Here is a 102,328-nt window from a genome sequence, read left to right as displayed (position 1 = left end):
GCAGGGAATGCCGGGTGCGCGCTGCACCCGCGGTCTCGTGTGCTCTGCTTGCGCAACGAAAAAATGCACACGAGCATACAGGTGAGCGGAGAACACTCCGACATCCCCTGCGCAATGGCTTTACGGCTTATATCGCGCTCTCCCTGGTGAGCGGGCTTGTTGTCACCATCGCCTCGCGGAAAATTCCGCAAGGTTTAGCGCCAGCGTCGCGGCGCCAGGACCACACGACTTCGCCGTACGCGATCAGCGCTTCGTCAAGCACGCCGCCCGCGTCCACCGCATCCCATCCCAACGTTTGGTGGCGATGGCCAACGCCCCTCCTCGGGGATGAGGTGGCGTTGTTATAATTCTGATTTGCCGAAATTGACAAGCGGAATATTTTTGCACGAGGGGCTTGACATGATTTCTGAAAAACAGAATCTGATTTGCCCGACGTGTTGAATTTGTCACAGGTGGCGCCCAAGCCGTCATTGCGAGGAGCGCAAGCGACGAAGCAATCCATATCTCGACAAGTGGAGAAATGGATTGCTTCGCGGAGCCTGTCATCGGGCGCGCATTCGCGCGACCCGTTGGCTCGCAATGACGGCTGCTGCGTCAACGCGCCGCCTCGAATCCTGCAAGCACCGCCGTCAGGTTGGCGCCAAGGATGTCGGACAGATAGCCGCCTTCCTGCACCAGCACCGTCGGCAATCCGAGCCGCGCGATCGCGGCGCCGATGCGACGGAAGCCGTCGGTGGTGACCGCAAGGCCCGCGAGCGGATCGTGCTCGGAGGCATCGAGGCCGAGCGCGACCACGAGCGCGCCGGGTGCAAAGGCGCGGATGGTCTTTGCAGCGATATCGAACGCGGCTAGATAGCCGTCGTCCTTCGTGCCGAGCGGCAACGGAATATTGAGGTTGGCGCCGAGGCCTGCGCCCTCGCCGCGCTCATGGGCATAGCCCCAGACATAGGGATAGTAGAACGCAGGATCGGCATGGATCGAAACGGTGAGCACGTCGCCGCGCTCGTAGAAGATGCCTTGCGTGCCGTTGCCGTGGTGGACATCCACATCGAGGATCGCCACGCGCTCGTGCCTGAGACGCAGATGCGCGGCGGCGACTGCGCTGTTGTTGAGAAAGCAGAAACCGCCGGCGACATCGCGGAAGGCGTGATGGCCGGGCGGCCGGCAGAGCGCGTAGACGGCATCCTCGCCGTCCAGCACCATCTGAGCCGCCGTCGCCGCGGCATCAGTGGCGGCGCAGGCGGCGGCCCAGGTGCCCGGGCCGATCGGACAGCCGGTGTCGGCGGTGTGCCAGCCCAGCCGGCCGACGATGTGTGTCGGATAGGTCGCGGCATGACGCACGGGATGCACATTCGCGATCATCTCCGGACCGGCATCGCCCAGCGCCGACCAGGCGTCCCAGGCTTCGCTGAGAAAGCCGAGATACTCGGCACTGTGCACACGCATCCGCGGCCCCTGCCCGAACACAACAGGCGCGACCAGTTCGTGCTTTCCTGCCGCAAGTCCGGCCAGCAGCCGGTCGGCGCGCTCGGGCTGCTCGGTCGTGCGCTTGACCACGCCGCGTACGAGAAAGAATTGCGGATCGTGGCTGCGGTGCAGTTCGGTGTAGACGGATTTCAATGGAATGGCCTCTTGCTGTCGCGTGCGGGAATACTGCCGGGAGTAGGCCTCCATATCAACCATAGCCAGCGCGATCGGATTGAGGCGGGCCGCCGTTGACACCGTGCAGCGGGCACACGACATATCCCGTACCGCCGACCCAGCTCACTGAGCAGTCATCGAGGACGAAGATATGGACGCGCCCCCCAACATCGATTCCGCTGCCGTCCGTTCCGGCGACGAAGTCCAGCACTGGCTGACAAACGAGACGCGCGACGAGCGCTTTCTCGACAATCTTTTCGCCGAACTCGGCATGCGGCTTCGGCAAGCGGGCATTCCCGTCAAGCGGGCGACGCTTCATCTCCTGATCAATCATCCCCAATGGCTGGGCGCCCGGATCCTCTGGGCGGACGGGATGCGCGAGGCCGAGATCGAAAGGGTCGACTACGATGTCATCGAGCGATCAGAGTACATCGGCAGTCCCGCCAACGAAATCCGCGACGGCGCCGCCGAGGTGCGCGAAAATCTGGAGCGTGATCCGTCGCTGGGCCGCCAGCATGCCATCTACGACGAGATGCGGGAGAAGGGCCTGACGGACTATGTGGCCTGGCCGCTGTACCACACGCTCGGAAAGATGCACATCGTGACCTTCGCAACCGACCGTCCCGGCGGTTTCGACGAAGCGCATATCGCCTTCCTCCAGAAGCTGTTGCCGGTTCTGGCGCTGGTCAGCGAAATCCGCATGAAGAACCGGCTAGCGCGAACGCTGCTGGAAACCTATGTCGGGCCGCATGCCGGCGAACTGATCCTGGCCGGCGCCACAAGGCGCGGGACCGGAACGACGGTACGCGCCGCGATCATGATCTGCGATCTGCGCGATTTCACCCGAATCTCCGACAACTGGCCGCGCGATGACGTCATCGAGCTTCTCAACGGTTATTTCGACGCGATGTCGGAGCCGATCGAGCGGCATGGCGGGGAAATCCTGAAATTCATCGGCGACGGCCTGCTCGCGATCTTTCCGCTCAGCCAGCCGTCAGCCTGCGCAAATCTGCTGCGCGCCGTGGCCGAAGCCAGCCAGGCCATGGTTGCCCTGAACGAGCAGAACGCGACAACCGGTCGTGCGCCGCTGAACTACGGCATCGGCATCCATGTTGGAGACGTGATGTACGGCAATATCGGATCGCGTACCCGGCTCGACTTCACCGTGATCGGTCCCGCCGTCAATATGGCGTCACGGATCGAGACGCTCACCAAGCAATTGGGCAAGAAGGTTCTGCTGTCCAGGGCGTTTGCCGAGCTGGTGAAGGGCGACTTCAATCTCGAACACGCCGGCGAACATCAAGTGCGCGGCTTCAGCGAGCCGATCGAGCTGTTTGCGTATCGCGGCTAGCGGCCGGTCACACTAGCCGAGGCCATCAAAGGCCTGGACCGAAGCCAGCGCCGTCACCCGCACTTCGGCCGCCGTCATGCCCGGACGATAGAGACTGCTGCCGAGGCCAAACGCCCGGACTCCCGCAGTCCAATACCCGGCCAGATTCTTGTCCGACACGCCGCCGACAGCGCCGACGACCGTATCCTTCGGGAGCACGGCGAGCTGCGCGGCAATGCCGGAGGGACCGAGAACGGACGCCGGAAAGAATTTCAGCGCCGACGCCCCGCAGCGCAGTGCGAGAAACGCCTCTGATGGCGAGAACACGCCCGGCATGGTCACCAACTGCCGCGCTTGCGCGGTCGCCAGAACATCGGCGTCGACATTCGGACTGACCATCAGCCGGCCACCGACATCGGCGACGCGCGCACAGTCGGCTGGGTTCAGGACGGTGCCTGCTCCGATATGGCAATCGCTGCCGAAGCGCTTGCACAGGCGCTCGATCGAAACAAACGGGTCGGGCGAATTCAGCGGCACCTCGATCAATTCAAACCCGCATCCGATCAGCGTTTCGGCAATCGCTTCCGCCTCATCGGGACGGATGCCGCGCAGGATCGCAACGAGCGAGCGCTTCACCTTCGGCCAGGCAACCGGCTGCGACATGTCAGAACTGCGCTCCCCAAATATTGATGGCGGCCTTGCTCAGCCCGTGCCGCGATGCTGCCTCGGCATCGTCAGCCGACACATCGAAGCCACGTTCGCGCACGGCAATTTCGTAGAGTTCGCCGAGGCGTCCGGCACGCAGCAGCCTCAAGCGTCGCGGCCGGCCGAAACGAACCGTCGCATCCGATATCTCGCTGCCGATCAGCAGGCCTGAGAGGCGGTCCGTCCCGTCGCCGCGCTGCTCGAAGCCGAGAAGTTGCGCCGCGCGCAATTGAAACAGCGACGAGGTCAATCCCGAAGGCGCAGCCAGCGCCGCTGCGATGCCCTCGCGGAACGGCCGGCTGTTCGCGGCGGGCTGACCGGCCGCCTCGACGGCATAGGCCAGGATGCTGTGCTGCGAGATCACGGAGAACAGTTCGCCCGTCATGTAGGTCGCGAATTCGACGATCGCTCCCGCCTCGATCTTTACCCATTTGCTGTGCGTGCCGGGAATGCAGACAAGCCCGCTGAACGCGGGATCGATCATTCCCAGAAGCTGCGTCTCCTCGCCGCGCATCACATCCGGCCGGTCGGCGCGCGCCTGGGCGATCCCGGGCAGGATGCGAATGTCGCGGCCGGCGTCCACGCGGACCGCGCCCTCATGCAGCGCATCGAGGCGCGTCGGCGTATTCAGATAGGGCGCCTCGATCCAGCCTTGCCGTGCTCCCGCCATGCCGCAAATCAGGACGGGAATTGTTTCCGGCGCGGCGAGCCGTGACAGGTGATCGCGCAGCACGGGCGCAAAGCCGGCGCCGGCACAGTGCAGCATGCCCTCGCTGCCGCGGCTCTCCGCGAGCACGCTACCTTCCGCCGACATCAGCCAGCCGCGAAAGCTGCTGGTGCCCCAATCGACCGCGACGAAGGCGGCCGGCGCAGCGCCGGGGGAAGGTGTAAGAGGCGTCAAGTAACACTCCGCAGAAATCGCTGCCCGCTCAAAGATCACATACTAGCCGGCCGGCCGCCGCAACTGGCCCGTGGCATCGGCGAGGCCGGCAAGATAGTTCGCGGCTTCGCTGATGTCGGCGGCAATTTCGCGCTCGGCGGCATTGGCGTCGCCCGCCTTGATCGCCTTCAGCGCCGCGGTGTGGCGATCCCATCCCTTCAGCAGCACGACATATTCGGGGATCACGAAGGAGAGCACCGGGCCGCAGCGAAGCCACATATTCTCGATGGTTTCGACCAGCAGCGGAATGCCGGACATGGCGTAGATGCCGAAGTGAAATTTGCGGTGATGCTCGAGATAGCTTTCGAGCTTTCGCGCCTGGATCAGCGATTGCATGGTCGCAAGCCGCTCCTCGAGCTGGCCGAGCGCGGTGCGGTCATGCCGGTGCGAGGCCGCTTCGCGCGCCGCACGGCCTTCGAGCGCACAGCGCACCACCGTCAGATCCGCCAGTTCCTTGCGGGAAAGATTCGGCACGATCGCCGAATTGCGCGGCCCCTGCTGCAATACGCCCTGCGCAACCAGGCGGGTGACGGCGTCGCGCACCGGCGTGATGGATGTGCCGAAACTTTCCGCCAGCGAGCGCAGGGTGAGGACCGTGCCGGGCTCGAACCGTCCGGCCAGCAGCGCCTCGCGCAATTGCGCGTGCGCCAGATCCCACAGCGGCTCGCGTTCGATTCGCTTCAATGCCGTCGTCATCGAACGACCGCTATCGCAGCGCGCAGCATGGCGCAAACTCCCCTCTGGCGGCCTATTGACCGACCACTGTTGTTTGTTATAACAAACAACAAACTGGGAGGAAACAACAATGCTCAAGCCGACCTCATTTATTCTGGCCGTTGCCGTGGCCGCGTTCCAGGCGACCGCCGCGCTGGCCCAAACCGCCTATCCGGCACGGGACATCAACTTCATCGTGCCCTGGAATGCCGGCGGCTCGAACGACGTCGCCATCCGCGCGCTCGACCCGATCCTGCGCGAGCACGGCATAAAGCTGGTGATCGAGAACGTGGTCGGCGCCACCGGCACCATCGGCATGCGCCGCGTGGCGGCCGCCGCGCCCGACGGCTACACCATCGGCATGGGCACCAGCTCGACGCTGGCCCTGATCGCGCAGGGCAAGACGCCGCTCACCAATGCGCAGTTCAGCCACATCGCCCGCGTCTCCACCGATCCCCTGATGCTCTTGGTGTCGACCAAGGCCGAGCAGAAATCGCTCGACGACTTCATCAAGTACATGAAGGCCAATCCCGACAAGGTGACGATCGGCACGCCCGGCAACTACAATCTCAACCACATCTTCGCCTCGATGACCGCACGCGCCGCCGGCGTGAACTACGTCAACGTGCCCTACACCGGCGGATCGAAGGTGGTCGCCGACCTGCTCGGCCAGCACGTCGCCTCCGGCGTGCTCAAGCCGTCGGAAACGCTCGGTCAGATCCAGGAAGGCCTGCTCAAGCCGATCGGCATTTTTGCCAATGAGCGGCTGGAGATGTTCCCGGACGTGCCGACCTTCAAGGACAAGGGCTACGACGTATTCCCCTACGGCCCGGTCGTGCAGATGGCCTATGTGGTCGCACCGGCCGGCCTGCCCGATGATGTCAGGACCAAGCTGATATCAGCCTTCCGCGCGGCGATCCAGGATCCGCGCTTCAAGGAATTTTCGAAGAAGAACGCCTTCCTGGTCGACGACCTCACGGGCGATGCCCTGACCAAGGAAGTCGACAGCGTCGCCGCCGCGCTCGGCACGGTGGCCGCGCAGGTCTTCCCGAAAGACACCAAGGAATAAGCGGCGGCATCGCCGCCGTTCCCATCCCGATAAATCCAGACAAAGGCCACCCGCTTGTCCATCAAGAAGATCACCTGTCACGTCGTTGCAGCCCCGGTGCAGCGGCCCTTCACTTCCTCGCGCGGCTGGCTCTACAAGACCCGTGGCACGTGCCTGGTCGAAATCGAGACCGATGACGGCATCACAGGCTGGGGCGAATGCTACGGCCCTTCCGCCGTTGCGAAAGCCTTCATCGACACCCAGCTCGCACCGCGCGTGATCGGCCGCGACCCGTTCGACGTCGAGGTGATCTGGGAAGACCTCTACAACCGGATCAAGGATTACGGGCCGAAGGGCATGTCGATCGCCGCCATCAGCGGCATCGACATCGCGCTGTGGGATATCGTCGGCAAGGCCTGCAACAAGCCGGTGCACAAGCTGATCGGCGGCGCATTCCGCACCGAGGTCGACGCCTATGCGACCGGGCTCTATTTCACCGACATGGACCGGCTGGTGGACGAGGCCGTCGAGGAAGCGGCGGGCTACGTCAAGGAAGGTTTTAAGGCGATCAAGATGAAGATCGGGCTCGGCTCGATCAAGCGCGATTTCGAGCGCGTCAAGGCGGTGCGCGAGGCGATCGGTCCCGACGTGAAGCTGATGGTCGACGCCAATCATTGCTTCAGCGTTCCCGCCGCGATCCGGCTCGGTCGCGCGCTGGAAGAGCTCGACATCGAATGGTTCGAGGAGCCGATCTCGCCGGAAGACATCGACGGCTATGTCGAGGTGTCGCGGGCGCTCGACATGGCGGTGGCGGGCGGCGAGAACGAGTTCACGCGCTGGGGTTTTCGCGACGCCATCGTGCGCAAGGCGATGGACATCGTGCAGCCGGACGTCTGCGCCGCCGGCGGCATCACCGAATGCAAGAAGATCGCCGCGCTTGCCTCCACCCATGGCGTGGAATGCGTGCCGCATGCCTGGGGCTCCGCCGTTGGTCTTGCCGCCACCATCCACTTCCTGGCGTCGATCCCGAACCAGCCGCCGAGCCTGTTCCCGATGCCGCCGATGCTGGAATTCGAGCAGGAGGAGAATCCGTTCCGCGATCATCTGGCGGTCGAGCCGATCCGGCAGGTGAAGGGCACGATCGCGGTGCCGCGAGGGGCCGGGCTCGGCATCGAGATCGATCGCGCCGTGATCGACCGCTACCGCGTGGCGTGAAGCGGTCATGAAGTTCGTCAGCTTCAGCGAGCAGGGTTTTGTCCGCGCCGGCGTGCTGCTCGGCGATGGTTCTGGCGCGGGCGATGAAATCGTCGACCTCGCGCATCCCTCGATGCGCGGGGCGTTGGGCAGCGCCGCACCGCAGATGCTGGCCTTGATCGAGGCCGGCCTTACCACTGCTGTGGAAAGCATCCGTGCACATGGCCTGTCCCATGACGCGAGACTGCCGATGGGCTCCATCACGCTGATGGCACCGCTGCCGGAGCCGCGGCGCGTCTTCGGCATTGCGCATAATTACCGCGATGCGCTGGCCGAGCGCGGCATGGCGCCGCCGGAAAAGCCGGTGCTGTTCATGAAGGCGCCGCGAACGATTGCCGCGGCCGGACAGGCGATCGTGCTGCCGGCGGGAATCGGCGGCGTCACCTATGAAGCCGAGCTTGCCGCCGTGATCGGCAAGCGCGCCGACAATGTCGGCAAGGACCGGGCGCTCGAACATGTCGCGGCCTATGGCTGCTTCAACGACATCAGCGCCAGCGAGATCATCAAGGCCGATGGCCATTTCGACCGCGGCAAGAATTTTGCGACGTTCGGGCCGTTCGGGCCTTTCCTCGCTTCTTGCGACGACGTGAAGGATCCGCATGCGCTGACCGTGTCGTTGAAAGTCGACGGCCGCGTGCTGCAATCCGGCTCGACGCAGAACATGCTGTTCGATGTCGCCGATCTCGTCGCCTATCTCTCCGCGCTTCATCCGCTCGAACCCGGCGACATCATCGCCACGGGCACGCCGGCCGGTGTCGCCGCCCTGCACAAGCCGCCGGCCTGGCTGAAGCCCGGCTCGACCGTCGAAGTCGAGGTCGAGGGTCTTGGCCGCCTGCGAAATCCAATCATCGAAGGACCTGCGCTTAATGCCTGACAGACCGATCGTCCTGCTCACCAATGCGATGCATCCCGACGGCGAAGCGATCCTCACGCCGCATGCCGAGCTGATCGTGCCACCCGATGCAAAGCCGGAAACCTTGCGCCAATGGGCCAAAAATGCCGACGGCATCATCGTGCGCGCCAAACTGCCCGACGACATCGTCGATCATGCGCCGCGCCTGAAGGGCATCGTCCGCCACGGCGTCGGCCTCGACTTCATCCCGGTCGATGCCGCCACCGCGCGCGGCATCGCGGTGGCCAACCTGCCCGGCAGCAACACCAATGCGGTCGCCGAATATGTGATGTCGGCCCTGATGCACCTGCGCCGGCCGCTGTATCGGCTGGATGCCCGCCTGCGCAGCGATGGCTGGAATGCTGCGCGTCCGATCGCGGACTCACTGCCCGAATTGAGCGGCTCGACGCTCGGCATTCTCGGCGTCGGCACCATCGGCCGCCACATTGCCGGGATCGCGCGCGACGGATTCGGCATGAAGGTGCTCGGCACTTCCCGCCGCAAGGGCTCGCTGCCCGCCGGCATTGAGGAAGTCGCGCTGGAAGAGCTGTTCGCGCGCAGCGATGCGATTGCGGTGTGCTGTGCCCTGAACGAACAGACCCGGGGCCTCGTCAACAGCGGTCTAATCGGCCGGATGCGCTCCTCCGCTGTGCTGGTGAATGTCTCGCGCGGCGCCGTCCTCGAAACGCCGGCGCTGATCGAGGCGCTGCGGTCGGGCAAGATCGGCGGCGCGGCGCTCGACGTGTTCGACGTGCAGCCCTTGCCGGCGAACGACGCCCTGTTCGATTGTCCGAACCTGCTGCTGACGCCGCATACCGCTGGGATCACCGCCACCAGCGGCCGCGCGATGGCGGTCGGCGCGGCAGAAGAGATGCTTCGAATTCTCCGCGGCGAGCAGCCGCTCAATCTCGTCAATCCCGCCTACAAGGCGGCATGAGGTCCAACATGCGCATTACAGAGATCAAGGCCGTTCCGATTTCCTACCGCGTGCCGGAAGGCCAGAACGTCAGGCTCGGCATCGGCCGCGCCGTCAAGCGCGATGCGGTGCTGGTGAAGGTCACCACCGACGAGGGCCTGACCGGATGGGGCGAGGCCCATCACGGCCGTTGCCCGGGCGCGATTGCCAAACTGATCGACACCACGATTTCCGAGCTGGTCCTCGGCATGGACGCGATGAACGTTGTCGGCGTCTGGCAGCGCGTCTACCAGATGCAGCTCGCAAGCCACGGCATGGGCTATGCCGCCGCGATGGCGCTGAGCGGTCTCGATCTCGCGCTGTGGGATATCAGGGCCAAATCGGCCGGCTGGCCGCTCTACAAATTGCTCGGCGGCACTTCGAAGCCGATCAAGGCCTATGCGGGTGGCATCTCGCTCGGCTACCAGGCGCCGCAATCGCTGGCGCAGGAAGCGCTTGGGTATGTCGCGCAGGGTTACCGGGCGATCAAGCTCCGCGTCGGCGACAATCCGCGCGACGACGTCGCCCGCGCCACTGCCGTGCGCGAAGCGGTGGGCGACACCATCGAGATTCTGGTGGACGCCAACACCGGCTACACCGTCGATGACGTGCGCCGCGTGATGCCGGCCTATCAGGACCTTGGGATCGGATGGCTGGAAGAGCCGTTCCCGGCGCAGGATTACCGCTCATACCAGACGGCGGCCTCGCTCGGCACCACGCCGTTGGCGGCCGGCGAGAATCATTATACCCGCTTCGAATTCACGCGCCTGATCGAGGACGGCGCCGTCAGCTTCGTGCAGCCGGATCTGTCCAAGACCGGCGGCGTCACCGAAGCGGTGCGAATCGCCGGCATGGCTTCGGCATGGAAGCTGTCGTTCAATCCGCATACGTCGGCGACCGGCATCAACATGGCCGCCAGCATCAACGTGCTCGCGGCGGTCGATCTGCCCGGCTATTTCGAGGGCGACGTCGCCAGGCACAACCCGTTCCGCGACGAGGTCGGCGGCATCCCCTACACGCTCGACGCCGACGGATGCGTCAAGCCGTCGGAGACGCCTGGGCTCGGCGTCGAGATCAATGAAGCTTTCATCAACGCCCATCCACTGATCGAGGGACCTTGCTATGTCTGACACGCTGCGGGCTGAAGTCACTTCGAGCGCACTGCGTCTTGTTCACTTCACCTGCTGCGCTCTGTTTATTCTACTGGCCGGCGCCACCGTTGCACCGGCGCAGACCACCTCGACGCCGGCCGAGCCGGACCATTATCCAAGCCGGACCATCCGCTACGTCGTGCCCTACCCGCCCGGCGGCTTCAACGACACGCTGGCGCGGATCGTCTCGCAAAAGCTGCAAGACGCCTGGGGCGTGCCCGTCATCGTCGAGAACCGTCCGGGCGGCGGTACGCTGATCGGCAGCGAAGCCGTCGCGAAGGCTCCGCCCGACGGTTACACCCTGCTCGGCGTCGCTTTTCCGTTCGGCGCCAATCCCAGCATCTACAAGAACCTGCCCTACGACACGGTGAAGGATTTCACGCCGCTGATCTTCGCGGGCCAGACGCAAAACCTCCTCGTCGTGAAGCCTTCGATGCCGGTCAATTCGGTCAGGGAGTTGATTGACTACGCCAAAAAGAATCCCGGCAAGGTCAGCTACGGCTCCACCGGCATCGGCTCGTCCAATCATCTCTCGATGGAATTGTTCAAGAGCATGGCCGGGATCGACATCGTGCACGTACCCTACAAGGGCAGCGCGCCGATGGTCAGCGACCTGCTCGGCGGGCATATTGATCTGGCCTTCGACAACACGCCAAACGTGCTGCCGCAGGTCAATGGCGGCAAGATGCGCGCGCTCGGCGTCAGCAGCAAGACGCGCTCGGCGCTCGCGGCCGACGTGCCGACGGTGTCGGAAGCCGGCGTTCCCGGCTACGAGGTCACCGTGTGGTTCGGCATCGTCGGACCAGCCAGCATGCGGCCGGAACTGGTGCAGAAGCTGAACACCCAGATGAACGCGATCTTCGCGATGGACGACGTCAAGCGCCGCTTCACCGACCAGGGCGTCGAACCCGTCGGCGGAACGCCGACGGAATTTGCCGATCACATCAAGGCCGAAATCCAGAAATGGGCCAAGGTCGTCAAGGACGCCAAAATCCAGCCGGAGTGAGTGCAGGATTTTTGGGCGCGGAGAGCCTTGCCGTCGGTCCAGTATTGATTACCAGGACGACGGCAATGCGCGGCTAGCTCTTGCCGTAGTCGTAAAACCCTCGGCCGCTCTTGCGGCCGAGATAGCCGGCGTCGACCATTTCCTTCAGCAGCGGCGCCGGCCGATATTTCGAGTCGTTGAAGCCGGTGTAGAACACCTCCATCACGGACAGCATGGTGTCGAGGCCGATCAGGTCGGCGAGCGCGAGCGGCCCGATCGGATGATTGCAGCCGAGCTTCATGCCGGCGTCGATCTCTTCCGCCGTGGCAATCCCCTCCTGTAGCGCAAACACCGCTTCGTTGATCATCGGACAGAGAATGCGATTGACGGCAAAGCCCGGGCTGTTGCGCGCAGTGATCGGCACCTTGCCGACGCGCTTGGCAAACGCCTCGGCCTTGGCGTGCGTATCGTCGGAGGTCTGCAAGCCGCGAATCAGCTCAAGCAAGGCCATGACGGGCACTGGATTGAAAAAGTGCATTCCGATGAACCGGTCCGGACGATCCGTTGCGGCCGCGAGTTTGGTGATCGAGATGGACGAAGTGTTGGTGGCAACAAGCGCCTGCGGGCGAAGCGACGCACAGAGGTCCTTCAGGATCTTGACCTTCAACTCCTCGTTCTCGGTCGCAGCTTCAATGACGAGATCGCAATTGCCGAGTTTGGCCCTGTCCGTGGTCGCATTGATTCGGCCCAGCGCGGCCTCGCGATCGGCAGCGCCCATCTTTTCCTTCTTGACCAGGCGATCCAGGCTGCCGTCGATGGTGGAGAGGCCGCGCTTGATGGCGGCATCGGAGATGTCAACCATGGTGACGCCAAGCCCGGCCACGGCGCACACCTGCGCGATGCCGTTACCCATGGTGCCTGCGCCGATGATTCCGACCGACTCAATCATGCAAAAATCCTCTTCTTGACGGACGGCTTTTGCGCCGGTCCGTACGACCCAGATGCTGGGGACCTGATATCAGAGACAAGGAGCGACCGGAATGGCCTGTTCGGGCGGGCCGTTCGCCAGTTATCCACTTCCGGCGCGCCTTCATCCCGGAACGCTCGACCGGATGCGGATGGGTTGATAGACCGCTTGGCCGGGTGGGATTTGAGTCGGAATATGACCGTTGCTATCGAAATCGGGCGGACCGCAACGGGTGAACAGGCGTCGCTGGACCTCGAGGAACTGCTGGCTACACGTCTGCTCGTGCAAGGCAATTCCGGTTCCGGCAAGTCCCATCTGTTGCGCCGGCTGCTCGAACAGACGGTGCCATGGGTTCAGCAGACGGTGATCGATCCCGAGGGGGATTTCGTCACGCTGGCAGAGCAATATGGCCACCTCGTCATCGACGCGGAGGAACACACCGAGCGTGGCCTGCAAGTCGCGGCCGAGCGAGCCCGCATCCATCGGGTCTCCACCATTCTGAACCTGGAAGGACTCGACGCCGAGAACCAGATGCGGCGGGCTGCGGCCTTTCTCGGCGGCTTGTTCGACGTTGCACGGGATCATTGGTATCCGATGCTGGTGGTGGTGGACGAGGCTCAGTTGTTCGCGCCGGCCGTGGCGGGTGAGGTCTCGGACGAAGCACGCAGGCTGTCTCTCGGCGCCATGACGAATTTGATGTGCCGCGGCCGCAAGCGTGGACTTGCGGGAATCATCGCGACGCAGCGGCTTGCGAAACTCGCCAAGAACGTTGCGGCCGAGGCCGCCAATTTCCTGATGGGCCGAACGTTTCTCGATATCGATATGGCACGCGCCGCGGACCTTCTCGGGATGGAGCGCCGCCAGGCAGATGCCTTTCGCGATCTGGAGCGCGGACAGTTCATGGCGCTCGGCTCCGCGCTGTCGCGCCGCCCCCTGAGCGTCCGGATCGGCGCGACGGAGACGCACGCGCGGCATGCATCGCCGAAACTGATGCCGCTGCCGGAAGCCAGGATGGAAGGTGCGCGCGACATCATTCTGGCCGCGCCGCCGCCGGAGATAAACCGGCCTGTGCGAAAACCTTCCGCCGACATCGTCAGCCAACTGATGGCGAAGAGGGAGATTGTTCCTGAAACGGTGGAACAACCGCTCACCGCCGAACAACAGGCCGAGTTGCGCCAGCGACTGGACCGCATTCTCAGCGCCATTCTGGCGGAGCCCGATGCCGGTTTCCGGCCGGTCGGCATCCTTTACCAAGAGTTTGCGGTCCGTTGCCGGATCGAGGGACTCGGCTCGGCGGCGCCCAACCTCAGCGTGTTCCGCCGCATGCTGACCTGCGCCAAAGCCGGCCTTTCTGCCGATGTCGAAGAGGAAGGGCCCTGGAAGGAAGTTTCGGTCCGTGCCGGCATTCTGCCTGACGACATGCAAGGCGTCTTCCTGATGCTCGCGCGCGCCGCAAGGGAAAACCTGCCGTGCCCGAGCGATATGGCGATTGCTCGCGTTTACGGCACGCACTCCATTCGCCGTGCCCGCCGGGCCTTGGCTTATATCGAGGAACAGGGCCTGCTGGTTTCTCAGCTCGACGGCATGGGCCGCAGAACAGTTACGCTGGTCGAACCAGCCTGGACGACAGCGCCGAGCGATCCGGGCGCGGATGAAATGATCGGCGAAAGTTGCGAGCACTAGAGCGAAGCTCGCTTCTGATCGACACCGGGAAATTGTTGGCCGCGGGGGAGCGCTACATCGCGAAACCCGCTACGCTCGAAGCGCTGTTTTCTTATCGACGGACAGCTTAACCGGCCGGGCGGCATCTTCATGGATTGCCAAATACCGACTTTCACGCGCGATCCATGTTCGCTTACCTAAAAGCACCGAGTGAATGCAGGTTTTCTGAAATATGAACTGGCGTTCAGAGTAATCAAGCGGATAGACAATTTCACGCTGTAGTCCACAGAGGCACGTAATTACGCACATATCGAGGGCCGGCCGCCCTTCCCTACGTCGCTCCGGGAGGGCAGTTGACGCGTGCCCAATATGAAGCTAGGTTCACTTTACATGAGTAAGGATTCATCATGGCACTGGCATTGGTCCGGCGACAACTCATCGAAGAGACCCACAAGCGGATCGTTCGGGTCACCCGGGATCTGATCGCGGAAGGCGGATGGGCTGCGGCTCAGATATCGGTCATCGCGCGCCGCGCCGGGCTCGCGACCGGCTCGGTCTACCGGTATTTCGATTCCAAGGTTGATTTGTGCGTGCAGGTGCTTGCCGAGGTTTCGGAGCGGGAGGCCGAGGTGGTCGCCGGCATCATCGACTCCGAGGGCGATGCCGCCTCGCGGCTGCGCGACGCCGTGAAGGCCTTCGTGCGACGCGCGGCCCGAAAACCTCGGCTCGCCTATGCACTGATCGCCGAGCCCTGTGAGCCGCAGCTTGACGAAGCCCGACTGAAGTATCGCGATGCCCTGGCGGAACAGTTCGCAAGACTGATCGCAGAGGGCACGCGCCGTGGTGAGTTCGTCGACATGCCCGCCGACCTGCTCTCCACCTGCATCACCGGCGCCATCATGGAGCCGCTGATCAGGCCGCTCGCCAGGATGGCCGCGCCGAGCAACCGCGAAATTGACGCGCTGGCTGAAAACGTCGCCTCAGTGTGCGTGCGCATGGTGCGCGCGAGCGAGGCCAAGCTGAGCGTCGTCAAACGGAGGAAGCCGCAGTGAACAGACCCCTCACCAGCGCCCAGCTTGCACAGGCGGCGTTCGCCGGGGACGTCGGAACGCACCAGGTGTTGAACCAGGCAAGCCCGTGTGCCGGTTACAACGCCTTCACCGGTGACGTCGTGCTGAGCGAGCTCGTCGCGCGGCATGCATCCTGGAGCGCCGATGCAGCCGCCGCCGTGGGAAAGCTCGCGGGCGACGAGCAGATCCAGGACATCGCTCGGCTCGCCAACGAGCACGGGCCACTGCTGCGCAGCCATGACCGGTTCGGCAACCGGACCGACTGGATCGAGTTTCACCCGAGCTGGCATCAGCTCATGGCACTCGCCTTCGGCAACGGTGTTCACAGCCTGGCGTGGACGACGACGCAGCCGTCGGGCCATTTTGCCCGCGCCGTCCTCAGCTATCTCTGGAACCAGGTGGAGAACGGCGTTGGCTGCCCGACGGGCATGGCCTATGCCGCCTGCGCCGGTTTCACCGGCCGGCCGGAATTTGCGACCTGGCGCGAGAAGACTCTCTCGACCCGATACGACACCAGACGCCTGCCCATCGAAGCCAAGACCGGTGCCGTGATCGGCTACGCCATGACCGAGAAACAGGGCGGCTCCGATTTGCGACAGACCCAGACCACCGGGACTTCCGCCGGCACGGAGAACGGCGCGCAGATCTACCTGCTGACGGGCCACAAATGGTTCTTCTCGGTTCCAACCTCGGATGGCTTTTACACGCTGGCGCAGACACGGTCGGGCGTGAGCTGCATGTTCGTGCCGCGCTTCCTTCCCGATGGGCGGGCGAACAGGCTTCTGATCCAGCGCCTCAAGGATAAGTGCGGCAATCGCTCCAACGCCTCGAGCGAAGTCGAATATGACCGGACCTGGGCCATGCTGGTCGGCGAGGAAGGCCACGGTATCCGGGAAATTCTGTCGCACGCTCATTTGACGCGCCTGGATTTCGCGGTCGGCTCCGCCGGGCTGATGCGGCAGGCGTTGACGCTCGCGATCAATCATGCCGCGACCCGCAACGGCTTCGGGCGCCGGATGGTCGACCTGCCGATGCAGACCAATGTGCTGGCGGATCTCGCGCTCGAGAGCGAGGCGGCGACCCTGTCGGCGTTTCGGGTGGCGCGCGCGACCGACGGCATGGCGGACAACGAAAGGGAGCGCCTGCTCGCCCGCGTCGCCACGCCGATCGTAAAATTCTGGAACTGCCAGCGCGCGTCCTATTTCGTCTACGAAGCCCTTCAGGTCCATGGCGGCAATGGCTTCGTCATGGAGAACCCGATCGCGCGGCTCTACCGCGAGGCTCCGCTGAATTCGATCTGGGAGGGAACGTCCAACATGATGTGCATGGACGTGCTGCGCGCGCTCAACCGCGAAAAGGGCGCGCTCGACGCCTTCGTCGACGAAGTATCGTCGCCGGGCGCATCCGGCGCAGGCCATGCGCGCTTCCTGGCAAACCTCCGCGATGAGCTCGCCCGCGCCGACCACGACGACGAGGGCAACGCCCGGCCGCTGGTCACGCGCATGGCGCTGGCGCTTCAAGCCGCCGAAATGCTGAAGCACAGCCCGCAGGACGTTGCATCGCGCTTCATCGACTCCCGGCTGGCCGGACAGCATGCGGGCGTGATCGGCACGCTGCAATCCGCTCCTGACCTCAGGGACATCGTCGCGAGGGCCGCCGTTGCCGGAAAATAAAGCGTGATCCGGCTTGGCCTCGGGCGGCCAGGGCGAGGCGCTTGCGCCGAGGCCATGCTCAGACAGAGGAGGAACGTCAATGGGAAAGATGGAAGTGCTGTCCGTCTCCGACATCAAATCGGCGGTCACGCTGGAGGAATGGCAGACCCGGATCGATCTCGCCGCCTGCTACAGGCTGATGGCGATCTTTGGCATGACCGACCTGATCTACAACCACATCAGTGCCCGCGTTCCCGGCGAGGACGGCCACTACCTCATCAACCCCTATGGGATGCTCTATGAGGAGATCACGGCCTCGAGCCTTGTGAAGATCGACGTCGACGGCGCTACGCTGCTACAGCCTGATCACGGCTACAACGTCAATGTCGCGGGCTTCTACCTGCATGCCCCGATACACAAGGCCCGACCGGACCTGCACTGCATCATTCACACCCATACCCGCGCGGGCACGGCCGTGAGCGGCCTCAGCGAAGGGCTGCTGCCGCTGTCGCAAACCGCGATGCGCTTCCACGGCCAGGTCGGCTACCATGATTTCGAAGGACCCGCGATCAGCGGCGACGAATGCGCGCGCGTGGTCCACGATCTCGGCAGCCATGACGTACTGCTTCTGCGCAACCACGGCCTTCTGGCCTGCGGCCGCACCATCCCGCAGGCCTTCAATGCGATCTACTGGCTGGAGAACGCCTGCCGGATCCAGGTCGATCTGCTCTCCTGCAACCGGCCCATCCATTTTCCATCCGCGGCCGCAATCGACAACACCGTGACCTGCTTTTCCGGCAGCGAGATCACGCTGCTGAACGAGGCGGAGACCAACCCCGTGCTCAACGAGAGCGCGCGGAAAAACGCCGGCGGCTACGGTGCGCTCGAATGGGCAGCGCTGTTGCGCAAGCTCGACCGGCTTGATCCCTCCTTCCGGAGTTGAGCGTGAGAAACGAAACTTTCGGCTTCATCGGATGCGGCTGCGTCGGCCGCACGCTGGCGCAGGCCTTCAGCCGCGCCGGCAAAAATGTCGCCGCCGCATGGAGCCGCGGCAGCGCCGGCGCCGAGCTGATGGCGCAGGAGGTCGAAGGTTTGCGCGTGCTGCCGAGCGCGCAGACGGTGGCGGATGCCTGTGATTTCGTCTGGCTGACCGTTTCGGATGACGCGATCGCGAGTGTTGCCAACGGCATCACGTGGCAGCCGCATCACAAGGTGGTCCATTGCAGTGGCGCCACCGAAATCGACGCATTGGCCAAAGCACGCGCGGCGGGCGCGGCGATCGGCGGCTTTCATCCGTTGCAGATGTTCACCGATCCAGCGGTCGCCCTACAGGGACTGCCTGGAGTGACCGTCGGCGTCGAGGCCGAGCCGATCTTCCTCGAAACCTTGAAACAGATGGCCGCCGATATCGGCTGCTCCACCGTGGAGGTGCCGCGGGGCGATCGCGCGCTCTACCACGCGTCGGCTTATTACGTCGGCCCGTTCTTCATCGCGCTGTTGTCGGAAGCGGTGACGATCTGGAAGAAATTCGGCGCCAGCGAGCCGGACGCACTGAAGGCGCTGCTGCCGCTTTTAGCCGGCACCACCTCGGCGGTGACCAGCAGCAGCCTGGCCCAAGGCATGGGGGGATGCGTCGCCAGAGGTGATGTCGGGACGGTGCGGCGACACATCGCCGCCATGAACCGGCTCGATCCCGACGCCGGCGATCTTTACCGTGCGCTGGCCACAAGGACCATTCCGCTCGGCCTCGCGCGCGGCAGCCTGACGGCCTCGATGGCCGCGCAGATCCGGGACGCACTGTCGATCGCGGAAAAGGTGGACGCATAGACGCTGCATGCGCCGGCCACCGCCCAACTGCCGCGCCGAGCTTCGCTCGCAAGAGAGTAGCCCCGATTTAAGCGTTCTCGAGGGTGAGATGTTCGCGCACGATTCGGTCGGCAGCCTCAAGCGCCTGCGTATCGCCACTCCAGACGATGCGCCCCTCATCAATTATCACATGTCGTTCCGCGATGGCCCGGCACACGTCAAGGCTCTGCTCCACGAGGAGAATCGGCAAGCCCGCCGCCTTGAGCTCGCGCATCGTCGCAACCAGCCGCTCCACGATAACGGGGGCCAGTCCCTCGGTGGGCTCGTCGAGCAACAGCAGACGGGGTCCCGGCATCAGTGCTCTCGCGATCGCCAGCATCTGCTGCTCTCCTCCCGACAGCTTTCCGGCATAGGTCTTGCGACGTTCTTCAAGCGCGGGAAACATGTTCCAGGCGGACGCAAGGTCCCACCGCGACGATGGCCGCCATGCAAGCTTGAGGTTTTCTTCGACCGTCAGGGTGGCGAATATGCCTCGGTGCTCCGGCACCAATGAAATACCCAGCGACGCGATAGCATGCGTCGGCATGCCCATGAGACTTCGTCCGTCAAAGAGAAGCGTCCCCTTCAGGTTGGACAGCAAGCCCATAACGGAGCGCAGGGTCGTGGTCTTGCCAACACCGTTGCGCCCGAGCAAGGCTACCGTTTCGCCAGGCATCAGCGTCAGCGAAACGCCGTGCAGGACATGGCTCTTGCCGTACCACGCCTGGAGGTCCGCAATTTCGAGCAACGGCTTCATACGCTGGCCCCGAGATAGGCGGCTCGTACCAGCGGATTGGCGCGAATATCCGCCGGCGTTCCCTCAGCGATGGCTTCGCCTTGCGCCAGCACCGTGATGCGATCGGAGATATCAAGCACAACGCGCATGTTGTGTTCGATCAGCACGACGGTACGACGCGGCGTCAGGCTGCGGATCAGATTCTTGATGCGATGAATGTCATCGATGCTCACGCCGGCCAGCGGCTCGTCCAGGAACACGTAGCGCGGGTCAGAGCCAAGCGCCATGCCGATCTCCAGCGCACGCTGTGCGCCATGAGAAAGGGTACCCGCGCGGTCGGCGGCCCGGGCTTGCAGGCCGGTAGCCGCCAGGATTTCCTCGACATTGAGATCGGGATTGACGCCGCGCCAAAATGTCCAGGACTCGGCACGCCGGACAGCCTGCACAGCCAGGCGAATGTTTTCGGCGACGGTCAGGTTGTGGAAGATGTTGGTTACCTGGAACGAGCGTGCAATGCCGAGATGCACGCGCCCATGCGCGGCCATGCGGGTTATGTCGCGAACACCAAGACGGACATGCCCCTCGCTGGGCTGCAAACGGCCGGTCAGTACGTTGAACAGGGTCGTCTTGCCGGCACCATTAGGTCCGATGATGGAGTGCAAATTCCCCGGGGTAATCTCAAGATCGATGCGATTGAGCGCCCGGAAGCCGCCGAACCGCACGCCAACATTCTCCGCTATGATACCGGGCCTATCCATCGACCGGCTCCGGCGAGACAGCTCTGGCCCGATGACTTTTCCATCGTCCAATGAGCAACTCGGCGCTACCCCACAAGCCGTTAGGCAGGAAGAGAACGATCGCGATCATCAGGAAGGCGATGATCATCAGCCATCGCGGCCACAGCGTCGACAGAAAATCGGCCAACAGCACATAGAAGCCGGCGCCGATCAAGGCCCCCATCGGCGATCCAGTACCGCCGATAATCGCCATGATGACCAGTCGCTCGCTCATCTCCGGCTCGATGGTGTTGGGCGGCGCCAACCCCAGGAAGATCGTGTGCATGGCGCCGGCAAGGCCGGCGAGGAATCCGCCAAAAGCCAGGGCAGCAATCTTGAACAGGCGCACGTCATAGCCAAGCGCGTCGGCGCGGATGTCATTCTCGCGTATTGCGCGCAGTACCGACCCCAGCGGAGATGAAGCGACGCGTTGCGTCAGCACAAAGGCAAGGAAGCAGATCGCGGCAAGAAAGGCGTACACGGCCTGCGGATGCGCCAGGACGCCAAGATCGGCTACGATGGGAGGACGCGGAACGCCGGTCAGTCCGTTTTCCCCACCGGTGACGTTCTTCAGCGCCAGCATGGCAAAATAACCCATCTGCGCGAAAGCCAGCGTCAACATGACGAAATAGATGCCGCGCCGCCGCACGCTGAGAAAGCCGACGATGGCGGCTGCGATTGCCGCCATCGCGGCGGCAGCGAGAACGGCAACAAGGCTTCCGGAGTTCGAATGGAGCAGGATCAACGCCGCGCCATAGGCGCCGATGCCGAAGAAAAGACCCTGCCCGAACGATAGCAGCCCGACCAACCCAAGGAGAAACGTGCAGGACAGTGCACCAACGGCGAACACCACCAATTCGGAAGCCAATGTCACCGACGGCAGAACGAATGGCAGCGCCACCAGCACGATGGCGAGGGCGCCCGTCGTTGCATCGGGAAATGGGCGGTAGGCCGAAAACGTATTCACGATCTCCCCATCAGGCCAGCCGGACGCACGAGCAGGACCAATGCCATGGCGCCGTAGATCATCAATCGCGCTCCCTCGGGCCACAGGCTGCTGGCCATGCTCTGGACAACTCCGATCAGCAGGCCGCCCAGCAAGGCACCGGTGAACGACCCGATGCCACCGACGACGACGACAACAAATGCGACCCCCAGCGCCTCCGATCCCATGAAAGGTTCGACGCCGCGCAGGGGCGCACTGAGTGTCCCGGCAAGGCCCGCCAATCCGCCGCCGACCAGAAAGGCGACCATGAACACTTTCTGCACGTTGATGCCGAGCAGGCTCACCATCTCCGTGCTTTCGGAGCCCGCCCGAAGAGCGGCGCCAAAACGCGTTCGTTCCAGGGCAAACCACAACAGTATCGCAATGACGGCTGCGGCGAAGACCACGGCAAGCCGGTAGGCCGGATAGACGAACGAGCCGATGAAAACGATACCCGAGAGGAGACTCGGTACCGGCACATTCTTCGCGAGTGGATCGAAGATCAGGATGATCGACTCCTGAAAGATGAGCGCCAGCGCGAACGTTACGAGTATCTGCGCTTCGTGCGGCATCTCGTATGTGTGGCGCAGAATCAACCGCTCCGAAATCAGCGCGATGACGGCCGCTGCCAGAGGACCGAACGCCAGCGCCCACCACATCGAACCGGTCAACAGACTCACGGAATAGGCGGTATATGCCCCCACGAGATAGAGTGTGCCATGGGCGAAGTTCACGAAGCGCATCAAGCCGAAGATCATCGTCAGACCGACCGACAGCAGGAAATAGATCATCCCGATGCCGATGCCGTTGAGGAGCTGAAAGAGGATTACCTGGCCTTGCACGCTTCGTCGCCCCCAGACGCCTCAAGCCATCTTGCAGCCGGCTTGCTCCGGCGACATGAACGCCTTGGTGGCCTGAAGGATTTCCGCAAAATCGTCGGCGTCGCGCATGGCCGAGCGCGCCTTGCCCCGCATCAAGTAGTAGTTCTTGATGACCTGATGATCCGCGGCACGGACGGTCTCGGTTCCGGTAGGTCCCTCGTAGGTCAGACCTTCCATCGCCCTGGTAAGATCCGGGACGTCGAGCGACCCGGCCTTGTTGGCGCTCTCGACGAACATCTGTGCTACCGCCCACCCGCAGGCCTGGAGGTAGTTTGTCGCGTTGTTCGTCTTGGCTCGCACCACTTCGGAAAGCACCCGATTCCCGGGGCTCTCGACGCCATGCCAATAGTTCGTGCCGAAATAGACGCCCTCCACGATGTCCGAGCCCCATGCCTGATATTGATCGAGACCGGTGCACCATGGCACCACGATCTTGACGTTGCGCTTGAGACCGAACGACACCGCTTGTCGAACGACGTCGACAGTCTGATTGCCGAAGTTCAGCACGGCGAGGACATCGGGATTGGTGGCCATAGCCGCGGTGATATAGCCGGAATACTCGCGCTCGCTCAGCGCATGATAGGAGTTGCCGAGGTTCGTGAGGCCCTTCTCCTGCATTACCGCTTTGGCGTTTGTGAGCAGGCTCTCGCCGAAAACGTACTGACCGGTGATCGTGTACCAGCGCTTGGCTGCGGGATTAGCCTGCATGAAGGGCTCGAGCGTTGCCCGTATGGCCGTGTAGCTGGCGCCGGGCCAGCGGAAAGATGACTTGTTGCACTGACTGCCTGTGGCTTCATCGGCGCCCGCCATATGAATGTAGATGCCGCCACGCGCGTGCACTTCCTTGGCCACCGCGAGCGCGATGGCAGAGTTCGTGCAGCCAACGACGTGGCGAACGCCCTGCCCCATGGCCTCCTGCACGCGGCGCACCGCCCGGCCCGCGTCGCCCTGGTCGTCGAGCAGTGTATAGTTGATCTGTTTGCCGGCGGCGGTCTTGTAGTGGTCGAACGCCATGACCGTGCCCTTGTTCAAGAGGTCGCCGACATTGGCGAACGTGCCTGACAGCGAATATATCCCTACCACCTCGACCTTGTTGGTCTGGGCTCGCGCGATCATCGGTGAAGCGAGCAGGCTTGCTCCGCCCAGGAGCGCCGTTCGTCGGCTGATGTTCATTTGCGATACTCCTTCAGTTTCCAGTGGAAGTTGCGCGAGCCGCGCGGGAGCGTTTTTCAAGCCACCAGCCCCAGGCCGGCGGCCATTCCGAGAAGGTCGGATCGACGCCGAGCGCCTGGGCGGCATGAAGCGGCCAATGCGGATTGAGCAATGCCTCACGGCCGATTGCGATGAGGTCGGCGCGACCGTCGCGGATGACGGATTCGGCAAAGGCAGGCGTGGTTATGAGGCCGACGGCGATGGTGGCGATGTCTGCTTCCTTGCGCACGCGCGCGGCAAACGGTACCTGGTATCCCTCTTCACGCCGCACCATCCTGGTGGTCGTGCGTTCACCAAGGCCGCCCGACGAGCAGTCGACGAGATCAACGCCGACGGACTTCAGCGCGCGGGCCAGCGCAATGCTGTCTTCAATAGCCCAGCCGCCGGCCTGATCGTCGACGCTCGATATCCGTACTGACAAAGGCAGATCGTTCGGCCAACCGGCGCGGACAGCCTCCGCGATCGCAATCGCAAGACGCATGCGACCCTTGAGGTCTCCGCCCCAATCATCGTCGCGCTTGTTCGCGAGTGGCGAGAGAAAAGTATGGATCAGGTAGCCATGCGCTGCGTGAATCTCCAGGAACCTGAATCCGGCTTTCGCCGCGCGCTTGGCAGCAAGATGATATGCATCGATCAGGCGGGCGATGCCATCGGCGTCGAGAGCGTCGGGGGTGTGCCAGCCAGGATTGGCCGGAATAGCACTGGCAGCGACGGTTCGGTACGGTGGGAAGCCCTTTGCAGCATCGTCGTCACGGAGTGGATCATAGCCTTCCCAGGGCCGCCCAACGCTTCCCTTGCGGCCCGCGTGAATGAGCTGCGTCGCAGGTACCGCGCCAGCCTCCGCGATCAGCCCCGCAATGCGCGCCATTCCATCCACTTGCGCATCATTCCAGATGCCGAGATCGTGCCAGGTGACGCGGCCATCCGGCAGTACGGCAAGCGCCTCCGTCATCACCGTGCCACCACCGCCAATTGCCTGACGTCCGTAGTGCTGGAAATGGAACTGCCTCGCCAGCCCATCTTTTTCCGCCATGTACTGTTGCATCGGCGAGATCATGATGCGGTTCTGCAACGTGACGCTCCGCAGCGTGAGCGGGGAAAACAGATGCGACACACTCATGCGGCTATTCCCATGCGATCTTTCGTCCAGGCCCATGCAATCCCGAGGCCAATCACCGGTTTGCGCAAGCCATGCCACGGGATCGGCGAGAGCTCGGTATTCGGCAGCGGCGCTTCGATGCCGCGGTGAAGGCGCGCAGCCAGCCACTCACCCATCAGTGTTGCCATCGCAATGCCACGGCCGTTGTAACCAAAGCCAATGAACATGCCTGGCGCCGGTTCATGAATGCGCGGCAGTCCGTCCAGGGTCAGACCAACCTGCCCCGACCAGCGATACTCGATGGGCAATAGCGCCGCCTGGGGAAACAACCGGCGCATCGCATGATGCAGCGCCGCGTAGAGGGGTTCGCTCTCCTGCTCGCCAATCGAGCCGCGTCCTCCCATGAGAAGACGTCCATCCGGCGTCAGGCGAAAATAGAAGGCAAGCTGCCGCGTCTCCGACACGCATTCGCCGCCCGGGAGAATGGTCGATGCGATATGTTGGGGCAAAGGCGTGGTGGCGATCTGAATACTTTGCACCGGCAGCAGGCTCCGCGCGAGCTTCGGCATGACGCCGTCGGTATACGCATCGGTGGCAAGTATGACCGCGGCCGCATCGACCGAGCCGTTGCTGGTGAAGATGTGCCAGCGTTTGCCTGCTGGCGTAACCTTGAGCACCCGGCTTTTTTGATGCAGTTGAGCCCCGGCCGCGATTGCCGCACGCGCCAGCCCGCGGACGTAGCCGAGCGGCTGTAGCGTCCCGGCACGGCGATCGATCCAGCCGCCTACATACTCTCTTGTTCCGATGCGCCTGGTTACCTCCTGTTGGCTCAATACCTCGACCGGCGCGCCAAATGCGCTCCAATCCTGTGCGCGCCGTATCACGCGATCCAGCGCGCGATCGCTGTGGGCCGCCTGAATCCATCCGCCGCACTTGGGCACACATTGGATGCCATGCCTTGCAATGCGCGAGAATACGGCATCGGCAGCGTTGCCGACCGCTTCAGCGAGTGCCCGGCCACGCTGCTCGCCCCATTTGGCAATCATCTCCGACGGATCGAGCTTCAAGCCGGGAATGACCTGGCCGCCATTGCGGCCTGAGGCGCCATAGCCGAACGCTTCCGCCTCCAGGACGACTACGTTCGTGCCGACTTCGGCAAGCGATAGGGCCGCCGACAGGCCCGTGTATCCCCCGCCGACAATCGCGACGTCGGTAGTGATTCTGCCGGCTAGCGGTGCCGTCTCGATCGCCGGTTCTGCAACCGTTGCCGACCAAAGCGAACTATCAAAGCTGGCGGCAGAGTTGACCATTCGACCTAGCCTCGAGCCCAAGCGGCAGCAAAGCCTTGCGAAATGACACCATCTTCCAGGTCCTGGCTGATGGCTTGCGCGTCGCGCTCGCCAGGATCCCCGTAACCACCGCCACCGCCGAGCGTGTAGATGACGGTATCGCCCTTCAGCAAATCGACCTGTTGCTTGGACTTGAGCACGATGTCCTGGCCATTGCGCCGAACCACGCACGAGCCGGTGCTGCCTGGCGTACCGCCAAGGAGTCCAGCGGGCTTCTGCACGAAGCGGTCGGCATAGATGGCGAGCTTTACGCCATCCTCCAGCACCTCGTAGCGGCGCACGAAGCCGATGCCACCACGCTGACGCCCACGGCCGCAGGAATCCGGAACCAGCGCGTACTCGGTGAGACGGAAGAAGGGAAAATCCTGATCCAGCGCCTCCGCCGGCGTGTTCGAGCAGTTGGAAAGCGGGCTATCCACGGCATCACAGCCATCCCGCGTGCTGCTCGCGCCCCAGCCTCCTCCAAACACCTCAAGATAGACCGACCATCCGTTATCGCGCAGTTTGGAAAGGCAGCACACCGACGTCGTATCGAAACCACAAGCGATGACCTTGTCGGGAACGGCCTTCGACAGCGCCTTCATGATGGCGTTCCAGGCGCGGGAACACGCTTCCATACGCGCGCGCACAGGTGCCGGATGGTTGGGATTGAGCAGCGTGCCTTTCGGCGCCGTCACAGTGATCGGCCGCATGGCGCCATCGTTGAAAGGAATGTCAGGGCTCGTCAGTGCCGCCTTGATGACCGACACGCTTGCGGAGATCGTAGAGGCAAAGGGAGCGTTGAGATTGCGCATGACCTGCGGCGCCGTGCCGGTGAAGTCCGCCGTCATCGAGTCGCCGCTGACGGTCACCGTCACACGCACCGGCAACGGGTCCTCGGTGATGCCGTCGTCGTCGACCATGTCCTCGCCGGCATAGACGCCGTCCGGGACCTCGCGGATCGCCGCACGCATGCGTGTTTCCGAGTAGTCCTGTAGCGCGGCCATCGTGGCGATGACCTTGTCGGTCCCGTATCGCGTCGCAAGTTCATTGACCCGCAACACGCCTACCGCGTTGGCAGCCATCTGCGCATCGAAATCGCCCATGGTCTGCGCAGGGACGCGAACATTGGCCTTGAGCAGACGTTGAAATCCACCGCCATGCCAATCCCGTTTGACGTTGATCTTCGTCGGGGGAATGATCAGTCCTTCTGAATAGACGTCACTTGCCGTGGGATTGAGGCCCGGATTGCCGCCGCCCATATCAAGGTGGTGCGCAACGGAGGCAGCAAAGCCAACCACGCTTCCATCGGCGAAGATCGGATGGAAGATGAAAACATCCTGCAAATGCTGGCCGCCCGAATAGGGATCGTTGATGAAGAACACGTCATCAGGCTGTAGCGTTTCTGGTGGATAGACAGCGGTGCAGGCTGCAAAGATGCGCCCGATGCTGCCAAGTTGCATCGGAATCAATTCGGCCTGTGCCACCGTATTTCCCTTGGCATCAAGCAGGGCGGCTGAACCGTCGCGGGCCTCTCGCAGAATGTTTGAGTACGCAGACCGGATAAGCTTCACGCCCATTTCACGTGCAGCCGCGATCAGAGACTGGCTGATGATCGCGTATTCGACGGGATCGAGGGTCATGCCGCGTCCTTCCGCACGTGAAGATTGCCCGCAGCATCGCGCGTTGCGGTCCAGGTTTCCGGCAGCCAGACCGTCGAGGAGTAGCCCTCGATCAAGGTCGGCCCCGATACGGTGCGGCCTTCGGTGAGATGGGCCGCGTTCACGATCGCGGCGGATTGCGTCTCGGTTCCGGAAATATTGACCGGCGCCTGTTTCGGTCGCTCCAGGTCGACCATCCGCTCGCCAAGATTGGGGAGAGTATCGAGACGGCTGCGCACCAAGAGGCGAAGCGAGACAATTTCTGCGCGACGTCCGGGCTCGCCACCATGAAGATAGACACGGCGATGCGCTTCAACGAACGCGTGGTGCAGCGCTTCCGATGTGAGAGTTGGCAGATCGCGATCGGCGATCGTGACGGGAATCTCGAATGCCTGGCCAACGAAACGCATGTCGACCTCGAGCTGAAACTCAAGCGGACCGGCGAGGCCGAGCTCGCGAAATTCCTTCTCGGCGATTGCGCGGAAATGAGCGTGCTCTTCGCGCAGGGCTTCAGGGGCGGCAGCGTCGAACTGGAGGCGCCGTGTCACCCCATAAACTTTCACATAGTCGGCAGCGAGCAGGCCTTGCGCAGAAATCACGCCCGGATTCGGCGGGACCAGAATCTCCCGGATCCCGAGCTCGTCGGCAATTTCGGCCGCGAGCAGAGGTCCAGCCCCACCAAAGGGAAGCAAGGCATAGTCACGCGGATCGCGCCCCCGCTCGGTGGAAACGATCTGGATGGCGCGCACAATATTGGCAACGCCCAGCCGGATGGCAGCTACCGCCGCACCGTTGACGTCGGTGCCAAGCCGCTTTGCAATCTCCTGGAATGAACGGCGAGCGGCTTCCGCATCGAGCTTCATCGAGCCGCCAAGGAAGCTCTCGGGGCGGATGGTGCCTCGCACGACGTGCGCGTCGGTGATCGTCGGCGCCGTGCCTCCGCGGCCGTAACAGGCGGGGCCTGGATCAGCGCCCGCGCTGCGCGGTCCCACCCGGAGCATGCCACCGTCGTCGATCCATACCAGGCTTCCGCCTCCGGCGCCGACCGAGACGATGTCGAGCACGGGAGTGCGGATCGGCAGGCCATCCACTTCCGTCTCGGGTGTCAGCGCGGGTTCGCCGCCGCGCACGAGCGAAACGTCAGTCGAGGTTCCACCCATGTCAAAGGTGATCAGGTCGCCGCGGCCGGAACACCCTGCCTGACGAATGGCGCCGACCAGTCCGGCGGCTGGACCGCTGAAGAGCGCCGAGATCGCGTTGCGTCGCATCGCGATCGCCGGCAGGCGCCCGCCGTTTGACTGCATGACGCTGAAGTGGCCGGCAAAGCCGCCGCCTTTCAGCCGGCTCTCGAATCGATCTAAATAGCTGTCGATGACAGGCTGGACATAGGCCGAAAGGAGCGTGGTGGATGCGCGCTCAAATTCACGAAACTCGGGCGCGATCACATGGCTCGCTGCAACGCGTATGTTCGGCAGTGACGCCGTGATGAGGGCCGCCAGCTCGGCCTCATGCTTCGGTGAAACGTAGGACGACAGCAGGCACAGCGCGACGGCTTCATAGCCGCCGGCCGCCAGCGCCGGCAGCAGATCACGTTTCACCTCGGTAATATCGAGGGGCAGGACTACGTCGCCGCGCGCGTCGATGCGCTCCGTTACTTCGTAGGTGTCCCTGCGTCGCACGGGGGGAGCTGGCTTGGCGTAGCGCAGGTCATAGATGCTGCGCCGGTCATGCCGCTGGAGGAAGAGAATGTCGCGAAAGCCACGCGTGGTAACAAAGGCTACCTTCGCACCCCGCCGCTCAAGAATGGCATTGGTCGCAATTGTCGAGCCGTGGACGAGATCGGTGACTTGCGCCGGAGGGATACCGCCCGCTTCGAGCGCGTTGAAAGCACCGATGTCGGGGCTTTTGGGTGTCGAGGGCACTTTGGCGACAGTGCCTTTTGCACCATCGAAGGTTACAAGGTCCGTGAATGTGCCGCCAACTTCGATGCCCACACGCATAAGCAACCGCCATCTAAGCTACTTCAACAAACAGATATCAGCTTGCGATAAATTGTAAAGAAATTAAAAAATAGCGCGATAAATTTTCACTGGATGCTCAAATGACATACCTTGATACCGGCACAGTAAGTCTTTCGGAGGTCGGCGAACGCATTCGCTCATTGCGCCAAAAGCGCGAGATGACGCTCCAGCAGCTGTCAGAGCAATCCGGCGTTTCCGTCGGCATGTTGAGTCAGATGGAACGTGGCCGTTCGTCGCCAACGATACGCACCTTGCAGCGCGTGGCCGATGCGCTGGAGGTACCTTTGAATTGGTTCTTTTCCACGCCCGAAGTTTCGCGGGATCATCCGCGTTGGGTCTTGCCGCACAGCCACCGCCGAAGAATTGCTTTGGGCGACATGAAAGTCATAAAGGAACTGCTTTCGCCTCCCGGCGATGGAAAGGTCGAGCTGCTGCTCGTAACTATTGAAGCCGGCGGCTCATCCGGTCCTGTTGCCTATACGCACATAGGTGAAGATGCCGGTGTTGTGCTGGAGGGGCGGTTGTTGCTGGAGGTCGACGGCGTGCCGGCGACTTTGGAAGCCGGCGACGCCTTCCGGTTCGCCAGTTCGTTGCCGCACCGCTTCGAGAATGCGGATGCTGGCCGAACACGCGTGCTGTGGGCGAACACACCGCCGTTTTATTGAGCCTGTTCGGGCGGGCATGCCCGCTCTCAACCTTGCACTCGTTCAAGACGGCGGAGGGAATCGGTGGCAGTCAGCAGATCAATGGACAATCGGGCCTCGCAGTCCGCAGACGAACGACGCACGGCCGAGATCGAGCGCATGCAACCATGGGAATGGCCGGAAGCGCATTGGCGCAGCCTTGTGGACCAGGTGCGCGCCGGTCGCGCCTTGCGGCCCGCCAAGTGGAAGAACGGCGCACGCTGCGCCGTCGCATTCTCGTTCGACAGCGACCATGAGACCAACGAACTGCGCGATGGCGGCAAGTCCATCGGCCGCATGGCCTGGGGCGAATATGGTGCCCGTGTCGGCGTTCCACGCATCCTGGCGATACTAAAGAAGCACGACGTGCCGGCGACCTTCTATGTGCCCGCCGTCGCGGCGCTGCTGCATCCGGACGAGCAGCGCCGCGTTGTGGCCGAAGGTCAAGAGATCGGCATCCATGGCTGGATTCACGAGCTCAATTCAGCACTGCCCTACGCAGCCGAACGCGACCTGATGTTCCGCGCTACCGATACGCTCGAACGGATCACCGGCGTGCGGCCGGTTGGGCTTCGCACGCCGTCCTGGGATTTCAGCTCATCGACGCTGAAGATAGAGAAGGAGCTTGGTCTGCTCTATGATTCATCCCTGATGGCTGACGAGGATTGCTACGAGCTCATGCTTGAGGGCGAGCCGTCCGGCGTGATCGAGCTTCCGGTCGAGTGGGTGCGCGACGACGCGGTCTATTTCATGATGAACCGCTTCCAGTCGCTGCGGCCCTACACCCCGCCGACCGACGTGTTCGACATCTTCCGCCGCGAACTCGATGCCGCCTGGGAGGATGGCGGCATCTATCAGCTGACAATGCACCCGCATATTTCCGGCTATCGCTCGCGCATCTGGATTCTGGAGGAGTTGATCCGGCACGCCAAAGCAAAAGGCGACGTCTGGTTCGCGACCCACGCGCAAGTCGCCGAATGGGCGCGCGATCACGCCGCCTGACCATGCAGGAAACCGGCGGGTTGGCATCGAGAGACTGAACCATGCGCCAGTCGATCAAGCAGCCCGGTTCCGGCCTTCGATCGCAACAGTCGCTGACACAGCGTCGGCGAGCGTCTGCGCCGTCGCCGCCGACAGCGTCCATCCCAGGTGACCGTGACCGGTGTTATAGAAGACACCCGGACGCCTGCCTGCACCGACGCGCGGCAACATGCTCGGCATCATCGGCCGCAGCCCGCTCCAGGCCACTACTTTGTCAGTGGCCACCGCCGGAAAATGTTCACGGGTCCACCGGACCAGCGGTTCGACGCGATCATGACGGATATCGCGGTTGAATCCGTTAAACTCGGCGGTTCCAGCCACCCGGAACCTGTCGCGTCCGAGCCGGCTCGTTACAATCTTGGTCGCATCATCCAGGATGCTCACTTGCGGAGCGGCGGTCTGGCTTTCCGGCGTGTGAAGCCCGACCGTAATCGAGTATCCTTTCACCGGATAGATGTTGAGCCGGTCGCCGAGCATGCTGGCGAAATCGCGGCTTGCAGTGCCGGCACAGATAACGACCGCATCGGCCTGAAGCGACTGCCATTGTGTGTCGCTACCGCCCTCGCGCGATGCGGTTGAAAGCCAGCCGATCTGAAATGTGCCGTCAACAGACGGAACGATCTTGTCGATCGAGGCATCGAAACAGAATCTGACGCCCCGCCGCGCGCAGACATCGGCAAGACCGCGCGTGAACTTGTGAATATCGCCAGTTGAATCGGATGGGGTGAAGAAGCCGGCATAGCAAGTGCCCTTCAATGCCGGTTCAATTCTGCGGATCTCGTCAACAGTAACTGCACGGCGGTCGAGGCCGCCCTTCGCCAGCAGATCGTTGACTTTTAGCGCCTTATCAAACCCGGCCCTGTCGCGGTAAAAATGCAATATGCCGCGCTTTTCCAGATCGAAATCGATCTTCTCCCGTTCCGCCATTTCAAAAAGATACTTGCGTGCGGCAATCGCCAGCCGCACAGTTTCAATGGTGTTGGCCCTGTAGTTCGAGATATTGGCGATGAATTCCGCCATCCACGAATATTTGTGCCAGCCGGGCAACGGATTCACGAGCAGAGGGGCATCGCGTCGCATCATCCACCTTAGTCCTTTCAGAACGGTGGATGCACTGTTCCAGACCTCGGCATTGCTTGCAGAGAGCTGTCCTCCGTTTGCAAACGATGTCTCCATACCGGCGTAGCGATTTCGGTCAAAAACGGTGACCTCGTAACCACGCTCGACGAGAGCATATGCAGTTGTGACGCCGGTGACGCCGGCGCCCACGATTGCGATGTGTCGCATTACAGGTTCCTTGCAATGAGATGGACAAGACCGAGTGCTGCGGCCCTTAACTCCCAGAGAGCTTTCGACCGAGTTCGCTAAAGTTTCGAATCCGGCCGAAGCCGTGTGCCGTCGAAAAGCCGTGAGTATCGGAACGGCGTCAGGTCCACCGCTGTGGCGCTACCGGTAATCATGTCGGCAGCCGCCAACCCGGCGGCGGGGCCGACTCCGAAGCCATGACCGCTGAAGCCTGTCGAGAGGAAGAATCCGGGTAGCGCGGCCACGGGTGAAATCACCGGCACCGCATCCGGCATGGAATCGATCACGCCACCCCAGCTTCCCTCGATCCCGATTTCGCCGAGTTCGGGAAATGTGGCACGCAGTTCGCCAAGCGCGCGCCCCAGGAGTTCGGCGTCCGGCAGCGGATCAAGAATGCGCGTCTTCTCGAACGGTGAGACTTCGTCCGCCGACCATTTCGAGGATTGCAGCAGTTCGTCAAGGAACGCCTTGCCGAGGCGGATCTTCAAGCCCCGGCGGCGTTGAAGGAAGGTTGGCAGGAATTTCCAGCCATAGCGCAGTAGCGACGGGGTGAGGTGGACGGTGCCGCGTCCGCTCATCGCGACCGTATAACCGTCATCAGTGCGGCGACGCACAGAGAAGCCGGGTGTCGAGACGCATTGGCTCAACAAATCTACCGCCCGCGTAGTACGGGCTACCGATCCGTAGACCACAGCCTGGGGCAGGTCGACACCATGGCGCCGACAGAAAAGCGATGACCAGGCACCTCCAGCACAAAGCACGGCGTTGGTCCGGATCGCTCCCCGTTCGGTCACCACGGCCGCGACTCGACCGCCTTTCTTCTCCATCAACCGCACAGCGCAGTTCTGCACCACGACCGCGCCGAGGCGTCGCGCCGCCTGGGCAAGCAGAGGAACCACTTTCGACGGCTCGGCGCAGCCGTCGGACGGGGTTTGGAGCCCACCGACCCAGCGCCGCGCGCTTCCGGGAGTCTTGGCTTGCGCCTCCGCTGCCGTGAGGAGCTGACTGTGAATTTGATGTTCGCGTGCGATATCCCGCCAGCGTTCCCACGCCGCGAGTTCCGCCGCGCTGTCGGTCACGAAAGCGACACCCACCTTGCGAAACCCCAGATCCGCACCGATCTCGGCGGGCAGCGTTTCCCACAGGCTCATGCTCAGTCGCGCAAGATCGAGCTCGGCAATGTCCCGCCCCTGTTGGCGGCACCAGCCCCAATTGCGGCTGGATTGCTCCGCCCCGACCAGCCCTTTCTCCAGCACGACAACGGACACGCCCCGCTTCGCCAGAAAGTAAGCGGTCGAAATGCCTGCGATGCCTCCGCCGATGACGACCACGTCCGCCGCCTCCGGAAACTCAGTGTCTGTCTCGATCCGCTCGAGGGGTTGTTGCATCAATTGAACTCCGAAGGACGGTAACGAGATGGCAATGCCGCGCCGAAGCGCAGCATGCTCCTCGCGTCTTCAAACTCAGTCCTCGATGCCGATCCTGTCGCGCAACTCAAGCCACCAGCCATAGGATGGCGGCCATTTTTGCCAATCTGAATCGATTCCGAGCGCACGTGCCGCATGCAGCGCCCAGTGCGGGTCGTACAGCGCCTCGCGGGCGATCGCGATCAGATCGGCGTGCCCCTCTGCGAGTATCGCTTCGGCTTGCGGACCATCGAGGATCACACCTACAGCCATGGTCGGTACGCCGGTCTCGCGACGGATATGCGCGGCGTAGGGAACCTGATGGCCGCGCTGTAGCTTTTTGCGCTGCTTGGCATAGTCCATCATCGAGTTTTCGGCCCGGATGCCGCCTGAAGAGCAGTCTATGAGGTCCACTCCCCGGGCCGCCAGTTCGCGGGCAAGCACGCAGCTGTCCTCGATGGTCCAGCCGTCCTCGCGCGTGTCCAGGTCCTTGCGCCAGTCGACGCACGACAACCGGAAGAACAGAGGTTTGCCTTTGGGCCAATGCCTGCGAATGCTCTCGGCGATCTCGAGCGCCAGTCGCATGCGTCCCGCCAGATCGCCGCCATAGCCGTCCTCGCGCTTGTTGGCGACCGGCGAGAGAAAGGAATGGATCAGATAGCCATGGGCGGCATGGACGTCGAGAACGTCGAAGCCCGCCTCATCGGCGCGGCGTGCACCCTGGCCATAAGCATCGATCAGCGCGGCAATCTCGTCGATCGACAGCGCGCGGGGTGCACGCCAATGTGACACACTCTTCGCCTCAGTCGAACTAACCGGCGTCCAGGGCCGCTCGCCGCGTGCGGCTTCCGCGTCGCCCAGTGATCCGAGACCTTCCCAGGGCCGTTGGCGTGACGATTTGGGCCCGGCATGATGGATCTGCGCCGCTGGAACGCTTCCTTGCGCGCGCAGAAATTCGGTGATCCGGCGCAGCGGCGCGATCTGCGCGTCGTCCCAAAGTCCGAGGTCGCCATACGTGTTCCGGCCGATGGGATCTATAATGAGCCCTTCGGTCATCACCGTTCCGGCTCCGCCGACGGCATACTTCGCCAAATGCTGGAAGTGCCAATCGGTCGCCTTGCCGTCCGGCCCCGCCTTGTACATCTGCATCGGCGCGATCACGATCCGATTGGGAAGGGTCACGTCGCGCAGCCGGAATGGGCTGAACAGCAGAGACGATCCACCGGCGCGACTCGGCTTGGCTGCAACGTTCATTCCTGCTTCTCCTCCAAAGCGGCCGAGCTGTGAGCTCTACGCGGCCGCGACTCCCGTTGACGCGACGGTACGCAACCTGGGAGGCGGAGGCAGATCGACAAACCTCGTCGCCAGAGCCGCGTAAGCATCCAGAAGTTCCGCGACGCCACCATCCGGGCCGGCCGGCCTTCCTTCCATCGCCTTGAACAGCTGGTGCTTGACGAAGAACCGCCATGTAACCGGCGCCGCCGTCAGGATGCGCGTCAGCAGCGCATAGCGCTGCTCGGTCCAAACTTTCTCGAACTGGACCCTGCCGGCGCCGTGGCCGAAATGCTCCTTGCTCGCTTTACCTGCGAGTGCGGCGCGTAGGCGCTGGGTTTCGGGCCCATCGACAGAGCCGTCCTCCGCGAGCGCAACGCCATAATCCGAACGAGCGCGCTCGCGGCTGACGAAGCCGCAACGCACATCCTCGACGACGCGTTCAATCGGCCGTTCATGGGGATGGCCGTAGCCGCCGGCACCTGGCCCCACCAGTAGCAGCATATCGCCGGGTTCGAGAGGTACGATGTCGCTATTGCGGAGATCCTCGGCCTCTCCGTAAGGATTGCGAGTGAAGCTGGAGGCAGCACCGGCATGCCCGCCGCACGCTCCCCAAGCCGCGATCAAGCAGCGGTCACGATTACGAGCGGTGACCATCGATTGCGGCGCAAAGAGCTGAAATTCCATCATCAGGGCGAGGCCACCGCGATAGCGACCGGCACCGCCTGAATCGGTCACGAGGCCATATTTGTGGATGCGGATTGGGATCTCGGATTCGTTGATCTCAACCGGAGTATTCTTCAGGAACGACATGTTGGCGCCGCTGCCCTCTGCACCGTCCTCGAACGGACCTCCGCCGGCACCGCCGCCGACCGGTCCGATCGAGGCCATGACGGTTCGTCCGTCGCGCGTCGCGGTGCGAACGTTGACGAGACTGAGCCCGTTACCCGGTGAGGCCGGAAGGCGGTCCGGAAGGGCGAGCGTAAAGGCACCGATGACCACGACCTGAGTGACGTTGCAAAGCAGGCTGCGCATACCAACGGCGGCAGGGAATTCGCAGTTCACCACCGTACCGGGTGGCAGAATGGTATTGAGCATCCGCACGGTGCCCGAATTCAGAATGATGGTCGGATCGAGCGTGTAGAGCACATAGATCAGGCCGACCGTGATGAGCGAATGATGCGGATTGCCACCTGTCGGCATGTTCAGCGACGAGACCAGTTGGGGATCGGTACCGGTGAAGTCCATCGTCAGCGCATCGCCACGCACGCGCACCGTCAGGCAAATGCGAACCGGATAGCCGTTGACCGAGTCTTCATCGGCATAGTCCGAGAAGTTGTAGTCACCGTCGGGAATACTGCGTACCAGCGAGCGAGCCTGCTCCTCCGCATAGTCAAGTAGCTGTTCGAGGCCAGCCTTGAACGCTTCAAGTCCGAAACGCTCGATGATGCCTTGGACCTTGCGCTCGCCTACCTTGACGCAGGCAAGCTGGGCATTGAGGTCACCCCAATTCTGCTCCGGCACGCGTACATTGAGGTTAAGGATACGCAGCACGTCGTCGTTCATGACGCCGTTTCGCATCAGCCGGATCGGCGGAATCCGGATACCCTCCTGATGGACCTCCGTCAGCGTCCGCGACAGCGAGGCAGGCACGGCGCCGCCGATGTCGGTGTTGTGGATGTGGTTGCCGACAAAACACACCAACTCACCGCCCGAGAATACCGGCATCCAAAGGTGCAGGTCGGGCGAGTGAGTTGCCACATAACCGCTATACGGATCGTTCGTGCAGTAGACATCGCCTTCCTGGTAGTCGTCAAACATCCGGATCACGGCGCCATAGTCGAGGCCCGTATACCAGGTCGCGCCCATGCTCTTCGGTGAAGCCACGGTCTGTCCGGACCGTGTGAGGATCTGGCAGGAGAAGTCTTCCGTTTCCTTCACGAAGGTGGAATAGGCCGTACGCATCAGCGTGTAGCCCATACTCTCCGCCGCCGCAGCACAGTGGTTGGCGAGAACCTGAAGCACCGCCTTGTCGATAATCATGCCGATGCTCCAAGAACGATGCGCAGGTTTCCGAACTCGTCGACCGAGGCCACGAATCCGGCAAGCACGACGGTCGTACAATCGTCCTGCGCCACGATCGCGGGTCCTTCAAATGTGTCACCGGGTGCGAGGGCCTCACGCCGGTAGAGCGGCACGGAGCACTTGGCTCCGTCGAGAAAGACCTCGACGCTCTTGTCGGAAACGGCCCGGCCGGGACGTAGCTTGCGCTTTGGAAATTGCGGCTTCTCGGTTTTGCCGCTGATCACGAGGCGCGCCGTGATGAGTTGAACCGGCGCCGTCCGGTCGGCATGACCGTACATTTGCTCATGCGCGACATGGAAAGCCTCGGCAAGAGCCTCGAAGCGGCCACTCTCGATCGATTCGGAATCGAGCGCCGCATCGATTTCGAACGATTGGCCGCGATAGCGCATATCCGCCGAGAACGCCAACGCGTATGGGCCGTCATATCCTTGATCGTCCTTGAGCCAGGACAGCGCGTTCGCGCGCAACTCAGCGAAGGCCTCCTTCAGCACCGGCATCGCGCCAGGGCCAAGGTCCAGATAGAGCGTGCGGATGAAATCATTCTTCAGATCGGCGATCAGGCCGCCGAGCGCACTCAGCACGCCCGGTGTCGGGGGAACGACGACTTCGCGCATCTTCAGTTCGCGCGCGAGGAAGCAGGCCATCATCGGGCCGGCGCCGCCAAACGCCAGGAGCGAGAAGTCGCGCGGATCAACGCCAAAGCGCGACAGCAGACCACTCACCTCCGAGAACATGCCTGACACGGCGATATTGACGATGGCCTCGGCGGTCTGCTCGATCGAACGATCCAGTCTTTCGGCGAGATGGCCGACGACCGCCCTCGCCTTGCCGACATCGACATGCACCGCGTTATAGCCGAGGTCGGAATGTCCGACCAATCCAGTTGCGACGAAGGCATCCGTGATCGTCGCCCGGTCGCCGCCAAGACCGTAACAGGCGGGCCCCGGCCGCGAGCCGGCGCTTTCGGGGCCGACCTTCAGGACGCCGAGCCGATCGACCCACGCGATGGAGCCGCCACCTTCACCGATCGAGCTTACCGAGACCGAGGGAATGAATATCTGGAAGTCGCCGATGCGCTCGCCAACGCCATATTGGGGCCGGCCATCAACAATCAACGCGACGTCGGCAGTAGTACCGCCGATGTCGAGACTCATGCAGCGGTCGATGCCACATGTTTCGGCAACATAGCTGGCGCCGATCACTCCGGAAGCGGTGCCGGACAGGATCATTTGCACGCACTGCTGCTTACCCTGTTCGGCGGTCATGATGCCGCCATTCGATTTGGTCAGCCGGGGATCTGCGGGCACGCCGAGATCTTTGAGGGCGCTTTGCAGCGACCCGAGATAGTGAGAGACGCGCGGCTGAACATATCCGCCGATGACGGCGGTGATGGTGCGCTCGTATTCGCGCACGATCGGCCAGGTCTCGCTTGAACAGAACACCGGCAATCCAGGGGAGACGCGCTCAACGACCGCCTTGGCCTGCCGTTCCAGCGCACCATCGCGATAGGAATGCAGAAAGGAGATGACCACACCCTCGGCGCCGGCGGCCGAGGCCGCCTGTACTGCCGCTTCGACCGCTGCTTCGTCCAACGGCTCGACAATCGAGCCGTCGGCGAGCATGCGGCCCGCAATGCCGAACACCATGTCCCGCGATACCAGCGGCGCCGGCCGCTTCGACAGCAGACTATACATGTCGGGAATCTTGAGACGCGCGAGCTCAAGCACGTCGCGGAAGTGCTCGGTAACGAACAGAGCGAGCTTCAGTCCCTTGCGCTGCACGACGGTATTTACGCCGACCGTCGTGCCATGAGTGAAGTAGGTGATCTCGCCGGGCGAGACGCCGTAGCGCGCGGCCAGTCCACGAACACCTTCCAGCACTTCCGCGCCGGGCTGATCCGGGCGGGAAAAGACCTTCAGCGATCGAAGCGTCTTGCTCTGCTCGTCGAAAATAGCGAAATCGGTGAATGACCCGCCGATATCGACCCCTACGCGATAACCCATCATCGAGCTCCAACAGTCACGGCCGCTTCTTTGCGAAAAATGCGTTGATTAGACTGCATGTGCCCGCAATCAAGGATCGATCGACGGCCCCGGCACGAGAGTTCGGCTCTAGCGGCCGAGCTCCTTATTCCACTGCTCAAGCCATTTCGCCTGGCGCGGCGGGAGATCCTTGAAGGGCGGAATGATGATCTCGTCGATCTTGGTGATCTCCTGAGCGACCGCCGGATCATAGACGGCATCGACATTCCCCGTGCCGTAGCGCACCTTGCTGCCGAAGCAGGATTGGCGCCTGGCGTCGAGCGCGAAATTCACGAAGTCAAAGCCCAGATCGGAGCTGCCCTTGGCCTTCTGAACCCAGGTGATGCCCGCGATCGCGCCCGGCGCCGGTGTGAGATAGCCGAAACCGGAATTGCCATCGTCGATGAAGGCCCAGGCCCTGCCATCCCAGTAGGCCGCCATATCGATCTCACCGCTCTTGAGATCGTTGAGCACCTGGTTCGGATCGGTCCAGAGCGTGAGATTGCGGCTGTCCAGCATGCGCTTGGCCTGCGCAAGGCCGGGCGCGATGTTGTCTATGCCGCCGCCATACAGCGTCGAGAGCTGGTAGACGATGAAAGGCGCGCCACCCCCGGTGTAGTTGATGCTCGGCGCAGAACTCTTCCACTTGCCGCTGACCGTACCCTCGACAAACTCCTTCCAGGTCTTTGGCGGATTCGGCACGGTCGCCTTGTTGTAGATCACACCCATCGAACCGTAATTGTGCGCGACCCCGTAGCCGTCGCCAACGTCGGTGAAGCGTTTGGCGATCTTGGCGAGGTTGGGCACGCGCTCGAGGGAGAACTTGTCGACCAGCCCGCGATTGATCGCATCATAGGCATGGTCGCTCGCCACCATCATCACGTCGAGCGGAGGCTTGGTCGGGTTCGCGGCGATCTGGTTCAGCCATTGCGGCGCCGAACCAAGCACGATGTCGACCGACTTTCCGGTCTCCTTCTTGAAGGGATCGACGACACATTCGCGGAAGCTGCGCTCCCAGATACCGCCAAAGGCTCCGACGACGAGGTCGGCGGCCGAGGCACTCCCACCCATGTCCAATACGGCCATTCCGCACACAGCTGCGAGAGCCGCACTTCTCTTCCCCAAACCGAGCATGCTCACAATACAGTCCCTTCTGTTTTTCATTGAACACAGGACGTAGCCAACGGCTGAAAACGCTTATTCACTATTCTAAAAATTTTTGCAACCATTTTCATTGGAGCAAAATTGAAGGTCACTACGACTGACACGCGATCGCTCATTCAAAAGCCTATTTTTTAAGCGTAATGTGCCTTTTTGTGCAGATGGCCTTGAGCTGAGGGATACTTTCAATGCCTCATTGCGCTATCATCACTTTTAGGATAATGAAATTATTGCCTTCAGTGAACGGGAGCTGGCTGAAAACGTGAAATCGATTGCGAAAAAGAAGTCCGGGGACGCGCCATCCTCCCTGAGGGATTCAACCAACGCGCCCAAAACGTCTGCAACCAGAGTTGGAGCGATCCTGCGCCGCTTCCGGAAGCAGAACGGGATTTCGCTCCAGGAGCTGGCAGATCTATCCGGGGTTTCGGTGGGCACGATCAGCCAAGTCGAGCGCGATCTCGCCAATCCGTCGCTGCGCGTCCTGACCAGCATCCGCAACGCCCTCAATCTCCCCGCCAGCGCGCTGTTCCACGAGATAGCATCGCCGCCCGAGCGCGATCCCGGTTTCGTGCGGCGCGCAGCACAGCGGCCTCGTCTCGAGCTGGGCTATATGAGCAAGGAATTGCTGTCAGCGGGGACACCGCACAGCTTGCAGCTCATGATCCTGCATATTCCCCCCGGGAATTCATCCGGAGACAAGATGATCCGTTACCCGGCCGAAAAAGCCGGCCTTGTTCTTGAGGGCGAGATCATCCTCACAGTCGGCGAAGAGGAAGCGCGCCTGCAAAAGGGTGACAGCTTCGTGTTCGACAGCTCGATCGCGCACGGCTTTTCGAATCCAGGATCGACCGAAGCAAAAGTCCTTTGGATCATCGGGTCTGTTCCGGCAGCCCCCCATTTCTAGGCGGCAACCATGGTCAGCGTTCCTCTCAGCCTGCGCGGAATCAGCAAATCCTTCGGCAATGTCCAGGCACTCAAGCCGCTTTCGCTCGACGTCGGGGCTGGCGAGATGATCGCCCTGCTGGGGCCGTCGGGTTGCGGCAAGACGACCACGTTGCGCAGTATCGCCGGCTTTGAACAACCCGACACCGGCGCCATTTACATCGGTCCCCATGACGTGACCGAACTTCCGCCCAATCTTCGCGATCTTGGGATGGTGTTTCAGAATTACAGCCTGTTCCCGCATATGAGCGTCGGCGAGAACGTGGCGTTCGGCCTCAAGATGCGCGGTATTGCGCGGGCGGACCGGGAGCGTCGGGCTCGGGACCTGCTGAAACTGGTGCGCCTCGGCGATTTTGCGGATCGCGAGATACACCAGCTGTCCGGTGGCCAGCAGCAGCGCGTCGCGTTGGCCCGGGCCTTGGTTACGGACCCGAAGATATTACTGCTGGACGAACCGCTGGGTGCGCTCGACAAGAACCTGCGGGAAAGCATGCAGTTCGAACTCCGCGAGATTCAACGCCGACTCGGAATTACTTCGATCCTGGTGACGCACGACCAGGAGGAAGCGCTGACCATGAGCGATCGGGTCGCTGTCATGTCGGCTGGCGAGATCGTGCAGATCGGCGCACCGGCCGAGGTGTACGAGAAGCCCGTCAACCGGTTCGTTGCGGACTTCCTCGGCACCGCCAACATCTTCTCCGGCTCGGCGCTGGCCCCGGAAGCCGACGGCACCTGGCGCGTCGCACTTTCTGGAACCGAGCCGGTCGAGGCCCGGATCACGACGAACAAGGCCCTTGCCGCGGGAGAGCGCGTGACCTTTGCGGTTCGCCCCGAGCGCTTGCTGATCGGCCCACCGGACGGACCGGGGCTGACTGCGCGTGTGCGCGACGTGGTGTATCGCGGTTCCTTCCTGACCTATGAGCTCGACGCGGCCGGCCGCACTACACCGCTGTTCGTGTATGGCCAGACCCGGGCGCCTGTGCCCGTGAGCAGTGCCGTCAGGTTGACGTGGGAGCCTGATTGCGCGGTCTTGCTGGAGGGCCGCGCGTGAGCATGCAGACCCTCACTTCCCTCTCCGCCTCGCCACCCGCGCAGTCGAAGCGCAACCGTTTCCGCCTTGCGACCGGCAGTTGGGCGCTGCCGGCTGTCCTGTTTCTTGTAGCGTTCCTCATCGTCCCCCTGGTCGCGAACGCGTTTCGCAGCGTCACGTTGGGTGAAGCCGCGCTGAACCCCTGGGCGTACTACGAGAAGCTTCTGTTGGACTCCTATTATTCCGGAATCTTCTTCACGACATTCAAGGTCTCGCTGGTCACTACTCTCTGCACACTCGTGCTGGGCTATCCGGTCGCCTATTTCATGGTGCGCTATGCCGGACGTTGGAATGCGCTGATTCTGTTCTGCATGATCGCGCCGCTGCTGACCTCGATCATCATGCGCACCTTCGGCTGGCGGGTGCTGCTGGCGCGGCGCGGACTGATCAATGTTTGGGCGACCGATCTCGGCATCATCAGCCGGCCGCTCGACATTCTTAATGATCCGCTGGTGGTCTATATCGGCCTCGTGCACGTGATGGCGCCGTTCATGGTGTTGTCGATCACCGCCGTACTTCAGGGCGTCGACGTCCGGCTGGAAGAATCGGCTCGCGTGCTCGGAGCAAACCGCTGGCGAACGTTCCGCCACATCACGCTGCCGCTTAGCCTCGACGGCATTGCGACCGGCTGCATGCTCGTCTTCGTGATTACAAACGGCAGCTTCCTGACCATGCTGCTGCTGGGCGGCGGCAAGGTGCAAACGCTGTCGCTGCTGATCTATCAGCAATTCAACCTGACACAGGACGTCGGCTTCGCCGCCGCCATGGGCAATGTCCTGCTGATATCCGCCATGGTCTGTGTTGCACTGCAGACCAGATTTGTCCGTCGTCGAGGGGTCAAAGCATGACAGCGTCTCACGTCAACCCGCCCCGGCGCCGCCGCAGGCCAGACTACCTGGCTTGGGGGCTTGGCATCTGGGTCGTCGCGTTCATGACCTTCCTGCTGTTTCCGATCGCCGCCGTCGTCGTGGTGTCCTTCTCCTCGGCGACCTACATCGCCTTCCCAATGCCTGGCCTCTCACTGCGCTGGTACGCGCGCATCTTCGAATACCGGCCCTTCATCGACTCGCTGATCGTATCGCTTCAAATCGCGATCGGCTCGGCGGCACTGGGAATCCTGTTCGGCGTTCCCGCTGCGCTCTGGGTCGCCCGCTCCAAGACCTCGGCCGCTGCCCTGATCGGCAATCTGCTGCTCGCGCCAATCTCGGTTCCCGCGATTGTGCTGGGCTTTTCGCTGCTTTATCTGCTATCGGCCATAGGCGTCGGTATCTCGTTCGCCGCGCTTCTGATCAGCCATACCGTTGTCGCCATCCCCTATATTTCCAGGACCGTACTGGCCGTCTACCGCGCATTGCCGCCGGATTTTGAGGAGGCGGCATCCGTCCTGGGCGCAACGCGCTGGCAAACGCTCTACCACACGACGCTGCCGCTGGTCAGGCCCGGCATCTTCGCCGGCAGCCTGTTTGCTGTCCTGATCTCGCTCGACAATCTGCCCTTGTCGTTTTTCTTCGGCACGGCGCAGTCGAATACTCTGCCAGTGGTCATGCTGAGCTACATGCAGAGCCAATTCGACCCATCAATTGCGGCCATCAGCACAGTGCAGATGCTGATCGCGGTCACTGCGCTGCTCGTCCTGAACGCGACCTATGGAATCGATCGACTCACCGCGGCCTGAGCGCCGTGGTGCAAGTTGCGCCTGCATGCGTTGGAACGAGACATCCGCTGACCGTCACCGACCAGGGTCCCTCATAGGGTCCTGAGAACAGGCATTCCCACGATACTCGACGCCTCCACGTCTATTTCCTTCGGTCCTGGCCGTTCGGACACGTGCGAGTTTGACAAGGACATTATCATCGACAGAATCGTTGGCTCCGGACTGGCTCGCGACCGGAACAGATCAACCATCGATCCCAGGATCAGCTTTAAGATATCTAACATCAGCGCAGGATCGTCCGATCCTCTCCCGTCACCCAACTGCAATTCAATTTGCGACAGGGACAGGCCCCTCGTAACGTCTAGGGCCATCAGTCCAGCTAAGCATTTCTGCCACGCCATCGCGCGACACGTATTCTGATGACGCCCAACATCAGGGACCAGATGCCTAGTGGTTTGATCGATGTTTCGTCGATCGCTTCACCTTTGAGCGATGACTCAAGGTTCGTGACGAAGATCGAGGCAAGGCGTTGGATAACGTCCTGAACGATGCCCGCACGATTGAATTGGGCAAGGCGCCCGCTAAGACGCCACGAGAGATTCACCAGGATCAAGCTGCCGGACGCTTCTCCTGGAAGAACACGCCATTCCACTTCACCTTCGGCGGACGACCCGGAGCCGGCGTCCTGGCCACGACCGCTCAGACGGCCAATCCGGTTTTCGGCATCGAGCAGCACGTTGCCGTCCCCGTTGAGAGCCACCTTTATTGGCCCAAGGGAGACATTCATACGTCCCCGAACCCGGTCGTCCTGAAGCTCCGTGATCTCGGCCCCCGGCAAACAAAAGGAAACTTGGCGGATGTCGGACAGGCGATTCCAGACGATCTCGGGCGGAAAGCCGACGGCGAGGCGCTGTTCAATCGACGACCACCCTTTGCGTGCGCCCACCCCTGCCGACGCGGTGGGAGCGGCAGGACGGTTCGGCGGCACGGCGGGCTTCATCGGGGCATCGACCGGTCGAACGGCGACGGTGCCTTCAATCGCTGCAACCACGGTCTGAGGGGCACGCGCGACCTTTCCCTTGCTGACCTCCTCGATCGCTTCCACTATTCCGACATAGCCCGTACAGCGACACAGGTTCCCCGACAGTTCTTCGCGGATCCGCGCGGCGCCGGTCTCGCCAAGCCTGAGAATGATATCGCGCGCCGTGACCAGCATTCCGGGTGTACAAAAGCCGCATTGCAGCGCGTGGTGCCGCGAGAATGCGTCGCGAAGCTGCTCCATCAGCGCATCGTCATCGAACCCTTCGATAGTGATAACGGAGCAACCGTCAGAATCGCCTGCATAGCTGATGCAGGAGCGCTGCGGTTTCCCATCGACGACAACCGTGCAGGCACCGCAGACGCCCTGTTCGCAGCCCACGTGAGTGCCTGTCAGATTGAGGTCCTCGCGCAGCAATTCGCACAGCTGAGTGCGCGGCTCGACCGTCGCGGTCACCGGCCGCCCGTTGACGGTTAGGCTGACACTCAGCATCGACATCTCAGGCGGCTTCCACGAGCAAAATTTGCCCCAAACTGCGCTGTACGGCGGCGATCAGTTGCTGCCTGTGGGCGGGCGCCAGATTTGGGAGAACTTCTTCAATTTCCTCGCGCGCATCACGGGCGGCATGCTCAGCTCCGCGCGTTGCCAGTGTTTCTGCGCTGCGTGTCAGCAGCGCCGGACGGCCCTCGGGGGAGCCGGCAAGAATTCGGAATAGTCCGATCTTGGGATCTTGTATGGCAAGTCCAATGGCCTTCGCAAATTCACCGGTCTTCCGACACACCTTGTAGTAACCCCAACGCGCTGCTGCGGAGAAGCGCGGCAGCTCGACCGCGGTAAGGAGCTCCGTGTCGCCGAGCTCGGTCGTGAATGCACCTGCCAAAAACTGCTGGGCCGGCACGCGGCGTTCACCCGCCTGTCCACGAATGACGATCGTGGCGTCGATGGCCGCCATGGTCGAGACCCAATCTGCCGCGGGATCGGCATGCGCCAGACTGCCTCCGACGGTACCGCGGTTTCGTACCGCCCGATATGCGATGCCACGCGCCACATAGGGCAGGAGCCCGCGCGTAAAATCCTCGATCGCGCCGTCCTCAAGCTCCGCGTGCGTGAACGTCGCCCCGATCGAGCACAATCTTGCATCCGCTCGTACCGCCTTCAGCTCGGGGATATGGCGGATGTCGACCAGTTTTGCGGGACGAGTCAGCCGCAGATTCAGCATCGGTCCGAGCGATTGACCGCCGGCAAAGATCTTGGCGTTTGCTGTCTCATCCGAAAGCACGGCAAGCGCTTCCTCCATGCTCCGGGGCCGCACATATTCAAGCGAAGCCGGCTTCATGCGACGTTGCCCAATGTTGGCTTCGCCGCGGCAATGGCCGCGAGGATTCGCTCGGGGGTAGCCGGAATCTCACGAACCGCGGCGTTTAGCGGTGTGAGAGCGTCATTGATGGCATTTACCAGCGCGCCTGCCGGAGCTATGGCGCCTCCCTCACCGACGCCTTTAAGGCCATGCGCGGAAAACGGAGACGGCGTTTCCATGTGCGTAATGCGGAAACGGGGCAGTTCGGTCGGTCCCGGCAGGAGATAGTCGATCAACGTCGAGGCCAGCGGCTGTCCATTGTCGTCATATGGGCTCTCCTCGAACAGAGCCGTTCCAACACCTTGCGCTGCTCCGCCGATCGTCTGCCCGTCGACGATCATCGGATTGACCATGGTCCCGCAATCTTCGCAGATGGCATAGTCGAGGATTTCGACAAGCCCTGTCTCGGCATCGACCGCGACATAGGCGGCGTGACTGGCATACGAAAATACGCCGGTATCGACCTGAGGCTTGTAAGCACCCGTCGCCTCTAATCCCCCTCTGTCAACGGCGTCAGGAAGCTGGTCCGGCCGCATGTACCAGGCCCTGCCGACGTCCTCATAGGAGACGCTTGCTTCGCCGGCGAATATGCCCCCGTCGCGGAAGCTGACGTCTTCCGCTCGGACCTGCAAGAGATGCGCGGCAATACTTTTGATCCGTCCTGCGACGATCTCGGCCGCGACTGACACCGCGCCGCCGGTCATCACGATACCGCGGGACGCATACGCCCCCGTCGAGAAAGGCGTGTTGGCGGTGTCTCCCAGCGTGACGCGAATGTCTTTCAGGGGAACGCGGGTCTGTTCATGGGCGATTTGCGCAAGGGTTGTTTCCAACCCCTGACCGATGGTGTGGATGCCCGCCTTGACCTCGAGCGCGCCGTCCGGTGTCAATTTGACGTGGGCCTGGTCGAAGCCCGGAACCAGCGGAAGGCCCCATTGGGCAAAAACCTTCGTGCCGTGCGCGGACTGTTCCGTATAAGTTGCAAAGCCCACACCGAGATATCGCCCTTTCGCATCCCGCCGGGGCTCTGAACGGATACGCTCGAAGCCAATCATCTGCTTCACCTGGAGAAGCGATGCAGGATAGTCGCCGCTGTCGTAGAACTTTTTGGTGATGTTGGTGTAAGGCATCGCGGACGCTGCAACGAGATTCTCGAGACGGACCTCCCAGGCTTCCCGGCCGACGGCCTTTGCGATTGCGTCGATCGTCAACTCGATGGCGAAGCACACGCCGGGACGTGCGACGCCCCGATACGGTGCAAAGGGTGGCTTGTTGGTTGCCACGGAGAATGTGCTACAGCGATACGCCTGAAGATCGTATGGACCCGGCAGGTTGCCTCCGGCCTGGGCCGCCTCCAGGCAGGCTGAGAACGGCCATACAGAATATGCTCCGCAATCAATGGCGACCTCGGCGTCCAGACCAAGAAACCTGCCGCGATTATCGGCATAGGCCTTGATCTTGTATTCGTGTTGTCGTGCGTTGGCTCCGGCCGTGAGATGTTCTCTCCGATCCTCGATCCAGCGAAACGCGCCCTTTCTCGTATAGGCAAGCCACGCGACAGCGACCTCTTCGGGCATCAGCATGCATTTGTAGCCGAACCCGCCGCCGACATCGGGAGCAGCCACCCGAATGATGGCCTGGGGAATGCCGAGGCATTCCGCCAACCCGATGCGGATCAAATGCGGTACCTGGGTCGAGGTCTGCACCACCAGCTGCCCTGCCCGATGGTCCCACCATGCGACAAGGCCTTTGCCTTCCATCGGGTGCATGACCTGACGCGCTGTCGACAGCTCCAATTCCACGACGACGGGGGCGTTTGCGATGACGTCGTCAATTCCCTGGTCCAACGACGTGCGCAGGAACAGGTTGTCCGCCCACTCCTCGTGAAGGGGTTTCACTCCCGGCGAACGGCCCGCCGCGCACGTCACGATCGGGTCGAGTTCGTCATACTCGATCTCCACCAGTTCGCAGAGGTCCTCCGCGGCGGCACGGTTGGCTGCCAAGCACATGGCAACGATCTCGCCAACGAAGCGGACGCGGTCGGCGGCGAGCGCGGGATAGTCGGAAACTTTGTAACCAGGGATCGACGATCGCGTCGTTATCGGCGACACACCCTCCATGTCCTCATTGAAGACAACGGAACTCTCGAATCCGGTCGGCTTCCTGCGTTCTCGAATGATCGCATGAGCAACCGGACTTCGCAGGAACGCGACCTCCAGCATTCCGGGTATCCGGATATCTCCGACAAACTGACCACGACCGCGGAGGTGGCGCGCATCCTCCTTGCGGAGAACGCGCGCACCGATGCCCTCACCAGATTCAGCCTTGACCATATCGGACCATTCCGCCTAACGGCACGCCTCGCCTAAAATCAGATCCAGGCGTTCTCACACATCGCACACTTGGGAGACGATCACAGACAAGCCCGCACACCGCGTGCCGAACCTCTTACCACTTATTTCCGCCGTAACGGAATGCATCGAGACGAAACTCCGCGACCTGAAACCACTGGTTCGACGCGTTCATGTATTCTTTCCAGTGTTCATATACCCGCTTGAAATCCGCACTCTTGGTAGAGAGCTCGTTGAAGGTCTCTACGGACGCCTTGTAACAGGCTTCGATCACCGGCTGCGGAAAGGCGCGCAGTTTCGTGCCGCCGGCGATGAGTCGCTTGAGTGCCGCCGGGTTCTTCTGATCGTATTTGGCCAGCATGAGAAGATGCTGCTCATTCGCGGCCGCCTCGAAAGCGTCTTTGTAAAGCTGCGGCAGTTCCTTCCATGCCGGCGCGTTAACAAGGCTCGTAATCATCGCGCTGCCTTCCCACCAGCCCGGCGTATAGTAGTAAGGCGCGACCTTGGCGAACCCGAGCTTTTCGTCGTCGTACGGGCCGATCCATTCGGCCGCATCAATCGTGCCGCGCTCGAGCGAAGCATAGATGTCACCGGTTGGAATCTGGATCGGGACGCTGCCGAGACGCTGCAACACCACACCGCCAAGCCCGCCGATGCGGACGCGGAGGCCCTTCAGATCTTCTACCGTATTGATCTCCTTGCGATACCAGCCGCCCATCTGCACGCCGACATTGCCGCAAGGGAAATTCAGCATGTCCTGCTTGGCGAAGATCTCCCGCATCAGCTCAAGACCGCCGCCGTAATACAACCAGGATGCCTGCTGGCGCGCATTCGCCCCAAAGGCCACGCCTGAATCGAAGGCGTAAACCGGGTCCTTCCCGAAATAGAACGACGACAGGGTGTGACCACACTGGACGGTTTTGTTAGAGACAGCATCGAACACCTGTAGCCCGGGCACGATCTCGCCGGCGGCAAAGCACTGGATCTCGAACTTCCCGTCGGTGAGCTGTCCAACGCGTTTGCACATCTCGTCCGCAGAGCCGTAGATGGTATCGAGGCTCTTCGGCCAGCTCGTTGCCATGCGCCAACGCACCTTGTCGGGCGATTGCGCGATGGCCGGTGCGGCCATTGCCGTCATTGCGAGGCCGGCGGTCGCCTTTTTCAGGAATGTTCGTCGCTTCATCTGAAGTCCCCTCCTCCACGTTGCGTCGAAAGCATCGCCTTCATCCCTTAGCTACGCCGGGCTGAGTGGCGCTCGAATGATTCGCGTTCCAAGAAATGGGTCCGCCGAACAGAACAGGGAGGCCACCATCGGCTGAGCCTGTTTGCGGCGCATCGAGCAACCTCCGGACTACGTCCATTCCTCAGTCCCAAAATTATGATGGTATACTGAGCATTTTTTGGAAAGCTGTCAAATGGGACTTCAGCACAAAAAATCGGCCTGAAATGCCCAATGCTTGATCGCAACGCAGCAAGCCGCCGCGCTTTCCGAAGTTGTTGCGTCAGTGCCCCTGACGTTCAGCGCTATGGTGCCATGGCATCACCACGCGCTCGATGACCGCCACGGCCTCGATCAGTGCGACGCCGACGATGGCGAGGATGGCGATCGCCGCAAACACACGTGTGGTGTCGAACATGCCCTGTGCGCTCAGGATGACGTAGCCCAGCCCGCGTTGCGACGAGACGAATTCACCGACGATGGCGCCCACCAGAGCCAACGACATCGCCACCTTGAGCCCCGCAAACAAATGCGGCATGGCGCAGAACAGCTTCACCCGCAACAGCACCTTGAGGCGGGATCCGCGCATCGTCCGCGCAAGATCGACGATATCAGGCGGGACCGAACGCAGCCCCAGCGCGGTGTCGATGACGACCGCAAACACAGCAATGAGAAAGGCGATCGCAATCTTGGGGGTATCCCCCACGCCAAACCAGATGATGAAGAGCGGCGCCAGCGCAACCTTGGGCACGCTGTTCAAGGCGACGAACAGCGGGAACAGCAGGCGCTCGAGCAATTTCCATTCGACGATTACGATGGCGAAAAGAACGCCGAATACGACAGCCGCCGCGAAACCCGCCAGGGTGATTCCAAGAGTGTAGCCGGTCTGCTCCACAAACCACAGAGGTGAGGCCAGGATCTCGCCGAACACCGCAATCGGACTCGGCAGCAGTACCGGGCGAATGGAAAATACCCGGCAGGCGACCTCCCATATGGCAAGAAAAGCCACGGCGCCCGCGAGTGGAGCAAAGCTGCGCTGAAGGCTGTTTCGGATGAAGGCGGCCAGATCATTCATGAATCAGACCCATCTTCTCGAACAACCCGCGAATGTGCCGGGCATAGTGACCGAATTCCTTGCTTTCGCGCACGGCAAGACGCCGCTCACGCGGCAGATCGATGGAAATGTCTTCGACCACACGTCCCGGACGCGGGCTGAACACCACCACCCTCGTCGAGAGAAAAACAGCTTCGGAAATACTGTGCGTGACAAACACAGCGGTCATGTTTCTTTGCTGCGTAAGATGGTGAAGATCAACGTTGAGCTGATCACGGGTAAGTGCGTCGAGTGCACCGAATGGCTCGTCCATCAGCAGGAGCCGCGGATCGAGCAGCAGCGACCGGCACATCGCAACACGTTGCCGCATTCCGCCCGATAGCGCGCGCGGATAACTGTGCACGAAGGCGCTGAGACCCGCCATCGCCAGCAGTTCGCGGGCGCGCGGCTCGTAGTCGCGCTTGCGCTTGCCGCCGAAATCCGCCGGCAGCAACACGTTATCCAGCACGTCGTACCAATCCAGCAACGCATCGCGCTGAAACGCCATTCCGAGACGATCGGGTGGACCGGAGATCGGCTGGCCATCAATCAGAAGGTTGCCGCTGGTCGCCGTCTCAATGCCGGCAAGACACCGCAGGAAGGTACTCTTGCCGCATCCGCTGGGACCGAGCAGGCTGACGAACTCGCCCTCTCCAATGGCAAGGGAAACCTCCTGCAGCGCAGTGACACCCTTGCCGTCGCTCCCAAATTGCTTGGTGACCTGCGAAGCGTGGATCATGGACCGGACAACTCAGAACTTGCCGCTTCCAATGTCGGCGACGACGCTCTTGTCGATAAGGTCGTTGGTGAAGACCTCTTCCGACTGGACTTTCTGGTCCAGCAGCCCGCCCTCGGTCAGGATCTGAAGCGCCGTCTGCCAGTCCGAGGCGGCCATCACCCCAAAGGGTTGCTTCTCGGTTGCCTGCGTTTTCGAAAAGGCCCGGATGCTTTCGATCTGCTTGCGCAACACGTCGGGATCGAGCTTGGCCTGCGGACGCGCAGCAATGATGGCCTGCACGCCTTCCTCGACATGATTGTTGAGGATGTAAGCCCAGCAGCCGGCTACAACACTGGCAAATCGGCGAAGCGCAGCTGCCTTGGTCTGGAGCGTTTTTTCCGTGGCGAACAGGCCGAAGCTCGGAAACTGCAGACCGTAATCCGCAAAATTCAGGCTGGTCGACGGGCGCTTGACCGATACGACCGGCAGAAAGAACGGCACGGAAGAAAACGCGCCATCGGCTCCTCCGGCCACATATGTTCCGGCCTTGGCTGGAGCACTGACGTTGAGAAGTTCGACGTCGCTGCGCGTCAATTTGCCGGCAGCCAGAAATCGATCGATGAAGGGGGCTTCCAGTGAGCCCGCCGTAAAGGCGATCTTCTTGCCCTTGAGATCGGCCGGACTGCGAATGTTGCTGTCCGCCGGCACCAGCAGTCCGATGTCGTTCCTTTGCACGAAACCGGCGAAGGCTTTCACCGGCAGTCCCTTCGAACGCGCAATGACCATCGGGGCGAGCGATGCATGACCGACGTCGTACTCGCCGTTCCCGACGATCTGCACCGTCGAGACCGAACCGTTGCCGTCGTCGAGCGTGACATCGAGATCGTATTTCTTGAATAACCCCTTCTGCGCGGCCAAGTGCATGGGCGCCTGATTGCCCCATGGGGTCCAGTCCAGGCGAACCTTCACGGTGTCTGCGGCAAGCGCGGACAGGGAGTTCAGACAGCCGGCAAGCACCACCACGATTGCAAGACAATTCCAACGACGTGCGGACATTTATCATCCCTCCTCATTCGAGAAGCGCATCCACCGGCGTTTGCACGGTAACACGACAATTTAGAATTCGACAAGATATGATGTTGTACTGACGATTTTTGTTTTGGCATGGGCGATGTTGAGCTAAGACACCCTGGCCGGTCAGATCAGGTGACGGAGGCGCAGCTTGTCGGCGGCGCCGGCGCGCCCGGCCGGAAACGGTTGCAAAGCAGCTGCGTTGGCAGTCCAATCGACTCGGTTCGATCCCGACGGTCTTTGATTTGGTCGGGCACTACAGGAATTCCCATGGCAATCAATGCGAAACGCCGTCCCGCCAAGCCCCTGCCGGCCAGCGCCCCGATCGAATCGCCGATGCCGAAGAGCAGGTCTCAGGACTATTCGTTCTCAGGCGCCCTGATGTCGGAGATGCCGTTGTGGGCGCGGCCGGGGTACCTGCTGCGGCGGCTGCACCAGATCCACTATGCATTGTTCTTTGAGGAGTGCGCGGGATTCGACATCACGCCCGTTCAATACGGGCTTTTGACCACCCTCTCGACCAATCCCGATCTTGATCAGAACTCGATCGCGCGCGAACTCGGCATCGATCGTACCAATGTCGCCGATGTGCTCAACCGGCTGAGCCGGCGCGGATTGATCGAGCGGCGTCAGGGAAAGGTCGACAAGCGCACCATGCTGGCCCGCCTGACACCTGAAGGAAAGCGCGTTACCAAGGAAATGTATCTTTCCATGCAACGTGCTCAGGAGCGTCTGCTAGAGCCGATTCCGCCGGCCGAGCGGCACGCCTTTATCTCCACCTTGATCCGGCTCATCGACGGAAACAATCACCTCGGCCGCACCATTTTCAGCCCGAAGGAAGCCTGAACCGGCGTCAGAATGCATCGGGTTGCGTGTTCGGCTGCGTCTCCGTGAACGCCGGCAATTTCATGCAGTTGTCGAAGATGTCGTTGAGCTTCGAATATTTGCCCAGTTCGCAGCCGAAACGCCTGGCATTGAAGATTTGTGGCACCAGACAGACGTCGGCCATCGTAACGGCATTGCCCAACGCGAATTGCCCGGATCGGCGTTGCTGAAGAACGTATTCCTCCAGACCGCCCAGCCCCTCCGCGATCCAGTGCCGGTACCATTCATTGGTCGCGTCCTCGCTGGCGCCGAATTGGCTTTGCAATCGCTTGAGCACGCGGACGTTGTTGAGCGGATGAATGTCGCAACCGATGATCTGCGAAAAGGCGCGAACATAGGCCCGCTCCTGCGGATCCTTCGGCATCAGCCCAGGTTCTGGATATACTTCATCAAGATATTCGATGATCGCCAGTGACTGGATCAGCGGCTGCTCGTCCTCGACCAGCAGCGGCACCAGCCCCTGCGGATTGAGATCGCGATAAACCGCCTCGCGATGCTGCATCTTCGGCAGGCTGATATAGTGCGGCTCGTAGCCGAGCCGCTTGTACGCAAGAGCGATACGCATCCGGTAAGAGGTGGAAGACCGGAAGAACGTGTAGAGTTGCCGCGTCACCGGACGATCTCAACGGGCTGCTTTTTGCAGAATTTCATCCGGGGTCGACAGTACGACTTCTACGTACTTGGGAACGAATTTGCCGCCCTCGATGCACTTGATGAACTCCGGCTTGATCTCGTTCGCCAGAACTTTGCGAATTTTTGCGTGCTCCTCGATATCCGACCACTCGGCGATCAGAAAGAAGCGCTGCGGATCTTCGACGTCGCGGCAAAGCACGCCATCCTTCACCTGCGCCGCTGACTTGTGCATCGGATTTCCGTCGGAATAGTCGAACTCCTCGAACAGCCGGACGAACTCTTCTTCGCGGCCGGGCTGCACCCGGAAATCATAGATATGCAGATAGTTTCCCTTGGTCGCGAGCGGCTCCTGGGCCATGGCGGCACTCCTCGTGATTTGCCTTTCTGGAATTTATGATGGTATACTGAGTAAATTGGAGAAGCAATATCCGAGGTTCGGTTTTGCTGCCCAACCCGGATCGCCTCCGGAAGATTATGATGTATGCTGATGAATGATCGCGGGAAACGTCCATGGCCTGGCAGCATGCTGCGTCGTTGAATTCGATCCGGGATGGCGGCGTCATCGGCGTCGACGTCGACGGAACCCCGGTCGCGCTTTATCGGCTGCACGGCGAGATTTTCGCCACCCACGGCATCTGCACCCACGCGCTGGCGCTGTTGTCGGAAGGTTGGGTGGAGGACGGCAAGATCGAGTGCCCATTGCACCAGGGCCAGTTCGACATCCGCACTGGCAAGGCGCTGTGCGCGCCGCTGACCCAGGATTTGCGCACCTACGCGGTAAAGCTCGAAGGCGACGACATTCTTGTCGACCTCGACAGGCACGGCGAGCAGCCCGTCGCGCCTCCCGACAAGGCAGACCGCGGCGCCAAAATCGATAACGCCGCTGCAACGGCGGCCACGGCCGTCATCATCGGCGCCGGGCAAACAGCAGCAGCGGCCATTCGCACGCTCCGCAAGGCTGGATTTAACGGCGCGATCGATCTGGTCGGTGATGAGCTTCATCTGCCGTACGAACGGCCACCCCTGTCCAAGGATATGCTGCTCGGCCGCGGCAATCTGGATGCCTGCACGCGGTTGAGCCGGGTCGATGCGGAGTCTCTCGGGGTGCGGCTGCATCTCGGCCAGCAAGCGATCGCGATCGACCCCGCCCGGAAACAGGTCGTCCTCGCGCAAGACAAGGTCCTGCCCTACGACGCTTTGCTGATCGCGACCGGAGGGCGGGCGCGTCGACTCAATATCCCCGGTTCGGATCGGCCGGGTGTCCTCCATCTGCGCACTGTCGAGGATGCCGCCGCGATCGACCGCGCGTTGGCGTCCGCGACACATGTGGCCATTGTTGGCGGCGGCTTTATCGGGCTGGAGCTCGCCTCGGCGGCGCTTTCGCGAAATGTTGCCGTCACGGTGCTCGAACGCGAGCCCGAGATCATGATGCGCCTGCTGCCGGTACCGTTGGGCCGCACCTTCCGTCGCATTGCAGAGGCACATGGCGTCGATGTCCGGAGGCGGACCGACATTCGTGAAATCACGCAGCGTGGAAGCAAGCTCGGTGTGGTAACCGGGCAAGACACGATCCAGGTCGATGCCGTGCTCGTCGGCATCGGTCTCGAACCGGCTATCGATCTTGCCGCTGCAGCCGGTTGTGCAACCGCCGGCGGCATCGAGGTGGACGCAGAGGGGCGGACCAGCGTTCCCGGCATTTGGGCGGCGGGCGATTGCGCCCTGCATCACGTCCTCCGGGACGGCCGGCGTGTCAGGTTGGAGAGCTGGCACAACGCAGAAGAGCAAGGCGCCGCCGCTGGCCGCTCAATGGCCGGCGTGGCGCGCGACACGACAGCAAAAAAGCCCTGGTTCTGGACCGACCAGTTCGGTCTCAACATCCAGATGATCGGGAGTATCAGCGCCAGCGACACGGTGATTCGTGAAGGCAGTATCGACGCCGCAGCCGGCGCGATTTATCGCACCATCGATCGGGAAACGGGTCTTCTCACCGGCACAATCGCGTTTTCCGCACCCGATGCGATTCGTCAGGCCCGCCATGAACTCGATTCGTCTACGCCTTTTGCTTTCGACGCCGCCTCTGCCGTTGTGCTTGCCGACGATACGAACGACCCAGACACCTCTGCCTCGGAGATCACCGCCATGAACATTCCCCTGGCCTTGACCAAGCGCTATGTGTGGCCGCAGGAAGGACTGACGCGCATTCCTGACTGGGTCTATACAGATCAAACCATTTATGAGCGCGAGGTCGAAAAGATTTTTCACGGCCGCACCTGGAATTACGTGGCCCTCGAATGCGAGATCCCCAATCCGGGCGACTACATCCGTTCCAACGTCGGCCCGACGCCGGTGGTGGTCGCGCGAGCCGATGACGGCTCGATCAATGTCTTCGAGAATCGCTGCGCCCATCGCGCCGCGGAGTTTTGCCGTGAATTGAGCGGCAATGCGAAAGAGTTTGTTTGCCCCTATCATCAATGGTCCTACGACCTGAAGGGCAATCTTGCGGGCGTGCCCTTCCGTCGGGGCGTCAACGGCAAGGGCGGCATGCCGGCCGACTTCAAGACCGCCGATCACGGCCTGCGCAAGCTCAGCGTGACGACGCATCGCGGCGTTGTATTCGCGTCCTACTGCGAAACGATGGAATCATTCGAGGAATATCTCGGGCCCGAAGTCCTGGGCGAGTTCGATGCCACCTTCGACGGCCGCAAGCTCAAGCTGCTCGGCTACTACCGGCATTCACTGCCCGGCAACTGGAAACTCTATCACGAAAACCTCAAGGACCCCTATCACGCAACGCTGTTGCATACGTTCCTGGTGACGTTCGGCCTTCTTGTTGCGGGCAATCGCTCGTTGATGCTCGCAGATCCGACGGGCCGGCACGGAGTCATGGCATCGGCGAAATCGGACGGCAAAGCCGTCGCCAGCGACGCCAAGAAGGAAATGCGCGCCTATCGCGAGGGCATGACCTTGGAAGAGCCCCGCTTCATGGATTTCATCGACGAGTTCAACAGCCCCTGGTCGGTGACGATGTCGACCGTCTGGCCAAATCTCATCGTCCAGCGCGAAATGAACACGCTCGGCGTCAGGCAAATCGTGCCGACCGGGCCGCACGAGTTCATCATGAAATGGACCATGTTCGGCTTCGAGGGCGACAGCGAGGAAATGACGCGGCATCGCCTTCGTCAGGGCAATCTGATGGGTCCCGCCGGATTCCTCGGGCTGGAGGACAACGAGGCCATCAAATTCGTGCAGGATGGCATGCAGCGTGTGCCGAACGGCGAGCATCTGGTGAAACTCGATCCTGAGATCGAAGCCGGCACGGCGGACAGCCTGATCTCGGAAGCGGCGATCCGCGCCATGTACAAGCATTGGCGTCAGGAAATGGGGCTTTGAACATGCAGACGAGTGCAATGACAAAACCCTCGCTTGCGATGTCGAATAACGACGCCCGTCTGGCGGACCTGCTGCTGCACCATGAGATCGCAACCTTCAACAACCGGTATGCGGCGGCGCTCGACGAACTGCGGTTGACCGACTGGACGGAGATGTTCACCGACGACGCGCTGTACGTGATCCTGTCGCGGGAGAATTTTGACCGGAATCTGCCGGTCGGCCTGATCTACTGCGAGAACAAGGGCATGATCCGCGACCGTGCCTTTGCGCTGAAGGAGACGGCGATGTTTGCGCCGCGCTATCTTCGCCATCTCATCGCCAATCAGGCCGTTTTGTCTGAGACACCTGACGGCACCATCGTCGCGCGCGCAAATTATGTCGTGCTCCAGGTCTTGTACGATCGACCCGACGCGACGCTGCATCAGGTCGGCGTCTACTACGACAAGTTCCGCAGGATCGACGGCGAACTAAAGCTCGCCGAACGCCGCTGCGTCTACGACAATCTGCTGGTCGACAACGCGCTTTGCCTGCCGATCTGACCCGCCGCTCCGTCATCTCTAAACTCCAGGAGCGTCCGGCTTGGACAAGCTCGCTTTTCTTCCGGCCGTTGAGCTGGCGAAACTGATACGTTCGCGCCGGCTTTCCGCGGTCGAGCTGACTGAGACTATTCTCGCAAGGATCGAAGCCAGCCAGCCGTCGCTCAACGCGTTCATCACGGTCTGCCGCGAGGAAGCAATGGCTGTCGCCCGCGATGCCGACGCGGCGCTCGCACAAGGCAAGGATCTGGGGCCGCTGCACGGCGTGCCGGTTTCGGTCAAGGACATCATCAACACGGCCGGAATCCGCACGACCTGGGGCTCCCGTACCATGGCGGACAATGTGCCTGATACCGATGCCGTCGCGGTGCGGCGTCTCAAGCAGGCCGGCGCCATCATCATCGGCAAGACGACGACATCCGAATTTGCGCACAAGCTGATGACGGATGCGCCGCTATTCGGAACCACACGCAACCCGTGGGACCTGCGATACACGCCTGGCGGATCGAGTGGCGGCTCAGCGGTAGCGGTGGCCGCCGGGCTCGGCCCGCTTTCGCTGGCAACCGATGCCGGGGCCAGCACGCGCCTGCCCGCTGCCTGCACCGGCATCGTCGGTCTGAAGCCGACGCTTGGCCTGATTCCGCATGGCCAGGTGCCCGATGGTTTCAACAACTTCATTCACCTCGGGTTGATGGCTCGCACCGTCGCCGACACGGCGCTGATGCTGGACGCCCTTTCCGGCTCCGACCCTGGCGACCCGCACTCTCTCGGCGTCGCCCGCACGCAAGCGCTCGCCGCGATCGCGGATATGAACTCCGAGTCGCTGAGAGGCTTGCGCGTGGGGTGGCGTCCCCTCGTGGGGAATGCGATGCTGGACGACGAGGTTCGTCACGCCTGCGAGGAAGCCCTCGATGCCTTTCGCGCGTTCGGATGCCAGGTCGATGTGCTCGATGTGCCGATCGAGAACGCCGAACCAGCGTGGCGCGTGCTTCAGCAGTCAAACTGGGCGGCGCGGTTCTTCGATCGAATTGACGAACTGGCACCACTGCTTGATCCGAGTTTTGTCGAGGGAATTCGCGCAGGTGGCGCGTATAGCGGCCAGCAGATCACGCGCGCGACCTATAAGCGCACGGAACATTTTCGCGCCGTGCAGGGCTGGTTCAGCACCTATGATCTCGTATTAACCCCCACGATGAGCCGGCCGCCGCTTGCGGCTGATCACGCCGCCCTCGAAGCGATCACCATCGGCGGCAAGGACGCCGGCGACATGCGCCAAAGCTGGGTGCCGTATCTCAATCTGTTCGACCTGACAGGACATCCCGCTATCAGCGTACCGTGCGGCTGGACGAATGCGGGCCTCCCGATCGGCCTGCAGATCGTCGGCCCCTGGTACCACGATGCAGCGGTGCTCCGCGCCGCGGTCGCGCTCGAACGCGCACGTCCATGGGCTCATAGGCTGCCACCCATGTGTCCGAGTTAGACCGAATTCCGCTTTCGGCACCATCTCGGCTGGGGCGTTCACTCGTCCAGGTCACTGATTGCTACGGCAGGCGCTCCTGGGCTCCAACCTGGAGCCTGCTGAGCGCCTCACTGTGCGCGCTCATACCGAAGCGGCGCAGACCTAATTGACGGCCGGCGTGTTTGAACCGCCCGATCGAGATCGTAGGTCACAGCCGCCCCACTCGCACCTTGCAGCTGGCTTAAGTCTCGCTCTGGGGCAATCGGTCGCGATGCGTTACCGTCAAGCGAACGGGATCGCAGAAAATCGTAGTTTGGCGGGCAAAATCGTACGATTGGTAGCGGGGGAGGGACTCGAACCCCCGACCCCAGGATTATGATTCCCGTGCTCTAACCAGCTGAGCTACCCCGCCACGAGCGTTCAGCGGCGGCCGAAATGGGGCCGTTTCTCGCGAACGCGCGGCATATAAGGAGTGGCTTGCTGGCCTGTCAAGCAAAGCCGCTCCTCGCTGCAAGTTATTGATGGAAGCACGAGATTTCCGCCTCCCGCCTTCGCTCTGCGAGCTACGGCGCGGCAGGTCGCTCTTCGGACAACGCTACCAAGACTGGCCGCACCAAGCCTATTTCGGCCGCACCGACGGGTCGCCGCCGGGGCTGCCGGGCGGCGGGATCACAGGGGTGTTGCCGGCATCGGGCGCCGGCGCGTGCATTTCGGGATCGACGCCGGCGGGCGGACACAGCACGCCCTCGGATTTGGCGAGCTTGTCGCCGAGTGGCTCGCGGCTCTGTCCGGTGGTCTGGCCTTCGGGAACGGCGGTTCCGGAATGCGGCTGCTGCATCGGCGCACAATTGGCCTGCTTCGACGGCACCGGCGGGGCGGTTTGCGCCGGAGGCGTGGCCGGTGACGGGGGCGCCTGCGCGAACGCCGCGGCAGGCGCTGCGATCAGCGCGCAGGACAGAAGCAATGTCTGGTTCATTCGCATGAGGAGAAAACGACGCTCGCGCGCACCGGTTCCCGCAAAAATCGTCGCAGGTTCAGGACTTGCGGTAACGAATGAGCGAAAAGTGCCCCATCGGCGGCATCGGGCGGCGTTCCGCGAGCGTGACGCCACCATGTTTTGCGGCCCAGTTCACCAGCCGGTCCCACGGGAATTCCGGACGCCAGCCGAGCCGGCGCGCCAGCGGCGCAAACGCAAGCTCGAAGGCGCGGCGCGGGCCGTTTTCGGCGCCGATGTGATTGACGAGGATCAACTCGCCGCCGGGTTTCAGCACGCGGACGAAATCGGTCAGCGTCGCTTCGGGATCCGGCACCGCCGTGATGACGTATTGCGCCACCACCGCGTCGAACGAGGCGTCCTTGAAGGCGAGCTGTTTTGCGTCCATCACCGCCAGCGTCTCGACATTGGTCAGGCCGAATTCGCGCACGCGCTGCTGCGCCTTGCGCAACATGCCTTCGGAGATATCGACGCCGCAAAGTTTTGTGGTGCGCGAATAATCCGAGAGCGAAAGCCCGGTGCCGACGCCGACGTCGAGCACGCGGCCGCCGATGCGATCGGCCTCCGCAATGGTCGAGCGGCGGCCCTCGTCGAACACTTTTCCGAAAACGAAATCGTAGATCGGCGCCCAGCGGTCATACGTCTTGGTGACGCCTTCGAGGTTGATGTCCCCCATCCCCTGCCCTGATTGTTATCCTCGCACAGCCTCTAGAGCCGCCGCTGTTTCCCGCGGCTTTGTATTCCCCGTGGCCGCGCTCTTGATGAAGCCGCCGCCGAGCACGCGCGCCTGTCCGGAGGGCGCATCATAGAATACGCAGGCCTGGCCGGGCGAGACACCCTCCTCGCCTGCGACCAATTCGACTTCATAGCCGCCATCGACCGCGCGCAAAAATGCCGGCTGCGGCGCGCGAGTCGAGCGCACACGCACGAACATCTCGATGCCGTCGCCGATCACGCGATCCAGCGCGCCGTCGCCGATCCAGTTGACGTCGCGCAGCACGATACGGTCGCGCAGCAGCGCCTCGCGCGGGCCGACCACGACACGGCGCGTCGCGGCATCGAGCTTGACCACATAAAGCGGTGAGCCGGCGGCAATGCCGAGACCCTTGCGCTGGCCGACGGTGAAGTTGGCCACGCCCTGGTGCTTACCGAGCGCGCGGCCGTCGAGGTCGACGATCTCGCCGGGCTCCATCGCATCGGGCCGCAGGCGGCCGATGATGTCGGTGTAGCGGCCGGTCGGCACGAAGCAGATGTCCTGGCTGTCCTGCTTGTCGGCGACTTCGAGATCGAAGCGCCGCGCCCATTCGCGCACCTGCGGCTTGCTCATGTCGCCGAGCGGAAAGCGCAGGAAGTCGAGCTGCTCGCGCGTGGTCGCGAACAGGAAATAGCTCTGGTCGCGGTCGGCATCGGCTGCGGAAGTAAGCGCGCGCGATCCATCAGCCTGCCGGCGCGAGGCGACATAATGTCCGGTCGCGAGCGCCGCGCCGCCAAGCTCGCGCGCGGTCTCGAGCAGGTCGCGGAACTTGATCGAGCGGTTGCACTCGATGCAGGGCACCGGCGTCTCACCGAGCGCGTAGCTCTCGGCGAAATTGTCGATCACGGATTCGCGGAAGCGGCTTTCATAATCCAGCACGTAATGCGGAATGCCGAGTCTGCTCGCGACGTTGCGGGCGTCGTGAATGTCGCGGCCGGCGCAGCAGGCGCCCTTGCGATGGGTCGCCGCGCCATGGTCGTAGAGCTGTAACGTGATGCCGACCACGTCATAGCCCTCGGCCTTGAGCAGCGCAGCCGTCACCGACGAATCGACGCCGCCGGACATGGCGACCACGATACGGGTGTCTTCAGGGCGGCCTTCGAGATCGAGAGAGTTGCGCATGGTGCAAGTAAAAAGCGTTAGGCCATAAGGCCTTAGCAAGGATTCAGCGAAGTCGGAAGTGCTCCCGGCGAGCCAAAGGAGCACGCTTTAATATAGGCCGCATTGATGTGAAGCAATCAGCCGGGGGTGGATTTAAGGCACTGGCAGGACGGCAATTCTTGCCGCCGGGCAGAAAAGGCGACCGTGCAGGGTGGGTTCCCGATGCTCGCCCCATCCCGCAAGCATTTGATATCGCTTGTATTTATTTTCAGGACGGGGTGGCCCGGTCCTTGCTGATGAAAGGGCAGTTCATCGCGCGAGGCTGCCCGTGGTTAGCGTCACTTCCGAAATTGCATCGTCCCTGTCGTTCCAGAACACCCAGCGCGCGCAAAAGTCCGATGCGCCGGGCAATGACGGCTTTGCCTCGCTGGTCGACAGCAATACCGCGGCGGCCGACAACAGCCGCGCGGGCGACATCTCCGCCCCGCGCGCCAACGAGGCACCCGCCCCGCGCCGGCAGGACGATTCTGCGCCTGCGAATGCTCGAGCGCGCGAGAACCCGGCTGTCGACAAGCCCGTCAAAAGCGACGCCGCCGACCGCGACACCGCGCCTGCCGAACAGGCGAATGCCGGCACGGATGCCAAGCCCGAGCAGACGAAGCCCGGCAAATCCAAAAACAGGGATGCGAAAGCGGAGGAAACGAAGTCCGCATCGAAGCCTGATGCAGACCAGGCGCCTGCGGCCGATGCCGACGAGGGCGAACCGGGCGCAGCGACCGAAACCAAAGTGGACGCGCTCGCGGCTGCGATCGCGATCCCCGTTGCGCCGGCCGAGGCGCCGGCGGCTGCACCAACGCCCGGCGTTGCCAACGGCACGGCTCCGCTTGCGATCGCCGCTGCCGCCATTGCCGCGACGGCTTCGCTGACCGGTGCGACGGCGTCGTCTGCAACGAAAGACAATGCAACTGGCGCCACCGCTCCCGGCAGCACGGGCACCGAAGCCGGCGAGAAAACTCCGGCTGCGGCTCAACCGGCCGTGGCGGCCGACGTAGCCGTGGCTGCGGATCCCGCACTGTCCGCGTCGGTTGCCGCTCCCGTCGTGGCCAAGGCTGCCACGACGCCGAAGACTTCATCCACCGCCACCGACGTCTCGGCAAGGACCGGCGAACAGGAGGCAGCCGGAACGACGGAAGCTTCGGCAAATCCTTCAACCGCCCCGGCGGTCCCGGCCGATGCGGTGCAGCCGCTGACGACGGCCGGCAAGCACGGCGCGCAGCATGACGCGGCGCAAGGCTTGAAGGCTGAGGCAACCGCCAATGCGTCGGCATCCGCCAGCGGCCCCACGCACGGCCAACCGGCGAATACCGACCCGGCGCCGGTCAGTGCGACGAACAATGGCGTGCCGGGAATGCCAACCGTGCAGCCGCAGCTTCAGCCGACCGCAACGCAGACGGCGCCGCAGCTCACGGTGTCAGCCGCAACCCAACAGGCAGCGGCGGTGCCGCTCAGCGGAGTGGCGATGGAAATCGCCGCGTCCGTCCGTAGCGGCAAGAGCCGCTTTGAAATCCGGCTCGACCCTGCCGACCTCGGGCGCATCGACGTGCGCATCGATGTCGACCGCAACGGCCAGGTGACCTCGCACCTCACGGTCGAAAAACCGGAAACGCTACAGATGCTGCGCCAGGATGCCAACCAGCTCCACCGGGCGCTCAACGACGCCGGGCTCTCGACCAATGGCGGCGGCTTGCAGTTCAGCCTGCGCGATCAGTCGCAGTCAGGCCAGAACAACCAGAACCAGTCCAACCCCAACGCCCAGCGCCTGATCGTCAGCGAAGAAGAAGTGATCCCAGCGGCGGTCGCCAATTACGGCCGCATGTTCGGCTCGAACGGCGGCGTGGATATCAGGATCTGAGGAGATCGATATGGCAGTCGATGCAACCATGCCGAACCCGGTCGTTTCAGCGCCGGGTACCAACACGGGCACTAACAGCAGCAACAATAGCTCCTCGAATTCGACGTCGGGGATCGCGGATAATTTCCAGACCTTCCTGACGCTGCTGACCACGCAGCTCCAGAACCAGAACCCGCTCGACCCGCTCGACACCAATCAGTTCACCCAGCAGCTCGTGCAGTTCGCCGGCGTCGAACAGCAATTGAAGCAGAACGAGCAGCTCAAATCGCTGATCGCGATCGAACAGGCTGCGCAATCGACGCAGGCGCTGGTCTATGTCGGCAACAAGGTCGCGGTCGACGGCAGCACGCAGCAATTCGACGGCTCGGCGACCTGGAATCTGAGTTCGCCGACCGCAACCACCGCCAAGATCACCATCACCAGCGCCACGGGCGCGACCGCCTATAGCGGCAGCTTCCCGCTGGACAAGGGCAATTCCAGCTTCATGTGGGACGGCAAGGGCAATGACGGCACGCAGTGGCCGGCCGGCACCTACAAGATGACCGCCACTTACAAGGACTCATCGGGCAAGGACGTCGCCATTCCGACCGAGATCGTTGGCGTGGTCGATTCCGTCGACCTCACCGCCACGCCCCCTCTGCTCTCGATCAGCAACAAGACCTACACCACCGACCAGATCAAGCGCGTGATCCGCCAGACGACCGCGCCCGCGACCTGATCCGGCGTCACCGGCTGGCCGCACTTCTTAATCAACCGTAACCGGCAATCCATGATAACCGACGCCCGGCGTATTCACGACGCCGGGCATTTCGGCATTTCGAAAGAGATTCGTATTGAAGCCTTGGGCTTAGCCAAATTTTAAGCCGGCCGGCGTAACTTCCTACCGTGAGTTCAGTGGTTGAGAGTTTGTGAGTACGCCATGACAGAACCCCATCGCCCGAGGGTAAAATACGTCATCGGGCCTGACGGCAGTCCGCTTACCATCGCCGACCTGCCCGCGCCCGGCACCAAACGGTGGGTCATTCGCCGTAAGGCCGAAGTCGTTGCCGCGGTTCGCGGCGGCCTGCTCTCCCTCGAGGAGGCGTGCAGCCGCTACACGCTGACGGTCGACGAATTCCTTTCCTGGCAGTTCTCGATCGACCAGCACGGCCTCGCCGGCCTGCGCACCACCCGCATCCAGCAATATCGTCAATAAGCGGACGAACCAGCGCATTTTAGGAAAACCGGCTTTGTCTTGCGAAGCCGGTTTTTCTCATTTTTGGATTTCTCTATCCGCCGTTAACCCTCGTTAACCATCTGGAAACCATACCCTAGGCAATAATTGCCCAGTCGGTCCTTAGGGCCGAACCCTGGGGGCTTTGGTGCAAGGTCTGGTTGCTTTCCTGAGAGGTCTGGGCGCGTCCCGGCTGATGGCCATGATGGCGGTCAGCGCGGCGCTGATCGGATTCTTCGCCTTTGTCATCATGCGCGTCACCACGCCGCAGATGACGACGCTGTTCACCGACCTGTCGGCCGAAGACTCCTCCGGCATCGTCAAGGACCTCGAACGCCAGGCGATCCCGTTCGAGCTGCGCAACGACGGCGCCGTCATCATGGTGCCGAAGGACAAGGTAACGCGGCTGCGCATGAAGCTCGCCGAAAGCAACCTGCCCAAGGGCGGCGGCGTCGGCTACGAGATTTTTGACAAGTCCGACGCGCTCGGCACCACCAGCTTTGTCCAGAATATCAACCATCTGCGCGCGCTGGAGGGCGAGCTTGCCCGCACCATCCGCGCGATCGACCGCATCCAGGCCGCGCGCGTCCATCTGGTGCTGCCGGAGCGGCCGCTGTTCGCCCGCGAGATCCCGGAGCCGTCCGCCTCGATCGTGGTGCGGGTGCGCGGCCAGCTCGAACCGCAGCAGATCCGCGCCATCCGTCACGTCGTCGCCTCCGCCGTCAATGGCCTGAAGCCGCAGCGTGTGTCGATCGTCGACGAGGCCGGGCGCCTGCTCGCCGACGGCGCCACGACCGAAGCGGACAATGCGGTCGGCGACGAGCGCCGCGCCGCCTTCGAGAAGCGGATGCGCAAGCAGGTCGAGGACATCGTCTCCTCGGTGGTGGGACAGGGCCGTGCCCGCGTCCAGCTCTCGGCGGACTTCGACTACAACAAGATCACGCAGACCTCCGACAAGTTCGATCCCGAGGGCCGCGTGCTGCGCTCCAGCCAGAGCCGCGAAGAGTCTTCCGCGACCGCCGAGAACAACGGCCAGGTCACCGTCAACAACGAGCTGCCGGGCAACCAGGGCGGCCCCAACGGCGTGGCGGCGCGCGACCAGAGCAAGAAGAGCGAAGAGACCAACAATTACGAGATTTCCCGCACCACCAAGACCGAGGTGACCGAGGCCGGCCGCGTCAACCGCATCTCGGTCGCCGTGCTGGTCGACGGCAGCTATGCCAAGAACGAAAAAGGCGAGCAGGTCTACCAGGACCGCAGCAAGGAGCAGCTCGACCGCATCGCCGCGCTGGTGCGCTCGGCGATCGGTTTCGACCAGAAGCGCGGCGACCAGGTCGAGGTGGTGAACCTGCGCTTTGCCGAGGCGCCGAGCGTTCCGCCGGTGGTCGAGCCGACCGGGTTCCTCGCCATGCTGCAATTCACCAAGGACGACGTGATGTACGGCATCGAGCTGGCCGTCATGATGCTGCTCGGCCTTGTCGTGCTGTTCATGGTGATCCGCCCGCTCGTCAAGCGCATCCTGGCCGCCGAAGTCATTCCTGCGCTGAATGATGCGATGTCGCCGGCGCTGGCCGACGGCAGCGCCCATGGCGGCGAGGGATCTGGCCAGGCTCTCATTCCCAACAGCAACGCCAACGCACTGATCGACGTCGCCCAGGTTCAGGGCCAGGTGCATGCGCAGGCCGTGCACCGCGTCGGCGAGCTTGCCGAACGCAATCCCAATGAAACCGCTTCCATTATTCGTCAATGGCTCAGCGAAGAAGCCAAGCAACACGCGTGATCTGACACATGGCCGCCGTACCGCAGACCTCGAACACCAACGACATCACCACCGTCATCGCCTCGCTGGCGAGCCGGCAAGGCAACCGTCCGAAATCGCAGCCGATGAGCGGCCCCAAACGCGCCGCTATCCTGATGCTGGCGCTCGGCGAGCAGTATGGCGGCAAGGTGTGGGGCCTGCTCGACGATGACGAGGTGCGCGAATTGTCGATCCACATGTCGACGCTCGGCACGGTCGAGGCCGACGTGGTGGAAGACCTCTTGCTCGAATTCGTCTCGCGCATGTCGGCCTCCGGCGCGCTGATGGGCAATTTCGACGCCACCGAGCGTCTGCTTCAGCAATACCTGCCCGCCGAGCGCGTCACCGGCATCATGGACGAGATCCGCGGTCCCGCCGGCCGCAACATGTGGGAAAAGCTTTCCAACGTGCAGGAAGAGGTGCTCGCCAACTATTTGAAGAACGAGTACCCGCAGACCATCGCCGTGGTGCTGTCCAAGCTGAAGCCCGAACATGCCGCACGCGTGCTGGCCATTCTGCCCGAGGACATGGCGCTGGACGTGGTCGGCCGCATGCTGCGGATGGAGGCGGTGCAGAAGGAAGTGATCGAGCGCGTCGAGCAGACGCTGCGCACCGAATTCATGTCGAACCTGTCGCAGACCCGCCGCCGCGACGCCCACGAGGTGATGGCGGAAATCTTCAACAATTTCGACCGCCAGACCGAAACCCGCTTCATCACCTCGCTGGAAGAGGAAAACCGCGAGGCGGCCGAGCGCATCAAGGCGCTGATGTTCACCTTCGACGATCTGATCAAGCTCGATACCGCTTCCGCCCAGACCCTGATGCGCAATGTCGACAAGGACAAGCTCGGCATCGCGCTCAAGAGCGCGAACGAGGAAGTTCGCAGCTTCTTCCTAGGCAACATGTCCTCACGCGCCGGCAAAATGCTGCTGGACGACATGGCGGCGATGGGCCCGGTGCGCTTGCGCGACGTCGACGAGGCGCAGGCGTTGCTCGTCAACCTCGCAAAAGATCTCGCCGCCAAGGGCGAGATTACGTTGACCAAGAACCGCGCCGACGACGAGCTGGTGTACTGATGGCCGCGCCCGCAAAATTCCTGTTCGATGTCGACTTCTCCGCCCCCGAAAAGGGCCGCGAGAAGCCGGCAACCCCGGCGGAGATCGCCCAGAAGATCGCCGATGCCGAGGCGCGCGCCTACCGCGCCGGCTACGACGCGGCCAAGCGCGAGGCAAAGGCCGAAAGCGACCGCCGCGTTACGCTCGCCATGGAAGAGATCTCGATTGCCATCCAGGGCATCGCGACCGGCTTTGCCGGCATCGAGGCGCGGATGGAAACCGAGGCGGTCGACGTCGCGGTCGCAGTGGCGCGAAAGATCTGTACCGAGCTGATCGCGCGCGAGCCGCTCGCCGAGATCATGTCGCTGGTCAGCGACTGTTTTTCACATCTGGTCGCAACGCCGCATCTGGTGGTGAGGATCAACACCGCACTTTACGACGCCGCACGCGAAAAGATCGAGCGGCTCGCCGCCCATGGCGGCTTCGAGGGCCGCCTCGTGATCCTGGCCGAGCCCGAGATCGCCAGCGGCGACTGCCGGATCGAATGGGCCGACGGCGGCGTGGTGCTGGATCGCGACGCGATCGAGGCAAAAATTTCTGAACTTGTCGGGCGCTACATGGCGTCCCGCAATCCGGCCGATGTCAGGCCATGAGGATGAACCATGAGTGACACCGACGCACAGGTCCCGCTGCCCGATCTCAACGCCGCGGACGCACCGCCGACCGACGACATCGGTTACAACGAGGACGAAAACGCCGCGCGCGTCGCGGCTGACCTCGAAGCCGTGTTCGACGTGCCGGTGCAGGTTTCCGCGGTGCTCGGCCGCTCCAAGATGGATGTCGGCGAGCTGTTGAAGCTCGGGCCCGGCACCGTGCTCGAACTTGACCGCCGCGTCGGCGAATCCATCGACATCTACGTCAACAATCGCCTGGTGGCGCGCGGCGAAGTGGTGCTGGTGGAAGACAAGCTCGGCGTCACTATGACGGAAATCATCAAGGCAGAACGCAACTAATAATCTGCAGTAACGCGCAGAAAGACGAACAGGAGAGAATCATGCGGCTTCTTATCGTTGGCACCTTGCGAGGCCAGCTCACGACCGCCACCAAGATCGCGATGGACAATGGCGCGTCCGTCACCCACGCGGAAGCCGCCGAGCAGGCGATGGCCGTGCTGCGCGGCGGCAAGGGCGCCGACCTGCTGCTGGTCGACGTCGGGCTCGACATCCGCGATCTGGTGATGCGGCTGGAAGCCGAGCACATCCACGTGCCGATCGTCGCCTGCGGCATCTCCAACGACGCCCGCGCCGCGGTCGCTGCGATCCACGCCGGCGCCAAGGAATACATTCCGCTGCCACCGGATCCGGAACTGATCGCCGCCGTGCTGGCCGCGGTCGCCAACGATTCCCGCGACCTCGTCTATCGCGACGAGGCGATGGCGAAGGTGATCAAGCTGGCGCAGCAGATCGCCGGCTCCGACGCCTCGGTGATGATCACCGGCGAATCCGGAACGGGCAAGGAAGTGCTGGCGCGCTACGTGCACTCGCGCTCGGCCCGCGCCAAGCGGCCGTTCATCTCGATCAATTGCGCCGCGATCCCGGAGCACCTGCTGGAATCCGAACTGTTCGGCCACGAGAAGGGCGCGTTCACCGGCGCGGTGGCGCGGCGCATCGGGAAGTTCGAGGAAGCCTCCGGCGGCACGCTGCTGCTCGACGAAATTTCCGAGATGGACGTGCGGCTGCAGTCAAAGCTGCTGCGCGCGATCCAGGAACGCGTGATCGACCGCGTCGGGGGCACCAGGCCTGTAGCCGTCGATATCCGCATCATCGCGACGTCCAACCGCAACCTGTCCGACGCCGTGCGCGAAGGCACGTTCCGCGAGGACCTGCTGTTCCGCCTCAATGTCGTGAACCTGAAGATCCCGCCGCTGCGCGACCGCCCCGCAGACATCCTCGAACTGGCGCAGCATTTTGCGAAAAAATATGCCGACGCCAATGGCGTGCCGCTGCGGCCGCTCTCGGCGGAAGCGCGCCGCGTGCTGACCTCCAACCGCTGGCAGGGTAACGTCCGCGAGCTCGAAAACACCATTCACCGCTCGGTGCTCATGGCCCAGGGCGACGAGATCGGCCCGGATGCGATCATCACCCCGGACGGCGATCGCCTCGATCTCGCGAAGACCGCGCCGGCGGTGGCGCACGCCACCTTCGCGGCCGAACAGGTGACGCGTGCATTGGTCGGCCGCACGGTGGCCGATGTCGAGCGCGACCTGATCCTGGAGACGCTGAAGCACTGTCTCGGCAACCGGACCCATGCCGCGAACATCCTCGGCATTTCCATCCGCACGCTGCGCAACAAGCTGAACGAGTATGCCGATGGCGGCCTGCCGATTCCGCCGCCGGGTGCGGGGGAATATCAGCGCGCGGCGGTGGGATGATTGCGTTCCCCCGACGCAGCGCAGCGTGTTCGGGATCGCGCGAGCGCGACTCCTACGGTGCGCTGCTGAGCCGGCGTCCATTGTCGCGATAGGTCCCGGCTCTGCGGAGCAGCGTTACACGCTGCGCCGCGTCCGGGACACGGGACCGTCACGAATAGCTTGGCGCGTCGGGTTTGCGGAAGATACGAATGGGATCGCCGGGCCGGATGTCGTTCCCGGTGAAAGCCACGTAGGCGTACAGCGCGAGATAGGCGATCGATAGCGCGCCGACGGCGTATAAGGCCCAGGTGGCGAGACGTTTCATCCAAGACTTCGAGGCTGGCGTTCCGCGCATCTTGCGCGTGAACGCCTTCTAACCTCTCAGGTCAGGAATGACCAGCCTCAGCGCCGGATTCGGCGGCCGCTGAGGCTGCCCAATTTGCCTCAATGCTTGTGGAACACCAGCGTGCGCACCTCGATGCTTTCGCGCGGGGTGGCGTCGGCCGGCGCCGTCGGATCGATGAAGGCGGTATGAGGCGCGAACCGGGTCCGGCCGTCGGTCGAGGAATCGTAGCACTTCAGCAGCAAGGCCTCTTCCGCCGTCATCCGCGGGACGTAGTACCAACGGTGCCCGGCGTTGTATTTGACCGAGTAGGTCTCGCCCTTGCGGTTGGGATAGATCAGGTCCGAGGCGATGAGATCATCCGGAGCAACGGTCCGGCCATCGGCGATGGCCAGCGGCGCATCGAAAACCGGGCCGCGGATCGGGCGCCAGAGGTTGATGACCTGTGCGCGTCCCTTCAGAAGTTCCTCGGCTTCGTCCCCCAAGTGCTCCAGCACGCGATTGCGGCCGGAAAGATGGGTCTGGTCGACGTGAACGCGCGTTGCCGGCTGCCGCGGGCCGCCATCGCGCACGTCGGCCGCTCCTTCCACGCGCTTGCGCACGGTGTGATCGAAGATGAAGACGCGGTCCGCGTTCAGCGTGGCCCGCAGGAAAGCTTCGACGGCGGGGTAATACACGCTCCTTACTTCATTATCGTCGTAAAAGTCCTTCACGACGTTCGGATGCCGCACCAGGGCAAAGCCTTCGCGATCCAGCGACAGGTCCTTTGCAATCGGACGGGCGTCAAAGACCGGTACGGAGTGCGGTTCCGGCAGCGCCGTGCTCTTCGGCTCGCCCGGCGGTGGCTCGAGCGCATAGGTGCGCGGCTTGCCGGGGGTGGGGGCGAGATAGTTCAGTTCGGCCGTGACGAAGGGAAGCGATTCGATCTTTTGTTCTTGCAAGCCCATTGCTGGCTCCCGGATGTTGTTGTCACCTTAATCTCGGTCCTCCTGCCCGCGCCGGGAAGGTCGCCGCAAAAAAAGCAACGTTGCTGTCGATCGCACGGCTCGCGGAAGAATGGTTTTCCAGGCTATGGCTGCCGCTTGAAGTGCCGGTTCTGAAGCAGCGGCGGAACTGCATTACAGCCCCGCACCCTTTGCAATGGCATCCGAGAACGAGCGATCAACGATATCGTTCGCATCGAGGCTGCGGCTGATGAGGCCGGAGCGGAAATACAGATCGATGGTTTTCTGCTCGTCGGTCACGACGCCGTTATCGATCGGGGCAATCCGGATGCGCGCCCGCGTCAGCCAGTTCAGCGGCACCGCGGTCGGAATGTTCATCAGCTTGCCCCAGGTCTCGGCGTAACTGCCGACATTGTCCTGCGACCACGCCCGCGCGGCGGTGAGACGTTGCACGAAGTCGGCGAGCTGCGCACGCTTGTCCTTGATCGCGGCGGGCGAAGCGACCTGGAAACCGAGGCCCGGCGTCAATCCTTCCGCGGTGATGATGCGGCGCGATTTGAACAGCACCTCTTCCTGGCTGACATAGGGCTCCCACGTCGACCAGGCATCGACGGAGCCTTGCGTGTAGGCGACCTTCGCATCCGAAGGCGCCAGGAACACGATCTGCACGTCGGCCGGCTTCCAGCCCTTGGATTCCAGCGCGGCAAGGATCAACTGATGGCCGATCGACCCACGCCCGGTTGCGATCTTCTTGCCACGGAGATCGTAGAGGCTTTTCACCGGCGATTGCTCGGGCACCAGGACTGCGAGGCCATCGCGCGACTGCCTGACGGCAGCGATCGCCTTCACCGGCACATTGGCTGCGGCAGCAAAGGTGAAGGGCGCATCGCCGACGAGGCCGGTATCGATGGCGCCGGCGCTCAGCGCTTCCAGCAGCGGAGCTGCCGCCGGAAACTCCTTCCATTCGATCTTGTAGGGGACGTCCTTCAGCACGCCCGCCGCTTCCATCACGGCCTGCGAATTGCCTTTTTGATCGCCCACCCGCAGAGTGGTCTGCGCAGAGGCGGCGCTGATACCAACAAGCGCGAGCGCTGCCGCGACAACAAGCCTGATCATTCCGCCGCCTCCCCGCGCGCCGTGGCGCGGCTTGCGATCAGTTGACGCGTCAGCGGAATCAATTCCCGGCCGTAGTCGATGGCATCCACCAGCGGGTCGAAGCCGCGGATCAGGAAATGGGTGATGCCGAGGTCGTAGTAATCGCCGAACACTTCGGCGACCTGTTCGGGCGTGCCGACCAGCGCCGTCGTGTTGCTGTTGGCGCCGGTAAGCTTTGCGATCTCGGTCCACAGCCGCTTGTCGATGCGGGTGCCCTGATCGGCCAGCGCCAGTAGCCGCCGCGCACCGGCGGTGGCGAGGCCGTCAGCCGGCTTGCGGTAACCGGTCTTGTCCTGCAAGGCGGTGGCGCGCTCCAGGATCTCATCGGCCTTCTTCCAGGCCTTCTCTTCGGTATCGGCAAGGATCGGGCGCACCGACAGGGAAAAGCGCGGCGCTGGCCGGCCGTGTTTCGCCGCAGCGGCCCGCACCCGCGCCGTCACGTCGCGCACCTGCGCATAGGATTCACCCCACAGCGCAAAGGTGTCCGCGTGTTTGCCGGCCACCTCGATCGCGGCATCGGAGCCGCCGCCGACGAACGTGTAGATGCCGCCGGCCTGACGCGGTTTGATCTGCGAAAATCCCTTCTCGACCTTGTAATACTTGCCGTTGTAGTCGAACGGTTTTTCACTGGTCCACTCCAGCCGCACGACGTCGAGGAATTCGCTGGTGCGGGCGTAGCGCTCGTCCTTGTCATCCAGCGTGTTGCCGTCCTGGCGAAGCTCGGTGGCATTGCCGCCGGTGATGACGTGCAGGGAAACGCGGCCGTCATAAAGCTGATCGAGTGTCGCAAGCTGCCGCGCCAATAACGTCGGTGCGGTGAAGCCCGGCCGCTGCGCGATCATCACCTTCAGCTTCTTCGTGATGCCGAGCACGTGCTGCGCGACCTGCAATGCATCCGGCGTGGTCGAATGAAACGCCAGCAATGCGCGGTCGAAGCCGGCGAGCTCATGCGCCTTCGCTACCGTCTCGATATAAGGTGGATCCAACACCGGGCCGGACCGCACGACGGTCTCGGAGGAATTGTTGTTGGTGATAAAGCCGATGAACTCGACGGACATGGCAAGGCTCCGGTTTGTTGTCGTTCAAATGCCGAGCGCAAGGCGGCCGGCGAAGATACGGGTGGAATCGTCCTGCGGGGTATGAACGCGGCCGCACAGTACGTCGCGATAATGCCGCTCCAGCGGATTGGTTCGCGACAGGCCGTGGTTGCTGGTCAGCGAGAGCGCGTCCTCTACCGCAGCAACGGCATTGTTCGTCACCGTCAGCTTCAGGATGTTGGATTCGGCCGGGGTGAGCGCAACCCCTTCGTCGAAATCCCGCGCAAAGCTGTCGATCAGACGGGTGTTGACCTGCAATTTCGCTTCGATCGAACCGACGATCTCCTGGACGCGCGGCAGCGTCGCAAGCGGCGCGCCGAGATTGGCCGGCACGCGGTTTTGCAGGAAGCCGACGACCCAGTCGCGCGCGGCGCGTGCGACACCGTTATAGATCGCGGCGAGGAAAATGGTGTGCACCGTGGCCTGGACGATGTCAGGTTCGCGCCAGTCTTCCGGCGCGCGCACGTCGATCTCGTGGTCGAGCGGGAACACCACGTCCTCGAACACGACATCGTGGCTTCCGCTGGCTCGCAGGCCCAGATGATCCCAGGTTTCCACGATCCGCGTGCCGGGCAGTCCTGCCGGCACCAGGAACAGCCCTGCCCGAGTTTCCGCCTCATCGGTCCTGGCCCAGACTGCGTACCATTTCAGGATCGGCGCGCCGGTCGAGTAGATCTTGCGCCCCGTCAGCCGCCATCCGGTATCGGTGCGGCGGGCGATGGTCGACGGCAGGCCGCCGCGCGCGGGCGAGCCAAGCTCGGGCTCGACGCGCAGCGCGTTGATCAGCGAAACTCCCTCGACGGTCTCCTTTGCAAGCTTGCGTACGAGATGAGGCGGCCAGCGCGTGCTGCGCGCCATCACGAAGTGCTGGATGTAATGCATCGAGAGCACGAGCGCGGTCGATGGGTCGGCCTTGCCGATGATACCGAGAACGCGCGCCGTGTATCGCGCGCCCGCCCCGGCGCCGCCGAGGGACGCCGGCACGGTCAGCGCCAGCAGCCCGGCATGGGAGATATCCTCGAAATTCTCGAACGGAAAGCTGGCCTCGCGATCATGCGCCGGCGCGCGCGCCGCAAACAGCTCGGCAAGATGCGCGACGCTGGCGACGAAGTCCGACCGGCTGGCCGCCGGCAACTCCCTGGCAACGGCGATCACCATGTCGCGTCCAATCCGAGCAGGCCGAGGATCTGCTTGCGCAATTCGGCCAGATAAGGATCGCCGCGGTGCCGCGGATAAGGCCGCTCCACCGTGATGTCGGCCTTGATGCGCGCCGGCCGGTCGCTCAGCACGACCACGCGGTTGGCGAGGAACAGCGCCTCCTCGGCGTCATGCGTCACCAGCAGCGTGGTAAAGCCCTTGCGCTGCCAGAGCGAGACGATCTCCGCCTGCATGGTGATGCGCGTCAGCGAGTCGAGTTTGCCGAGCGGCTCGTCGAGCACCAGGATTTTTGGATCGTTGACGAGCGCGCGCGCCAGCGCGACGCGCTGCGCCATGCCGCCGGAGAGCTGGTGCGGATAGGCATTGTGAAAGCCCGACAGTCCCACCAGATTGATCGCATCATCCACCCGCTGCCGCTGCGCCTTCAGGATGCCCTGCGCTTCCAGCCCGAGGGCGACGTTGTCCCACACGTTGCGCCAGGGAAACAGCGTCGGATCCTGGAACACGACGACACGCGAAGGATGCGGACCGGCGATGCGGATTTCGTCTTCCCGCAGCACGCCGGCGCGCGGCTTCTCCAGCCCGGCGACCAGCCGCAGCAAGGTCGACTTGCCGCAACCCGACGGGCCGAGCAGCGCCACGAACTCGCCGGGCTCGATGACGAGGTTGACGTCGTCGAGCACCGGCAGCGCCGTACCGTCGATGTCGAAGGCGTGGCTGACATGCTCGACATCGAGCGCGGCGCCGACGGCGGGATAGGCGATGGCTTGAGCGGCCGCTACCATTTGACGACCCCTTTCTGCCAGACGAGGAAGCGGTCACGCGTCCGGAACAGCAGCGTGATGGCGCCCGAGCACAACAGCGACATCACGATCAGCGCGGCATACATGTTGGCGTAGGCCGCCCAGCCCTGCGCCCATTGCAGATACCAGCCGAGACCGGCCTTGACGCCGATCATCTCGGCCACCACGAGCACCGCGAAGGATGAGCCGAGGCCCATGAACAGGCCGACGAACACATGCGGCAGCGCTGCGGGAATGGCGACCTTCAGCACGAGGAACGAGGGCTTTGCGCCGAGCGTGCGCGCGACGTCGTAATAGGCATTGCTGACGCTTGCGACGCCCGACCAGGTCAGCACCGTCACCGGAAAGCCGGTGGCGAGTGCGATCAGGAAGGTGCTGGCGCTCCAGCTCGAGGGAAAGGTGAAGAAGGCAATCGGCAGCCAGGCGGTCGCCGGCAGCGGACCGATGAAGCGCAGCACCGGGTGCACCCAATAGCCGACGCTTTGCGACCAGCCGATCGAGACGCCGGTCACGAACCCGATCGCTGCGCCGATGAAATAGCCGCCGAGTTGCAGTTTTACCGAAGCGAAGATGCTGTCGAGCAGTTTTGGAAGATCGTCGGTATAGACTTCGAGGATCGCCTGCGGCGGCGGAAAGAACGGCAGCGGCAGCCAGGCGAATTTTGCGGTCGCAAGCTCCCACACCGTGAAGAACAGGCCGAGCGCGACCAGCCAGGGCGTGCGGCGGCGCAGCGCCGGTCCTGCCTTGCCGAGCCAGCCGGCGGCGAGCGTGCCGAACAGCGCGAGCGCCGCAATGGCGAAGGCGGCAATGCCGAGCGGCGAGGTTCGCGACCAGTCTCCGAGATCGGGCCACCACAGGCATGATATCCCGAAGACGGACCAGGCCGCGGCCGCTGCGATGCCGGGACCGGAGGCGCGTAGCCATCCGGTCCAATGCTCACGCGATGACGACAGCCGATCGGTGTTCGCAGAGACGCCGTCAGACAGAGAAAATGTCGACATAGATGCGCTCCGCGAATTTCGTGGTGTCGGTGCCCGGCTTGAACACCGAGACCGTCTTCAGATCGTCGGCATAGCCCTTCAATTCTCTTTTGAGGATGTCGCCGACCGGATGATGGTGATGGGTATGGTAACGCGCCATTGCTTCGAGGTCGGCCAGCGTTGCCGTCTTCGGCGCATAGGGCTGGAAGGATTTTGCGGCCTTGTCCGGATTCTGCGACGTGAACATCGCCGCATCCAGCAGCGCCTGGGTCAATGCGCGCGCGACCTGCGGATCTTCGCGCACAAGGCTGCCGCGCAGGCCGACGATGCAGCAGCTCTTGTCCTTGTATTCGCCATCGAGATTGGAAGCGACTTCCTTGTACTGGGTATCCTTCAGCCAGAGATAAGCCAGCGGGTCGGACGCGAGAAACGCCTGCACCTCGCCCTTCTCGACCGCAAGGTTGAGCAGGTTGCCCGGATAGGGCCGGAAATCGACATCCTTGATCGGATCGATGCCGAGCTTGGCGAGCTGAATCGAGAAGAAATTCTTGTCGGGACCTGCGAGATCGCCGACGGCGACGATCTTGCCCTTCAAGTCGGCGAGCTTGTCGATGCCGGAATTGGCGCGGGTCAGCACGCGCATGCAGCCGCCATGCGTGCCGGCCGCGATCTTGACGTCAAAGCCCTGCTCCAGCGGCTTGAGCCAGCGCAGCGCCATGCCGAGCCCGGCGTCGGATTTGCCGGTGGCGATCGCCTCGAGCAACTGGTCGGTCGAGCCGCTGTAGTTGACGAGTTCGACGTCGAGATTCTGCTTCTGGAAGAAGCCGTGATCGATGGCGACCGGCACCGGCGCGAGGCAGACGGCCCCGGCATTCCACGACAGCTTTAGCTTGCGCGGCGCGCCGGTCAGCGGCGGCGTGTTGGATGCAGTCCGGCAGATGGGAAACTCGGAGAAGTCGATCGCGGGTGGGCGCACCCCGAAAGCCTGTGCGCCGAAAGCGCCCAGCGGCGCCGCCATGGCCGCCGCCGCGCCGGCCCGCAGCAGGGCTCGGCGATCCAATGGTTTATTGTTCTTGTTGTCGGACATCTTGACCCCCTTGATTGTGACAAAGCTCCGCCGTGACGCAGCACCGCTTGCGCTGCATCCGGCCGATCCGGAGTTTTGCGTTGGCTAAATCTCTCGCTCGTTCGTTTGGAACCGAGTGCGATGTTCAAATGATGCGGCGCAATCGTAGAATCGTCAATGAAATGGAATTTCGAATGTTGCCGACGCATTGGACGTTACGTCCATGATCGCATGCGCCAGCGACGAAAGGATTTCAGCGATCGCCTGCCTCGCTCGGCACCACGCGGCTGCAGTAAATGGAGCATTGTTGATCAATTTGAGCTTACGCGCTTCACCCGTTCTACGCAGCTATGACGCAACGAACGTTTCGTTGTTCGCGCGACGTTCAATTCGATCAGCCATTTCATTGACTGCAACCGATGCCGTCATAGACTCGATTGAACGCCCGACGCGGTTCTGCGATCGGCGATTGAACAACAAGAAAGCCCGGAACATGAGCACTATCGATCGACTGAAAACCCGTCCGCATTCCTTCGCCCGCAGGGCCGCCGCTGCGCTGCTATCCGCGGCAATCACGCTTTCGGCAACGGCGGCTGCTTTCGCCTCCGACACTGTCGTTCTGCGCGTCGGCGACCAGAAAGGCGGCAACCGTTCGCTGCTGGACATCTCGGGTCTGGCGAAGGATTTGCCTTACAAGATCGAGTGGGCGGAATTTCCTGCTGCCGCGCCTATCCTCGAAGCGCTCAATGCAGGCGCGCTCGACGTCGGCTACACCGGCGATCTCTCCTTCCTGTCGGTCTATGCCGCGGGCGCTCCGATCAAGGCCATCGGCGGAACCCGGGCCGATGCGAAGACGCAGGCGATCCTGGTGCGCCAGGATTCTCCGATCAAGAGCGCGGCCGACCTGAAGGGCAAGCGCCTTGCCGGAACGCGCGGCGGCTGGGGCCAATTCCTGATCGACGCCACGCTCGAGAAGAACGGCAACAAGGTCGACGATGCGACCTTCGCTCCGCTCGGTCCGGTCGACGCCAAGATCGCCCTGTTGGCCGGTTCGATCGACGCATGGGCAGTGTGGGAGCCGTACGTCTCCTACGCCACGCTCAAGGACAAGGCGCGCGTCGTGGCCGACGGAAAGGGCCTGACGCCGACGATCACCTTCATCGTCGCGTCCGACAGCGCGATCGCCACCAAACGCGCTGCCGTCCAGGATCTCGTGAACCGGCTCAACAAGGCACGGCTCTGGTCGCTCGATCATCTGCCCGAATATGCGAAGAATACCGCAGAACTGACCAAGCTTCCCGAAGACGTGTTGCTGAGCGCTTACACCGCCCAGAAGACCTCGCCGATCGCGATTGACGAAAATGTCGTTCGCGAGGTGCAGGAGGCCTCCGACCGCGCAACGCGCTACGGCATCCTTCCGAAGCGGCTCGATGTGAACAGAGCCGTCGATCGCAGCTTCACGGCAGCCGCGAGTCTCAATTGAGCAAGCCCGGACCATCGAGGCCGGCGGGCACCACGCCGCCACGGCCGTGGCTCGCCGCCGGCCCCTTGCACCTGGCCATCATCGTCGGCTTCGACGTGCTTTGCATGGCGTTGCTCGTATGGTTGTCGGCGTGAGGATCGGCATGAAGGCAAAGCCGGTATTCGTCCTGGACCGCCCGGCGCGCCGCCATTGGCTTTCGAGGCGGGGCTGGACGGAGGCAGCCGCCCTCGCGCAGTCAATATGGTTCAACGAAGCCGCTGGAAAATTTCCCGCCGTGAAAGAATCATCTTGCGCGATCCAGGGCGGCTATCGCGTTCGCGCCGCGACAAGCATCGAGGCAGACATATACAGGCAACTCTGCGAGGAGTTCGACGGGCCGACCCGCCAACTCCTTGTCGCCAACCTCTCTGGATTTCTGGAAGGAACGTCTGAGGGGCCGGCGAAGTCCCGGCCCTAGATCTTTCTTCGGCGGCCACCGCCGAAGCCGGGAAGGCCGACCTCTGCCATCTTGGCGATATCCTCGTCACGGTCGATCGCAAGGTATTGTCCCTGCCAATAGGCCAGCGCCGCACTGCGCGGCGAGAGCGCAACATCCAGCACGCGTCCGATCACGATGGCGTGGGAATGCCGCTCGATGGCTTCCTCGACCTCGCACTCGATCGCCGCCAGCGCGCCCGACAGCAGCGGCACGCCGGAGGCACGGGTGAACCAGTCTGCGCCGGCGAAGCGCTCGGCGCCTTTCAGCCCGTCCTTGCCGGTGAAGCGTTCGGCGATATCGAGCTGGTCGGCATTGAGGATGTTGACGCCGAAAAAGCCGTGGCGCTGGATCAGCGGCCAGGACGATGCCGAACGGTTGACGCTGGCGATCAGCGCCGGCGGTTCCACCGACAGCGAAGCAACCGACGTCACCGTCATCCCGCTGATGTCCCTGCCCCTTCCTGCCGTGATCACGCTCACCCCGCCGGTGAGACGGCGCATGGCGCCACGAAAATCGGCGGAAGACACCTCGCGGTCGAGCGCGATGTCGCGGACCAGGGAATTCATGGCAGCCTCACGGGTTGGACGGATCGTCCGTCGATTTGAGGAGCTGGCGCAGGATCGAGCCTTCCAGCGCGGCGAGATCGGCCGAGCCGCGCCGGCGCGGACGCGGAATGTCGACGCTGACGTCCTGGGCGATCTGGCCATCCTCGATCACCAGCACCCGGTCGGCGAGCGCCACCGCTTCGGCGACGTCATGGGTGACGAGGATCGCGGTAAAGCCCTGGTCGCGCCAGACCCGCTCCAGCAATTGTTGCATGAAGATGCGGGTCAGCGCATCGAGCGCGCCGAGCGGCTCGTCGAACGCCAGCACCTTCGGATTGCTGACCAGCGCGCGCGCCAATGCCACGCGCTGCTTCTGGCCGCCGGAGAGCACGGCCGGCCATTCGCCGCGCTTCTCGCTGAGGCCGACTTCTTCCAGCGCATGCACCGCGCGCGCCTGCGCATCGGGCGAATTGCGCTCTTGACCGAGGCCGACCTCGACATTGGAGAGCACGCGCGCCCACGGCAATAACCGCGGCTCCTGGAACATCACCCTGATATCGGCGGGATCCAGCTCCTCATCGAAGCTGATGGTGCCTGAGGTCGCGGTCTCCAGCCCCGCGATCAAGCGCAACAGCGTGCTCTTGCCGCAGCCGCTCTTGCCGACGATGGCGACGAACTGGCCGGCGGGAATGTGCAGATCGATGCCGCGCAGCACCTCGTTGTCGCCGAACGATTTACGCAAGCCGCGGATGGTCAGCGGCAGGCTGCGCGAGCGGTTTTCCTCACTGCGCCTTACGTGGCGGGCCTGCTCGACGATTTCGGGCAGCTCGACCAGTTGCGCGTCGGAGCCAAGGATACGTAGTGCTTCCTGCATTTCTTTCCTCAATGTTTCTGGAAGGCCGGATGCCAGGACAGCGTCAGCCGCTCCAGAGCACGCGAGGCGCTGTCGGCGAGCTTGCCGAGCAGCGCGTAGATCAGGATGGACAGCACGACGACGTCGATCAGCATGAATTCGCGCGCCTGCATCGCCATGTAGCCGAGGCCGGAAGAGGCCGCGATGGTCTCCGCCACAATCAGCGTCAGCCACATGATGCCGAGCGCAAAGCGCAAGCCGACGAAGATCGAAGGCAGCGCGCCGGGAAAGATCACCCGGCGGAACAGCTCGCCGTCCGTCATGCCGTAGACGCGCCCCATCTCGATCAACTGCGGATCGACGGTGCGGATGCCGTGCAGCGTGTTGAGATAGATCGGGAAGAACACGCCGAGCGCGACCAGGAACAGCTTTGCGGTTTCATCGATGCCGAACCACAGGATCACCAGCGGGATCAGCGCCAGATGCGGGATGTTGCGCACCATCTGCAGCGTGGTGTCGGTGAGCTTGCTGGAGAGCTGCGACAATCCGTTGGCGAGGCCGAAGGCAAAGCCAATGCCGCCGCCAATGAGGAAGCCGACGCTGGCGCGCCAGAAGCTGACCCAGATGTTGCGGGCGAGTTCGCCTGACAGCACGAGCTTCCAGCCGGCGAGCACGACGTCGCTCGGCGCCGGCAGCACCCTCGCCGATACGAAGCCGGTGACGCAGGCGAGTTGCCAGATCGCGATGATCGCCAGCGGGACGATCCAGGGGATCAGGCCGTCGGGCCGCGGCAGCCGCAGCGCCTTTCGCGCGCGCGGAAGGGTTTCGATGACGCTCATGATTGCGATGCCTTTACGACTTGCGGCCGGTATTCGTTGCCGATGGTTTCACCGAACGGCCCGGTGTTGACGCGGATCGGCGTCACGTTGTCCGGACGCTCCAGCGAGAGCAGCGGGAACACCAGTTCGGCAAAGCGGTAGGCTTCCTCCAGATGCGGATAGCCGGACATGATGAAGGTATCGATGCCGACATCCTGGTACTCGCGGATGCGCGCCGCCACGGTCTGGGGATCGCCGACCAGCGCCGTGCCGGCGCCGCCGCGCACGAGGCCGACGCCGGCCCATAGGTTCGGGCTGATCTCGAGCTTGTCGCGGCGTCCGCCATGCAACTGCGCCATGCGCTGCTGGCCGACCGAATCCATGCGCGAGAAAATTTTCTGCGCGTTGGCGATAGTTTCGTCGGAGACGTGCTGGATGAGCTCGTCCGCGGCCTTCCAGGCTTCCGCATTGGTTTCACGCACGATCACATGCAGGCGGATGCCGAAGGAAAGCTTGCGTCCGCGCGCCGCGGCGGCCGCCTTCACGCGGTTGACCTTTTCTGCGACCTGCGCCGGCCGCTCACCCCAGGTCAGGTACTTGTCGACGGTGTCGACGGCAACGTCGATGCCGGCATCGGACGATCCGCCGAAGTAAAGCGGCGGCCGCGGCGACTGCACCGGCTGAAACAGCAGCCGGCCGTCCTCGATGCGGATGTGCTTGCCTTCCACATTGACGGTCTTGCCCGCCAGCAGGTCGGTATAGACATTCAGGAATTCCCGCGTGACGGTGTAGCGCTCGTCATGATCGAGGAAAATGCCGTCACCCTTGTTTTCGACGGGGTCGCCGCCGGTCACGACGTTGATCAACAGCCTGCCGTTCGAGATGCGGTCGAGCGTGGCGGTCATGCGCGCGGCGACGCTCGGCGATTGCAGGCCGGGCCGCACCGCCACGAGATAACGCAGGCGCTCGGTGAACGGCGCCACGCTGGAAGCGACGATCCACGAATCCTCGCAGCTACGCCCGGTCGGCAGCAACACGCCGAAATAGCCGAGCTGGTCGGCAGCCTGCGCGATCTGGCGCAGATAGTTGAAGTTCACCTCGCGGCCGCCGGTGGTGGTGCCGAGATAGCGGCCGTCGCCATGGGTCGGCAGGAACCACAGGATGTTGGCGGCGGATGATTTGTCGTTGCTCATGTACCCGGCCTCCGTGCCGCGTCGGAAATCTTGATTTGTTTCGGGATCAGGTTCAGCGCGAAGAAGGTGTCCGCGACCTTCTGCTGATCGGCGATCACGCTGTCGGTGACCGGCTTGATGCCGTAGGACTGCCGCTTGAGCGCGACTTCGACCACCGGCACCGGCAGCCCGATCGCAGGCGCGAGCTGCTCGGCGACGGCCCGGATATCGCTCTTCGCCCAATCGTCGACCTCGGACAATTGCGCCAGCACGAGATCGACGATCTTCGGATCGCTCTCGAGGAACTTCTTCGAGGAGAAGTAGAACTGGTAGTTCGACACGATGCCGGTGCCGTCTGCGAGCGTCCGTGCGCCGGTCGCAGCTTCCGCGGCGGCCTGGAACGGATCCCAGATCACCCAGGCATCGACCGATCCGCGCTCGAACGCGGCGCGGGCGTCGGCCGGCGCAAGAAACACCGGTTCGATCTCGGAATATTTGACGCCGGCCTTCTCCAGCGCCTTCACCAAGGGATAGTGAACGTTGGAGCCCTTGTTGAGCGCGACCTTCTTGCCCTTGAGGTCGGCAACCGACTTTAATGGGCTGTCCTTCGGCACCAGGATCGCCTCGCCCTTCGGCGCCGGCGGTTCATAGGCGACGTACTGGATCGGAGCGCCCGCCGCCTGCGCGAAGATCGGCGGCGCTTCGCCGGTATTGCCGAAATCGATCGCGCCGATATTGAGCGCTTCAAGCAGCGGCGGGCCTGACGGGAACTCCGTCCACACCACCTTGTAACCCGCGGCCTTCAGCTTCTCTTCAAGCGTGCCCTTGCTCTTGAGCAGCACCAGCTTGCCGTATTTCTGAAAGCCGATGCGCACGACCTTGTCCTGCCTGTCCTGACCGTAGGACAGGCCGGTCACGGTGGCGACCATAGTCATCGACAGCATGGCGCTAGCGATTAAGCGCCGAACGAAACGCTTCATGGGTAGAACCTCTCGTGAAATTCAGCTTTGGGTATGGCGCCACACGATGTCGCGCACCGCGATCTGCTTCGGAATCAGCCCGAGCCGGTGGAAGCGATCGGCGACCGCCTGCTGCGTCGTGACGATCTCATCGGTGACCGGCCCGATCAGGAACGAAGCGCGGTTGGCGGCGACGGTCTGCACTTCCAGCGGCACGCCTGTCACTCCGGCCAGCGCGGCCGCGACTTCGGCCCGGTTGTTCTCGGCCCAGCGCGCAGCTTCCCCGAGGCCATCGATCACCTCGCGGGTTTCGCGCACGTAAGTGTTCGCGAAATCGCGATTGGCGAGATAGAACGAATTGGTCTTGGCGACTTCATGGGCATTGACCAGGATGCGGCCGTTCTGGCGCTTTTCTCCGATCGCGAAATACGGATCCCAGACCGCCCAGGCATCGATGCTGCCATTGGCAAATGCCGGCACCGCATCGGGCGGCGTCAGGTAGACCGGCGTGATGTCGGCATAGATGAGACCGGCCTTTTCCAGCGTCGCGATCACGACGTTGTGCGCGCTCGAGCCCTTGGTGAATCCGACGCGCTTGCCCTTCAGGTCGGCGATGGTGCGGATGGCCGAGTTTACAGGAACGAGGATGCCCTGCCCGTTGGTGATCCGCGATCCCGCGACATAGAGAACATTGGCATTGGCGGCTTGCGCGAAGATCGGCGGCGTATCGCCGACCGAACCGAGATCAACGCTGCCTGTGCTCATCGCCTCCAGCAACGGCGGGCCCGAGGTGAATTCGATCCACTTGATGCCGATTTGCCTCGCGGCAAACTTTTTTTCCAGAATCCCCTGTTGGCGCGTGATAACCAGCACGCCGGTTTTCTGGTAGCCGATACGAATTTCCTTCAAACCCGATTGCGCGCCCGCGCGAGACGATACTCCGCCGGCAGCCGCGGCCACGAGAGAGAGTTTGAGGAAGTCACGACGCTTCATTACGTTCTCCTGACGATCACGTTCGCGTGCAACGCAAACGCGCGATCTCAGGATGATGGTGTGGCTTCGGAAATGTGTCGAGTGCTCTGCAAAAATAGCAATGACGACACTGCCCATCTCGTTCGCGGCGATGGGTTTATTGCCGGATCGCGATCTTTCGGCGAAGCATTCTTCTTGAGCGTCGCTCTGTCCGGTTTCGTTAATCAATAAATGAGCAGCGGAACTCGATCCGCATGAATGCCTGCAATTTGAAAAACGAAACAAGACGCCTGGAATTTTCGTCTGCAATTTTCGCCTGGCGCAGCAGCGCCATGCTTAACCGCGAGCGACAACGAATGGCGATTCTATTGACTGCGATCGCCTGCGCCTTAGCCTGATCGAAACTTCAGATAGCGTCAGGCAGAAACATATTCCATGCACACTCCCATCAAATCGCTCGCCGCAATTCTCGCTTCCGTCACCATCGCGTGTTCTTCAGCGATTGCGCAAACGCCGCCATCCGAGACCATTCGCCTCGGCTACCAGAAATCCTCGACGCTGACGGCGATCCTGAAGACCAATGGCGAATTGGAGAAGGCGCTCGCGCCGCTCGGTGTTCGCATCTCCTGGCATGAGTTCACCAGCGGCCTGCCGCTGCTGGAGGCGATCAATACCGGCAACATCGATTTCGGCGCCGACGTTGCCGATACCGTGCCGTTGTTCGCGCAGGCTGCCGGCGCCAAGCTTGCCTACGTCGCGGAAGAATCCGCCTCACCATCGGCGCAGGCCATCCTGGTCGGCGCGGAATCGCCGATCAAGACGATCGCCGATCTGAAGGGCAAGAAGGTCGCGGTGACCAAGGGCGCCGGCAGTCACTTCCTGCTGCTTGCCGCGCTCGCCAAGGCCGGTCTCAGCTTCAAGGATATCTCGCCTGCCTATCTGACGCCGGCCGATGGCCGCACCGCGTTCATTGGCGGCAATGTCGATGCCTGGGTCGCCTGGGACCCGTTCCTGACCAGCGCGCAGCGCCAATCCGGCACCCGCATTCTTTCCGACGGCAGCAACGGCCTTGCCAGTTACAAGCGCTATTATCTGTCGTCGGCGGCTTTCGCCGATCGCCGCGGCGACGTCCTCAACGCGATCTTCCGAAAGCTGGAGGAAACCGGCAAATGGGTGAAGGCAAACCCGAAGGATGCCGCCGCCCTGCTCGCAGGCCTCTGGGGCATCGATACCGCGACGGTGGAAGAAGCCAACAGCCACCGCTCCTACGGCGTCGGCGCGGTGACGCCGTCCGGGCTTTCCGAGCAGCAGCGGATTGCCGATGCGTTCTTTGGCGAGGGACTGCTGCCGGTCAAGGTCAGCGCCGGTAACGCAAAAATCTGGACGCCAAAGCGGGACTGAGCACGCGAACGTCCGGCACCCTCGTTACCCCGCCGCGGCCTTCGCGACGGGCGCAACATTGACCGCAAGCTTGCCATAGCGGTCAGTGAACGCGTCGGTATCGATCTCCTCGAGCTTGATCGACCCGTCGAGCACACCCTTCTTCCAGGCCTCGTGTTCGGGGTCGTGCCTGAATTCCGGCATCACTTCCTTCGAGAACAGCTCCAGCGATTCACAGATGTGCTCGTGGCTGTTCTTGCCGGCCTGGTTGAGCAGGATGACCTGGTCGATATGCGAGGTGCGGAAGCGCCGCAATTTCCTGCGCAGCGTTTCAGGCGAGCCGATCAGGCCGCCGCGTAAAGCGGCTTCCTGCGCTTCGGGGTTCTCGCGCTTCCACTTGTTGTATTCGTCCCACATGTTGACGGTGCCGGGCGCCGGGCGCTGCCGGTTCTGCGACTGGCCATAATAGCGCAGTGCGAACTGGAAGAAGGTGGCGCCGTCGGCGCGCCGCCGCGCTTCCTCGTCGGTCTCGGCGCACATGAAGAATGACACCAGCGCCATGTTCGGGTTGATCTCGTAGTCGGCGAGTTTTTTCAGCCGCTTGGTGATAGCGTTGTAATAGGCGTGCACCCAGGCATGGGCGGCTTCCGCGCTGACGAACTGGAAGCCGAGCGCGCCAAAGCCGTTTTGTCCCGCGCGTTCGATGGTCGGCAATTGCGAGCAGGCCATCCACAGCGGCGGATGCGGCTTTTGCAGCGGCTTCGGCACGACGTTGCGCAAGGGAATATCGAAGTACTTGCCATGATGCTCGGTGCCGACCCTGGTGAACATCGGGAAGATCGCCCGCACGGCTTCCTCAAAGACTTCGCGCTTGCTCTCCATGTCGCGGCCGAACGGCGTCAGCTCGGTAATGGAGGCGCTCTCGCCCATGCCGAACTCGACGCGGCCGTTGGAGAGCAGATCGAGCACTGCGACGCGCTCGGCGACGCGGGCCGGATGATTGGTGGTGAGCTGGAAGATGCCGTGTCCGAGCCTGATCTGCCTGGTCCGCTGGCTGGCGGCGGCCAGGAAGGATTCCGGCGAAGGCGAGTGCGAATATTCTTCAAGGAAGTGGTGTTCCACCACCCAGGCATAGTCATAGCCGAGGCGATCGGCGGTCTCGAGCTGCGTCAGCGCGTTCTGGTAAAGCCGGTGCTCGTCGCCCTCCTCCCACGGGCGTGGCAGTTGCAGCTCATAGAAGATACCGAATTTCATGACGTCTCTCCCGCGACCGACGCTTTTGTTGTTGGCAGCAGTTTATTCCCGGGTCGTTTCAAGTCCAGCCTAGCCAAATTTCGCCACACGAAAGAAGGCGCACAGCCCGACCGAGGCCAAGGCTATCGCATAGAGCGCTTAAACGGCTGAGAACGTGCTCGGCCTGCATGGTTCGAGACGCCGCTTTTGCGGGCTCCTCACCATGAGGGTCCGGCATGTCTCCGCAAATCAGGACCTCAGCCTGAGGAGAGCGCATCGCGCGCGTCTCGAAGGATGGCCTCAACCGAAATCTCCTCAAATGCGGCGGCCTTGCGGTTGCGACCCTTGCGGGCATCTGTCCCGAAAGGGAACAAAGCGGCTAAAGCCCGTTCTCATCAAAGACTTGATCCAGATCAAGTGGAGTAGCAGAATTCGCTGATACAACTGCGACCGGCAACGTCGCCGTCGTATCCCGTTACTTGAAAGAGAGACTGCATGTCTGTCGCTGGCGACGAGACAAGCGCGCGTTCGCGCCGCAGGCGAATGGAAATATTCGCCTTCCTGTTCCTCACTGCGGTGATGATGCCAGCGCTCGCGGTAGCGGCGGTGGGCAGCTACGGCCTGGCCGTGTGGATCTACCAGATCGTCGCCGGACCGCCCGGCCCTCCCTCAAGGAACTGATCGCGACAAAGGAGAAACACCGTGGCTCCTTCCCAACCCGCCATCGACCGCCGTGCCCTGATCACCGGCCGCATCATCAATCCCGACCGTGTTGTGGCCCCACCGGGCGGCGAGATCGCGAGCATTCTGGTGCAGGCCCGCCCGGACCGGCTCGACAAAGTCGAGGCTGCGATCCTGGCGCTCGACGGCTGCGAGATCTACGGCCGCGATCCCAAGGGCAAGCTCGTGGTCGTTGCCGACGCGCCGACCGCCGGGGCGCTCGGAGCGATGCTCAACGCGATCACGCTGCTGCCCGACGTCTATTCCGCCTCCCTCGTATTCCACGCCACCGATGCAGGAGTTTGATCCCGCGGATGCGGGAGCCGATTTTCGCAGGGATATGCCCTAAGCCAATCTTGCTGTTGGAGAACAGCCATGACTTCACCAAAACTCGACCGCCGACAGCTGCTCAAGCTGGAGGCCGCCGCCATCGCCGCCACGGCCGCCGGGATGCCGGTCCCGGCGCTGGCAGCCAACGTCATCACCGAGCGCAATGCCGCCGAGCTTGAATGGAACAAGGCGCCGTGCCGGTTCTGCGGCACCGGTTGCAGCGTCATCGTCGCCACCAAGGACAACCGCGTCGTCGCGACCCATGGCGACATCAAGAGCGAGGTCAATCGCGGCCTCAACTGCGTCAAAGGCTATTTCCTCTCCAAGATCATGTACGGCCATGATCGCCTGACGCAGCCGATGCTGCGCAAGACCGGCGGCAAGTACGACAAGAACGGCGAGTTCACGCCGGTGAGCTGGGACGAAGCCTTCGACATCATGGCCGAAAAATTCAAGGACGCGCTGAAGAAGCGAGGACCGAGCGGCGTCGGCATGTTCGGCTCCGGCCAGTGGACGATCTGGGAAGGCTATGCCGCCTCAAAGCTGCTCAAGGCCGGCTTCCGCTCCAACAACATCGATCCCAACGCGCGCCACTGCATGGCCTCCGCCGTCGCCGGCATGATGCGCACCTTCGGCATCGACGAGCCGGCGGGCTGCTATGACGACATCGAAGCCACCGACGCCTTCGTGCTGTGGGGCTCCAACATGGCAGAGATGCACCCGATCCTGTGGACGCGGGTGACCGACCGCCGGCTGTCCGCGCCGCATGTCCGCGTTGCCGTGCTCTCGACCTTCGAGCACCGCTCGTTCGACCTTGCCGACATCGGCATGGTGTTTGTGCCGCAGACCGACCTATACATCCTCAACGCCATCGCCAACCACATCATCAAGACGGGACGCGTCAACAAGGCGTTCGTCGACGCGCATACCGTTTTCAAGCGCGGCCAGACCGACATCGGCTACGGGCTGCGTCCGGATCATCCGCTGGAGAAGAAGGCGACCGGCGCGGCAAAGGCCAATGACGCCACCGACATGAGCTATGACGAATTCGCCAAATTCGTCGCCGACTACACGCTGGAGAAGGCCGCCGAGATGTCCGGCGTGCCGCTCAATCGCATCCGGGAGCTTGCCGAGCTTTACGCCGATCCGAAGACCAAGGTGGTCAGCTTCTGGACCATGGGCTTCAACCAGCACACTCGCGGCGTCTGGTGCAACAACCTCGTCTACAATATCCATCTGTTGACCGGAAAGATCGCAACCGCCGGCAACAGCCCCTTCTCGCTCACCGGCCAGCCTTCTGCGTGCGGCACCGCCCGCGAGGTCGGCACCTTCTCGCACCGCCTGCCCGCCGACATGCTGGTCGCCAACAAGGCGCATCGCGACATCGCCGAGAAGATCTGGCAGTTGCCGGAAGGCACCATTCCCGACAAGCCCGGCTACCACGCCGTGCTGCAAAGCCGGATGCTGCGCGACGGCAAGCTCAATGCCTACTGGGTGCAGGTCAACAACAACCTTCAGGCCGGCGCCAACATTAACGAGGAAACCCTTCCCGGCTTCCGCAACCCCGAGAATTTCATCGTGGTCTCGGACGCCTATCCGACAGTCACGGCGCTGGCCGCCGATCTGATCCTGCCCGCTGCGATGTGGGTGGAAAAGGAAGGCGCGTATGGCAACGCCGAGCGGCGCACCCAGTTCTGGCACCAGCTCGTGAAAGCGCCCGGCGAGTCGCGCTCCGACCTCTGGCAGCTCATGGAATTCTCGAAGCGCTTCAAGATCGAGGAAGTGTGGCCGGAGGAGCTTTTGGCCAAGAAGCCCGAGTATCGCGGCAAGACCATGTTCGACGTGCTCTACAGAAACGGCGTGGTCGACAAATATCCGGTGTCCGACATCGAGGCGGGCTATGCCAATGACGAGGCCAAGGCGTTCGGATTCTACGTGCAAAAGGGCCTGTTCGAGGAATACGCCTCGTTCGGCCGCGGCCACGGCCACGACCTTGCGCCGTTCGATATCTATCACCGCGAGCGCGGCCTGCGCTGGCCTGTCGTGAACGGCCAGGAGACACGCTGGCGTTTCAAGGAAGGCAGCGACCCCTATGTAAGGCAGGGCACCAACTACCAGTTCTACGGCTTCCCCGACGGCAAGGCGCGCATCTTCGCGCTGCCGTTCGAGCCCGCGGCTGAATCGCCGGACAAGGAATATCCGTTCTGGCTGTCGACCGGGCGCGTGCTGGAGCACTGGCATTCCGGCACCATGACGAGGCGTGTGCCGGAGCTGTATCGCGCCTTCCCGGAAGCGGTGTGCTTCATGCATCCCGACGACGCGCAGGAAGCAAAGCTTCGCCGCGGCGATGAAGTGAAGGTGATCTCGCGACGCGGCTTCATCCGGGCGCGGCTGGAAACCCGCGGCCGCGACCGGCCGCCGAAGGGCCTCGTGTTCGTGCCCTGGTTCGACGAGTCCAAGCTGATCAACAAGGTGACACTCGACGCCACCGATCCGATCTCGCTCCAGACCGACTTCAAGAAATGCGCCGTGCGCATCGAGAAGGTGGTGGGATCATGATGAGGAAAGTCACGATCCTCTTGCTCGCCGCCGCGCTGGTCGCGGGTGCAGGCACGCTCGCCGCGCAAACGCTCAACTCCGGCCTGCGCGGCCCGGCCCCGCTCAACGATGAGGGACCGGCGCCGCCGATGGCGCCGAACAAGAACACCGCCGAGAAGGAGGTGCGCAACTATCCCGAGCAGCCGCCGGTGATCCCGCATTCGATCGACGGCTATCAGATCGATCTCAACGGCAACAAATGCCTGTCCTGCCACGCCCGCGCGCGCACCGGAGAATCGCAGGCCCCGATGGTCTCGATCACCCATTTCATGGATCGCGACGGCCAGTTCCTCGCCTCGATTTCGCCGCGGCGCTTCTTCTGCACCGAGTGCCATGTGCCGCAAAGCACCTCCAACCCGCCGGTCAGCAATGATTTCGTCGATATCGATACCTTGCTGAGCCGCGCAACGCCGGGCGGACGGCGATGAGTACGGCGGATGGCGCAGAAAAGCGTCCGGGCTTCTTCGCTCGGGTCTGGAAGTTCATCGTCGAACTCTGGGGCGTGCTGATCCGCCCAAGTTCGGTGTTCGGACTCGGCGTGCTCGTGATGGCGGGTTTTGTCGCCGGCGTCATTTTCTGGGGCGGCTTCAACACCGCGCTGGAGCTCACCAATACGGAAAAATTCTGCACCGGCTGTCACGAGATGCGCGACAACGTGTTTTCCGAGTTGAAGTCGACCATTCACTTCACCAATCGCTCCGGCGTCCGCGCGACCTGTCCGGACTGCCACGTGCCGCACAACTGGACCGACAAGATCGCGCGCAAGATGCAGGCCTCGAAGGAGGTCTGGGGACACATATTCGGCCGCATCGATACCCGCGACAAGTTCGTCGACCACCGCCTCGAACTTGCACTGCACGAATGGGCGCGCTTCAAGGCCAACGATTCGCTGGAATGCCGCAACTGCCACAGCGCGGATTCGATGGACATCACGAAGCAGTCCCCGCGCGCATCCGTCGCCCATCAGCGCTTCCTGTTCACCGGCGAAAAAACCTGTATCGATTGCCACAAGGGCATTGCCCATCAACTGCCCGACATGCGCGGTATCCCCGGCTGGCAGTAGGGTGGCAGGCCCTGGTGCTGCTTGCGCGGGCGGTTTCAATGGTTAGGTTGAGGGCGCCTTGAGTCGCGGCCCGCCGGGCTGCGCCTCCCCTCGCCCAAAAGCCATGACAAGCTTCACGCCCCATCAGGATTCCGCGCTCAAAGCCGTTGCCGACTGGCTGGACGCAAAGCCGGGCAGGAACGGTACGCCGCCGGTGTTCCGCCTGTTCGGCTATGCCGGAACCGGCAAGACCACGCTGGCGCGGCACATCGCCGAGGGTGTCGATGGCGAGGTGAAGTTTGCCGCCTTCACCGGCAAGGCCGCGCTGGTGATGCGCAACAAGGGCTGCGAGGGCGCCTCCACCATCCACTCGCTGATCTACCGCGCGCGCGAATCCGGCGTCGAGCAGCCGACTTTTGAGCTGTGGGATGACGCGCCGGCCTCGAAGGCCAAGCTGATCGTGATCGACGAATGCTCGATGGTCGATGCCGAACTCGGCCGCGACCTGATGTCGTTCGATTGTCCGCTGCTGGTGCTGGGCGACCCCGCGCAATTGCCGCCGATCGCCGGCGGCGGTTTTTTCACGGGTTCCGAGCCCGACGCGATGCTGACCGAGGTGCACCGCCAGGCCCAGGACAACCCGATCGTGCGGATGTCGATGGATATCCGCGAGGGCCGCACGCTCGAGATCGGACGCTACGGCGAAAGCGACGTGATCTCGCGCAAGGAGCTTGATCCTGACAGGGTGATGAAGACCGACCAGGTGCTGGTCGGCCGCAACAACACCCGCCGCGCCTACAACATGCGCATCCGCCAGAAGCAGAACATCGAGGAGCCACTGCCGGTGGCCGGCGACAAGCTGGTCTGCCTGCGCAACAACCGCAAGAAGGGGCTGTTCAACGGCGGCCTGTGGCGGGTGAAGTCACGCGCGCAGTCAAAATCGAAGATCGTCACCATGCGCGTCTCGCCGGACGAGGATTTTGGTCACAAGGTCACAAAAGTCTCGGTGCGCGGCGAATGTTTTGAGGGCGGCATTGAGGCGATCCCGTGGGAACAGCGAAAGCCCTATGACGAGTTCGACTACGGCTATGTGCTGACGGTGCACAAGTCGCAGGGGTCGCAATGGGACGATGTCGTGCTGTTCGACGAGAGCTTCGCGTTCCAGGATTCGCGCGCGCGGTGGCTGTACACGGGAATCACGCGGGCGGCGAAAAGGCTGAGTATCGTGGTGTAGCGCAACACCCACCGCCCTCATCCTGAGGAGCGGCGTAAGCCGCGTCTCGAAGGATGGCCGCGGGCGATAGCTGGGCCTTCATGGTTCGAGACGCGCGTGCCGCGCTCCTCACCATGAGGGTCGAGGCGTCAATTCCCCGCCACAAAATAAAAGTCCTCCCTGCCCGGCAGCGAGCCATAGCTGAACGGCTGCTGCCGGCGGTTGGTCGCATTCCAGACGTCGTCGCGGACGATGTCGAACAGCCTGCGGACCTCGACCTTCGGCACCTTGATCTCGCGCGCCACCGCGGTCGCGAACGGACTGTTGAGGGCGTCGCCGTCAAGCGCGGTCTCGCCGTGCTTGGCGGCGTACACCACCATGAAGCCCGCTTCCGGTTCGATGTTGGACAGGCCCTTGCCGACCAGCTTCATCGCGATGGTGTGCTGCATGGTCTGCTCGAATGGATTGTCGCGGCAGGCATCGAGCATGACGAGGCGCAGCTTGCGCGCGCCGCTGACTGCGGCGATCACCTGCTCCAGCGCCACCGCCTGGTTTTCCGCGTCGCGATCGGCCGCGAGCTTTGCGTCGACCGGGATCAGGTAATTCACGCCGCCGATCTCCATGCCGTGCCCGGCAAAATACACGACGGCCCAATCCGACCTTTCGGCCTCGCGGCCGAAGTCGCGCAGCGCCGCGAAGAAGCGGTCGCGGTCGAGGTCGGATGCAAGGGTGACGGTCTGGAAGCCGAGGCCGCGCAAGGTATCCGCGATCAGCTTGGCATCGCGCGGCGGGTTGTCGAGCCTTGGCACGCTTTTGTAAGCGCCGTTGCCGACGATGAGCGCGACCTTGCGCGTAGTGGCGGCAGCAGGCGGTGCAGCCTTGCCGCCCGGCGCGGTCACGGGCCCCGCTGCCTGATTGCGCAGCGACGGGTCCGCGGCGATCAGCGCCGCCAGCCGTTCCCTGGCAAAGGCCCGCGCCTGCGTGGTCTCGTAGTCGTCGACCTTGGTTAGCGCGGCGCCGGCAGAGCGATAATCGGCGCGCGCCGCCGCCATGTCCTTGCGCGCCTCATGAACCTGGGCGCGGCCGACATAGGCGCGAACGAAATTCGGGCTGAACTTGATGGCATCGTTATAGTCCTTCAGCGCGGCGCCGAGATTGCCCTTCAGGCGATAGACATTGCCGCGCCAGGCCAGCGGTCCGGCCCATTTCGGATGCTGCGCCAGCACCTCGTTGCAGTCGGCGAGCGCCTCGTCGAGGCGGCCCATATCGGCATAGACCGTGCAGCGGTAGTTCGGGATCTGCCACGCTTCCGGGGTGAGCTGCTTGGCCTCTGCAAAGTACGCCAGCGCCGAATCGTATTGCTTGCGAAGCGCCTGCACGCGGCCCAGGTTGTAAAGGTTGAGCGCGCGGTTGGTGCCGCTGTTGAGCGACAGCGCGATCATGATTTCGTCATAGGCGCGCTGCAACTCGCCGCGGCGCATGTAGATCAGACCACGGTTGTTGTGGGGGCTGGGAAAATTCGGGCGCTTCTGGAGGGCAGCGTCGTAGTCGGCCAGCGCCTTCTCCTCCTCGCCCCTGTTGCTGTAGGCCAGGCCCCGCGCGTTGAGCACCAGCGCACTGTCCGGATCGAGCTCCAGTCCCTTGTTGAGCAGCGCGACTGCGCCGTCATAGTCGCGCTTCTTCAGGAGGGAGTCGGCGACGTACCAGTGGGCGAACGCTTTTGGCCTGCCGGCGGCCTTATCGTCCGCAATGACGGCATTGCAGGCCGTGAGCCTGATGGCGGCATCCGCCTGATTGTCCCGGCAGGTCTCGACCTCCGTGGCGGCGAGCGCGGATGTGGCGACGAAGAGCGGGGCGATCAGCAGGGAACAGGCGCGTAGCATTTGCGAAACGCTCCGGGGATGACTTGTTGTCGCGAGAGGGCGCAGGCGGTTCATTGTTGGAGGGCGGACGGCGGGGGTCAAGCGAGCTGCTTCACAAGGCAACGTATTGGGTTTGGCCGGTTTTATTCACGAACTCGTGTGGCGGCCGCCTTGTAACAGACGCCATGCCGGCGCGTATCCTGAGATATCCGGAAGGACCGCCCGGCGATTGCGAACCGCGGCTTCCGCTCTAGACTGTCACCCAGCCACCGACCCACGAGGAAACCATGTTCCGCAGCCAGCTCAGCCGCCTGTCGCTCTGCGCCGCCGCCATCGGCGCGCTGACGATTGCCGCACTTGCGATCGCGCCGTCGCGCGCCGCCGAAGAGGCCGTGATCATCCCGGCCCCGGCCATCGATGCCAAGGAGGCCGACGGCATCCAGACCGCGGTCATCGCCGGCGGCTGCTTCTGGGGCGTGCAGGGCGTGTACCAGCACACGGCCGGCGTGGTGAGCGCCGTGTCCGGCTACTCCGGCGGCACCAAGGCGAGCGCGAGCTATGACCTCGTTTCGGGCGGCAACACGGGGCATGCCGAGGCGGTCGAGATCAAATACGACCCGAAGAAGATTTCCTACGGCAAGATCTTGCAGATCTTCTTCTCGGTGGTGCACGATCCGACCCAACTCAACCGCCAGGGCCCCGACGTCGGCACGCAATACCGCTCGGCGATCTTCTTTGCCAATGACGAGCAGAAGAAGGTGGCGGAGGCTTATATCGCCCAGCTCAACGCGGCCAAGGTCTACAGGAAGCCGATCGCGACCAAGCTGGACAAGCTGGATGTGTTCTACGCGGCCGAGGCCTATCATCAGGACTATCTGACGCTGCACCCGAACCAACCCTATATTGTGTTCAACGACATCCCGAAGATCCACGCGTTGAAGAAGATCTTTGCGGATAATTACATCGAGAAGCCGACGCTGGTGGGCAACGCCAAGGCCACCAATTGACACCACCGTCATTGCGAGCGAAGCGAAGCAATCCATAGTGCCTCCCTCACACTGGATTGCTTCGTCGCTTCGCTCCTCGCAATGACGGCCAGATACGCAGGAGGAATGATGTCCGACACCACCGACAAAATCCACAAGAGCGAAGCCGAGTGGCGCAAGGAATTGTCGCCGATGCAATATGCCGTGCTGCGCGAGAAGGCGACCGAGCGTCCCTTCACCGGCGAATACGAGCATGAGCACCGCAAGGGCACCTATACCTGCGCCGGCTGCGGCCAGACACTGTTCGAGTCCGATGCCAAGTTCGATTCCGGCTGCGGCTGGCCGAGCTTTACCGCGCCCGCAGTGGACAGCCATGTCGACGAGGAGCGCGACACCAGCCACGGCATGATCCGCACCGAGGTGCTGTGCTCGAAATGCGACGGCCATCTCGGTCACGTCTTCAACGACGGCCCCGGCCCGACCGGGCTGCGCTACTGCATCAATTCGGCGGCGCTGAAGCTTGAGCCGAAGTAGGATCGGGCCACTCTCTCCATTCGTCATGCCCGGGCTTGTCCCGGGCATGCGCATTTTTGGGCTCGACCACAAAGGAAGACGTGGATGGCCGGGACAGGCCCGGCCATGACGCGGATCGGTTGGAGGCCGGTCGCACCAACGCCGGCCCCTGGGTATGCATCGCGGGCTCGCCGCTGCGCGGCGCCCCGGAATGACGCCCCCTCATTTCTCCCCGACTTCCGCCCCGGATTGTGCTTTGCTGGCCCCGAGCGCGGCGTATTGACGCGGAGCTGCCGCGTGACGGGGAGTGTGCCATGACGCTTGGAACGATACTCATCATCCTCCTGATCATCCTGCTGCTGGGTGGCTTTTCCGGACGGTTCAGGGGGCCCGGCTATGGCTTCGGCCATTCCGCCAATGGTCTGATCGGGGTGATTCTGATCGTGCTGCTCGTCCTGCTTCTGCTGGGCAAGCTCTAAGCTGCACAAGACATTGAAATATCGTGATTTTCTCCGTTAACATTACAGCCATGCGCGGATTCATTATCACGTCCGATGCGCGGCTAAAGGGGTCGCATTTCTGTCAAATAGGCCTATATTAGGGGTCGAAAAGACGTGCACGGCGCGCTGCCCGGTTGTGACCCGCCGTTGCCCAAACCCCCACTCGCGCCTGCGCCAGAGAAGAAAAGAGGTCTTCGACCATGCGTCCGATGCGTCCGTTTAACTTCAATACCTCCGCCGAACTGTTTCCCGCCGCCATCCGCAAGAAGAAGCGGGCCGGCTTCAACTATCGCCGGTTCGGCACCGCGGCCGAAGCCGTGCGCTACGCGATCGAGGAATTGCCGGCGGACTCGCTGAACGGCGCCTATCTCCAGGTCGAGGAAGCCCGGTTCGACCAGAACGGCATCCGCACGCTCTATGAGAGCGAGGCCTTCCCGCTGCCCCGTCGCCCGCGCAAGGCGGAAGCCCCGGCCGGCGAAAAGGACGCTGCCTGAGATCAGGCACGCATTCCAGAAATCAGGGCGGGATTTTCCCGCCCTATTTTTTTGCGCGCGCTTGTTCAAACGCCCGCCAATGAAGACCGTAACCCCTCACCCGGCGCTGCGCCAAAGCCGAAGCTCTGCTTCGGCGTCCTTGCTTTTGACGGGCGCCAAAGGCGCCCTACGCCTCTCCCGATGGGAGAGGTGAAGAGGGCGAAGCCACCGCGCTCGCTCATGCTTGCGGATGCTTTTCCAGCCAGCGGCGCAGCAGCCGCACATTGCGGACGTTGGCGCGGAACATGACGTCGAAGGCGTCGCCCGCCAGCGGCACCAGCCCCACCACGCCGTCCAGCGCGACATTGCCGAGCATCCGCGTCGTGATGTACCAGGGCGCGCCGAGCGCGCGGGCCTCGCGCACCAGCCACAGCGAAATCGCCGTCGTGATGATGTCGCCGACAACGGGGATCAGGCCAATGAGCCCGTCGATGCCGTAGCGGATCTTGGTGCCCGGCACGATGAAGGCGACATCGAGCAATTTGGCCAGCGCCTCCAGCCGCGCCAGCCGCTGCTCGCGCGTGAGCTCGGCGAACGGGTTGGCGGTTCCGAACTCGAACTGAAAACCGTCCGAGTGCGGATGCAGCGTCTCCACCGGGATCTCCCGCCCCTCCTGGTCGATGACCGGGCCGCGCGCCTCCGCCCCGCGAAAATCGGCGCGGGAGGTTTTGCCGGAGCGCGTCCGGTTGGGCGAAATGATGTCATCTTCGGGCATGGTCATCAGATGGTAACGCAATCGCGGCGAACAAGTTGCTCCGTTTGCGGCCTCGTGACGCAATAGGCGGGTGTGAGATGACGCGCGGGGTTTCCCGTCATTGCGAGGAGCGACAGCGACGAAGCAATCCATAGCGCGACAAGCGGAAATATGGATTGCTTCGCTTCGCTCGCAATGACGGCGACGTTCGCCCGGCGATTGCCAGTACGGGCACGCCGTTCTACGTTGAAGCGGCACGCGTCCATGAAGGCGCGATCGAAAGATGTCAGGGGAGCAGTCCATGGTTTCTATCTTGCGCGCGCTGCTGGCAGCCGCGATTGCCGTAGCCGTCATGCCGCAATTCGCCGCGGCGCAGTCCGCCTATCCGAACAAGTCGATCACGCTGATGGTGCCGGCGGCGGCGGGCGGGCCGACCGATACGGTGGCGCGCCTGATCGCCGAATCCATGGGCCGCACGCTCGGACAAACCATCGTGGTCGAGAACGTCGGCGGCGCCGGCGGCACGATCGGCCTTACCCGCCTCGCCAAGGCCGCGCCCGATGGCTATACGGTCGCGGTCTGGCACATCGCGATGGCGACCGCTCCCGCGCTCTACGACAACCTGACATTCAACGTAACAGATGATTTCGACACCATCGGACGCATCACCGATGCGCCGATGTCGCTGGTGACCAAGACCGGCGTCGCCGCCAAAGACGTCAAGGAGCTGATCGCCTGGATCAAGGCCGAGTCCGGCAAGGTGACTTATGGTCACGCAGGGATCGGATCGGCCTCGCATCTGTGCGCGCTGCTGCTGATGAAGGAAATGAACGTGCAGATGGTCGGCGTCGGCTATCGCGGCACGGGACCGGCGATGAACGATTTGCTCAGCGGCCAGTTCGATTTCATGTGCGACCAGACCACCAACACCACCAACCAGATCAAGGAAAAGCGCATCCAGGGATACGCCGTCACCACCAAAACGAAGGTATCGTCGCTGCCGGACCTGCCGACGCTCGACAGCGGCGCCCTGCCCGGCTTCGAAATCTCCGCGTGGCATGCGATGTGGGCGCCGAAGGGCTTGCCGAAGGAGGCCACCGACAAGCTCGTCGCCGCGCTCCAGGCCGCGCTTAAGGATCCCAAGGTGATCCAGCGCTTCGCCGATCTCGGCGCCGAACCCGTGCCGCAAAATCTCGCAACGCCTGAGGCGCTGAAGTCGCAGCTTGCGTCCGAAGTGAAGCGCTGGGATACGGTGATCAAGGCGTCGGGCGTCAAAGCTAACTAAGATCGCTGGTCTGGCCGGCGCAACAACAACGGAAACAAGATGAAGACCTATTCGATTGCGGCAATCCCGGGCGACGGCATCGGCACGGAGGTGATCAGCGCGGGCGTCGAGGTGCTGCAAGCGCTTGCAAAGCGCGACGGCAATTTCGCCTTCAAGGTCGATCATTTCGACTGGGGCGGCGAGTACTACAAGAAGCACGGCCGCATGATGCCGGAAGACGGCCGCGAGCAGATCAAAAAGCACGATGCGATCCTGTTCGGCTCGGCCGGGCATCCTGACATCCCCGACCACATCACGCTGTGGGGCCTGCGGCTCGCGATCTGCCAGCCGTTCGACCAATACGCCAATGTGCGCCCCACCCGCGTGCTGCCGGGCATCACCTCGCCGCTGCGCCACGTCAATGGCGGCGAGCTCGACTGGGTGATCGTGCGCGAGAATTCGGAAGGCGAATATGCGGGCGTCGGCGGCCGCGCCCATCAGGGTTCGCCGCTGGAGGTGGCGACCGACGTCGCCATGTTCACGCGCGCCGGCGTCGAGCGCATCATGCGCTTTGCGTTCAAGCTCGCCCGCTCGCGGCCGCGAAAACTGCTGACTGTCGTCACCAAGTCGAACGCGCAGCGGCATGCGATGGTGATGTGGGACGAGGTCGCGGTGAGCGTCGCCAAGGAATTCCCCGACGTGACCTGGGACAAGATGCTGGTCGACGCCATGACCATGCGCATGGTGACAAAGCCGCAATCGATCGACACGGTGGTGGCGACCAATCTGCACGCCGACATCCTGTCCGACCTCGCCGCGGCGCTGGCCGGCTCGCTCGGCATTGCGCCGACCGCCAACCTCAATCCGGAGCGGGCGTTTCCCTCGATGTTCGAGCCGATCCACGGCTCGGCCTTCGACATCATGGGCAAGGGCATCGCCAACCCGATCGGCACGTTCTGGTCGCAGGTGATGATGCTGGATCATCTCGGCGAAGGCGCCGCCGCCAGCCGCCTGATGAAGGCGATCGAGCGCGCCACCGCCGACCCGCGCCTGCACACGCCAGATCTCGGCGGCAAGGCGCGGACGGCGGATGTGACGAAGGGTGTGATCGAGGCGATCGAGGGGGCGAACGAGTAGCGCGAGAGCGACGAGCGGACTATTTCTACCGTCATTGCGAGGAGCGCCAGCGACGAAGCAATCCAGCTTCGGTTGCCGCAACAAGAAAGCTGGATTGCTTCGCTGCGCTCGCAATGACGGGGAAACATGGGTGCGCATTCTCGCGACCTGAATTGTCCGAGTTTCAAAAACTTCGTCGTCCCTCTGAAAACAGAGGGCGCAGGGAATGCCGGGTGCGCGCTGCACCCGCGGTCCCGTGTGCGCTGCTTGCGCAACAAAAAAATGCACACGAGCATACAGGTGAGCGGAGAACACTCCGACATCCCCTGCGCAATGGCTTTACGGCTTATATCGCGCTCT

The 102,328-nt window shown here is 63.0% G+C and carries 94 protein-coding genes and 1 tRNA gene; 45 read left to right on the top strand and 50 right to left on the bottom strand.

Annotated elements, in window-relative coordinates; all coding sequences use genetic code 11:
* Positions 1-594 precede the first annotated feature (594 nt).
* Entirely contained in the window at positions 595-1,620 is a 1,026-nt protein-coding gene (locus tag JQ628_RS30855) for a histone deacetylase family protein (protein ID WP_212229270.1), read from the bottom strand.
* A 172-nt stretch (positions 1,621-1,792) separates the two neighbouring features.
* Here JQ628_RS30855 and JQ628_RS30850 point away from each other — a divergent pair, with 172 nt between their 5' ends.
* Positions 1,793-2,992: an adenylate/guanylate cyclase domain-containing protein gene (locus JQ628_RS30850; RefSeq protein WP_212229268.1), complete on the top strand. Its 1,200-nt coding sequence runs from the start codon at positions 1,793-1,795 to the stop codon at positions 2,990-2,992.
* A gap of 12 nt (positions 2,993-3,004) precedes the next feature.
* Here the strand turns inward: JQ628_RS30850 and JQ628_RS30845 are convergent, their stop codons facing one another.
* The 3 genes from JQ628_RS30845 to JQ628_RS30835 are packed head-to-tail and all read right to left on the bottom strand — an operon-like array spanning position 3,005 to position 5,312.
* A complete protein-coding gene (locus tag JQ628_RS30845) occupies positions 3,005-3,634 on the bottom strand; it encodes a 2-dehydro-3-deoxy-6-phosphogalactonate aldolase (RefSeq protein WP_212229266.1) in 630 nt (209 codons plus the stop codon).
* Position 3,635: 1 nt separating this feature from the next.
* Positions 3,636-4,577, bottom strand: coding sequence for a 2-dehydro-3-deoxygalactonokinase (locus JQ628_RS30840; protein WP_283815849.1), 942 nt, complete (start codon positions 4,575-4,577; stop codon positions 3,636-3,638).
* Between the two features lie 42 nt (positions 4,578-4,619).
* Complete coding sequence (locus JQ628_RS30835) at positions 4,620-5,312, bottom strand: GntR family transcriptional regulator (RefSeq protein WP_249128620.1); 693 nt, start codon at positions 5,310-5,312, stop codon at positions 4,620-4,622.
* A gap of 109 nt (positions 5,313-5,421) precedes the next feature.
* Here JQ628_RS30835 and JQ628_RS30830 point away from each other — a divergent pair, with 109 nt between their 5' ends.
* The 6 genes from JQ628_RS30830 to JQ628_RS30805 are packed head-to-tail and all read left to right on the top strand — an operon-like array spanning position 5,422 to position 11,636.
* Positions 5,422-6,399, top strand: a complete 978-nt coding sequence (locus JQ628_RS30830) for a tripartite tricarboxylate transporter substrate binding protein (RefSeq protein ID WP_212229264.1) — start codon at positions 5,422-5,424, stop codon at positions 6,397-6,399.
* Positions 6,400-6,453: 54 nt separating this feature from the next.
* Positions 6,454-7,593 carry a mandelate racemase/muconate lactonizing enzyme family protein gene (locus JQ628_RS30825; RefSeq protein WP_212229262.1) on the top strand — a complete coding sequence of 380 codons (1,140 nt, stop codon included), beginning with the start codon at positions 6,454-6,456 and terminating at the stop codon, positions 7,591-7,593.
* A gap of 7 nt (positions 7,594-7,600) precedes the next feature.
* The gene (locus JQ628_RS30820) at positions 7,601-8,506 is read left to right on the top strand and encodes a fumarylacetoacetate hydrolase family protein (RefSeq protein ID WP_212229260.1); all 906 of its coding nucleotides are present in this window, start codon (positions 7,601-7,603) and stop codon (positions 8,504-8,506) included.
* Entirely contained in the window at positions 8,499-9,461 is a 963-nt protein-coding gene (locus tag JQ628_RS30815; protein ID WP_212229258.1) for a hydroxyacid dehydrogenase, read from the top strand. Before JQ628_RS30820 ends, JQ628_RS30815 begins: the two co-directional genes overlap by 8 nt.
* Positions 9,462-9,469: 8 nt before the next feature.
* The gene (locus JQ628_RS30810) at positions 9,470-10,609 is read left to right on the top strand and encodes a mandelate racemase/muconate lactonizing enzyme family protein (RefSeq protein ID WP_212229256.1); all 1,140 of its coding nucleotides are present in this window, start codon (positions 9,470-9,472) and stop codon (positions 10,607-10,609) included.
* Entirely contained in the window at positions 10,602-11,636 is a 1,035-nt protein-coding gene (locus JQ628_RS30805) for a Bug family tripartite tricarboxylate transporter substrate binding protein (protein ID WP_212229254.1), read from the top strand. The genes JQ628_RS30810 and JQ628_RS30805 overlap by 8 nt, the downstream gene beginning before the upstream one ends.
* Before the next feature lie 73 nt (positions 11,637-11,709).
* Here JQ628_RS30805 and JQ628_RS30800 read toward each other — a convergent pair whose 3' ends face one another.
* Positions 11,710-12,564 (bottom strand): 3-hydroxybutyryl-CoA dehydrogenase, encoded by an 855-nt coding sequence (locus tag JQ628_RS30800; RefSeq protein WP_212229252.1) that lies wholly within the window; start codon positions 12,562-12,564, stop codon positions 11,710-11,712.
* A 213-nt stretch (positions 12,565-12,777) separates the two neighbouring features.
* Between JQ628_RS30800 and JQ628_RS30795 the strand changes: the two genes are divergently transcribed.
* The 5 genes from JQ628_RS30795 (at position 12,778) to JQ628_RS30775 (ending at position 18,793) form a co-directional block, all read left to right on the top strand.
* A complete protein-coding gene (locus JQ628_RS30795; protein WP_212229283.1) occupies positions 12,778-14,265 on the top strand; it encodes an ATP-binding protein in 1,488 nt (495 codons plus the stop codon).
* A gap of 386 nt (positions 14,266-14,651) precedes the next feature.
* Complete coding sequence (locus tag JQ628_RS30790; protein WP_212229250.1) at positions 14,652-15,296, top strand: TetR/AcrR family transcriptional regulator; 645 nt, start codon at positions 14,652-14,654, stop codon at positions 15,294-15,296.
* On the top strand, positions 15,293-16,987 hold the full coding sequence (locus tag JQ628_RS30785; RefSeq protein ID WP_212229248.1) for an acyl-CoA dehydrogenase family protein: 1,695 nt from the start codon (positions 15,293-15,295) through the stop codon (positions 16,985-16,987). The genes JQ628_RS30790 and JQ628_RS30785 overlap by 4 nt, the downstream gene beginning before the upstream one ends.
* Before the next feature lie 79 nt (positions 16,988-17,066).
* Entirely contained in the window at positions 17,067-17,909 is an 843-nt protein-coding gene (locus tag JQ628_RS30780) for a class II aldolase/adducin family protein (protein WP_212229246.1), read from the top strand.
* Positions 17,910-17,911: 2 nt separating this feature from the next.
* Complete coding sequence (locus JQ628_RS30775; protein ID WP_349628144.1) at positions 17,912-18,793, top strand: Rossmann-like and DUF2520 domain-containing protein; 882 nt, start codon at positions 17,912-17,914, stop codon at positions 18,791-18,793.
* Positions 18,794-18,860: 67 nt separating this feature from the next.
* On the opposite strand, the gene JQ628_RS30770 is transcribed toward JQ628_RS30775, so the two are convergent.
* From JQ628_RS30770 to JQ628_RS30730, 9 genes are read right to left on the bottom strand one after another with little or no spacing between them, the layout of a single operon-like run.
* Positions 18,861-19,568: an ABC transporter ATP-binding protein gene (locus JQ628_RS30770; RefSeq protein WP_212229242.1), complete on the bottom strand. Its 708-nt coding sequence runs from the start codon at positions 19,566-19,568 to the stop codon at positions 18,861-18,863.
* Positions 19,565-20,269 (bottom strand): ABC transporter ATP-binding protein, encoded by a 705-nt coding sequence (locus JQ628_RS30765; protein WP_349628143.1) that lies wholly within the window; start codon positions 20,267-20,269, stop codon positions 19,565-19,567. The genes JQ628_RS30770 and JQ628_RS30765 overlap by 4 nt, the downstream gene beginning before the upstream one ends.
* A gap of 28 nt (positions 20,270-20,297) precedes the next feature.
* Positions 20,298-21,290 (bottom strand): branched-chain amino acid ABC transporter permease, encoded by a 993-nt coding sequence (locus tag JQ628_RS30760; RefSeq protein WP_212229240.1) that lies wholly within the window; start codon positions 21,288-21,290, stop codon positions 20,298-20,300.
* Positions 21,287-22,150 carry a branched-chain amino acid ABC transporter permease gene (locus tag JQ628_RS30755; RefSeq protein WP_349628142.1) on the bottom strand — a complete coding sequence of 288 codons (864 nt, stop codon included), beginning with the start codon at positions 22,148-22,150 and terminating at the stop codon, positions 21,287-21,289. Before JQ628_RS30755 ends, JQ628_RS30760 begins: the two co-directional genes overlap by 4 nt.
* 21 nt (positions 22,151-22,171) lie before the next feature.
* Positions 22,172-23,362, bottom strand: a complete 1,191-nt coding sequence (locus JQ628_RS30750) for an ABC transporter substrate-binding protein (RefSeq protein WP_212229236.1) — start codon at positions 23,360-23,362, stop codon at positions 22,172-22,174.
* 13 nt (positions 23,363-23,375) lie between these two features.
* Positions 23,376-24,521, bottom strand: coding sequence for an NADH:flavin oxidoreductase/NADH oxidase (locus JQ628_RS30745; RefSeq protein WP_212229234.1), 1,146 nt, complete (start codon positions 24,519-24,521; stop codon positions 23,376-23,378).
* Entirely contained in the window at positions 24,518-25,810 is a 1,293-nt protein-coding gene (locus tag JQ628_RS30740) for an NAD(P)/FAD-dependent oxidoreductase (RefSeq protein WP_212229232.1), read from the bottom strand. The genes JQ628_RS30745 and JQ628_RS30740 overlap by 4 nt, the downstream gene beginning before the upstream one ends.
* A 5-nt stretch (positions 25,811-25,815) precedes the next feature.
* On the bottom strand, positions 25,816-27,471 hold the full coding sequence (locus JQ628_RS30735; RefSeq protein ID WP_212229231.1) for a hydantoinase B/oxoprolinase family protein: 1,656 nt from the start codon (positions 27,469-27,471) through the stop codon (positions 25,816-25,818).
* Positions 27,468-29,489, bottom strand: coding sequence for a hydantoinase/oxoprolinase family protein (locus tag JQ628_RS30730; protein ID WP_212229229.1), 2,022 nt, complete (start codon positions 29,487-29,489; stop codon positions 27,468-27,470). Before JQ628_RS30730 ends, JQ628_RS30735 begins: the two co-directional genes overlap by 4 nt.
* Positions 29,490-29,590: 101 nt before the next feature.
* Between JQ628_RS30730 and JQ628_RS30725 the strand changes: the two genes are divergently transcribed.
* Positions 29,591-30,175 carry a helix-turn-helix domain-containing protein gene (locus JQ628_RS30725; protein ID WP_212229227.1) on the top strand — a complete coding sequence of 195 codons (585 nt, stop codon included), beginning with the start codon at positions 29,591-29,593 and terminating at the stop codon, positions 30,173-30,175.
* A gap of 138 nt (positions 30,176-30,313) precedes the next feature.
* Positions 30,314-31,195: a polysaccharide deacetylase family protein gene (locus tag JQ628_RS30720; RefSeq protein WP_212229279.1), complete on the top strand. Its 882-nt coding sequence runs from the start codon at positions 30,314-30,316 to the stop codon at positions 31,193-31,195.
* A 54-nt stretch (positions 31,196-31,249) separates the two neighbouring features.
* Here JQ628_RS30720 and JQ628_RS30715 read toward each other — a convergent pair whose 3' ends face one another.
* The 6 genes from JQ628_RS30715 to JQ628_RS30690 form a co-directional block, all read right to left on the bottom strand.
* Entirely contained in the window at positions 31,250-32,521 is a 1,272-nt protein-coding gene (locus JQ628_RS30715) for a D-amino acid dehydrogenase (protein WP_212229225.1), read from the bottom strand.
* A 77-nt stretch (positions 32,522-32,598) separates the two neighbouring features.
* Complete coding sequence (locus JQ628_RS30710) at positions 32,599-33,927, bottom strand: NAD(P)/FAD-dependent oxidoreductase (protein WP_212229223.1); 1,329 nt, start codon at positions 33,925-33,927, stop codon at positions 32,599-32,601.
* A 75-nt stretch (positions 33,928-34,002) separates the two neighbouring features.
* Positions 34,003-35,199: an NADH:flavin oxidoreductase/NADH oxidase gene (locus JQ628_RS30705; protein WP_212229221.1), complete on the bottom strand. Its 1,197-nt coding sequence runs from the start codon at positions 35,197-35,199 to the stop codon at positions 34,003-34,005.
* A gap of 36 nt (positions 35,200-35,235) precedes the next feature.
* A complete protein-coding gene (locus JQ628_RS30700) occupies positions 35,236-37,260 on the bottom strand; it encodes a hydantoinase B/oxoprolinase family protein (RefSeq protein ID WP_212229212.1) in 2,025 nt (674 codons plus the stop codon).
* Positions 37,257-39,305 carry a hydantoinase/oxoprolinase family protein gene (locus tag JQ628_RS30695; RefSeq protein WP_212229210.1) on the bottom strand — a complete coding sequence of 683 codons (2,049 nt, stop codon included), beginning with the start codon at positions 39,303-39,305 and terminating at the stop codon, positions 37,257-37,259. Before JQ628_RS30695 ends, JQ628_RS30700 begins: the two co-directional genes overlap by 4 nt.
* A gap of 108 nt (positions 39,306-39,413) precedes the next feature.
* Positions 39,414-40,409 carry an extracellular solute-binding protein gene (locus JQ628_RS30690; RefSeq protein ID WP_212229209.1) on the bottom strand — a complete coding sequence of 332 codons (996 nt, stop codon included), beginning with the start codon at positions 40,407-40,409 and terminating at the stop codon, positions 39,414-39,416.
* Positions 40,410-40,746: 337 nt separating this feature from the next.
* On the opposite strand from JQ628_RS30690, the gene JQ628_RS30685 reads away from it, so the two are divergent.
* The 4 genes from JQ628_RS30685 to JQ628_RS30670 are packed head-to-tail and all read left to right on the top strand — an operon-like array spanning position 40,747 to position 44,191.
* Entirely contained in the window at positions 40,747-41,388 is a 642-nt protein-coding gene (locus tag JQ628_RS30685; protein WP_212229207.1) for a cupin domain-containing protein, read from the top strand.
* Between the two features lie 9 nt (positions 41,389-41,397).
* Positions 41,398-42,477 carry an ABC transporter ATP-binding protein gene (locus tag JQ628_RS30680; RefSeq protein WP_212229205.1) on the top strand — a complete coding sequence of 360 codons (1,080 nt, stop codon included), beginning with the start codon at positions 41,398-41,400 and terminating at the stop codon, positions 42,475-42,477.
* A gap of 2 nt (positions 42,478-42,479) precedes the next feature.
* Entirely contained in the window at positions 42,480-43,364 is an 885-nt protein-coding gene (locus tag JQ628_RS30675; protein WP_212229277.1) for an ABC transporter permease, read from the top strand.
* Complete coding sequence (locus JQ628_RS30670) at positions 43,361-44,191, top strand: ABC transporter permease (protein WP_212229203.1); 831 nt, start codon at positions 43,361-43,363, stop codon at positions 44,189-44,191. The genes JQ628_RS30675 and JQ628_RS30670 overlap by 4 nt, the downstream gene beginning before the upstream one ends.
* Before the next feature lie 358 nt (positions 44,192-44,549).
* Here the strand turns inward: JQ628_RS30670 and JQ628_RS30665 are convergent, their stop codons facing one another.
* The 7 genes from JQ628_RS30665 to JQ628_RS30635 form a co-directional block, all read right to left on the bottom strand.
* Positions 44,550-45,701, bottom strand: coding sequence for a xanthine dehydrogenase family Fe-S subunit (locus tag JQ628_RS30665; RefSeq protein ID WP_212229201.1), 1,152 nt, complete (start codon positions 45,699-45,701; stop codon positions 44,550-44,552).
* 7 nt (positions 45,702-45,708) lie between these two features.
* A complete protein-coding gene (locus JQ628_RS30660; protein ID WP_212229199.1) occupies positions 45,709-46,545 on the bottom strand; it encodes an FAD binding domain-containing protein in 837 nt (278 codons plus the stop codon).
* Positions 46,542-48,899, bottom strand: coding sequence for a xanthine dehydrogenase family protein molybdopterin-binding subunit (locus JQ628_RS30655; RefSeq protein ID WP_212229197.1), 2,358 nt, complete (start codon positions 48,897-48,899; stop codon positions 46,542-46,544). The genes JQ628_RS30660 and JQ628_RS30655 overlap by 4 nt, the downstream gene beginning before the upstream one ends.
* Before the next feature lie 115 nt (positions 48,900-49,014).
* Positions 49,015-50,100: a TRAP transporter substrate-binding protein gene (locus tag JQ628_RS30650; RefSeq protein WP_212229195.1), complete on the bottom strand. Its 1,086-nt coding sequence runs from the start codon at positions 50,098-50,100 to the stop codon at positions 49,015-49,017.
* Between the two features lie 319 nt (positions 50,101-50,419).
* On the bottom strand, positions 50,420-51,211 hold the full coding sequence (locus JQ628_RS30645; protein WP_249128618.1) for an ABC transporter permease: 792 nt from the start codon (positions 51,209-51,211) through the stop codon (positions 50,420-50,422).
* Positions 51,204-51,968 (bottom strand): ABC transporter ATP-binding protein, encoded by a 765-nt coding sequence (locus JQ628_RS30640; protein WP_212229193.1) that lies wholly within the window; start codon positions 51,966-51,968, stop codon positions 51,204-51,206. Before JQ628_RS30640 ends, JQ628_RS30645 begins: the two co-directional genes overlap by 8 nt.
* 12 nt (positions 51,969-51,980) lie before the next feature.
* Entirely contained in the window at positions 51,981-52,970 is a 990-nt protein-coding gene (locus JQ628_RS30635; RefSeq protein ID WP_212229191.1) for an ABC transporter substrate-binding protein, read from the bottom strand.
* A 318-nt stretch (positions 52,971-53,288) separates the two neighbouring features.
* On the opposite strand from JQ628_RS30635, the gene JQ628_RS30630 reads away from it, so the two are divergent.
* On the top strand, positions 53,289-53,864 hold the full coding sequence (locus tag JQ628_RS30630) for a MarR family winged helix-turn-helix transcriptional regulator (protein WP_249128617.1): 576 nt from the start codon (positions 53,289-53,291) through the stop codon (positions 53,862-53,864).
* Positions 53,865-53,871: 7 nt separating this feature from the next.
* Here the strand turns inward: JQ628_RS30630 and maiA are convergent, their stop codons facing one another.
* Positions 53,872-54,516, bottom strand: coding sequence for a maleylacetoacetate isomerase (gene maiA, locus JQ628_RS30625; protein ID WP_349628140.1), 645 nt, complete (start codon positions 54,514-54,516; stop codon positions 53,872-53,874).
* Positions 54,517-54,525: 9 nt separating this feature from the next.
* The gene (locus JQ628_RS30620) at positions 54,526-54,894 is read right to left on the bottom strand and encodes an antibiotic biosynthesis monooxygenase family protein (protein ID WP_212229189.1); all 369 of its coding nucleotides are present in this window, start codon (positions 54,892-54,894) and stop codon (positions 54,526-54,528) included.
* Between the two features lie 152 nt (positions 54,895-55,046).
* Between JQ628_RS30620 and JQ628_RS30615 the strand changes: the two genes are divergently transcribed.
* Genes JQ628_RS30615 through JQ628_RS30605 form a run of 3 tightly spaced genes read left to right on the top strand, consistent with a single transcriptional unit; the run spans position 55,047 to position 59,942 of the window.
* Complete coding sequence (locus JQ628_RS30615) at positions 55,047-57,926, top strand: FAD-dependent oxidoreductase (RefSeq protein ID WP_212229181.1); 2,880 nt, start codon at positions 55,047-55,049, stop codon at positions 57,924-57,926.
* 17 nt (positions 57,927-57,943) lie between these two features.
* The gene (locus tag JQ628_RS30610) at positions 57,944-58,465 is read left to right on the top strand and encodes an aromatic-ring-hydroxylating dioxygenase subunit beta (protein ID WP_212229179.1); all 522 of its coding nucleotides are present in this window, start codon (positions 57,944-57,946) and stop codon (positions 58,463-58,465) included.
* 40 nt (positions 58,466-58,505) lie between these two features.
* Positions 58,506-59,942: an amidase gene (locus JQ628_RS30605; RefSeq protein ID WP_212229177.1), complete on the top strand. Its 1,437-nt coding sequence runs from the start codon at positions 58,506-58,508 to the stop codon at positions 59,940-59,942.
* Positions 59,943-60,256: 314 nt separating this feature from the next.
* On the opposite strand, the gene JQ628_RS30600 is transcribed toward JQ628_RS30605, so the two are convergent.
* From JQ628_RS30600 to mnmA, 4 genes are all read right to left on the bottom strand, one after another.
* Positions 60,257-60,333, bottom strand: a tRNA-Met gene (locus JQ628_RS30600).
* Between the two features lie 207 nt (positions 60,334-60,540).
* On the bottom strand, positions 60,541-60,903 hold the full coding sequence (locus JQ628_RS30595; RefSeq protein WP_212229175.1) for a hypothetical protein: 363 nt from the start codon (positions 60,901-60,903) through the stop codon (positions 60,541-60,543).
* A 52-nt stretch (positions 60,904-60,955) separates the two neighbouring features.
* Positions 60,956-61,591: a class I SAM-dependent methyltransferase gene (locus JQ628_RS30590; protein WP_212229173.1), complete on the bottom strand. Its 636-nt coding sequence runs from the start codon at positions 61,589-61,591 to the stop codon at positions 60,956-60,958.
* A 15-nt stretch (positions 61,592-61,606) separates the two neighbouring features.
* Positions 61,607-62,791, bottom strand: a complete 1,185-nt coding sequence (mnmA, locus tag JQ628_RS30585; RefSeq protein ID WP_212229171.1) for a tRNA 2-thiouridine(34) synthase MnmA — start codon at positions 62,789-62,791, stop codon at positions 61,607-61,609.
* A 307-nt stretch (positions 62,792-63,098) separates the two neighbouring features.
* Between mnmA and JQ628_RS34905 the strand changes: the two genes are divergently transcribed.
* The 8 genes from JQ628_RS34905 (at position 63,099) to flbD (ending at position 71,179) form a co-directional block, all read left to right on the top strand.
* Positions 63,099-64,682: a flagellar hook-length control protein FliK gene (locus JQ628_RS34905; RefSeq protein WP_212229169.1), complete on the top strand. Its 1,584-nt coding sequence runs from the start codon at positions 63,099-63,101 to the stop codon at positions 64,680-64,682.
* A 10-nt stretch (positions 64,683-64,692) separates the two neighbouring features.
* Positions 64,693-65,400 carry a flagellar hook assembly protein FlgD gene (locus JQ628_RS30575; protein WP_212229167.1) on the top strand — a complete coding sequence of 236 codons (708 nt, stop codon included), beginning with the start codon at positions 64,693-64,695 and terminating at the stop codon, positions 65,398-65,400.
* Between the two features lie 201 nt (positions 65,401-65,601).
* Positions 65,602-65,877 (top strand): DUF1153 domain-containing protein, encoded by a 276-nt coding sequence (locus tag JQ628_RS30570; protein ID WP_002714638.1) that lies wholly within the window; start codon positions 65,602-65,604, stop codon positions 65,875-65,877.
* 166 nt (positions 65,878-66,043) lie between these two features.
* Positions 66,044-67,675: a flagellar basal-body MS-ring/collar protein FliF gene (gene fliF, locus JQ628_RS30565; protein WP_212229165.1), complete on the top strand. Its 1,632-nt coding sequence runs from the start codon at positions 66,044-66,046 to the stop codon at positions 67,673-67,675.
* Between the two features lie 8 nt (positions 67,676-67,683).
* Positions 67,684-68,769 (top strand): flagellar motor switch protein FliG, encoded by a 1,086-nt coding sequence (gene fliG / locus JQ628_RS30560; protein WP_212229163.1) that lies wholly within the window; start codon positions 67,684-67,686, stop codon positions 68,767-68,769.
* Positions 68,769-69,401 (top strand): FliH/SctL family protein, encoded by a 633-nt coding sequence (locus JQ628_RS30555; protein ID WP_212229155.1) that lies wholly within the window; start codon positions 68,769-68,771, stop codon positions 69,399-69,401. Before fliG ends, JQ628_RS30555 begins: the two co-directional genes overlap by 1 nt.
* Positions 69,402-69,410: 9 nt before the next feature.
* Positions 69,411-69,761 carry a flagellar motor switch protein FliN gene (gene fliN, locus JQ628_RS30550; protein ID WP_212229153.1) on the top strand — a complete coding sequence of 117 codons (351 nt, stop codon included), beginning with the start codon at positions 69,411-69,413 and terminating at the stop codon, positions 69,759-69,761.
* A 41-nt stretch (positions 69,762-69,802) separates the two neighbouring features.
* Entirely contained in the window at positions 69,803-71,179 is a 1,377-nt protein-coding gene (gene flbD / locus JQ628_RS30545; RefSeq protein ID WP_212229151.1) for a sigma-54-dependent transcriptional regulator FlbD, read from the top strand.
* A 148-nt stretch (positions 71,180-71,327) separates the two neighbouring features.
* Here flbD and JQ628_RS30540 read toward each other — a convergent pair whose 3' ends face one another.
* From JQ628_RS30540 to JQ628_RS30505, 8 genes are all read right to left on the bottom strand, one after another.
* Complete coding sequence (locus JQ628_RS30540) at positions 71,328-71,483, bottom strand: hypothetical protein (protein ID WP_212229143.1); 156 nt, start codon at positions 71,481-71,483, stop codon at positions 71,328-71,330.
* 119 nt (positions 71,484-71,602) lie between these two features.
* Positions 71,603-72,448: a CmcJ/NvfI family oxidoreductase gene (locus tag JQ628_RS30535; RefSeq protein ID WP_212229141.1), complete on the bottom strand. Its 846-nt coding sequence runs from the start codon at positions 72,446-72,448 to the stop codon at positions 71,603-71,605.
* A 171-nt stretch (positions 72,449-72,619) separates the two neighbouring features.
* Positions 72,620-73,561 carry an ABC transporter substrate-binding protein gene (locus JQ628_RS30530; protein WP_212229139.1) on the bottom strand — a complete coding sequence of 314 codons (942 nt, stop codon included), beginning with the start codon at positions 73,559-73,561 and terminating at the stop codon, positions 72,620-72,622.
* Positions 73,558-74,658 carry an LLM class flavin-dependent oxidoreductase gene (locus JQ628_RS30525; RefSeq protein WP_212229137.1) on the bottom strand — a complete coding sequence of 367 codons (1,101 nt, stop codon included), beginning with the start codon at positions 74,656-74,658 and terminating at the stop codon, positions 73,558-73,560. Before JQ628_RS30525 ends, JQ628_RS30530 begins: the two co-directional genes overlap by 4 nt.
* A gap of 24 nt (positions 74,659-74,682) precedes the next feature.
* Complete coding sequence (locus JQ628_RS30520; RefSeq protein ID WP_212229135.1) at positions 74,683-75,855, bottom strand: acyl-CoA dehydrogenase family protein; 1,173 nt, start codon at positions 75,853-75,855, stop codon at positions 74,683-74,685.
* Complete coding sequence (locus JQ628_RS30515) at positions 75,849-76,640, bottom strand: ABC transporter ATP-binding protein (protein ID WP_212229133.1); 792 nt, start codon at positions 76,638-76,640, stop codon at positions 75,849-75,851. The genes JQ628_RS30520 and JQ628_RS30515 overlap by 7 nt, the downstream gene beginning before the upstream one ends.
* A complete protein-coding gene (locus JQ628_RS30510; protein ID WP_212229131.1) occupies positions 76,634-77,659 on the bottom strand; it encodes an ABC transporter permease in 1,026 nt (341 codons plus the stop codon). The genes JQ628_RS30515 and JQ628_RS30510 overlap by 7 nt, the downstream gene beginning before the upstream one ends.
* Positions 77,637-78,725, bottom strand: a complete 1,089-nt coding sequence (locus JQ628_RS30505; RefSeq protein WP_212229130.1) for an ABC transporter substrate-binding protein — start codon at positions 78,723-78,725, stop codon at positions 77,637-77,639. Before JQ628_RS30505 ends, JQ628_RS30510 begins: the two co-directional genes overlap by 23 nt.
* Before the next feature lie 472 nt (positions 78,726-79,197).
* On the opposite strand from JQ628_RS30505, the gene JQ628_RS30500 reads away from it, so the two are divergent.
* Both JQ628_RS30500 and JQ628_RS30495 read left to right on the top strand, forming a co-directional pair.
* Entirely contained in the window at positions 79,198-80,187 is a 990-nt protein-coding gene (locus tag JQ628_RS30500; protein ID WP_212229128.1) for an ABC transporter substrate-binding protein, read from the top strand.
* Positions 80,188-80,329: 142 nt separating this feature from the next.
* A complete protein-coding gene (locus JQ628_RS30495) occupies positions 80,330-80,644 on the top strand; it encodes a hypothetical protein (RefSeq protein WP_212229126.1) in 315 nt (104 codons plus the stop codon).
* On the opposite strand, the gene JQ628_RS30490 is transcribed toward JQ628_RS30495, so the two are convergent.
* Genes JQ628_RS30490 through JQ628_RS30465 form a run of 6 tightly spaced genes read right to left on the bottom strand, consistent with a single transcriptional unit; the run spans position 80,641 to position 86,005 of the window.
* Positions 80,641-81,231, bottom strand: a complete 591-nt coding sequence (locus tag JQ628_RS30490; RefSeq protein ID WP_212229124.1) for a flavin reductase family protein — start codon at positions 81,229-81,231, stop codon at positions 80,641-80,643. The genes JQ628_RS30495 and JQ628_RS30490 overlap by 4 nt on opposite strands.
* A gap of 7 nt (positions 81,232-81,238) precedes the next feature.
* Positions 81,239-82,084: an ATP-binding cassette domain-containing protein gene (locus JQ628_RS30485; protein ID WP_212229122.1), complete on the bottom strand. Its 846-nt coding sequence runs from the start codon at positions 82,082-82,084 to the stop codon at positions 81,239-81,241.
* A gap of 8 nt (positions 82,085-82,092) precedes the next feature.
* Complete coding sequence (gene ssuC / locus JQ628_RS30480; RefSeq protein ID WP_212229119.1) at positions 82,093-82,902, bottom strand: aliphatic sulfonate ABC transporter permease SsuC; 810 nt, start codon at positions 82,900-82,902, stop codon at positions 82,093-82,095.
* Positions 82,899-84,074 carry an FMNH2-dependent alkanesulfonate monooxygenase gene (gene ssuD / locus JQ628_RS30475; protein ID WP_212229117.1) on the bottom strand — a complete coding sequence of 392 codons (1,176 nt, stop codon included), beginning with the start codon at positions 84,072-84,074 and terminating at the stop codon, positions 82,899-82,901. Before ssuD ends, ssuC begins: the two co-directional genes overlap by 4 nt.
* On the bottom strand, positions 84,071-85,033 hold the full coding sequence (locus JQ628_RS30470) for a sulfonate ABC transporter substrate-binding protein (RefSeq protein WP_212229116.1): 963 nt from the start codon (positions 85,031-85,033) through the stop codon (positions 84,071-84,073). The genes ssuD and JQ628_RS30470 overlap by 4 nt, the downstream gene beginning before the upstream one ends.
* Positions 85,034-85,054: 21 nt before the next feature.
* Positions 85,055-86,005, bottom strand: coding sequence for a sulfonate ABC transporter substrate-binding protein (locus tag JQ628_RS30465; RefSeq protein ID WP_212229114.1), 951 nt, complete (start codon positions 86,003-86,005; stop codon positions 85,055-85,057).
* A 414-nt stretch (positions 86,006-86,419) separates the two neighbouring features.
* On the opposite strand from JQ628_RS30465, the gene JQ628_RS30460 reads away from it, so the two are divergent.
* A complete protein-coding gene (locus JQ628_RS30460) occupies positions 86,420-87,385 on the top strand; it encodes an aliphatic sulfonate ABC transporter substrate-binding protein (RefSeq protein ID WP_212229112.1) in 966 nt (321 codons plus the stop codon).
* Positions 87,386-87,409: 24 nt separating this feature from the next.
* Here JQ628_RS30460 and JQ628_RS30455 read toward each other — a convergent pair whose 3' ends face one another.
* Complete coding sequence (locus tag JQ628_RS30455; RefSeq protein WP_212229110.1) at positions 87,410-88,618, bottom strand: LLM class flavin-dependent oxidoreductase; 1,209 nt, start codon at positions 88,616-88,618, stop codon at positions 87,410-87,412.
* Between the two features lie 474 nt (positions 88,619-89,092).
* Between JQ628_RS30455 and napE the strand changes: the two genes are divergently transcribed.
* The 6 genes from napE (at position 89,093) to JQ628_RS30425 (ending at position 94,521) form a co-directional block, all read left to right on the top strand.
* Positions 89,093-89,278, top strand: a complete 186-nt coding sequence (napE, locus tag JQ628_RS30450) for a periplasmic nitrate reductase, NapE protein (protein ID WP_212229108.1) — start codon at positions 89,093-89,095, stop codon at positions 89,276-89,278.
* Positions 89,279-89,299: 21 nt separating this feature from the next.
* Entirely contained in the window at positions 89,300-89,623 is a 324-nt protein-coding gene (locus JQ628_RS30445; protein ID WP_212229106.1) for a chaperone NapD, read from the top strand.
* Between the two features lie 69 nt (positions 89,624-89,692).
* Entirely contained in the window at positions 89,693-92,206 is a 2,514-nt protein-coding gene (gene napA, locus JQ628_RS30440; protein ID WP_212229104.1) for a nitrate reductase catalytic subunit NapA, read from the top strand.
* Positions 92,170-92,673 (top strand): nitrate reductase cytochrome c-type subunit, encoded by a 504-nt coding sequence (locus tag JQ628_RS30435; RefSeq protein WP_433996176.1) that lies wholly within the window; start codon positions 92,170-92,172, stop codon positions 92,671-92,673. The genes napA and JQ628_RS30435 overlap by 37 nt, the downstream gene beginning before the upstream one ends.
* Positions 92,670-93,308, top strand: coding sequence for a NapC/NirT family cytochrome c (locus JQ628_RS30430; RefSeq protein WP_212229100.1), 639 nt, complete (start codon positions 92,670-92,672; stop codon positions 93,306-93,308). Before JQ628_RS30435 ends, JQ628_RS30430 begins: the two co-directional genes overlap by 4 nt.
* A gap of 103 nt (positions 93,309-93,411) precedes the next feature.
* Positions 93,412-94,521: an ATP-dependent DNA helicase gene (locus tag JQ628_RS30425; protein WP_212229098.1), complete on the top strand. Its 1,110-nt coding sequence runs from the start codon at positions 93,412-93,414 to the stop codon at positions 94,519-94,521.
* A gap of 128 nt (positions 94,522-94,649) precedes the next feature.
* Here the strand turns inward: JQ628_RS30425 and JQ628_RS30420 are convergent, their stop codons facing one another.
* Positions 94,650-96,383 carry a caspase family protein gene (locus JQ628_RS30420; protein ID WP_212229096.1) on the bottom strand — a complete coding sequence of 578 codons (1,734 nt, stop codon included), beginning with the start codon at positions 96,381-96,383 and terminating at the stop codon, positions 94,650-94,652.
* 266 nt (positions 96,384-96,649) lie between these two features.
* On the opposite strand from JQ628_RS30420, the gene msrA reads away from it, so the two are divergent.
* The 4 genes from msrA (at position 96,650) to JQ628_RS30400 (ending at position 98,855) form a co-directional block, all read left to right on the top strand.
* Complete coding sequence (gene msrA, locus JQ628_RS30415) at positions 96,650-97,369, top strand: peptide-methionine (S)-S-oxide reductase MsrA (RefSeq protein ID WP_212229094.1); 720 nt, start codon at positions 96,650-96,652, stop codon at positions 97,367-97,369.
* 108 nt (positions 97,370-97,477) lie between these two features.
* A complete protein-coding gene (msrB, locus tag JQ628_RS30410; protein ID WP_212229092.1) occupies positions 97,478-97,882 on the top strand; it encodes a peptide-methionine (R)-S-oxide reductase MsrB in 405 nt (134 codons plus the stop codon).
* 293 nt (positions 97,883-98,175) lie between these two features.
* Positions 98,176-98,340, top strand: coding sequence for a DUF3309 family protein (locus JQ628_RS30405; protein ID WP_212229090.1), 165 nt, complete (start codon positions 98,176-98,178; stop codon positions 98,338-98,340).
* A 221-nt stretch (positions 98,341-98,561) separates the two neighbouring features.
* Positions 98,562-98,855 carry a hypothetical protein gene (locus JQ628_RS30400; RefSeq protein WP_212229082.1) on the top strand — a complete coding sequence of 98 codons (294 nt, stop codon included), beginning with the start codon at positions 98,562-98,564 and terminating at the stop codon, positions 98,853-98,855.
* 217 nt (positions 98,856-99,072) lie between these two features.
* On the opposite strand, the gene JQ628_RS30395 is transcribed toward JQ628_RS30400, so the two are convergent.
* The gene (locus tag JQ628_RS30395; RefSeq protein WP_212229080.1) at positions 99,073-99,615 is read right to left on the bottom strand and encodes a DUF4112 domain-containing protein; all 543 of its coding nucleotides are present in this window, start codon (positions 99,613-99,615) and stop codon (positions 99,073-99,075) included.
* 274 nt (positions 99,616-99,889) lie between these two features.
* On the opposite strand from JQ628_RS30395, the gene JQ628_RS30390 reads away from it, so the two are divergent.
* Both JQ628_RS30390 and JQ628_RS30385 read left to right on the top strand, forming a co-directional pair.
* Positions 99,890-100,873, top strand: coding sequence for a tripartite tricarboxylate transporter substrate-binding protein (locus tag JQ628_RS30390; RefSeq protein WP_212229078.1), 984 nt, complete (start codon positions 99,890-99,892; stop codon positions 100,871-100,873).
* Positions 100,874-100,912: 39 nt separating this feature from the next.
* A complete protein-coding gene (locus JQ628_RS30385) occupies positions 100,913-101,989 on the top strand; it encodes a tartrate dehydrogenase (protein WP_212229076.1) in 1,077 nt (358 codons plus the stop codon).
* The last annotated feature ends 339 nt before the right edge of the window (positions 101,990-102,328 follow it).

This window comes from Bradyrhizobium lablabi, from assembly GCF_018129385.1.
In the GTDB taxonomy this organism is placed as follows: Bacteria; Pseudomonadota; Alphaproteobacteria; order Rhizobiales; family Xanthobacteraceae; genus Bradyrhizobium; species Bradyrhizobium lablabi_C.
The sequence above is the reverse complement of the archived record's forward strand: the minus strand, read 5'-3'. Positions and strand labels throughout refer to the sequence as shown.

Coding starts and splice junctions, on each gene's coding strand:
- JQ628_RS30420 (WP_212229096.1), bottom strand. CDS start 96,383: ATGCTACGCGCCTGTTCCCTGCTGATCGCCCCGCTCTTCGTCGCCACA.
- JQ628_RS30730 (WP_212229229.1), bottom strand. CDS start 29,489: ATGCGTGTGGGCATCGAAGTTGGCGGCACATTCACGGACCTTGTAACC.
- JQ628_RS30675 (WP_212229277.1), top strand. CDS start 42,480: ATGCAGACCCTCACTTCCCTCTCCGCCTCGCCACCCGCGCAGTCGAAG.
- JQ628_RS30470 (WP_212229116.1), bottom strand. CDS start 85,033: ATGAAGCGTTTCGTTCGGCGCTTAATCGCTAGCGCCATGCTGTCGATG.
- JQ628_RS30835 (WP_249128620.1), bottom strand. CDS start 5,312: ATGACGACGGCATTGAAGCGAATCGAACGCGAGCCGCTGTGGGATCTG.
- JQ628_RS30435 (WP_433996176.1), top strand. CDS start 92,170: ATGCGCCGTGCGCATCGAGAAGGTGGTGGGATCATGATGAGGAAAGTC.
- JQ628_RS30525 (WP_212229137.1), bottom strand. CDS start 74,658: ATGTCCGTCGAGTTCATCGGCTTTATCACCAACAACAATTCCTCCGAG.
- JQ628_RS30590 (WP_212229173.1), bottom strand. CDS start 61,591: ATGGGGGACATCAACCTCGAAGGCGTCACCAAGACGTATGACCGCTGG.
- JQ628_RS30485 (WP_212229122.1), bottom strand. CDS start 82,084: ATGCAGGAAGCACTACGTATCCTTGGCTCCGACGCGCAACTGGTCGAG.
- JQ628_RS30715 (WP_212229225.1), bottom strand. CDS start 32,521: ATGCGACACATCGCAATCGTGGGCGCCGGCGTCACCGGCGTCACAACT.
- JQ628_RS30650 (WP_212229195.1), bottom strand. CDS start 50,100: ATGAAGCGACGAACATTCCTGAAAAAGGCGACCGCCGGCCTCGCAATG.
- JQ628_RS30520 (WP_212229135.1), bottom strand. CDS start 75,855: ATGGTGATCGCCGTTGCCAGGGAGTTGCCGGCGGCCAGCCGGTCGGAC.
- JQ628_RS30740 (WP_212229232.1), bottom strand. CDS start 25,810: ATGGTCAACTCTGCCGCCAGCTTTGATAGTTCGCTTTGGTCGGCAACG.
- JQ628_RS30655 (WP_212229197.1), bottom strand. CDS start 48,899: ATGGTCAAGGCTGAATCTGGTGAGGGCATCGGTGCGCGCGTTCTCCGC.
- JQ628_RS30770 (WP_212229242.1), bottom strand. CDS start 19,568: ATGAAGCCGTTGCTCGAAATTGCGGACCTCCAGGCGTGGTACGGCAAG.
- JQ628_RS30695 (WP_212229210.1), bottom strand. CDS start 39,305: ATGGGTTATCGCGTAGGGGTCGATATCGGCGGGTCATTCACCGATTTC.
- JQ628_RS30530 (WP_212229139.1), bottom strand. CDS start 73,561: ATGATCAGGCTTGTTGTCGCGGCAGCGCTCGCGCTTGTTGGTATCAGC.
- JQ628_RS30815 (WP_212229258.1), top strand. CDS start 8,499: ATGCCTGACAGACCGATCGTCCTGCTCACCAATGCGATGCATCCCGAC.
- JQ628_RS30395 (WP_212229080.1), bottom strand. CDS start 99,615: ATGACCATGCCCGAAGATGACATCATTTCGCCCAACCGGACGCGCTCC.
- JQ628_RS30390 (WP_212229078.1), top strand. CDS start 99,890: ATGGTTTCTATCTTGCGCGCGCTGCTGGCAGCCGCGATTGCCGTAGCC.
- JQ628_RS30795 (WP_212229283.1), top strand. CDS start 12,778: ATGACCGTTGCTATCGAAATCGGGCGGACCGCAACGGGTGAACAGGCG.
- JQ628_RS30575 (WP_212229167.1), top strand. CDS start 64,693: ATGGCAGTCGATGCAACCATGCCGAACCCGGTCGTTTCAGCGCCGGGT.
- JQ628_RS30465 (WP_212229114.1), bottom strand. CDS start 86,005: ATGAAGCGTCGTGACTTCCTCAAACTCTCTCTCGTGGCCGCGGCTGCC.
- JQ628_RS30700 (WP_212229212.1), bottom strand. CDS start 37,260: ATGATTATCGACAAGGCGGTGCTTCAGGTTCTCGCCAACCACTGTGCT.
- JQ628_RS30705 (WP_212229221.1), bottom strand. CDS start 35,199: ATGAACGTTGCAGCCAAGCCGAGTCGCGCCGGTGGATCGTCTCTGCTG.
- JQ628_RS30405 (WP_212229090.1), top strand. CDS start 98,176: ATGACGCTTGGAACGATACTCATCATCCTCCTGATCATCCTGCTGCTG.
- JQ628_RS30570 (WP_002714638.1), top strand. CDS start 65,602: ATGACAGAACCCCATCGCCCGAGGGTAAAATACGTCATCGGGCCTGAC.
- JQ628_RS30455 (WP_212229110.1), bottom strand. CDS start 88,618: ATGAAATTCGGTATCTTCTATGAGCTGCAACTGCCACGCCCGTGGGAG.
- JQ628_RS30725 (WP_212229227.1), top strand. CDS start 29,591: ATGACATACCTTGATACCGGCACAGTAAGTCTTTCGGAGGTCGGCGAA.
- JQ628_RS30680 (WP_212229205.1), top strand. CDS start 41,398: ATGGTCAGCGTTCCTCTCAGCCTGCGCGGAATCAGCAAATCCTTCGGC.
- JQ628_RS30505 (WP_212229130.1), bottom strand. CDS start 78,725: ATGTCCGACAACAAGAACAATAAACCATTGGATCGCCGAGCCCTGCTG.
- JQ628_RS30540 (WP_212229143.1), bottom strand. CDS start 71,483: ATGAAACGTCTCGCCACCTGGGCCTTATACGCCGTCGGCGCGCTATCG.
- napE (WP_212229108.1), top strand. CDS start 89,093: ATGTCTGTCGCTGGCGACGAGACAAGCGCGCGTTCGCGCCGCAGGCGA.
- JQ628_RS30495 (WP_212229126.1), top strand. CDS start 80,330: ATGAAGGCAAAGCCGGTATTCGTCCTGGACCGCCCGGCGCGCCGCCAT.
- mnmA (WP_212229171.1), bottom strand. CDS start 62,791: ATGCGCAACTCTCTCGATCTCGAAGGCCGCCCTGAAGACACCCGTATC.
- JQ628_RS30510 (WP_212229131.1), bottom strand. CDS start 77,659: ATGTCGACATTTTCTCTGTCTGACGGCGTCTCTGCGAACACCGATCGG.
- ssuD (WP_212229117.1), bottom strand. CDS start 84,074: ATGAGCAACGACAAATCATCCGCCGCCAACATCCTGTGGTTCCTGCCG.
- JQ628_RS30810 (WP_212229256.1), top strand. CDS start 9,470: ATGCGCATTACAGAGATCAAGGCCGTTCCGATTTCCTACCGCGTGCCG.
- JQ628_RS30425 (WP_212229098.1), top strand. CDS start 93,412: ATGACAAGCTTCACGCCCCATCAGGATTCCGCGCTCAAAGCCGTTGCC.
- JQ628_RS30555 (WP_212229155.1), top strand. CDS start 68,769: ATGGCCGCGCCCGCAAAATTCCTGTTCGATGTCGACTTCTCCGCCCCC.
- msrB (WP_212229092.1), top strand. CDS start 97,478: ATGTCCGACACCACCGACAAAATCCACAAGAGCGAAGCCGAGTGGCGC.
- JQ628_RS30830 (WP_212229264.1), top strand. CDS start 5,422: ATGCTCAAGCCGACCTCATTTATTCTGGCCGTTGCCGTGGCCGCGTTC.
- JQ628_RS30630 (WP_249128617.1), top strand. CDS start 53,289: ATGGCAATCAATGCGAAACGCCGTCCCGCCAAGCCCCTGCCGGCCAGC.
- JQ628_RS30500 (WP_212229128.1), top strand. CDS start 79,198: ATGAGCACTATCGATCGACTGAAAACCCGTCCGCATTCCTTCGCCCGC.
- JQ628_RS30610 (WP_212229179.1), top strand. CDS start 57,944: ATGACAAAACCCTCGCTTGCGATGTCGAATAACGACGCCCGTCTGGCG.
- JQ628_RS30385 (WP_212229076.1), top strand. CDS start 100,913: ATGAAGACCTATTCGATTGCGGCAATCCCGGGCGACGGCATCGGCACG.
- fliG (WP_212229163.1), top strand. CDS start 67,684: ATGGCCGCCGTACCGCAGACCTCGAACACCAACGACATCACCACCGTC.
- JQ628_RS30850 (WP_212229268.1), top strand. CDS start 1,793: ATGGACGCGCCCCCCAACATCGATTCCGCTGCCGTCCGTTCCGGCGAC.
- JQ628_RS30845 (WP_212229266.1), bottom strand. CDS start 3,634: ATGTCGCAGCCGGTTGCCTGGCCGAAGGTGAAGCGCTCGCTCGTTGCG.
- JQ628_RS30820 (WP_212229260.1), top strand. CDS start 7,601: ATGAAGTTCGTCAGCTTCAGCGAGCAGGGTTTTGTCCGCGCCGGCGTG.
- napA (WP_212229104.1), top strand. CDS start 89,693: ATGACTTCACCAAAACTCGACCGCCGACAGCTGCTCAAGCTGGAGGCC.
- JQ628_RS30710 (WP_212229223.1), bottom strand. CDS start 33,927: ATGCAACAACCCCTCGAGCGGATCGAGACAGACACTGAGTTTCCGGAG.
- JQ628_RS30615 (WP_212229181.1), top strand. CDS start 55,047: ATGGCCTGGCAGCATGCTGCGTCGTTGAATTCGATCCGGGATGGCGGC.
- JQ628_RS30535 (WP_212229141.1), bottom strand. CDS start 72,448: ATGGGCTTGCAAGAACAAAAGATCGAATCGCTTCCCTTCGTCACGGCC.
- JQ628_RS30780 (WP_212229246.1), top strand. CDS start 17,067: ATGGGAAAGATGGAAGTGCTGTCCGTCTCCGACATCAAATCGGCGGTC.
- JQ628_RS30805 (WP_212229254.1), top strand. CDS start 10,602: ATGTCTGACACGCTGCGGGCTGAAGTCACTTCGAGCGCACTGCGTCTT.
- JQ628_RS30800 (WP_212229252.1), bottom strand. CDS start 12,564: ATGATTGAGTCGGTCGGAATCATCGGCGCAGGCACCATGGGTAACGGC.
- flbD (WP_212229151.1), top strand. CDS start 69,803: ATGCGGCTTCTTATCGTTGGCACCTTGCGAGGCCAGCTCACGACCGCC.
- JQ628_RS30790 (WP_212229250.1), top strand. CDS start 14,652: ATGGCACTGGCATTGGTCCGGCGACAACTCATCGAAGAGACCCACAAG.
- JQ628_RS30490 (WP_212229124.1), bottom strand. CDS start 81,231: ATGAATTCCCTGGTCCGCGACATCGCGCTCGACCGCGAGGTGTCTTCC.
- JQ628_RS30620 (WP_212229189.1), bottom strand. CDS start 54,894: ATGGCCCAGGAGCCGCTCGCGACCAAGGGAAACTATCTGCATATCTAT.
- ssuC (WP_212229119.1), bottom strand. CDS start 82,902: ATGAGCGTCATCGAAACCCTTCCGCGCGCGCGAAAGGCGCTGCGGCTG.
- JQ628_RS30460 (WP_212229112.1), top strand. CDS start 86,420: ATGCACACTCCCATCAAATCGCTCGCCGCAATTCTCGCTTCCGTCACC.
- JQ628_RS30665 (WP_212229201.1), bottom strand. CDS start 45,701: ATGCTGAGTGTCAGCCTAACCGTCAACGGGCGGCCGGTGACCGCGACG.
- JQ628_RS30690 (WP_212229209.1), bottom strand. CDS start 40,409: ATGGCCGTATTGGACATGGGTGGGAGTGCCTCGGCCGCCGACCTCGTC.
- JQ628_RS30670 (WP_212229203.1), top strand. CDS start 43,361: ATGACAGCGTCTCACGTCAACCCGCCCCGGCGCCGCCGCAGGCCAGAC.
- JQ628_RS30660 (WP_212229199.1), bottom strand. CDS start 46,545: ATGAAGCCGGCTTCGCTTGAATATGTGCGGCCCCGGAGCATGGAGGAA.
- JQ628_RS30640 (WP_212229193.1), bottom strand. CDS start 51,968: ATGATCCACGCTTCGCAGGTCACCAAGCAATTTGGGAGCGACGGCAAG.
- fliN (WP_212229153.1), top strand. CDS start 69,411: ATGAGTGACACCGACGCACAGGTCCCGCTGCCCGATCTCAACGCCGCG.
- msrA (WP_212229094.1), top strand. CDS start 96,650: ATGTTCCGCAGCCAGCTCAGCCGCCTGTCGCTCTGCGCCGCCGCCATC.
- JQ628_RS30400 (WP_212229082.1), top strand. CDS start 98,562: ATGCGTCCGATGCGTCCGTTTAACTTCAATACCTCCGCCGAACTGTTT.
- JQ628_RS30750 (WP_212229236.1), bottom strand. CDS start 23,362: ATGAACATCAGCCGACGAACGGCGCTCCTGGGCGGAGCAAGCCTGCTC.
- JQ628_RS30735 (WP_212229231.1), bottom strand. CDS start 27,471: ATGACCCTCGATCCCGTCGAATACGCGATCATCAGCCAGTCTCTGATC.
- JQ628_RS30515 (WP_212229133.1), bottom strand. CDS start 76,640: ATGGTAGCGGCCGCTCAAGCCATCGCCTATCCCGCCGTCGGCGCCGCG.
- JQ628_RS30430 (WP_212229100.1), top strand. CDS start 92,670: ATGAGTACGGCGGATGGCGCAGAAAAGCGTCCGGGCTTCTTCGCTCGG.
- JQ628_RS30595 (WP_212229175.1), bottom strand. CDS start 60,903: ATGCGAATGAACCAGACATTGCTTCTGTCCTGCGCGCTGATCGCAGCG.
- JQ628_RS30745 (WP_212229234.1), bottom strand. CDS start 24,521: ATGAGTGTGTCGCATCTGTTTTCCCCGCTCACGCTGCGGAGCGTCACG.
- JQ628_RS30645 (WP_249128618.1), bottom strand. CDS start 51,211: ATGAATGATCTGGCCGCCTTCATCCGAAACAGCCTTCAGCGCAGCTTT.
- JQ628_RS30720 (WP_212229279.1), top strand. CDS start 30,314: ATGCAACCATGGGAATGGCCGGAAGCGCATTGGCGCAGCCTTGTGGAC.